Source organism: Pseudomonas sp. BF-RE-21 (assembly GCF_019947305.1).
Taxonomy (GTDB): Bacteria; Pseudomonadota; Gammaproteobacteria; order Pseudomonadales; family Pseudomonadaceae; genus Aquipseudomonas; species Aquipseudomonas migulae.
On sequence record NZ_JAGYGF010000003.1, the window covers coordinates 114,010 to 229,352 of the forward strand.

Genomic DNA, 115,343 nt, shown 5'->3' on the forward strand with positions numbered 1-115,343 from the left:
GCCACAGTTGGCGTTCCGTTGGCTCATTTTGCGGATGCTGGCGCGCGACGCGCTGAATCTCGGCAATTTTGAGCAACATCGTATCCAGGGTTCTGGCCAGCGTCTGATGCACCTCCGTGGGGTCATCGCCCTCAACGAAATACGGATCGTAGCCGTAGCCATACATCAGGGCCGACAGCTCGTCCTCGCTGATTCTGGAGAGCACCGTGGGGTTGGCGATTTTGTAGCCGTTGAGATGCAGGATGGGCAGCACCGCACCGTCACGCGCGGGGTTGAGAAACTTGTTGGAGTGCCAACTGGCCGCCAGCGTACCCGTTTCGGCCTCGCCATCACCGATCACACACGCGACGATCAAGTCGGGGTTATCGAACGCGGCACCGTAGGCATGGGCCAGGCTATATCCCAGCTCGCCCCCTTCATGAATCGACCCTGGAATTTGCGCCGACACGTGGCTGGAAATTCCATACGGCCAGGAAAACTGCCGAAAAAGACGGACCAGGCCATTAACATTGCGCTCCACCGAGGGATAGCATTCGGTATAGGTGCCTTCCAGATAAGTCTGCGCCACCAGTGCCGGCCCGCCATGACCGGGGCCGGCGATGAACAGCATGTTCAGGTCGTGCTGGTTGATCAGCCGATTGAGGTGCGTATAGATAAGGTTCAGTCCCGGCGTCGTGCCCCAATGGCCCAGTAACCGGGGCTTGATATGTGCCAGGGTCAGGGGCAACTTCAGCAACGGGTTGTCCTTGAGGTAGATCTGCCCGACCGCCAGATAATTGGATGCCCGCCAATAGGCATCCAGCCCTTCCAGTTGCTCGGTATTCAGAAAGTCGCTCATCGCAATTCTCCCCCCGTATCCCAGTCACCGATCAATAGAGTTGATTTTGTGAGTCTGGAAGGTTTGAAACTTGATTTAACTCAAGCAATTCAACTCCGTTGAGATACTGATCTGAAACAAAGCCAGATCTGGATCCACTCGTCGAATCGCTCGGGTTTACGACTCTTTTTTCCACGTCCAAGGTGATCTAGAAACTATGCTAATTAAGCTGGTATGGAGGGCTTCCATGTGACTGAAACTCGAACCTATCGCGACCAACATCTCAAAGCTGTCTGTTCCAGTTGTAGCGTCTTGGAATTGTGCCTGCCGCTTGGCTTGACCGGTGTGGAAATCGAACGTCTTGACACACTGATCATTCAGCGACTCAAGGTCAAAAAAGGCGCAGCGCTATTTCGCGCAGGCGATCCATTGCGTTCGCTGTATGCCGTGCGGATCGGTTCGTTCAAAACCAGCGTGCTTTCGGTCGATGGTCGCGAGCAAGTCACGGGGTTCCATATTCCAGGCGAAATGCTCGGTCTGGACGCCATCAGCACGGATCTGCATACCTGCGATGCGGTTGCCCTGGAGGACAGCGAGGTCTGCCCCATCCATTTTGCTCATCTGGAAAAACTTGCCCGAGAGCTGCCTTCACTGCAGCACAACCTGAACAGGATTCTCAGCCGGGAAATTGTTCGCGATCACGACATGCTGATGATGCTGGGCAACATGAACTCGGATGAACGCCTGGCCGCTTTCCTGCTGAATATGTCGCAACGCTTGAACTCTCGCGGTTATTCCTCCCGTAACTTTGTGCTGAAAATGCGTCGGGAGGAAATAGGCTCTTACTTGGGCCTGCGCCTCGAAACCATCTGTCGCGGCATCGCGCACCTGCGAGACCAGGGCTTGGTGGAAATAACCGGCCGCGACGTTAATATCATGGACCTGGACGGGCTCAAGCAACTGATCGTGGGCTGCCATCGTCACCTGAGGTGACATCTGCCGTCCGGAGAGTCTTCATGCGTGCCATGGTTCTGCATCGCCCCGGCCAGCCGTTACAACTTGAAGAGCGCCCCATTCCTGCGCCTGGCTCACAGCAACTATTGATCAAAGTTCTGGCCTGCGGCGTGTGCCGTACTGATCTGCACCTGGTGGATGGCGAGTTACCCCAAGCGCGGCTGCCGCGGGTGCCTGGGCATGAAATTGTCGGCGAAGTTTCGGCAGTCGGTGTAGACGTCGCGCCCGAGTGGATCGGCCGGCGGGTGGGTGTGCCCTGGCTGGGCTGGACCTGTGGACACTGTGGTTTCTGCCGCTCGGGTCGAGAGAACCTCTGCGATAAGGCCCGGTTCACCGGTTGCCATCTGGACGGGGGGTATGCCGACTACACCGTAGCCGACGCACGTTTCTGCTTTCCGATACCCGAGACACTTTCCGACACACAGGCCGCTCCACTGCTGTGTGCCGGACTGATCGGCTTTCGGGCCCTGCAAATGGCCAAGGGCGCCCACCATCTGGGCCTTTATGGATTTGGCGCAGCGGCACATTTGGCCATCCAGGTCGCCCGTGGACGCAAACAGAAGGTGTATGCCTTCACCCGTCCAGACGACAGCGAGGGCCAGGCTTATGCCCGATCGCTGGGCGCCGAATGGGCCGGGCCTTCGGATCAACCTCCGCCGCACCTGCTCGACGCCAGTCTGATTTTCGCCCCGGTCGGGGCGCTGGTACCGCTGGCGCTGGCCGTCACCATCAAGGGTGGCTGCGTGATTTGCGCGGGCATTCACATGAGTGACATTCCAACCTTCCCCTATCGACTCTTGTGGGGCGAGCGCAGCGTTCGATCGGTGGCCAACCTGACCCGCGATGATGGCACCGCGTTTTTCGAGGAATTGCAGCACACACCGGTTCACTGCGACGTCACCCGTTTTGCCCTTGATGATGCCAATCAGGCGCTGGAGCGGTTACGGACCGGGCAATTCAATGGCGCAATCGTGCTCACTCCCTGACGCGCTGCCTGACTGCCAGAATACTCCCCGGCACCGAGTACAGCGCCCGCTCAGTATTGCTGCCGATCAGCCGGTCGATTCCCACCCGATGCACAGCGCCCATTACCACCACGTCGGCCAAGTACTCCTCGACGAATCCACTGATCACAGGCACCGGCAGCCCCATAACGAAATGGCGTCGTTCTGGCGGCACGCCGTGGCGCTCCGCCAGAGTAATAAACGCTTCATGCAAGGATTGACGCAGCTCCTCAATATAGTCCACGCCCCAACCGCCCCCGGCCAGTGGTGCATCGCTGTTGAAGACGGGCGACAAGTCATAGGCGTACAGCAGGTGTAACGGCGCATCGCATTGAAGGGCCAAGGTATTGGCCGTCTGAATGATGGTGTCGTTCAAACCGCTGATTTGTGTCGACGGATCGAACGGGTCCACTGCTGCCACGATCCGGTGTGGCAAGCTGTAACGAACGTGGTTGACCAAGTGCATGGGAATTGGGCATTCACGCAACAAGTGACAATCGAGCGGAGTAATGAACACCCGCTTGAGCACGGGTTCAAGAGTTACATCCTTGATCAGCAGGTCAGGCTTCAGATCTTCGACTGTCCTCAAAATGTCCAGTAACGGATGGGTGGTGAAGACGGCTTTGACCGTGACCTCCAAATCCAGGTCGCTGAGCCGATCGAACTCTTCGGCTTCCCAGCGGCGATAGCGACGCAAATAGCGCTGCTGCTCTGCGTCGTCGATTTTTTCCTCCCACAAATGCACCACCGGTGTTGGCTCAACAAAGGCCCGCACATCCAGAACTGCCCCTGTGGCCCCAGCCAGAGCGGCGGCGCGCTGCATGGCGGGCGACTGCTGAAGGCTTTTATCGACGATCAGTAGCAACCGTTGATATTGACTCATCACACACCTCCGTTCGACCCCGGCCTTCACGTGCCGGCATGCTTCAACACTGCGCTCTGGTGCCTCGTGCGAGTTGATTTACATCAAACACAGGTGAATTGACGCCCCCGACAGCAGTCTCTGATCCAGATCAAACTCCAGCGTAGACAGCGGCGTAGAAAGGCATCAAACGCGGTTGCTTTTTCTGACTCGTCCCCCTTCAAAACCGTGCTGGAGGAATACCCCATGCTCACCGTCAAAGACCACAATGATCGAGCCGCGGCCGCGTATGCCGCGGTCGACGGCCAATACTGGATCGAAGCGCTCAGGGACGGCCGCCACGTGCTGATACGGCCGCTGGCGAAAAAGGATCGCGACCGTGAATATGCCTTCATCAAGCGGCTGTCTCCGGAGTCCCGGCACATGCGCTTTCTCGCGCAGATCAACGAGCCCGGCGCTGCGATGCTCGATCAGTTGATGGACACAGACAACAAACAACGCGTGGCCTACATCGCCCTGGTCCACGACAATGGTCAACTGATCGAGATCGGCATCAGTCGTTACGCGGCCACCGGCGAACATGAATGTGAATGCGCCGTCACGGTCGCCGATGAATGGACGCACCTGGGGCTGGGTACGTTGCTGATGGAGCATTTAATCAAGGCCGCCCGCAAGAACGGTTTTCGCCATATGTATTCGGTGGACGCCGCCAACAATGCGCCCATGCGCGACCTGGCCAAGGCATTGGGTTTCGCGACGAACAATGACCCCAACGACACCCGTCAGGTCATCCACCGTCTTTACCTGTAAAAAATCACCCCGCGATGTTCCGGCCAACGGTTCATCGCGGGGCGATCCAGTCCTCAGGATTACAGCATTCGTCCCGGCTTGATCGCCAGCACACTGCACGGCGCCCGATGCAAGAGTTGCTCGGCCGTGGTTCCTAGAAGTTTTCTCAAGCCTTTGTGCTGCACAGTGCCCATGACGATGACATCGGTATTGTGGTCCGAGACGAACTCACAAATACGCGGCACAGGTGCCCCCTCGTAAAAGTGACGACGCTCCGGAGGCACGCCATGGCGTTCAGCGATGGCCGCAAACGCGTCATGCTGAGCCGTTCCCAACATTTCATATAGGCCGGTGGCCAGCGGTAAGGCGGCAAAGCCCATGTCCTGAGCGTATACAACCGTCCAGTCATACACATGCAGCAGTTCAAGACTGGCATCACAGACCGCAGCCAGTTTCGTTGCTGCGTCGATAATCTGGTCATTGAACACATGGTCCTGATCCTCATCGCGCAACACATCAATAATGGCCAGTACGTTGCGCGGCCGGGAGTTTAGAGGCGTGGTCACCAGATGCACCGGTACCGGACAATCACGCAGCAGCTGCCAATCCAGCGGCGTGAAAAACACCCGTTTCAACGCTGATTCTTCCTGGGCGTCCTTGATGATCAGCGTCAGCGGCATCTCATTGATGAAGTTCAGGATCTCCTCGTAAGGATGCTGTACCCACACCACTTCGCTGGTGACCTGGACGCCATGCTTGCTCATCAATCCGGCCTGATCCGCGAGCCATTGCCGATGGGTTTGCAGATAGCCGTCCCGGGCCAGACTGAATTGTTCCGGGGCGAAAAGCCCCGCCACCGCCAGAGCTTGTGAATAGTCGAACGCCACGATGTGCAACGGCAATTGCATCGCCAGCGCCAACGCAGCGGCCCGGTCGAATGCCGGTGTCCGAGTCATGGCTGAAGGAGCGATCAAGAGTAAACGTTGAGTCTGCGACATGGGGCACCTCGGCACGCGGCCATTTCAATCCAGGAGTAGAACCACAGGTTGAATGTTCCCCCGCTCTGACCACTTGATTTTTGTCAGTTACCCGCGCGATGTCCATCAGGAGATCCCCATGCCCGCCCACAACGCCAGGGTCAGTAACACCTGGCCGGGAATCACATAAGCGGCAAACGGTCGCCCGCCGCTGCACCTGTCAGCCCATTGGTTTCGTTCATTGGGTTGTCATTCGCATGAAGCCCCCCGGTGCAGGCCCAAAGCGTTACTCCACGAGGTCGGCGCGAACCTGTTCGCCCTTGGGGCAGTCCGCTCGAGGGGGAATAGGCCAGGCGTGCGGCGCGTCGATACGGGCCTTGAGTTGGCCAACGAAGGCCTGCGCTTCGCTCAGGCTATTGAAGTTCACTTCCAGGGCATCCATGCACACGACCCAGCAATGGCTTGCCGGTTTCTCCGTGATATCAATGATCATAGATACCTCCGTTCTACTTCGAGAATAAAGCCGGACAGCCTCACGGCGTAATCGCGATCTTCATCACACCGTCCTGTTGGTGGGCAAACAACTCATATGCCGCCTCGATATCATCGAGTTTGAAACGGTGTGTCACGAGCGGTGACAGGTCCACACCACCACTTTGCACCACCGCCATCAAGCGGCGCATGCGCTCCTTGCCGCCGGGGCACAGGGTGGTGACGATGCTGTAGTCCCCCAACCCTGCAGCAAAGGCATCGAGGGGGATGCGCAGATCGCTGGAGTAAACGCCGAGGCTGGACAGTCGCCCGCCCGGACGTAGCACCCGCAACGCGGATTCGAACGTCCCCTGGGTCCCCAGTGCCTCGATAGACACATCGACACCCCGACCATCGGTCAAGGCCATGATCTGCTCGACCACGTTACCGTCCTTGAAGTTAACGACATGGGTCGCGCCCAACCGTCGCGCGACGCTCATCCGCTCGGCCACGGCATCGACGCCAATGATCGTCGTCGCGCCTTTGAGGCGTGCACCAGCCACCGCGCAGAGGCCTATTGGACCAAGGGCAAACACGGCAACAGTATCGCCGATGGTCACTTCACCCCGCTCTGCCCCGGAAAATCCGGTGGACATAATGTCCGGGCACATCAACACCTGCTCGTCACTAAGCCCGTCGGGAATCGGGCACAAGTTGGCAATGGCGTCCGGTACCAGCACGTACTCGGCCTGGCAGCCGTCAATAATGTTGCCGAACTTCCACCCCCCGATGGCGCGAAAACCATGGCGGGTGTCCGGGCCGTCCTGTGAACCGCAACCACAGAGGCAGGCATAACTTTGTCCGCTGGGCGTAATGGCACCGGCAATCACCCGCTGACCTTCGACAAAACCGCGTACTTGGGAACCCAGGCGCTCAATAGTGCCCACCGGCTCGTGGCCTACAGTCAAACCTTTGGCCACTGGGTATTCACCACGCAAGATATGCACGTCGGTGCCACAAATGGTCGTGGTGGTGATACGGATCAATGCATCCTGCGGCCCGACTTCAGGGATGGGTTTGTCTTCCAGCACGATCCGGTTCTGCTCAACGAAAACAGCCGCTTTCATGGTTCCCATGGTGATCCCTCCTATGCCGAGCCAACGTTCAGTTCGAGTCCAAAGACTGCGCTGGGTTAACGGACGAAAGATTGATAATGGTCAACAATTTCGTGACTGGACCAGCCCCGGACAACCGCACGTCGGGCCACATCGTCCGTCTCCCCTCCCATTGACAAAGATCAAACCCTATGACCCGTTCCACAGCAGGATAAGTGCAAGGCTTCACTGCCCAATGCCTCAGCCATTGGGGCAAGAAACAGCGCGATTACCTACCGGAGAGTTGTCATGTCTGATCAATCACGTTTCATGCTGATCGTCTCGCCGTTGATGGAAAATAGCCCTGCCTTCGACCGGGCCGCCGCACTGGCCAAGGCAGCAGACGCGGCACTACACATCGTGGCGTTCGATTACCTCGAAGGGCTGGCGACGGCTGGAATGGTCAACGAACAAGCGCTGGAACAGATGCGGCTGGGCTATGTCGAGCGCCATCGTCAATGGCTTGAAGACCAGGCTAGACCGTTGCGCAAAATCGGGGTTCACGTCACCACTGAAGTGGTCTGGGTGGAGCGGCCGTTGCAGGAAATCCTCGTTCATCTCAAAGAACAGCCGATGGCCGTATTGATCAAGGCGCTAGAACACGAATCCCTGCTGTCACGCCTGATGTTTACCCCGCTGGATATCCATCTGCTACGTGAATGCCCTGTACCGCTGCATTTTGTCAGCCATATGCACCATGCTTTGCCACGAAAAATCGTCGCCGCCGTCGACCCTTTCCACTGTGATGACCAATACAAAGGTTTCAACGACAGGATTTTGCGCGAGGCGTCAAAACTGGCCACTACCTGCAACGCCGAACTCGACGTGATCTACGCCCATGACCTTTCATCCATCAGTGCAGATGAATTCGGTTTCAGCAATGGTTCGGCATTTTTTTCTTCGAGCAAAGCCAAGACCCTGTTCGACGCGCAAGCGGACGCGTTCCGCGAGCTTTCGGAGCGCAACGGTATTGCGCCGGAGCACCAGCACATGATCATGGGCAATCCGGCCAAAGTGCTTTCCAGCTATGCCGAGGCTTATGACACCGATGTGATTGTCATGGGGCGCATAGGCCACCGCGCCATGGAGCGATTAGTCGGCAGCACCGTGGAACATCTGCTGTACAAGATGCCCTGCAGCGTGTGGGTGGTTTCGCCGGAAATAATTTGAACTATAGATAGTTGCCTATCAAAAGAAATACGTTACGGGAGAATAAGGAGAGAGCACTCAACCGACCTAAGTCACCAACCTGCTTCTTGTCTGCCTACTTTCCCCAGTACCCTTAATTGAGGGGGCCGATACTATTGAACGGGTGCGGAACCACTCAGTGGTTCCGGGGTATGTACCTAACTTCACACCGTTTAGTACCCAGACGGGCGACAAGGCCTGCAGATATGTGATCGACCTCTATCAGGACATCTTCAACACAATAGGTCGATGGCTGTCCTTGGTGACAGGCAGTCATCGGCCAAGAGCCGTCGGTGGGCGAAGCGATGGTGATTGAATAGCTATTCAGCAATGTCACCACTTGCCAATATCGTCCAAATCCTGGCCGGCCTTCTTGCCACGTTCTTACTCGGTCTGACTTGACGCATGCGTCGAAGTCAATGTCTCTGCCACCGTCAAGCAGCACTCTAGCAAACGTAATCGCGGTGTTTCTTGGCGTCTTTGTCGCACGCTACGGTTATGCGCTGACGATGAGTGTTCTATGCTGAGACAGACCAGCCCTAAAACCCTGCAGTCGGGGGATGCTTTACGATGAAGCAGCATACCGCCCCTCACTCCGCGTCAGGTATTCAAGGAAACCGTGATGGGAAACATGCTCGGGAATATTATCGGTGCCCCAGCATCGTCTTCGTTGTAATGATCCCGGACTGCCCACTAACGTCCGTCATACGCGAAGACATCAGGAGAATGCGATGGCCGACTCGAGCGAGAAAATGAGCCTCATGGGGCTCACCACACTGGTGACGGTAAACATGATGGGGTCGGGCATCATCCTGTTGCCAACGAGCATGGCGCAATTGGGAGCCGTGTCGCTGTTGTCATGGATCGTCACCGCCATCGGGTCCATGGCAATCGCCTATTGTTTTTCCCAGTGCGGGATCTTCTGCCCGCGACCGGGCGGGTTGTCCGCCTACACTGAAGAGGCGCATGCCAAATCCGGATTCTTCATCTGTTCGTATCTGTACTTTCTTTCGCTGGCCATTGCCAACGTGGCCGTCGCGATTTCCGCAGTGGGGTACATGACATCCTTTGTGCCCTGGCTGGGGAGTGGTGCCATTCCGCTGCTCGTCGGTACGGTTGGTCTGCTCTGGTTGACCACGGTGGCTAACTTCGGAGGCCCGGGCATCACCGGCAAGATCGGTGCAATTACCGTCTGGGGTGTCATCATCCCGGTCGCTGGCTTGAGCATTATCGGTTGGTTCTGGTTCAAGCCCGACGTATTCGTAGCCGCCTGGAACCCGAACAACTTGCCCATTCAGGACGCCATCAGCAAGGCGATTCCGCTGACACTGTGGGCTTTCCTCGGCATGGAGTCGGCGGCGCAAGCCTCGGGGGCAGTGGAAAATCCCAAGCACACCGTGCCGCTAGCCTGTCTGCTCGGGACGCTGGGTGCGGCGGTGGTCTACGTACTGTCGACCACGGTCATCCAAGGCATCATTCCCAATGCCGAACTGGCCAACGCCTCGGCCCCCTTTGCTCTGGTCTATGCGCAGATGTTCAATCCCATGGTCGGCAATATCATCATGGCGCTGGCCGTGATGGCCTGTGTCGGATCGCTGCTGGGCTGGCAGTTCACCCTGGCGCAAACGGCCAAGATGACCGCGGACCAAAAAATGTTTCCATCCCTGTTCAGCAAGGTCAGTGTACGGGACGCACCCATCATCGGCATGCTCGTCTGCGGTGTGTTGCAGACATTGATGGCGTTGTCGACCATTTCGCCCAATGCCAGCGCGCAATTCACGAAACTCGTCAGCCTGGCGGCAGTGACCAACCTGATTCCTTACGTGACGGCAGCCACCGGTCTGCTGGTCATGATGTACAAGGCCAACGTCAGTGCTGGTGTATACACACGTAACACGATCCTGTTGCTGATTGCCGTGGCGTACTCCCTGTATGCCCTCTTTGCCTGCGGCAAAGATGCCGTATTCGGTGGCCTCATTGTCCTTGCATTCGGCTACCTGCTTTATGGCTTCCTCTCCAAGCGTTTTGTCGATAAGCCTACAACCGCGCAGTCCGAGGCCGACAATCCCTGACTGCAATTTTCGGTCAACAAAGGCATCCGAATGCGGGGGACTAGGGTATGAACGTAAAATTGACCAAAGGCATCAACTTGCTGCTCATCTGCCTGTTCACACTGATGCCGGTGCTAGCCAGTGCCAGTACCCTGGAACGCGTGCGGATGAGCAACACTTTTAACCTCGGCTACCTGCCGGACTTCGCACCTTTTAGCGTCCATGCGGGCGACAAAGCCAGCGGCTTCGCCATCGAGCTTTGCCTGAAAATCGCCGACAAGGTGAAGATCGAACTGGGTTTACCAGCGTTGCAGGTGCGCTTCCATCCCGTCACCGTCGCTGAAGAGATGAATGCCGTCAGCTCGGGCGAAGTCGACATCCTGTGCACGCCGACGCCACCCACTTTGGAGCGCCGGCAACGGGTGAGCTTTTCGGTGCCCATCTACACGGCGGGTCTTTCTGCAGTGGTGCGCCAGGATGCTCCAGAGGCCTTGCTCAATGTACTAAACGGTAAAGTAGCCCATACCGGCCCGACATGGCGTGCGACGGTCAACCATGGACTGGCCAACCAAACCTTTGCTGCCATAGCCGGTGGCGTTACCGAAGCATGGATCCGTCAGCAAATTCGATTACTCGGGGTAGTGGCCACCCTGATCACGGTCGAGAACACTGAGGAGGGCCTCAAACGGGTCGCCGAAGGCAAAGCGGATGCTTTTTTCGCGGACCGCATGATGCTGAAGAGTCTTCTCGCCCAGCCCCCCTCCTCAGGCAATCTGCTCCTGTTGGATCGGGTATTCGAGTATTCGCCGACATCGATGGCGGTTGATCGAAACGATGAAAATTTCCGTCTGCTGGTCGACACCGTGTTGAGTGAAATGTATCGAACGGGTGAGATGGAGCATGCATACGTCAACTACCTGGGAGGCGTCAGTAACATGGACAGGAAGCTGTTCAAGGTTTATGCGATCCCGTAGCGGCAGCCTAATATCAGGCCTCATAAATGCGTAGTGTCTTGCTATCGCCGCCTGCCCCCCGAATGTGGCTTGAGCGTCAGCCGCACCCCTTTGCGGTCATTCGCGAAGGCAGAAAACGGCCAATAGGAGCCAGTCGCAAGTGTCTAGTAACAAGATTCGAGGACCCTGTATTTATTTTCATTAGTGTCAGGATGCCCCACTACATGGCATAAAAACGTTTGCTCACTGTTGAAAGTCTCCTGGACTGCTCTACGCTCCACGATAGGACGTCCCGACCAACTCGCAGACTTGGCCTGACATTGGTGCCCTGTTAGTAATACTCAGCCCCAAGACTGTACCGAGGCCCTCAGCTGATGACATGGGGAGCGTCCTGCCTCTCCACCGCTAATTGTGTCAAATGGAGAATTGCAAATATTCGGCCTATAGGTGGTCCCTAAATTGAACGAATTCATTCCTGACGCTGTGCGGTTGTCGCAAATCTTTTCACAAGCAACAGCCCCTACGTTTTTCCTCGGTGCAATAGCTGCGTTCGTTTCGTTAATGACTTCGAGGTTATCAGTTGTCATAGACCGTACACGGGTACTCAATGCTATCCCCGAAGACGACCAGAGGCGTGCGCACCTCAGGGCCGATCTGGAGCGATTGAGGCGGCGGGCTGAATTATTAAACGCTGGCATCCTGTCTTCTTTGCGCGGTGGACTTTGCGCCACCCTGCTGCTCGCAATCATCTTTTTAACTGAGTTCATGGGCTTCAAGTACGCCTATGGTGCCGGCCTTCTTTTTGTAGTTGCCACATACTTCCTCGGTGTGGGTCTATTTCGCTTCGCCCAAGAAGCTAAAATCAGTGTCAGTGCGGCGGATGAACACCTCTGACCGATTCAAATTCTTGGTGCTAAGTCCGGAGCCCCCGAGGCACTGTCCCCAGACGCGACGAATTTCCCCTGACTTCGGGGGCATCTCCGACAGTCCGCTATAGGTTCATTACAACCCTTCGTGACAGACTGCAATCGGCCGATTGTGACGAAAAAGTCGGCCGGGCCTGGCTAGCAATGCATTGAACGGTGAAAGCATCTTTTTTTGCACGCAGCTACATCAAATCTGGTCCTGAATCTTCTGCGCAAGACTCGGACTTTAATCTCAAGCGCGTACTTTTCAGCCAGGCAACCGAAGTCGATTTTTTCAACAGCATTGGCTCAATGTGAAGTCTTCCTGGTCATTGCTCGAATCAAAAGTACCGTCATGACTCCGTGCAGGATGACCACGGGCCACAAGAGAACCCCACTCGAATTGCCCGAGATGCCAACGTAGGTGAGATACACCGTCACGGCTGCGTTATAGATCAACATGCCGAACAAGGGTGAGCCGGGCCAGCAGGCGATGGCCAATGCGATGAGGGCGATACCGGCAATGCGGACGATGACGCCCGTAAGTTCAATGCCAAGCAAAAGTTGCCCTACCAGCGACGGGACAAGTATCAGCGCCACGCCAGTGGCTGCCTCGATGATCGCGGTGAAAACAAGCAGTCCTTTCATCACATGGGCGCTCCGTTCCGGGCTGTATAGGTGCAAGACTGGACGCCTTGGGAAAGTAGTTAATCCGATTGCGACTAAGCCTTAGTGCTTATCGTGATTAGCCTTGGTGGAAAGTTCCGGTACAGCAGCAATACTCCACTCTGCTGCGAAAACCTCTCACAGTATAATGTGGGGCAATAAGTCATGAGCTTAAGCGCCTGCGAAGCGAAAGAATCTCGACTTTCGTTAATCAAACGATGCCTTCATCAGCCGCTATTACACTTTCTAATCGCCGGTTTTGCACTCTTTGTGCTGTACGGAGGTTTACACCGCTCAACCCTTGATCAAGATCCGCAACGCATCGAAATCACCCCTGAAGTTGTTCAGCGGATCGCGATTTCCTGGCTGGCGCGATGGCAACGACCCGCATCGGAGCAACAGTTGCAGGGCCTAATTGATGAATATGTGAAAGAGGAAATCCTCTATCGCGAAGCACTGAAACTTGGCCTGGATAGAGACGACACTATTATTCGCCGCCGACTGGCGCAAAAAATGGATTTCCTCGCCGAAGATGTCGCCTCACTTCGCGAGCCTGCACCCGGTGTGCTTGATGCCTGGTACAACCAGCATCAGGACCAATATGCCCCACCACCACTTGCGACCTTCCGTCATTTGTTCTTCGCCAAGGACAAACGCGGCTCGGATGCTCAAGTGCAGGCTCAGGCTGCATTAAGTGGCCTGACAGACAAAAACAGTGGTGAAGGCGATGCCTTCATGTTCAAAAGCGCCTACACAGAACAATCCCAGGATCAGGTGGCGCGGGTCTTTGGTTCAAAGTTCGCCATTTCATTGTTTAAGCAAACGTCGGGTAGTTGGGTGGGGCCTGTGGAGTCAGGTTTTGGTTGGCATCTGGTGTGGATTGAAACGCTGGCCAAACCACCGACACCGCCCTTCGAAACCGTGGCCCAGCAGGTCAAGTCCGATTGGTTGTCCAAGCAACGCAGCGAATCGAAACGCACGAATTTCGATGCACTCAAAGCCCGCTATGAAGTCGTGGTGATGATGCCGGCTTCCGACAGTGGCATTGCCGCCAGACCAACGGAGCGGCCGTGATGAGACGCAGGGTCTGGCTATTGTTGCTGCTCGGGTTCATGGGACTGAGCGCTATGGCCCATGAGTCGCGTCCCGCGTACCTGGAACTCAACGAAACGACTGCCGGGCGTTATGACGTACTGTGGCGCACGCCGGTGCTGTCAGGCATGCGATTGCCGATTGCACTGCGGTTTGCCGAAGGTGTACGCACTGTCGTTGACCCGGTGGAAGTCCAACTGAACGACTCACTGATAGAGCGCCGGGGCATTGATGCCGGTCCCGCCGGTCTGGTCGGGCAGCGTATCGAGTTTGTCGGCCTGCAAGCGAGCATCACCGATGTGCTGGTGCGTGTCTCGCCCCTGGACGGCAGCCTGGCCACCACCCTCGTCCACCCTGCGCAACCCTGGATAGAAATCGCTGCCACGCCGGGAATGTTCTCGGTGGCTGGTGCGTTTCTGGTCCATGGCATCCAGCACATCCTGGGGGGCTTCGATCACTTGCTGTTCGTCTTCGGTCTCCTGCTGCTGGTGGGTAATGGCTGGATGCTGGTAAAGACCATCACCGCGTTCACCCTCGCCCACTCCATCACCCTGGCGCTCGCAGCATTGGGGGCGGTGCGGCTGCCCGGCCCGCCTGTGGAGGCGACGATTGCGCTGAGCATCCTGTTGCTGGCGGTGGAAATCGCCCGCAAGAACCGTGGCGACGTCAGCTTCACAATCCAATGGCCATGGGTGGTGGCGTTCTGTTTTGGCTTGTTGCATGGCTTCGGTTTTGCAAGTGCGCTGGCGGAAATCGGTTTGCCGCAGCGCGACCTGCCGCTGGCGCTGTTCACCTTCAATGTCGGCGTCGAGATCGGCCAACTGATGTTCGTCGCCGTCGTGTTGAGCCTGCGCGCATTGTTGCTGCGTTGTCGACTGCCGAAAAGCGCAGTCCTGTATGCCCGACCGATGGCTTCTTACGGGCTGGGTACGCTGGCTGCGTTCTGGTTTTTCGAAAGAGCCTCGAGTTTCCTGCCCTGAGTTGCTCCCTGTCATTGCCGTATTCCGGAGACGTGGAATATGAAAACCCCTGCACACTTTACCGTGCCAACACTGTTCGGTTACGCCGTGTTAACGGTCAGCACGCTGGCCTTGGCAGAGGGCAACCCGGATCGCGAGGTTTACTTCGGCCAGACGCACTCTCACAGTTCCTGGTCGATTGATGCCTACCTGATCGGCAACCACCAGGTCGATCCCGAACAGACGTACCAATTCTCGCTAGGGATGCCGATCAAGCATCCCATGGGGTTTGAAGTGCAACTCAAGGGCCGACCGCTGGATTTCCATGGCGTAACGGATCATTCGGAATATGTAGGCGTGATCGCCCTGGCCAACGATCCGAAGTCAGACTTCAGCAAGCTGCCCATCGCGCAAAAGCTGATGGTCAAGACCCCGGAAGATTTCAACCGGGTATTCAAATGGATCGCCGGCAGCTTGAGCCACCCGATCAAGGAACTGATTGACCCCAAGGTCGCCGGCAATATCTGGCAGCAGAACATCGCCATCGCCGACAAGTACTACAAGCCCGGCAAGTTCACCACCTTTGTCGCCTATGAATGGACCTCCGCCCCCAACAATCAAAACATGCACCGCAATGTGTTTTTCCGCGATTCGAAGAAGGTGCCGGACCTGCCTTTCACGGCCCTCGATTCGGACAAACCGGAGGATTTGTGGGGCTGGATGGACGATCAACGCAAAAAAGGCAACGAAGTGCTGGCCATCTCCCACAATGCCAACCTCAGCAACGGCCTGATGTTTCCGGTGGACGTAGATGACCGTGGCCGCCCCATCGATACAGCCTGGGCCGAGACGCGGATGCGTAATGAATCCCTCACGGAAATTCACCAGGTCAAGGGCACCTCGGAAACCCATCCTGAACTATCGCCGACCGACGAGTTTGCCAATTATGAAATCATGAATTTCCTGCTTGGCATGGACAACAGCACATCGAAACTCAATGGCAGCTACATCAGGCAAGCCTGGCAAAACGGCATGGCCTTGCAGGAGACCCGTGGCTACAACCCCTACAAAATGGGCGTGGTCGGCGCCAGCGACTCGCACAACGGGGTGATCCCCTATTCGCAGGACAACAACTTCGGTTCCCACGGCTTTACCGACAGCACCCCGGCGGCGCGCATTTCCGGCAAACAGAACTCGGGCATGGTGGCCTTGCAAACCAGTACATCCGGCTTGGCTGGCGTGTGGGCTGAGGAAAACACCCGTGAATCGATCTTCGATGCCATGAAGCGCAAAGAAGTTTATGGCACGAGCGGCGTGCGCATCCCCGTGCGCATGTTTGGTGGCTGGGGCTTCGACGGCAGTCTGTGGAGCGATAAAGACTGGGTGCATGCCGCTTACGCCATGGGCGTTCCCATGGGCAGCGACTTGCCGGCAAGAACCGGTAAACAGGCACCGTCCTTCGTGGTTTGGGCGGTCAAGGATGCCGACGATGGCAACCTGGACCGAATCCAGATCATCAAGGGCTGGACCAAAAACGGCCAGACCTTCGAGAGGATCTACGACGTCGCCTGGTCCGGTGATCGCCAACCGGACCCGGTCACCGGCAAAGTCCCGCCGGTAGGCTCAACGGTCGATGTGTCCAAGGCGACCTACACCAATACCATCGGTGCCACCGAGCTGAAAAAAGTCTGGGGCGATCCGGATTTTGATCCGGCCCAGCACGCGTTCTACTACACCCGCGTGCTACAGATTCCGACCCCGCGCTGGAGCACCTATGACGCGGCCAAGCTGCAAGTACCGCCGCCGGCCGACGTCTCGACCACTGTCCAAGAACGTGCTTGGACCTCGCCCATCTGGTACACGCCGACAGTTGAGGACAGTAAGCTTGTCGCTGCTGGCAAAACCATCGATCAGCTGAAATCCGAAGGCGCCAAAGCGCTCACTAACGAGCAGCTGCAAGCCTACGTGGTGGGCAAAACCATCAAGGTGCGTAATACCGTCACCGACCAGACGTTCGAGATAGTCTATGGCACCGATGGCCAACGCCTGGTCACCAGCATCGATGGAAAGCCGCCTACGCAAGGGGAGTATCTGAACATGCTGCATGACGGCCAGTTTGGCGTGCCGGCCAAATATGAGATCAAGGACGGACATCTAGTGACAACATTGGGCGGCACACCCTTCGAGGCCACGGTATTCGAGCAAAACGGCAAATACATGGCGGCTCGCAGCAACGAGTTCGGCTACGTGAATTATGAGGTTGAGGAGGTCAAGTAGCGCCGAGGCCAGCACCGATGCTCTGCATCCATCGGTGCTGGCCGATTGACGCGCAATGACTGATCAATAGGGTGCGTGGGGGCAACTATTGATGAGACACATCGACAGGTGGACATCAGCTACGCTCATTCAAAAATGGATTTGCCGAGGTCGTTATGCAAACCAGAACAACCGCCTTGCCCGCCCTTACGCTGCTTGCGTTTTGCTGTCAGCAAGCGTGGGCTGGCGGCATCATGCTCTACGAAATCGGCACCGATAACGCCGGCCTCGCCAACGCCGGTGCAGCCGCCCGCGCCCAAGGCCCTTCGACAATCGCCAGTAACCCCGCGGGCATGAGCTACCTGCCGGGCACGCAGATCACCGGCGGTTTGCAAGTGCTTTACGGTGACCTGACCTTCGATCGAGATTCCGGCACCAATGGTCCCGGCAGCGGAAGTGGCAACGCCCTCGATCCAATTCCTGGCGGCAGCTTCTTCATCACGCATGAGATTGACGATCACTGGAGTGTCGGTTTCGGCCAGTACGGCGATTTCGGTCTTGCGGTCAATTATGACAACGACTGGTCCGGGCGTTACTTCGCGCAAAACTCCAGCCTGCTCGGTTTGTCCCTTGTGCCCAGCGTGGCATACCGCTTCAACGAACAATGGTCGGTGGGCGTGGGAATCAAGGCCATGTACGGCATGTTGCAGGCGCAAACGGCTATCGACCGCTCCCCTTTCGGTTCCACCGACCGCATGGACGGTCAGTACAAATACGAGGATGGCGCCTGGGGCTATGGCGCCAACGTTGGGGTGATCTACGCCCCCCAAGCCGGCACGCGCATCGGCCTGACCTATACCAGCAAAGTCGACCTGAACTTCGAAGACCGGCTGGATGTGAAAGGCGACGGCCGTCTGCTGGAGCGCGTCAACAACATCAGTACCAAACTCGACACGACAGTGCCGCAGACCGTGACCCTGAGCCTTTTCCAGCAACTGGACCGGCAATGGGCGTTACTGGCCTCAGCCAACTGGCAGGACTGGTCGGAGTTCGGCGATATCGGCGTACAGGTCGACACCACCGCATTCGGGGCGCAATCGAAATCGGTCGACGCCGGTTTCAAGGACACCTGGCACTTGTCACTTGGCGCGCAGTACCAAGCCACTGAGCAATGGCTGTGGAATGTTGGTGTGGCCTACGACAGTAGCGCAGTATCAGACAGCAAACGCAGCGTAATCGTGCCCATGGGCGAATCTTGGCGGATTGCCACAGGAGCCACCTATGCTCTGAACAGGGACACCGATGTCAATGTCAGCTGGGCCATGGTCTGGCTCGGCGACATGCCGGTGGACCAGACCAAGTCGATCTCGGGCAATCAAATCTCCGGTCAGTTTGACAATGCCTGGATTCAAGCGCTGACCGGCAACATGACCTGGCGATTCTGAAGCGTTGCTGACGAAAAAAACAACTTTATCCGTGGAGCACTCACCACTATGAACCTGTCCCTAAACCTGCTCGTCGGTGCCGCACTGGCCGGTCTGTTGCTCGGCGGTTGCACCTCGCAAGTCACCGAACGAGATCAATACTCCGGTTTCCTCCCCAACTACAACAATCTGCAAGAAGTGACGACTACCTCTGGCGAGAAAGCCATGCGCTGGGTGAGTCCGTCATGGAACCCTAATGCGTATGACACAGTAGTGTTCAACAAACTAGAACTCTATCCGGCGCCCAAACCCAACGAGCGGGTCAACCAGCAGACACTCGACGAATTGCAGAACTACATGACCAACAAGGCCAAAGGCGTGCTGGACCAGAAATACCGAGTGGTATCGAACGAGAGCGCAGCACCCGTCGGGTCAACCCCTCTGATCCTTCGCGCAGCGATCACCGGGGTGAGCGCCTCGAATGAAGGCATGAAATGGTATGAAGTGGTGCCGGTTGCGGCCGTAGTCGGAGCGACCCAAGCTGCCACTGGTCATCGTGATCAGGACACCAACCTGTTCATCGAAGCCGAGTTCATCGACGCGAAAACCAATCAAACCGTGGCCAAAGTAGTGCGCAAGGTCTTTGGCAGCCAGCTTTCGAACGAGAGCCAGAAAGTCACCACGAAGGATTTCAAAGCCGCGATCGATAAATTGAATGCTGATCTCCGGGCATTTATCCGCAGTTGATTTCTGGCGCAGACGAGTGCATATGTCGGGGGCCAACATCCCGCACCGACCCTGCCCAACGAAGCCGAGGTATTACGCACAGAACCGACGCGCCCTAATGTGCGGCTGGGCGAAATCCTGCTCGATGCCGCGATCATGAAGCAATTCATCGAAGGTGGGTCTCGGACGCAAGTGACGCTTCTGCCGGAGTGTCTGGGCGATTACGTAGCCGAACAAAGTCCAGTCCGACTGGTCAACGTTTTCGTCGATGAGCTCGACCTGGGTGTACTAGGGTTTGAAAGTGTTGATCCTGCTGCAAAGGGGCGTCCGGCCCACCATCCTGTGATAGCGCGGCTTGCCGGTCTTTATCCATCGAATCAGACCAGGTGATTCTCTATTTTCCTGAGCCACCACCGTGCATTAGTAAACAACCAGCATTAGACGAATGTCTCACTAATGGATGAATGGAATGTAGCGTAAGCCCTAAGTTTCAAAGCCCTCCACCGAAGCGAAACTGCCAGACGATGCCAATGACATCGTATTCGCTGCCCGTGCGAGTATGTCCGCCATTACTCGCATTCAGCTTTACCGAATGGTTCCGGTTCAACGGCAGCGTGAGGGCGCATCCGTAGCGTGTGTTTTCCTGAAAGTCGTGGTTATCAACGCCATCGATTGAAGTACTCCCGCCAGCGAAGTAGGTCACATCCAGCGCCACCCAAACACCGTTGCTAAAGGCATAGATAAGATGCCCCTGTACTTGGTAAATCGGGTTCTGGGAAAATGTGTGGTCGCGGATGAACTCGTCATTGTCGGTGTAAAAGGTTCCCGCACCGGATAACTCCAAGGTCACTGGCCCCAGACGCTTGGAAATCCCTAGTTTGGGCTTGAATGACCTGCGGTTGTTGCCGAGATTTATCAGCCTGCTTGCGTTGTATTGGCCGAGTGGCGCCGTGATCGCCAGGTTGGCGCCGATAATCACATCCTGTTGATAGCTGGGGATTCAGCCAAGGACATCGTCGGGGCGCCATATAAGTTGACCGAGAACCGGAATCTTGGATTCGATCAACCCCGTAACATTACGTTCCTTGGGTTCACCGGCCAATAGGGCAGAGCCCGTCAATTTGGCCTCAGGCACGATGATATCGAACTTCCCGGAGCGGCCCCAGGTGTCCAGGGATCTGGCAAAGGCAAACACGACAGTTTTGATGTTGAGCTTGGCATCCTGGAGCGGGACAGAGGGGTTGGCCGTCACGTTACCATGGAGATCGCTATAGCCTATGAGCAAGAAATTGATACCGACCGGCGTATTGGCGTAGGACCTGGGTTCGAGATCCTCTGCGCCTGCACCGGGGGTTACTATGATGGGCGGAATCCGCAGGTCACCGCCACCAATCTCATTTTTACCTCCCCACCTCTAAGTGTGATCCGTTGCGGCACTTCACGCAGGGACAGAAAACGGCCATTTCCGGTCGCTCGTGACTGATCACAGTCGACCCGCTGCAGGCAGGTGGTCAGCTTAAAATGAATCTGCCCCCCCTTCCTCGCAGGTGGGGATTATCCATATTGAGTCGGAGCAGATCCGGCTCATCACCCACCGTGAGAACCAAATCTTTTCTTGTGAGTAAAGTCTAGGTATCGAGCAGCAAGCCGCCTATACAGTGACAGCACAGAACAGGGCAATTACAATTTGATTAACATCCAGCGACTTGAGCGATTGAATACCCCATGGAAAGCAAGACTGCGCGCCTCACTGTGCTCATTGATCCCGTAAAGAAAAAAGCTTTCGAGGAACTCTGTGCAGCACAAGACCTGACGTCTTCGCAGGTTGTCCGCCAACTGATTCGTGACTACCTGGACACTCACGGCGCCAGCTATTCGACCAAGAGCAAGCATGCCGCCAGTACCAAGTCATAACCCAACACTGGCAGTTAGTCTCTAGAGGGTCGAGGTACCTTCTACGTGACTGACGGCTTTAGCCAACGCGGTGTTGAAGTCTGCGTGATAATGCTCCGGACTAATTTCTTGCAGGATACCCACCCTTTCGAGCTTGCTGAACACCTTCTTGTTCGCTTCGCAGAGTTTCACCACGATATTCCGCTTGTGCAGCTGCTGAATGACCTCCTCCAACACTTGCAAGCCCGTGATATCCATAAACGGTACGCGCTTCAGACGGATAACCAATAGACGTGGGTCGGTATGGGTCTGTGCTAACACACGCTCGAAGGTCTCAGCCGCACCAAAGAACAGTGGCCCTTCAATTGTATAAATCAGTATCCCTGGCGGTAAGTGAGCATGGCCATTGGCCCTCAACTCTTCTTCAAGTTCGTGCTCGACTATCTGCTGCACCTCCACAGATGAGGCCATACGGCGCATGAAGTGCAGCATCGCGAGAATGACGCCGATATTTACGGCGATCACCAAGTCACTGAACACTGTGAGGCTGAAGGTGATAAGCAGGATAGACACGTCTGCTCGTGGGGCTCGCTGGACCATGCGCTTGAAGTGTTTCAACTCGCTCATGTTATACGCGACCACGAAAAGAATGGCGGCCAGGGCGCACAGTGGGATGTTTGAGGCTAGTGGTGCCAGAAGCAGAATAATAAGCACCAAGGTGACCGCGTGCGTAATGCCGGCCAGCGGGCTTGTGCCGCCGTTACGGATATTGGTTGCAGTACGGGCAATGGCTCCGGTTGCTGCGAAGCCGCCAAACAACGGCGTGACCAGATTAGCCACCCCCTGACCGATCAGTTCCTGATTGGAGTCGTGCTTAGTGCCCGCCATGCCATCGGCAACCATTGCGGACAGCAGCGATTCGATTGCTCCAAGCATGGCGATAGTGAAAGCCGGACCAATCAAATCGATGACGCGAGACAGCGTGATTTCAGGCAGGCTAAACACTGGAAGACCTTGAGGTATGCCACCAAATGCGCTGCCAATCGTGGCTACCCCCTCGAAATGAAAGGTTGACTGTATCGCCGTAGCTACCGCCATTGCGACTAGCGGGCCAGGCACACGTTTGAGACCGGGAATTTTGGAAGTGGTGATGACCAAGAAAAGACTGAGTGCAGCCAGCAGGGTGGTGGCCATATGAAGATCCGGGAGCGTCTGTAGCAAATGCCAGAGCTTTTCATGGAAGTGCTCTCCACTGATCGTCGGTAAACCGAAAAAGTCTTTCCACTGTCCGACCCAGATGATCACGCCAATACCAGCGGTGAATCCGACGATCACCGGATCGGGGATAAACTTAATGATTGCGCCGAGCCGGGCAATACCCAGCAATAACAACATGGCACCCGCCATCATCGTAGCGATTTGCAGACCGTCAACGCCATGCTTGGCCGTCACTCCCGCCAGAATCACTATGAACGCACCTGTCGGCCCGGCAATCTGCAAGCGGCTTCCCCCAAAGAGTGAGACCAGCAGGCCGCCGATGATTGCGGTGTAGATGCCTTGCTCAGGCTTGACGCCAGATGCAATGGCAAAAGCCATTGCCAGGGGTAGCGCCACGACCCCGACGATCACGCCAGACACTATATTGCTGAGCCAGTGCTCTCGACCCAACAGCCCCGCTTTCCATGCCTCACCTATCGCAATCATGGCTAGCTCCTTAATGGGTGTATGTGCATAATATTAACATGCAGTTATAATTTAAAAGCCTTTGATCCACTGCGTCGTGCGGCTGGAGCTTTTTATAGTGCGGACTCGCATGGGGCTGAACGGGCGCGCACTGCAGATAGAAAATTTCGAGAGCGCGTGTAGCGTGGTGACTGACATGAATCGTAAAACAGTGAAAAGCAAGCATGCAGAAGGCGTGACCTTTGACACCCATGTGATCGCAAACCCGACCAACCCCAAGGAGTGGATTGTGTTCTTCAAGAAGGACGCCGGGAGAAGTTATTTCTTGGTGGATGACAACGAAGAGGTCGAGACTTTTGGGCATCTGGATGACTTGATTGCCGAACTTCGAGACTTGGGACTCAAGACCGCTGAAATCCATTTTTAACCCTTGGATCACACCCATGGAGACATGATCATGTCAGTGAAGGTCGAGTATCTATCCAGTCAAAGCGAAGCTCTTTGGTCTGTATGTTTTGGCATCCGACGAGTGCAGTTTCGGCATGAAAAAAGTGCTCAGGATTATGCTGTCAAGCTCAAGCAGAGAATCGAGGCTCCGCATGTTTACCACTCGACGTGGTCAGCCAGCGAAAACTCATAGCTCATAGGCGCAGGCGAGATCGAACCTCGATCTGCTTGTTCTACAAAGGATCCGGTTGAACTTGGGGCTTTCGGTAAAAAAGGCCGAGCAGCCCGATCGTCAGTCTTGATATCTGTAACAGAAAGGCGTGTTACTACAAGGGACTGACTGTTTTTTGGCCGGCTGATGCCTGATATGGCAGCCAGCTTGGGGTCCAGGCTGTGTGAAAACGTTTTGAAGTAGGCTTGACAGTCAGGACATCAACGAAAATCGCGTTCCAGGCACAACAGGATGTGACCTCTCCAGCACCAGTGGTCGGCCAGATAGCCAGGACTGTATTCAACCATCCGCACACGCGTCGAACCAAACTGGCAGGTTCGCCAATAGGCGGTCCCCGTCAGTCCAACATACTCGACAGGTTCGACAGTCGACCAATCGGTCGTACCAAAGGGCACAGCGGTTAGGTCCATGGTTGCCTTATCAATGAAAGGATATCTGTGGACCGTACCCATCCAGTGATCCTTTCGATAGACACATGCTGGGTTGAAATCCGTGTGCGCTGCGCCAGAGGGCGAACTTCGTCGGCGACCACGGCAAAGCCTCGCCCCTGCTCGCCCGCACGAGCCCGAGCCGCTTCGATGGCGGTGTTGAGCGCCAGCAGATTGACCTGCTCGGCAACCCAATTGCACCGCGCCCGTGGGTGGCTGGTTGACGATGCTCGGTGTGCCAGGGGGCGGTTAGTTATTTTTTAGCGGCGCCTTAAGCAAATACAATTGCGTATATGAACATTCACTTGTTATTTCAAATTCATCCAAGGGTGACAAATTTTTTGGAGCACGAGTTTTGCGCAAGACTATAATAAAAAGGTTAAGTACGCACTGATGAACGCTTGGAGGTGGAGGGATTAGAAGTTATGGAAATTGATATGCGCGGCTATCCTCGGAGTTGGTATTTAATGATATCTTTTCTGTGATGATTTGGTGTGGCTGAGGATTTTATATGAACGCTTTGTTGAAAGAACTGCACTTATATCATCATGAGGTGGCTATCAAAATTACTCAGATTAAAGGATTGTTGGGGAGGGTGAGGCATGAATCCGCTGGCGTCGATGACGGCAAGCTGTTGTTTGAGCTGTTGGAAGCCTTGCATGGTGATGCAGAGCGACACCACCATGAAAATGAAGAGCTTATTCGGCGTGCGTTGCTAGCGACTGAAGCACCGATCCACCAACGGGTCAGGGATATCGAGCGAGATCATCAAGCATTTGAGCGCATTGCTGGACAGCTCAAGATGTTGGAGGACTCAACTCAGGAGGCGAGAGTAATCGCTGACACTATCGATGACTTCATCAAGAAATACTACGACCATATGGATGCTGAGGAGAATATTTTCTTTCCGGCGGCAGATAAGTGGTTATCAGAAATCCAGTGGCAGGAAATAAAGCGTCAGTGGCATTAATCGGAACTTTAACCGCCTTACTTCAGTAATTAGGTTGGCATTTATACTCGACCTCACAAATTTATTACGTGAATGCCAGATGACACACCACAGGTTTGTAGGGTTACTTATAGAATTACAAATGAGATAAAGTTCGGGCCTACACCATTGCTCACACCCTACACCTGCAACTGCTCAAGGCCGTTTGGGGGCCTTCGCACACAACCGATACACCTTTACCTTCGGGTATTCGTGGGTGGCTTGCGCAGGAAAGTCGAAGCAGCCCCTTCCCAACCAAGACACCTCATCACCGAAACAGGCGTTGGGTATCATTTCATTCCTTGAATACCGGACAACAACTGCCTCTACATTTCGACCTGAGTGCCCAACTCGATGACCCTGTTCAATGGCAACTTGAAGTACTTCAGGTTGCTGTTGGCGTTCTTGAGCAAGAACGCAAACAAGTACTCGCGCCACTTGGCCATACCGATGCGCTTGGTCGGGATAACCGTCTCCCGGCTCAGGAAGTAAGTCGTGCGCATAGGACTGAAATCAAGTTCGGGCAAATGGCAGGCACACAGCGCGAGTGGGACATCGGGCTCTTCGGTAAAACCAAAGTGCAGACTGACCCGAAAGAAACCTTCGCCAAAGGATTCAACTTCGAATCGACGGTCGACAGGCACTCGCGGGCTGTCTTCGGAGACCACAGTCAACAACACCACCTGCTCGTGCAAGACCTGGTTATGCAGCAGGTTGTGCAGCAGCGCATGGGGAACAGCATCGGCCCTGGCTGTCAGGAACACTGCCGTACCTTGAACACGATGGGGTGGTTGCGTACGAAGACTGCTGATGAATATCGGTAAAGGAAGTGAGGTTTCATCCAGCCGCTCGACGATGATCTTGCGTCCCCGCTTCCAGGTTGTCATCAAGATGAACAGGCCGATACCGGCAATCACCGGGAACGCACCGCCCTGAAAAATCTTCGGCGCATTGGCTGCGAAATACAGGCTGTCCACCAGCAGAAAACCAAGCAACATTGGGATGGCCAACCAGCGCGGCGTTTTCCACAGAAGCAGGACGACCGCCGAGGACAAAATGGTGGTGATCAGCATGGTTCCCGTCACCGCAACCCCATAAGCCGCAGCCAAGGCGCTAGAGGACTCGAAACCGATCACCAGCAGCACAACACCCACCATCAACGCCCAGTTGACGGTGCCAATGTATATCTGCCCCTGCTCCTGGCTGGAGGTGTGCTGGATAAACATGCGAGGTACGTAACCCAGCTGAATGGCCTGGCGAGTCAGCGAGAACGCGCCGGAGATTACGGCTTGAGACGCGATGATCGTCGCCAGCGTAGACAGAGCCACCATCGGCAACAGCGCCCAGTCAGGTGCCAGTAAATAGAACGGATTGCGCACCGCTTCCGGGTTTCCCAGGATCAATGCGCCCTGGCCAAAATAATTGAGTGCCAGACCGGGCAAAACGAGAATAAACCAGGCACGTGAAATCGGTTTGCGACCAAAGTGGCCCATGTCGGCATACAAGGCTTCAGCACCGGTCAGTGACAGGACGACAGCGCCCAGAATCGCCACACCAATGCCCGGATGAACAACGAAGAAACGCACCGCCCAAACGGGATTGAGTGCTTGCAGCACTTCGGGCTGCTGCAAAATACCGTAGATTCCGAGAGCCCCCAGCACCACAAACCACAACACCATGACCGGGCCAAACAGGATGCCGATCCGGGCTGTGCCGTGTTTCTGGATCAGGAACAACGCCACCAACACCACCACTGACAGTGGCACAACCCAGTGCTCTATGCCGTCAAACGCCAGCTCAAGCCCTTCAACCGCTGACAGCACCGAAATGGCTGGGGTGATCATACTGTCCCCGTAAAACAATGCCGCACCGAACAGTCCCAGCAGAACCAGGACTTTGCTCATGTAGGGGTAAGGTGCTGCCGCGCGGCGGGCCAAAGCCGTCAACGCCATAATGCCGCCTTCACCCTGATTGTTGGCGCGCAGGATGAACAGCACGTACTTAATGGAGACAACCCAGATCAGTGACCAGAAGATCAACGACAGAATGCCCAGTACGCCGTCGTGATTTAACTGAACGCCGTAGTGACCGGAAAACACTTCTTTGAGCGTATAGAGGGGGCTGGTGCCAATGTCCCCATAAACCACTCCGACAGCGGCAACAAGCAAGGCCACTCCTGACGTTTTGGTTTCGGAGCCGTCATTCGCACTGGTCACTGTTTTACTCAAGGGGCGTTTCTCTCAAACGGCGGGAAGGAACTGCATGCCATCCTTGGGCAATACGTTTTGCCAGAGCCGTTGGAGGCTCGGGCACATGGTCGATATAAAATCGCGGCCAGTATCGTTGCGAACGAAAGCAGCAACCGTAAAGAATGCGTAAAAATTTAATGCGTTCACGGAGTCGATTGCCTACCTTCACCACCGACAATTAACGGTTGTGGATTCAACCACCCAGTAAAAAAACGGTTTAATTCAGAGAACGTAAGCCCACCAAACACCCGCAGCAGCAATAAGCCAGACTAATACAATGACCACCGCAGCAAATCTGCTCACTGGCCGCTTCTCACGGCTTTCCTCCCACTTGATCGTTTTGACCAGACACTCCTTTAGCACCTGCGCAGGCATCAGCCGGATAGCGAGAAGTATGCCAAGCGGCAGAACGATCACGTCGTCCAAATACCCCAACACAGGAATGAAATCGGGAATGAGGTCGATAGGACTCAACGCATACGCCACAACAAAAACCGAAATCCATTTGGGTAACCAGGGTGTTTGTGGATGTTGATAACAAAACCAAAGCACCATGGTTTGCCGCTTTAGCGTTCTAGCCCAGCAACGTAGACAATCCAGTATGCGTTTCATGTCGTAATTGCCGTTACCTGAAGGAGCTCGCCTACGAGCGTAGCGTCTTGGGTGATGAATCGATTGGGTCATCAGTAGCATGTCGTGATCGGCCGCATAGTCACAAGTGGGTACTGTCCAACGCAGCGCTCAATCCCAAATAGTCGCTAACTATTCACATCTCCTTTCGTAGGGGGTGATGGCCCCAACATTGGCTGTATTTCCCCACGCCCCGCATTTACCTTTCGTGCTGACGTTATTGCCAAGACATTCAATTGTCCCCGTTTCAAGCATTGAAACAGTTGAACGCGGGGTGGATTGCTAACCAGGCTAAGCCCTGAGTTGCTGGCATAGAGAATGCTAGGTCTTCTTCTACGATTCATTGAGTGATTCAAGCGGCTACAACGGGTTAAGCAGTGCGAACAGGACACTCCAATGCAGCCATTATCAGTTTTTTTCAGACGTCAGCCTTCGGAAGCAGTCGACTCGATTGCGCCGACCAAACCACCCAATCTCTTGCGTTGGTTTTCGATCATCAGCTTCATCCTGATCAGCGCCATAGCCATTGGGCTGGGGTTTGTGTCGACGCGTTTCCTGGTCATCGAAAGCCTGGAGCGCGACGCACTGTTGTCAGCGCAATTTATCCAGACCATTGCCAAAGGTGAAATACGTCACCACGGGTTGGGCGGGATGCGGATGGGTGACGTTCTGGCCGCCACCCAATATGGGATGCTCTCGGAAGAAATGGCGCTGAACAGGCACCGTGCCCGCTCCGAGTTCCTCGACCACCTTTCGCACCTGCCAGACTCACTCCTAATCAGCATCTACTCGCCACTTCGGACAGTTATGTGGTCGACCAATCCGCAACTGATCGGACAACAATTTCTCAACGATAAGGCCCTTGAAGCGGCATTCAGTTCGAAAGACCGGGTTTCCACCAACTACAGCAATGCCGATGAACGCCGTCCCGAGCAGCAATTTTTGCTCGCTCCCAAGATGTTCTTCATCGAGAGCTACATCCCCCTGGTAGATGATCTAGGGAATACTCTGGCAGTCGTGGAGATTTACAAGGAACCGGCCGATCTAAGCGAACGGCTCAATCGTGGCCACTGGATAATTTGGCTGTCTACTGCAGTGGGAGGTCTGCTGCTTTACTTCGGGCTATATTGGCTTGTTCGACGGGCATCGATTCAATTAGCGTCACAGGAAGCCCAGCTCGTTGCCAACAAGACCTATGTGGGCTTGGTCGAGATGTCCACGGCGGTCGCTCATAGTTTGCGTAACCCGCTGGCCTGCATCCGCTCCAGCGCAGAATTGGCAAGCGAAATGGACGGCCAACCCGCGACGAAGAACATCGACGATATTGTTAGCCAAGTGGATCGAATGGCGCAGTGGGTACACGAATTGCTGATGTGCTTACGACCGATCCGTGGAGAGGCAGAACTGGTAGAGCCGATGATTGTGGTACAGGCGACACTGGCCAGCTACAGCGCACAACTAGCTCAATCAAGAATCCAGGTCGAGTTCAACAATGAGCCCACCCCACGGATCATCAGTAATCCGCTTTTACTTTCCCAAATTCTGAATAGCGTCATTGCCAATGCCGTCGAGGCAATGCCGGGCGGTGGAAAGCTAACCATCCAGGCGAGTGTGGATGACACCCATCAATGGCTGCATCTCATCATCGCTGACACCGGGGATGGAATGTCACGGCAACAGGAAATGATGGCTTTCAAGACCTTCTACACCACCAAGCAAGGCAAGCTGGGTATAGGGTTGATCATGGTGAAGCAGATCATGGGAAGTTTTGGAGGAGAAGCCAGTCTGACCCACCACGAAGACCAGGGAACATCCGTGCGCTTGAGTTTCAGAATTGTGGAAAGAAGAGTCAGTGCATTGCGCTAACTCTCTTATTCGCACGCAGTTTTCGCAAATCAGTCGCAAACTTCCAAGAGTCGGGAGTGGGCGACAAACCTGCATCGACGGGTACGCTGTAGTCTTTACCGCGAAGCGAGCGCCTTCCTTTACCCCGGGCAGCGTGGCGCCCATTGCGCCGAATTCGCCGCGGGGGGCGTTATCACTCTCAGGGGCCAGTCTTTGGCGCCGCGGGTTTTCGGGTCTGCCGTTTACGCTTGGTCGCGTTAGCCTGACGTACTTGCGTGAATTGTTGCTCCAGCGTTTCGGCACGGGCGTGCTGCGCAGCGGCACGTTGCTGGGTTTGGCTAAGCTCGGTTTGGATCGACTCCAGCCGCCGTTGTAGCTGTTCGACGTGACGCGCGGCCGCCTTGAGCTGCGTCATCGTTGCTTTGCTCCCCTCCCGGGCGTGGTCGACTTCGCGGTGCGCGCGATCCTCGACCCCACGCACATAGCTTTCCTGCGCAACGCGCTCCTGCTCGGTCTTTAGCTGCAGCGCCTGTAGTTCCAGCTGTAATGTCTGACTTTGTTGCCGAGCATCACCGCGCTCGCGCAGCAGAATTTCGCGCTGTTGCTGCAGGTCCTCGATCTGCGTCTGACGCTGCGCCAGCAACAACTCGAGGTCGGCCAGTCGCGTCTCAGCAGCCTGACGCCCAGCCACCGCCTCCGCCGCTTGCTGACGAAACTGCGCCGCTTCCTGGCGCGCCTGGTCTTCCACAGCCGCTACTCGTTCGCGCTCGGCATCCAGCACCTGGCGTTGTTCGGCCAGCGCTTGTTCGGCGACGCCTTGTGCCAAGTCAATCGCCTGCTGCCAAACCACAACAAACGCCTGCGCCACCTCACCCGGCAACGCCGGCAGGCGGGTCTCGCCGTTCAGCCGCTCAGCCAAACGCGACCACCATTGATCGAGCAGGCCGCCGACCCGCGCCGGGCTGCCGCGGCCCAGTTCCAGACGCACGCGCTCCACCGTCGGCCGTTCGCCCCGCGCCAACACCGCATCCGCCGCGGCAAATACCTCGTGTTCCGGCACCCCTACTGCCATGGCTCACCTCCGGGTATATTAGGTCTGATAATCGAATGTTATCCGACGTTATTTTGTAGATATTGGAATTATCATACGTTGAACGTATTAAATATTACAAAGCAGTTGGCCTTGATCGACGAAACCCCGCTTAACCCGCAGGCCTTGGCGCTCAACGCACAGGAAGCGGCGGCGGCGTTTATCGCCGCCGGTACCGCGGCCAACACCGTGCGCAGCTACCGCGGCGCCCTCGCCTATTGGTCGGCCTGGCTGCAATTGCGTTATGGCCAGGCGCTGGGCGATGCGCCATTGCCCGCTACCGTGGCCGTGCAGTTCGTCCTCGATCACCTTGCCCGGCCGTTGGCCGATGGCAGTTGGACCCACCTGTTGCCGCCCAGCATCGACGCGGCACTCGTCGCCGCCCGGATCAAGGCCAGGCCGGGACCGCTGGCGTTTAACACCGTCAGCCATCGGCTGGCCGTACTGGGCAAATGGCACCGGATCAATGAATGGGACAGTCCGACGGAAGCGCCAGCGCTGAAAACCCTGCTGCGCGAAGCGCGCAAAGCCCAGTCGCGTCAGGGCGCGAGCGTGCGCAAGAAGACCGCTCTCGTGCTTGAGCCGTTGCAGGCGCTGCTCTCGACCTGTACTGACGGCGCACGCGGGGTCCGCGATCGCGCCCTGCTCCTGCTGGCCTGGAGTGGCGGCGGTCGCCGGCGCTCGGAGGTGGTCGGCTTGCAAGTCGGCGACGTGCGCCCACTGGATGCCGAGACCTGGTTGTACGCCCTGGGCACGACCAAGACCGATACCGGCGGGGTGCACCGTGAAAAGCCGCTGCGCGGGCCAGCAGCGCAGGCCCTTGCTGCCTGGTTGGCAGTCGCGCCGTCTCAATCCGGCCCGCTTTTTCGTCGCATTTATAAGGGCGGTAAGGTCGGCAGCGCCGGATTGTCCGCCGATCAGGTGGCACGGATTGTCCAGCGTCGCGCCAAACTGGCGGGCCTGGAGGGCGATTGGGCGGCGCACAGCCTGCGTTCGGGGTTTGTCACCGAGGCCGGGCGCCAGGGCGTGCCGCTCGGCGAAGTCATGGCCATGACCGAACACCGCGGCGTCGGGACGGTGATGGGCTATTTCCAAGCCGGCTCACTGCTCGCCAGCCGGGCCACGGAACTGATGCGCGACCCTGATCTCACGCCCGAGGTTAAACCACTGTAGCTTGGTCAAATCCACCCGGTGGCGGATACCTTACCCGCTTCTCCAGGCATTAACCGCTCAACAATACCCCTTGTTGGCTGAAACCTAAGATACAGGGTGCAAACTTGCCGCGAATTTTGTCAGGGGGGCGATTTAAAACACCATGTGGGTTTGTTACATAACCGACCGCGCGCGTCGCCTCCTGTAATATCGACAACGATTATCGCGTTCATGAGCAAAATCGGCATGCATGCCACGCTACAACTCGATAGAAATTGGGGGGCGGAGCGACCCAAACAGCAGCGACTTTGGTGTGTTGGTGTGCACATCAATGCTTGCGCCCCTCACCTTTATCCGAATCACCAATGAGGCTTGATGATGTAGTAGCTCTCGCATGCCTTGCAGCGACACCGGCAAATCAAAAAAACATGAATACCGAGCGCCACTGAAGTGACGAACAAGCAAGTAGTGCCACTCTGGATCAGTGTCTTTATGTTGAAAAACATCCCAGAACCCGTGTTTATCGCCCACCAAAAAACATATCTTGGGAGTGGTTCTCAGCCAGAAGTACACCCTTGCCAGCAGTTTATGAAACACGCAGCTGAAATATTGACTGAGCTGAATGGATGACATAGCAAGCGGTGCCAGGCACGCTTCCGCCGACTCCGATAATCGCAGGGACGCGTCACCGACCTGACACGCCTCGAATTTCATCCGAAACAGCTGCCATGCCAATCCCATCAAGCAGGTTTCACACAGCCCTTGCCCAACCGAAGCAGCTATTGCCTCAAGACAACAGGCATGCCGGCGGAGCATTCGCCGTTGCCAGAATGCACAGAACTGTCGATATCCAGCGCGTAATCGCAGAAGAGAATCGGCACAGGTGATGGAGGATGATAAGCCGCTTGAAGCGCAGCAACGCAGATCAATTGTCTTCGTCCAGCCAGCGAGCCCTGACCATTCAAACGCCACACCAGTGGATCCGTCGTCGCCCTCCTCGAGATAAATATTCGCGCACAACTGCGCCGTTTCTTTTTCGCAACAAAGGCTCGACAGCACCCCAAGCCTATTAAGAGTGCGAGCGTATTCAATGAATGCTTCATGCTTTTTCACATAGCCAAGAGCATCCTGATGGGCACTACGTTTGCTGAGAACCTCGGTGCGAGGTAAACAATATCCGCAATCCGGGCAATGAAAGCCGTATAACGATCCAAGCGGGCTGGGCTTGAACGAAGGGAGGTGCTGACAACCTGCGCAGAGGTATTTGAGTTTAATATGATGCCAAGGGCACCAGTGCACAAACTGTAGCGAGAAAAATACCGATACGAATCCCGTAGTTTCAGCGCACGCGGGGCAGTACTTGTATGCCCCCTTGCTGTTTCCGGGTAAAAGCGAAGCGTAACTGGAGATGAAATGTGTGAAGGATTGTGATGAAGGCTCGCAAGTATCGAAAGTCTGAAATAGTCGACGATAAGTGCGCTCTCCTATTTTATTGGCTGTATAGCCGCACTTCAACCAAAGAAGTATCGTGCGCGCCGGGACAGCATTAATTACTGATAGTTTCTGAACAACCGCAAAGTCCGCATCGTAGGCCCATGGAAAATCATCTGGCCAAAAGTAGCCGTCTCTATGCCACATCACAGAACACCCTCAAATTGGAAGCCTCGACGGCTTTACGCACATCTTCCTCATTGACTTCAAATAGGTCAGTGTCATTATGAGCGGCGAACTTAAGGTAATTTTTTAACGATTCGCAAAAATGCTCCATCGGCAGGTTGTTAGTGTATTCGCCAGCCACACTGTCGGAGAGAAATTTCCAGAATAGACCGCTTAAAGTTGCCAAGCGAAATCCACTGCCAAATGCTTTAGGCAGAAAATACTCTGTATAACTTAAACCAGAGAGAACAGGAAACTCAGACCCTTCGTCACACGCATGCAAAATAGCAGTAAGGTCGGCACTAGACTGGCACCCATGATAGGTGTGAATTTCAGACAAAAAACGACTCACAATGCGCCTTTCCTTTACCTCTTGGAAACCGCTACGCTTTTCGTAGATGTTAGGCTGTGAAAACCCAATCACTGTCAATGAGATATTTACCTGCTTCAGACAATTATGTAAATCCACCAGGATCTTGTAATCAACAGAGTTGAAGTTTTGGATTTCGTCAATGATCAGAACATATTGCTTGTTCACAGAGTCGGCTAGCTGACTTGCTATCAAATTAACCAAATGGTAGAGAATATCAATTTTTTGTTTAGTGGCAGTGTTTTCGGCATGGCATAGTTCGCGCAACACGTTCCATCTATGGTCGTGCCTGTCACGGGCGATACATAATGTCACATGTGCATTGGGTATTTTCGGTGCAAGTTGAGCTTGCACAAATTCTGCGCACATCGACTTCCCAACGCGGGAACTTCCCTCAAACATTACAGCCGGCCGTCGACTTATTACCCGATCAAAACAAAGACGTAAGACACGAATCATCTCGTTGGTAATAAACTGCACTTCGCCGAGCATCAATGGGTGTGTCGAACCGGTCATGAGTTATCTCCGAGTACTTGCCGTGCCCGGCAAAGGAAATTCCACATCGTTAACTTCGGTATTCATGACTTGCGCCTCAGCTGAATCAACGATTTTTACGTCTGATTGTCGCGTCACCGCAGCAACTTCAGGATCGGATTCGCGTGCCAATTTGAAAGCCCCCAGCGCTTGCCCGTGCGAGATAAAGTAGTCCGAAATTTGCTGAACAGGGCTTGTTCCATGCAAAAACCTAAGCTCACCAGCCGAAACAAGCGAGTTAATTTTCCGACGGGTTGCGACACTGTGTTTGAACTCGGACCACCAGCCTATGGCTTGAAGGTGACCGATACATTCGCCGCTGGGTAGATAAGCCGCAACAGCGCGATAGTCATCCTCATCGACCACTACCTGCAGCTGTTTACCCACCCATTGAGCACTGTCGTTCAGCACACTATTTGTATAGTGCACGCGATCAAGTTGCACGTAAGGCCGGCGCCCACTCATAACACTGCCGCGCACCGTGACAGTCTTGGTGGAGAGGTCCGCTTGTAATTTCTCTCGTTGGAAACTGGGAATTTTTGGCATAAGGGCACCTCCGTGAAGGCATTGCAAAATCACTCCGATAGGGGTTAGGAAGCCAATGCCTTCGGAGGGGGTGGCGCAATAGTTGGCTAAGGCTACATCCATGGCGACCTCGAATTTGACCATGTCAATGTGATACTTCACTGCCTTTGTTTCCGGATCAATGGCGCGCCCTTGCCGTGGATTACTGCCAGTCGTGGATGGAAGCATCTGCACCTGCCGGGCGACCTCTTTGAACAACCGCTCTATAGAAGGACGGCTTTCAAAATGTTGGGTCGGACCAAGGCAGTGCATGTATCCAAAATCCTGCCGCGCAATTGTCGTGATCTTGCTGGCCATGTTCGAAAGGTGCGAGTCGACCCATAGACTGCTAAACGTAGTGCCCAGCCAATCGGGAACCACGCCGGACGGAAATCCCGCGCCGGGCACATACGGGGTGCGCACAACACTAACATCGCGAGGGGACCATGTTTTTAAACACGCTTGCGCAATTACTGCACGTACATCAGCAGCGGAAATTTCGCTGTTAAAAACCAGCTTGAAGGCTAATACCGCTTTTGAAAAAGCGTCAATCATCGTTAATAGCCAGATCCTTCTCACAACAATTTCTTGGAAGTAACCTGGCATCAGCTCCACTTGAATTACAAAAAACGCATCAAGGCAGTGTCCGTCTAGCTCTACAATATCTCCCGGACGTTTTGGCCGAATTAGCCTCGGGTGACCAGTGCCGGTATAGAGATGCGCATTGGCGATAGCATCTCCATGCGCTCGGACAAAGCGCACCATATTTTCATCGACTAATTTGCGCACAAACTTTCGAATAGTACGCCTCCCTTTATGCTTGGTGTTGTACGGCCACTCCGTGGGAGCTAACTCAACCCGTTCTAGCGCCTCATAAAATTTCCCGATCAAATACTTCTGCCAATCTTGAGTCGCGGAAAAGGTTAGCCCCTTTTTCAGAATAATACCCATTAAAAACTCTTCAATCTCTGGATGGTTGAGCAATAAGGCACCCAGAACTCCCGACATGCCGCCGTGCTGCTCACTTCTTTTGGGAGATATGGGGCAGGTGCGCGTATAGGGCATAATATGAAAACCCGGCCGAAGCGCCAACTCGCCATAAAATTGCCCATTCTCATCCACTGATAAGAATCTATTTAGCAATCGATGGAGTTCGTTTGCCTGTATGTTAGTACGTAGTTTTATCTCTCTCGGCTGAACTCCTTCGATATAAAGCTCAACAGCTTTTTTTCGCCGACTGAACAGCTCGACACGCCCTTTCTCGAGGCAGGCAGGATCGACTCGCCTCCATTCGCCAGCGCGAATGACTGCTGGGATGCTAGTTCGTTTCATTGCAGTGCCAGGAAGTGGTTAGGGAGGGTGTCTGCTCATCTATTTCAATCTCTAGCGCTCCACGTATATACAACCTCCCTAATGCGGCTATTACGATAGTTTGGTCTAAATGAGGAAAGTTATTCAAGACGTCTATAAATTTGCCACGCTGCCGATCTTTTGCATATGTCAATACCGCGACTTCAACTGATTCGGTTTGTTTAACAAACCGACAAAGTAAGACAAAACTACAAATACGTAGCAAAGGTGCAATTTTGTACACGTGGGGAATAAGATCTGAATTATCATAGATACGGTAAGTCGCGCCGCAAGCCGCGGCGACCCGTGAACCGGCGATTAACTTCGACGACAGGTTATCCTTATCGACAACACCCACTCTAACATCATGCCATTCGCGGTGGCCGGCGGGATCAACAACAATGGCATCCGGCCGTATTAGTGGCCCACCTAAACTGTCTGAGTATGCTTCATCGCCAGCGGGAATCCAAAAACTTTCAACTTGACTGTTGAACTCTAGAAATATCAACCAATGAATAAGCTCTTCGTGGCTTTCAAGCACAAGATCGGCATCAATTTTATGACTGTAGCAAGTCCATAGGTAACTCGCATTTGACCTACGACTGCGCGCTTTGGAAATTAGACGATTGGCAGGACTCTTTGCCGAATTGGACATGATCATACTCACTCTACATTGAGAGAACGTAGTTAGTGATATGACCAGCCTCGTTAGCATTCCTTTAGGTGAAAAATGGGCGGACATTCGTAGACAGGATAGCAACGCCGCCCGCTATTCATTATATTAAATTGGCAATAAAAATAATTTTTTATAAATTTTTTGAATTTAGTCGTGATCAGCTGAACTATATAACCATTAGACCTAAACAGCTCACAGACAAAAAAGAACATGCGTTTGCATTTACCAAGAATTAGTTCCTTTGCCCGAGCCAATGTTTTATCAGACGAAATAACGAAACTAAAAAACCAAGCGCCCTCAAAAGCGAATTTATATGTCTTTGATTTTTAAAACTCTTTCTTTTTCAAAAATTCTAGCTTTCAGTTCGGAGCGCTGCGAACTTCGCCTATGGGCATCCAAGGACTCTATAGATCTCAGAAACTACCTGCATCGTTGCGTCTTCGATCGTTCCTTCATTACGGCATAAAACCCAGCCGTGATCTGCAATTGCTCGCTCGAACGATTTGGTACAAGCGACATGTTCTTCCAGCTTATGGATCACAGTACTGCTCAGCCCACGCTGTCGTGCCGCTGCTCTCGCCCATGAAATATCAGGCGCGGTGACAACCCCGACATGCAGGTCTGGCACTTGCACGTTTCGATCAATGTTCAATTGTAGAATCTCTGCAAACGGGACTGTCCGGCGAAACGCGGCATCTGACGGGTACCAGCGATCGATCAAGATGATGCTGCCTGGTGGCTGTTTATTCAGCACGTGCCGGGAAATCCAGGTACGGCTATCAGCAAAGCGCTCGCAAACCGCCAACTCCAAATCCCTGCTGGGATTTCTGGCGAGTTTGTTAACGAGGGTCATTGTTTCACCCCTGAAGGGATCGCTTTTTTTCTCGCAAAGTCGGATCACCTTCTTGTTGTCTGCCCTCAGTACTTTCGTAACGGCCTCCAACAGTGTGGTTTTGCCGGTTCCCTTGGGCCCATCTAGAGAAACAAATAGCGAACGATTCATTCTTCACATAACGATTGATATACGGTTTTTTGGCCCGGTTCGTTCGCTGGAACCGCTTGGCGCGACTAAGCGAATCGAGTGGAGGGTCCTTATGAACAGAGATTGATGAACACTTTAACCCGGTTTCCGGCTAACGGGTCTCAGAATCCAGGGGGCCAGCCGCTTATGAACACCGCAAGCAAGTCGCTCCCAAAAGGCATCGCTCGCAATCTGCGCAAGCGTCAACAAAGCGTTACTTTTTTGAAACACTTCACAACCGCAGATCAGTAAAACCTGATTTTTGACACTCTCCCGATATGCGGTCACAACTTTTGCACTCCGCTGGGTCCTAACACGGTGGTCGTCGATGGAATATTGGCGTCTAGCGAGGTCCTTACCCGATACGGAGATAAGCTAATGATTTTCAATGTGCAAAATTATGGCGCCAAAGGAGATGGCATCACAGACGACACGGCAGCGATACAAAGTGCGATTGATGCGGCGGCCGCTGCAGGCGGTGGGCAGGTGTATATGCCGACCGGGACATATATTGTTTCTGGAGGTGAGGAACCCTCCGACGGCTGCCTGATGCTCAAGAGCAACGTCTATCTGTACGGCGACGGCATGGGCGATACGACCGTTAAGGTGGCTGACGGCTCCGACACCAAAATCACGGGGGTCATCCGCTCGGCCTATGGCGAAGAAACCCATGACTTTGGCGTCAGCAACCTCACTATCGACGGTAACCGCGACAACACCACCGGCAAGATCGACGGCTGGTTCAATGGCTACATTCCCGGTCAGGAAGGTTACGACTCCAACGTCACCCTCGACAGCGTCGAGATCAAGGATTGCTCCGGGTACGGTTTCGACCCCCACGAGCAGACCGTCAACATGGTCATCAAGAACAGTGTGTCCCACGGCAATGGCCTGGACGGCTTCGTTGCGGACTTTCTCAGCGACAGCACCTTCGAAAACAACGTCGCCTACGACAATGACCGCCACGGTTTCAACGTCGTCACCAGCACCCACGACTTCACCCTCAGCAACAACGTTGCCTACAACAATGGCGGAAGTGGCATCGTGGTGCAGCGCGGCAGCGAGGACATCCCCTCCCCCAGCAACATCACCATCACCGGTGGTGAGGTGTACGGCAACGGCGCTGAAGGTGTGCTGGTCAAGCTGTCCAGCGATGTAACCGTCAGTGGTGTCGATATTCACGACAACGCCAGCGCCGGGATCCGCATCTACGGCAGTAACCATGTCGAGATCATCGACAACACACTCAACAACAACTCTCTGGGCGCCCCCGTACCGGAAATCATCATCCAGTCCTACGACGACACGCTGGGCGTGTCCGGCAAGTACTTCAACGGCAGCGACAACACAATCCAGGGCAATATCATCAGCGGCAGCAACCTGTCGACCTACGGTGTTGCAGAGCGCAATGAAGACGGCACCGATCGCAACGCCATCATCGGCAACACCATCAGCCATACCAGCAAGGGCGCCACACTGGTCTATGGTGACGGCAGTTACGTAAGCGCCACGGTGCCCATGACTACCGTGCAAGGCACGGCTGGCAACGACACTCTGCCGGGCAGCGCGGCCAGCGAAATTTTCTATGGTGCAGCAGGCAACGACACTATCAATGGCGGGGCCGGTGGCGACATTCTAGTGGGCGGTGCGGGCATCGACAAACTCACCGGCGGCACGGGTGCCGATACGTTTCGTTTCGTCGCCCAGTCCGACAGTTACCGCAACGCAACCGCAAGCTTCGATGACACCATCACCGACTTCGACGTCACCCAGGACAAGATCGACCTCGCCGGCCTCGGTTTCACCGGCCTGGGCAATGGCCGTGGTGGCACCTTGCAGGTCAGCTACAGCGCCGGCAACGACCGCACCTACATCAAGGACTACGATGCCGACGTCAGCGGCAATCGCTTCGAGTTGATTCTGTCGGGCAACCTGGCGAGCACCCTTACCGCCAGCAACTTCATTTTCAATCGGGTGGTCACCGGCACCAGCGGCAGCGATTCGCTGTTGGGTAGCGATTCGGCCGACACCCTGCTCGGTCTGGCGGGCAACGACAGCCTCAGCGGCGGTGCAGGCGACGACAAAGTTGACGGCGGCGCCGGCATGGATACCCTTACCGGTGGCGCCGGGTCGGACACCTTTGTGTTCTCCAACCGCCTGGACAGTTACCGCAACTACAACACCGGCGGCGCCAACCTTGGCGACCTGATCACTGACTTCAATATCGCCGCCGATAAGATCGATCTCTCGGCCATGGGTTTCACCGGCCTGGGTGACGGCAAAAACAACACCGTGTACCTGGTGCTCAACACTGCCGGTACCAAGACTTACATCAAAACCCTGACCGCCGACGCCAATGGCAACCGTTTCGAGGTAGCGCTGGACGGCAATTATCTCGACAAGCTGACCAGCGCCAATTTTGTCTTTGCCACTTCGCCAACGGTCAACCACGCGCCGGTGGTGGCAACGGGGTTGCTGGATCAGAGCGCCACCGAAAACACCCCGTTCAGCTACGTCGTGCCGGCCACCAGTTTTACCGATGCGGATAACGACAGCCTCAGCTACACCGCCCAACTGGCCGATGGCAGCGCCCTGCCCGGTTGGCTGACCTTCGACACCGCTACCCGTAGTTTCAGCGGCACGCCCAACGACACGGCATCGGGTAATTACTCCATCAAGGTCACTGCATCCGATGGCAGCAACGCAACCGTCAGCGACAGTTTTACGCTGGCTGTACAGGACGTACCCGCCGCACCCACTGTGATCAATGGCACACCGAACAACGACACGCTGACGGGCACCGCTGCCAACGAACAACTGTTCGGTGGCGCTGGTAACGACACCCTTAATGGCGGCGCCGGCAACGATATCCTGGTCGGCGGCACCGGCGCGGACAAACTCACCGGCGGCGCGGGCGCCGATGTATTCCGCTACACCTCAAAACTCGACAGCTACCGCACCGCTTCCACCAGCGCCAGTGACCAGATCCTCGATTTCGACGTGACCGCCGACAAAATCGATGTCTCGGCGCTCGGCTACACGGCCTTGGGCAATGGCCTGAACGGCACGCTGCAAGTGACCTACAGCGCTTCGAGCAACCGCACCTACCTCAAGGATCTCACCGCCGACGCCAATGGCAACCGTTTCGAAGTGTCGCTGGCGGGCAACCTGGTGAACAGCCTGACGGCCAATCATTTTGTCTTCGCGGACCAGAACACTCCCAGCAATGTTGCGCCGGTGGTGGCCATCCCCCTTCTCGACCAGAACGCCACCGAAAGTTCGCCGTTCAACTACACCGTAACCCACGACAGTTTCACCGACGCCAACCAGGATGTGCTGACCTACACTGCGACCCTCGCCGACGGCAGCGCCCTGCCCGCTTGGCTGAGTTTCAACGCCACCAGCCTGGCGTTCTCCGGCACGCCGATCAGCACGGCGTCGGGCAATTACAACGTCCTGGTCAAGGCCACCGATCCTTCTGGTGCGTCGGTCAGCGACAGCTTCGCCCTGGTGGTGGCCGATGCGCCCGCCAACACCATCACTGGCAGCAACAACGCCGAAAGCCTCAACGGCACGGCGGGCGCCGACCTGATCCTCGGCCTCGGTGGCAACGACACCATCAAGGCCGGCACTGGCGCGGACATCGTCGACGGCGGCGGCGGACGCGATTCGCTGTACGGCGGCGACGGGGCCGACGCCTTCCGCTACACCGACGTACTCGACAGTTACCGCGACTACGACGCCGGTGGTGTCACGGCGACCGACACGGTCTACGACTTCACCGCGGGCGTCGACAAGATCGACGTTTCAGCGCTGGGTATTCTCGGCCTCGGCGATGGCAGCAATGGCACGCTGTACATGACTCTCAACGCGGCCGGCGACAAGACCTACATCAAATCCGCCGAGGCCGACGCCGATGGCAATCGCTTTGAAATCGCCCTCAACGGCAACTACCTCGACACCCTGACCGCCAGTGATTTCGTGTTCGGCGAGCGCGCCCAGCAAGACATCCTCTACCTGCCCACTCTCGGCCAATCCAATGCGCGCCTTTTGCGCATGACGGAGGACGACGATCAATCCGGCACCTCGATGCTGGTAAAAGACCTGGACCGCTACACCCCCTATGACGTGCGCAGCCAGTTCACCGACGCCGATGGCAATGGCATCGACATCGCGGTGGGTGGCAGCACGGTCAATGGCCTGTCGACCTTGGGCGCCGAGGAACTCAAGTTGTGCTGGTGGCTGACCGACACTAACCAACCCGGGCCTGCACTGTTGCGTGCCGTGGCGTTGCTGCAGGACCAGCTCACCGAACTCAAATCCATCGATAACGTCACCATGGGCATCATCTGGGGCCAGGGCGAGGAAGCCGCTCAGGAGATTGGCCGCTCCACGGATAAAGCCGCAGCAGCATCGGCCTACAAGGCCGCGACCCTGAATGTGTTTGATTACCTGCATGCCCAGTTCGGCAACTTCAGCGTGTACATGATGGAAACCGGTCACTACGAGCAGGACGCTGCGCGTGCCCGTGGTTATTCGGAAGAGAAGATTGCCTCAATCGTTACGGGGGTTGGCTATGTCCGCGCCACCCAGGAGGCCATCGCCGCCGAGCGCGCCGACGTCAAGCTGGCTGTGGACTACACCGACCTGCCCTTGCGCTACGAAGTCGATCCGCTGGTCTATCCCGATGACGTCTGGCACCTGCACGAGGAATCAGCGGAAATCGTTGGCCAACGCCTGGCCGATTACATTGCCAATGACCTGGGCTTCCAGGGCAATCCCACCGACAACAACAGCGTGCAGGCCATTTTCGACAACGCTCAGAACCAGGGCGGGATGATTGCCGGCACTGATCAAGCGGATACCTTGGTGGGCAGCTCGGGCAACGACACACTGGATGGCGACTTGGGCGCCGACACAATGACCGGTGGCGATGGCAACGACATCTACGTGGTCGATAACGCGTTCGACAGTGTGGAGGAAACCAACACCTCGACCGCGCAGATTGATACCGTGCAGGCCTCGGTCAGCTGGACGCTGGGCGCCAATCTCGAGAATCTGGTGCTCACCGGCGTGTCGGAAATCGACGGCACCGGCAATGAGCGGCGTAACTTCATCACCGGCAATGCTGCCGACAACGTGCTCGATGGTGCCGCAGGGGCCGACAGCATGAGCGGTGGCGATGGTGACGACACCTACTATGTCGACAATGTCGACGACACCGCGATCGAGACCAACAGCAATGCGGTGCCTGGAGGAGTCGACAACGTACACAGCAGCCTGGCGGCCTATACCCTCGGCAGCAACGTCGAGAATCTGTATGTCGATAGCGCTGGAGCCGCCAATGGGACAGGCAATGCGCTGGACAACACGCTGTTCGCCGGTGCCGGCAACAATGTGCTGGACGGACGCGATGGCAACGACACAGTGTCCTTCGAGCGGGCCCTGGCGGGCGTTACTGTAAACCTATCAACGTCCGCACAACAAAACACCGCGGGGTCGGGGCTCGACACCTTGAAATTCCTCGAAAACGTGACGGGAAGCGCCAACGCCGACAGTCTGTCGGGCAACAGCACCGCGAATATCCTGAACGGTGGTGCCGGTAACGACACCCTGGTGGGTGGTTCGGGCGATGACCGACTGATCGGCGGCGCAGGCACCGACAACCTCACCGGCGGCACTGGCGCGGACACCTACGCGTTTGGAGCGCTGTCGGACATGGGCGTCGGGGCTTTACGCGATGTGATTAGCGGTTTCAAGACCACTGAGGGTGATCATCTGGATTTCACCAGCCTGGACGCCAACCCGCTGACCGCCACCGTCGACGCATTCATGTTCATTGGCAGCAACGCCTTCGACCCCACCAACGCCACTGGCCAACTACGCTTTGCCGACGGCATCCTCTCCGGCAGCGTCAACGCCGACGTCACCCCCGAGTTCGAATTCGAGATGGTGGGCGTCAAGGAGCTGCAGGCCAGCGATTTCACAGCCTGACCTGATGTGAGGGAGCCTGCTCGCGATAGCGGTCGGTCAATCAGCTTCCATGCTGAACGTACCGCCGTCATCGCGAGCAGGCTCGCACCCGCAGGTTTTTTTCGGTGCCTGAAAATCAAAGACCAACACAGACTAATGTGGCGAGGGGATTTATCCCCTCGCCACAATTCACCACGGCCAGTCGCGCTGCCAGCGCAGGACTGGCTTCACGCTCATTCCTCTTTGAAGGCCGCAAGCAAGCGCTCACGCAAAGGTTTCATCAGGTAATTCATCAAGGTGCGTTCCCCCGTCACCACCGTGACATCGGCGAGCATGCCGGGGCGCACCAGCAGACCAGCGGCCTGCAGCGAGGCGACGGTGTCGGCGGGAATTTCAACCTTGGCGGAAAAGTACGGCTGGTGCGTCTGTTCATTGATCAACTGGTCCGCCGACACCGTAGTCACAGTGCCGGTGACCGTCGGCGTATCCACCCGTTGCAGGGCAGTGAAATGCACATGCACCGGCAAACCCGGGCGTAGCTTATTGGCCATCAGCGGCTCGAAACGCGCGGTGATCGCCATCGGCGCATCCAGCGGTACCACCTGCATCAGGGTTTGGCCAGCCTGCGCAACGCCCCCGACCGTGTGAATGCTCACGTCCATGACCTGTCCGGATACCGGCGCACGGATCGCGCCGTTGTCGACTTCAAACTGCAAGGCATGAATCTGATCGGCATAACCGGCCGCCTCGGCAGAGACTTCGCTGAGCTGCGTTTCGGCATCGCGGCGAAATTCCTGCTGCGCCTGCAAGGCCTTGAGCCGGCTTTCGCTGATCGCCTGGCGGGTCCTGCCAACATCGCCCACTCCGGAGGAAATCTGTCCAGCCAATTGGGCTGCATTGCGCTCGGCCTCGAGCAGTTTGTTACGCGGAATGTAACCTTCACGGGCAAGATTGCGCAGGCCTTCCAGCTCCTGTTGCTGGAAGTGCATCTGCGCGTCGTAGTTGCGCTTGACGCCCTCGTAGCCGAGCAATTGCTGCTGCAAGGCCGCGGCTTCGTGTTCGATGATCTGCAAACGGCTGCCCAGTTCTGCACGGCGGGTCAGAAACAGCTGGCTCTGTAAGGCCATGGCGGCCTTGACCCGCGGCTCGTCGGCACGCTCCAGCAGTTCAACGGGCCATTGGATCTCGGCTGAACCCAGGCGCTCGGCGATCAACCGCGCCTCGACGCTACGATCATTGAGCAACTTGCCCAAAGTCACGTCCCGTTGCGCCTGCGCCTGCACCGTATTGAGCTGGACCAGCAACTGTCCCTGGGTGACGCGCTCGCCATCGCTGACCAGCAGCTTTTCTACCACCCCACCGACCAACGACTGCACAGCCTTGCGTTCGCCCGCCACCACCACGGTGCCGCTGCCCACGACACCCTGGTCGAGTGGCGCCAGACAGGCCCAGAGCAGGAAACCGCCCAGTGTCAGGACCAGGAAACCCACACCATAGCGTGCCGCGCCCCCGGCGTCGGTGCTGGCGCGTGGCTGCACTGTGGTGCCGCGCGCACTCAGCCCATGCTCGCTGTACGTTTGTGCCTCAGGGGTCAGATCACGCATCTCCGCCAGCCTCCCTGACCGCGGCCGGTCTTGGCCCCGGTCTCAATGCCTTGAGCAACCGATCCCTTGGACCGAATGCATGTTGAGTACCGTCCTTGAGCACCAGGATGTGATCAACCACTGCCAGCACATTCGGCCGGTGGGTAATCAGCACCACGGTGCTGCCAGTAGCCTTGAGCGCATTGATGGCCTGCACCAGCGCCACCTCTCCGGCTTCATCGAGATTGGAGTTGGGTTCATCGAGCACGATCAGCGAAGGGTGCCCATAGAGCGCGCGAGCCAGGCCGAGGCGTTGCTTTTGTCCACCGGACAAGCCAAGCCCTCCGGGGCCCAGCGGCGTATCGTAACCCTTGGGGAATTTGAGGATCATCTCGTGAATGCCGGCGTGACACCCTGCGGCGATGATCTTGTCGGCGTCCTGCTCGCCGAAGCGGGCAATGTTGTCGGCCACACTGCCGTCGAACAGCTCGATGTCCTGCGGCAGGTATCCAAGGTGCGGGCCCAGGGCGTCGTGGGACCATTGACTGATCTCGGCGTCGTCCAGGCGCACCGACCCGCCCATGGCCGGCCATACCCCGACCAGCGCTTTGGCCAGCGTTGATTTACCACTGGCGCTGGGGCCAACGACGGCGAGCACATCACCTTTGGTCAGGCTGAAATTGATGCCCCTCAGGATCGGTTGCGAGGCGCCGGGCGGGCCGACATACACCTGATCCAGGCGCAGCGCGCCGGTGGGCGGTGGCAACGGCATGCGCAGGCGCTCGCGCGGTTGCTGAGCAAGCAGTTGGCTCAGGCGCTGGTAACTCTGGCGTCCAGAGTTGAATTGCTTCCACGAACCAATGGCGATTTCCACGGGAGCCAGGGCACGCCCCAGCAGCAGCGACATCGCAATCATCATGCCCGCAGAAAATTGGCCTTCCAGTACCAGCAGCGCCCCCAGGCCCAGGGCCAGCGACTGTCCGGAGATGCGCACGAAGCGGGTCGTCGCGGTGATACGCGCGCCGCGGTCGCTGGCATGGGACTGGGCGGCAATGATGCGTTGCTGCAGCAGACTCCAGCGCTGGCGCAACGGCCCGAGCATGCCCAGAGCCCGGATGACTTCGGCATTTTGTAGCGTGCTGTTTACATAGATCGACGACTGCACGCCCAGGCGATTGGCTTCGTCCAGGCGTGTGCGCGTCGCTAACTCGCCCCACAGCGCCAGGCCGATCAGTACCAGCGCGAGAACCAGCGTCAGCACGCCGAACCAAGGATGAAAGATGAACGCCACCAGCACGAAGATGGGCAACCACGGTGCATCCAGCAAGGCGATCAGGCCCTGGCCGGTGATTAACTGCCGTAGCGTCGCCAGATCGGTGAGCACCTGCGCCGGGTTCGCGTTGTGCTCACGCAGGCTGCGGGCGAAGGCGGCATCGAAAATCCGCTCGCCCAGGGCTTCGTCCAGCCCGGCGCTCATGCGAATCATCACCTCGCCGCGTGCCCACTCGATCAGGGCGCTGAACATGAACAGTCCCAGTGCGATCAAGGTGAGCATGAATAAGGTGGTTTCGTTGCGACTGGTCAGGACCCGGTCGTACACCTGCATCATGTAGAGCGACGGCACCAGCACCAGCAGGTTGATCACACCACTGAACAGCGCCAACGACCAGAACACACGGCGATAGCTTAATAACGCGGCATCAATGTCATGCCGTGGATCGAGAAGCAAACCCATAGAGTGTCGCCCGCAAAAGGAATAGTCGGTCCAAGACGCAATCCATCGCGAGCTTTTTGCCCTCAGGCATTGGAAAAAAATAGACGTAGTCTGACGTGCCGCTAATCAGAGACGATCCTCGTCGCTAGGCGTGAAATACTGACAACGCAACCTCGGGTTAGTGCGGGCCGGGTTGTTGGGGGTGACGGGCGGGGATGTTGCACAGCGCCACGAGTGAGAAAGCATGGAAGACCGCGACCTCTTCGTTGCAGGGGATCGCAAATCCTTCTGAGACGGGCGGGTAGTAATTGCTGGTTTTATCCAATCTTGAGATTTCTCCCTCCGCAGCGTATTAGTATTTGCACCTGACTGACGCGATCCGGTGCGGCCAATGCGTGAAATCTACAGCGTCTTCAACTCCAATGGAGCCTATGAAACCGCTGCCCATGAGCATGATGAATTCATGATCATGGTGCCGGAGCATGGTTTGTTGCGATTCAAGGACGAACAAAGCGGCCGTTCGACGTCGATAGTTGACCGACAGTTCGTATTGGTCCCACCCCAGTGGAGCCATTCCTCATCGTCAATGACAGTGAGCCAGGGGCACGTTGCGTTCTATGTCGACCCGGATTACATGAGCTATGCCCTGCGTGATCTGTCCGGTGATGCCAATCGTTTGTTGCGAGTACCGACGTTAGGTATCTGGCACGCCTCGGCACCGTTTCATCATCTATTGCTGGCGAAAAAGGCCTTCAGCCAACCGGATCGCTACGTGGATCGGCGTCGGCAAATCACCCAGACCGACCACTTGCTGCTCCTGGAATGCCTGGCGATTTCCCTGAGCCAGCCAAGCCTGCAACGTTCTTCGACCGAACGTCATGGTGCGGCATTGGTGCGTGATGTTCAGCGCTATCTGGATGGCAACCTTGAACAGTCTCCGGGACTGGACGAGATCGCTGAAGCCTTTCATGTTTCACGACGCCACCTCACCCGCTTGTTTGCCCAACACACTGGCGAATCCGTGTTGGCCTGCGTTCAGCGCATGCGCCTGGAGCGAGTGAAGAACCTGCTGCAGCACACGCGCATGTCGGTGCTGGAGATTGCCAACAGTGTCGGCTACGAGTCCCCTTCCCACCTGGCCCAGGTTTTCCGACGCGCGCAGGGCTGCTCGCCTGACGAGTTTCGCCGTAACACCAACCGGTAAACCATCCCGATTATCCATGGCCCGATCTCGCGCATGATGAGGCCCGATCCCGTGCGCCCGGAATTCCTCCGCCCGGCATCCTGAGCCCTGATAAAACAACAAGAGGATGGGGCCGTGAGGCAAGAACCCTTTATCAGTTTCGCTGATGTGCAGAAGAGTTTTAAGGTCGATGGGCGCCAGTTTGTGGCCGTGCGCAATGTATCGCTTGAGATCCAGCGCGGCGAAATCATTACGTTGGTCGGCCCGTCCGGGTGCGGCAAATCGACATTGTTGAACATGACCGCGGGGCTGTTCGGTCCTACCGAAGGTCGGGTTCATTACGACGGCGCCGAAGTCAAAGGCGTGAACACCCGCGTCGGCTACATGACCCAGGCTGACCACTTGCTGCCGTGGCGCACAGTCGCCGGCAACATCGCCGTACCGTTGCAGATCCGGCGCCTGGGCAAGCGTGAAATCGACGTGCGCGTCGAGGAACTGTTGGCGCTGGTCGGGCTGACCGGTTTCGGTGCCAGCTACCCGAACCAACTGTCCGGTGGCATGCGAAAACGTGCTGCGATGGCCCGATTGCTGGCCAGCGATCCTGAGACCTTGCTGATGGACGAACCGTTTGGAGCCCTCGACGCGCAGATGCGCCTCACGCTGCAAACCGAACTGTTGCGACTGTGCAAGAAACTGAAAAAAACCGTGCTGTTCGTCACCCACGATGTCGACGAAGCCATCGCCCTCGCCGATCGCTGCGTGGTCTTTGCCGGACGTCCCGGCACCATCGATCACATCCTTGAGGTGTCACTGGCGCAGCCACGCAATCTGGTGCAACTGCGTTCCGATCCGCACTACGTCGAACTCTGCGCCGCCCTTTGGCAGCGCCTGGCCCCAGACATCGCCGGTGCCGCCGATCCTTCCTCGCTGGCTCACTCTCTGGAGGCCCTATGATTCAGGTCTATCGCTTGCTGTTCCTGGTGTTTCTGCTGGTGCTGTGGGAAGGCATTTCCCGTTGGTTCGGCGTCGAGTTTTTCATCAGCCGGCCTTCTGCCGTGGCGGCCAGTTTGTGGAAGATCCTGCTCAACGGCGTGTTTTTCTACCACGCAGGGATTACCACGCTGGAAGCCGTACTCGGATTCTTCTTCGGCTCGGTCGCCGGTCTCGCTGCTGGCCTGCTGTTAGGACGAGCCAAAGTCCTGGCCGACATCCTCGACCCCTTCCTCACCGCGTTCTACAGCTTGCCGAAGGTCGCTCTCGCGCCATTGTTTATCCTCTGGTTCGGCATCGGCTTGCCGATGAAAGTCATACTGACCGCAGCAGTGGTGTTCTTCCTGGTGTTCCTCAATACCTACAGCGGTGTGCGCAACGTGTCCCGCGAGCAGTTGACCATCCTGCGCCTGATGGGCGCCCGCGAGCGTGATTTGTTGAGCATGGTGGTCATTCCCTCCGCGTTCACCTGGGTGTTTACCGGGTTGCGCCTGTCGGTGCCGTACGCACTGATCGGCGCACTGGTGGGTGAAATCATCGCTGCCAATCGCGGGCTCGGCTACTTGCTCTCCGACGCGGCTTCGCAGTTTGACACCGCCGGTGTGTTCGCTGCGCTGGTGGGCATCATTGCCCTGGCGCTGATCCTCAATACCGCGGTCAAGCTGGCCGAACGCCGTTTGATGCCGTGGAAAGCCAACGACGCCGAACGTGAAGTGGCGGTTTGAGCACACCTACGATTTGATTATCCGGAGTTCCATCATGTTCAAACGTCTAGTAACGGCGACCGCGTTCGCCAGCGTATTGCTCTGTGGGTTCGCGACTCAGGCCGCCGAGTTGACCAAGGTCAAACTGGCGTTTCCCAGTGAAGGCTTCTTGTATGTGCCGATCTATGTCGCGCAGAAGCTCGGCTATTTCGCCGAAGAAGGGCTCGACATCGAAGTCATCGTCTTCCAAAAAGGCGGTTCTGCGGCGCTTACCGCTGTGCTCGGACGTGATGCCGACGCCTATGTCGGCCTGCCTGCCGTGGCGATTCGTGCCCGCACCAAGGGCCAGAATGTCCAGGCATTCGCCTCAGTGCAAACCCAGTTCGGCAGCACGGTGGTGATCGATGCGGCATCTGCCAAGAATGCGGGCGTATCCGCGGCGTCACCGCTGACTGCCCGGGCACAAGCCTTGAAAGGATTGAAAATCGGTGTCACCGGTCCCGGCAGCACCACCGATATGCTGGTTCGCTATCTGGCCAAGGACGCAGGCCTGAGCCCGGACAAAGACCTGACCATCATGCCGATTGGCGGCGCGCCGAACATGCTGGCGGCGTTTTCCCAGGGCAGCATCAATGGTTTTTCGCTGTCACCACCGACTATCACCACCGCCGAACAGCAAGGGGGATTTGTGCTGATGGACCTCGCCAAGGGTGAATATCCGCCGCTCAACGGTTTCCTCTTTACGGCGATGATTGCCCGGGAAGACTGGCTGGCCAGTAACACCGACACCGCACGAAAAATGGTGAAGGCCCTGTGGCGCGCCGAGCAACTGATCGTCACCGATCCGGACAAGGCTCGGGAAGCCGTGCGGCCGTACTTCGCTCACACCGCCGCGCCGATTTTCGATTCGGCATGGACAGCGTCACTGCCCTCTTACCCGGCCACGCCAAGGGTCGAGTTGTCGGGCGTCCAGAAGAACATCAGTTTCATGAACGCTGTTGAAGCGGAACCGGTCAGCCTTGATCCGCACACAGTATTTACCAATGCCATCGTCGATGCAGTTGCACCCGTTTTATCGGACGCTCAAGGAGCGCAGAAATGACCCCGCAAGTTCATCTGATCAATGTATTCCCTGCTGCGGAAAACGGCGGCAACCCGGCACCAACCGTCGCTCGCGCCGACGGCATGAGCGCTGCAGACATGCAGGCTGTGGCCCAGGCTTACGGGCATGAATGCGGCTTCGTCTGTTCGCCACCGGCTGGAACCGACTATGACTTCAGCTTCCGTTTCTGGGTGCCGAACCACGAAATGGAGATGTGTGGACATGCCTCGGTCGGCGCCGTCTGGCTGCTGGACCGACTGGGGATGTTGCCTAAGGATCAACTGTCGATCTGGACCTTGAGTGGACGCGTGGACGCGCGGGTCATGCGCGATGGGGATGGTGGCGTACAGATCGAAATCACCCAGCCCATAGGTCAGGTCGAAACGCTCTCGTCCCCGGACATCGAAGCGGAGATCCTCTCGGTGCTGGGCATCAGCTCCAATGAGTTGGCTCCGCTCCCCATCCAAAACGCGGCCACCAGCCGGGTGAAAACCCTGATCCCGCTCAAGAGCGTAGCGGTGCTGGATGGACTGAAACCCGACTTCCGACGGGTTGAGCAATTGTGCGAGCGCATCGGCTCAACCGGTTTGTACCCCTACGCAGCACTGGACCTCGCCACTCGCCAATTCGACGCACGACAGTTTCCAAAATCCTCCGGCTATCCCGAAGATGCGGCCACCGGTATTGCGGCCGCTGCCTTGGCCTTTGGGTTGCTGGAAAACGGCCTGGTGAGTGCTGATGAGCGCCCGGTGCGTGTTCGTCAGGGCCGGGCTATGGGCCGCCCTTCGGAGATATCGTTGCGCTTTCGCCGGGATGCTCAGGAGCAGATCCAGGGATTGTGGCTCGGCGGGCCGGTGAGTTTTGCGCAGGTGAACCCATGAGCATTCGAGAGAGACTGACGCTGTTGGGCCTGCAATTGCCCGATGCCCCTGCCCCCAAAGGTGACTACGTGCCGGTGGTGATCCACAGTGGTGTGGCCTATGTCAGCGGGCAGGTGTGTCGACTGGCCGACAGTGTAATCAAAGGTCCGGCTCGGGCAGACATGCCTGCAGAAACCTTGATCCTGGCTGCTCGCACCTGTGTGTTGCGGGCTTTGAGTGCGCTTGAGCAAGCGATCGGTGATCTGGAATGCGTCGAGCGGATTCTGTTCGTACGCGGATTTGTCTATGCCGAGGACGGTTACCAGGAATACTCAAAAATTCTCGACGAAGCTTCGCGTTTGCTGATCGAGTTGTTTGGCGAGCGCGGGCAACACGCGCGCTCTGCACTGGGCGTCGCCGGGCTTCCAGGCAGCGGATTGCTGGAGTTGGAACTGGTGGCGGCAGTGCGTTAGAGCGCTTTCTCACCAGGCCAATCAATCAACCATGAAAGCTCTCGCGTTGAGGTGGCACATGCCTCAGCGCGACTGCGGCCTGGGAGCCAACGTCGACGCTTGCCTCTAATCCATGGCCCGATTCCGCGCGTGATCAGGCCCGATCCCACGCGCCCAAAAAATTTCCACCTTGCAAACTGCCCCCTGACAAAACAACAAGAAACAATAGGAAGGTGTTTATGCCAATGCTCCCTCGCCATCCATCGCTCGTTAAGCGCAGCCATCTCCAAGTGGTGGTGTGTGTTTCGACACTCGCGCTATCGTTGACCGCCTGGGCGGCCACTCCTGGTCCCACGAAGTCCTACCAACAACCTGCGCTGGAGCCGATTGGCGAAGTGCAGGCCATTTATGACGGCAATCTCAGCGAGGACCTGGCCGTCACTACCTTTCGCAATACTGATCGTTTGTTTCCTGTGCGGGCCATCAAGGCGGGCAGCCACCCTTCCCCGTTACCGCGCAGCGGCACGCCGCTCGGCCCGGTTGCCTTTGACTATAAAGGCAAGCGCTACAGTCTCGATGACTACGTTGCGCTGAATCGGGTAACAGGCCTGTTGGTGCTCAAGGACGGTAAAATCGTCACTGAGCGATACGAAAAAGGTAATACCGCCGGCACCCGCTGGATGTCGATGTCGGTGGCGAAATCTATCACCTCTACTCTCGTGGGCGCTGCATTGCAGGACGGCGCCATCAAAAGCCTTGATGACAAAGTCACCCACTATTTACCCGCGCTGGCCGGTAGCGGATACGACCAGGTCACCGTACGTCAAATTCTCTCCATGCGCTCCGGAATCAAATGGAACGAGAAATACACTGATCCAACATCAGACGAACGACAGTTGATCAAGCTGCGAATCGAACAAGTGCCTGGATCGCTCCTCAAGTTCATGGCAAGCCTGCCCACCGCTGCACCTCCTGGCACTCGCACCAACTACAGCACTGGTGAAACGCAAGTCTTGGGACAACTGGTCAGCGCCGCCGTGGGCAAGCCACTGACGCAATACCTGAGCGAAAAGATCTGGGTTCCCTATGGCATGCAAACCGATGCCAAATGGTGGCTCGACGGCCCCAATGGCAATGAAGTGGGCGGTAGCGGCATCAGTGCAACCCTTGAAGATTACGGGCGTTTTGGCCAGTTTTTCCTCAGCGGCGGCAAGGCCGGTGCACAGCAAGTGCTGCCTGAAGACTGGATGAGCTTCGCCAGCGCGACCACTGGCACAGATGCGGCCTACGGTGACTTTGCCAACATGTGGTGGCCAGGCTGGACCGATGCTTCCAAGGCCGATAAAGCCTTTACTGCTGCAGGCACTTTTGGTCAGTACCTCTACATCAACCCGACCAAAAATGTGGTGATTGTAGTGTGGCAAGCACAGACCAAACCCACCGGTGGTGAGGTTATCGACGACATGGTCGCCTTTGACGCCATCAGCAATACCCTTCAGTAACCGGTTTCTCGGGTTCATGTATAGGCGTTGGAAAAACGCCTATACATGAAGAAGGCAGCCAGAATTTGTTCTCTAATGTTGTTCTAGCGTGTCGGCATGGGCGTCCTGATTGACAGGCGACTGACCCACAGACTGGCCAGCGCCCCGGTGGCGAATTGCACCGAAATACCCAGGGCGACACTCGCCCCCGCCTGCCTCGGGAACATGCTCATCAGGCTTGCCGTGCAATTGGCTCCGAGCAACCCGGTGACGCCCGTGTACAGCACCATACAAAGTACGATGCTCCACAGCCCGCCCCACTGTGCTTAAGGAAATGGGAGGTATTTAATTTGCGGGTGTCTGGAATGACACCAGCCCGCTTGTTCAGGGTTTCATAATCTTGATACTTGCGAACGTTGACTCGTCACGCGCCTGATCCAGCAAATTCATCGGCCTTGCCGGCGAAAATACTTGCAGAGTCGGACTTGCAGCCACTTGCGGTTGCGCCACCAGGCGCTCATCGCTGGGTGGAATGCCGAAACACTCGCGATAGCACTTTGAGAAATGGGGGGTGGACACAAAGCCGCACACCACCGACAACTCTACGATGGAGATCGGCGTTTGCTTGAGCAACTGACGTGCGCGGATCAGGCGCAATTTGAGGTAATACCGCGACGGCGAGGAATGTAGATATTTCTGAAACAACCGCTCGAGCTGTCGACGGGACAAGCCAACATAACTCGCCAGTTCGTCGAGCTCGATCGGTTCTTCCAGATTGGCCTCCATCAAGGCGACGATTTCCTGCAACTTCGGTTGATGGGTGCCGAGCATGTGCTTGAGGGGCACTCGTTGGTGATCCTGCTCGGTGCGGATTCGCTCGTAGACGAACATCTCGGAAATGGCCGCTGACAGTTCATGACCATGATCGCGACTGATCAGGTGCAGCATCATGTCCATTGGCGCGGTTCCACCGGAGCTGGTGAAGCGGTCCCGGTCGAGGGTGAATAAACTGGAGCTGAGGTTCACGCGCGGAAAAGCTTCCTGCATGGCGGCCAGAAATTCCCAGTGCACGCTGCAATCGAACCCATCGAGCAAGCCTGCCTGGGCCAAGGCCCAACTGCCTGTGCACACGCCCCCGATCCGCTTCGAGCGTCGCGCCTGGGCTCGCAACCAGGAAACGTGCTCCCGGGTCACGGCGCTTTGAATGCCGATGCCTCCGCAGACAATCACGGTATCAAGCATCGGTGCGTTATTGATCGACGCATCCGGAGTGATCGGCATGCCGTCGCTTGCCCACACCTGCTCGCCTCCCAAACTGAAAGTGTGCCAGCGATACAGCTCCTGACCGGTCAGCTGGTTGGCCATTCGTAGCGGCTCTACAGCAGCGGCCAGAGAAATCAAAGTGAATTGGTCCAGCAGCAAAAAACCAATGGTTTGGGGAGAAACGGCCCTGGGGGTGTCATATGCCATCGAAGATTATTCTCCCAGTGAGCGGTAATGGCCCGTGGCGCGGGTGGTTTTACCGCCCCGCCACTGCTCGCGTACTTATAAGATCGCAAGCAGGTTTACGCTGAAGCGGCTATGCACTTTCCGCCGCCGCCACCCTCTGCGGCTGCCCGTGGTGACGCGTGGTCACAAGGCCGATAAAGGAAATCACCAGCGCCAGGACGATGGTCGAAGAAACCTCCATACGGTGCTCGGGCGTCACCATCATCACCGCCAACGCTGCGCTGATGAAGGCGATGACGAACCAGGTGAGCCAGGGAAACAACCACATCTTGAAGGTCAGCGTGACGTTCTGCCGACGCAGAATCCTGCGCATGCGCAATTGCGACACGGCAATAACCAGGTACACCAGCAACGCAATGGCGCCAGAACTGGCGAGCAGAAACTGGAATAAACCGGCGGGCATGAAGTAGCTGAACAAGGTCACTCCGGCACCCAGCACAGTGCTGGCGATCACCGCTGCCCTCGGCACACCCGCCGACGACGTCACCTTCAATGGTTTCGGTGCATCACCGCGCTTGCCCAGCGAAAACAGCATGCGCGAGGAAATATAGATCGACGAGTTCATGCAGCTGGCCACGGCAATCAACACCACCACATCCACCAGCAACTTGGCATGGGGAATGTTCATCAGCTCCAGTGCCCGCTGGTAAGAGCCGACAGACGCCAGCAACGGATCATTCCAGGGCACCACGGAAATGACCACGAAAATGGACAGCAAGTAGAACACCCCGATGCGCCAGATCACCGAGCGTGTGGCTTTGGCGATGTTCTGAGCAGGGTTGCTGGATTCGGCGGCCGCAATGGTCACCGCTTCCGTACCGATGAAGCTGAACATGATGGTGATGAATGCGCCGACGACCGCTGACAAACCGTTGGGCGCAAACCCGCCATATTCGTCCATGAGTCGACTCAACCCGCTGGCTTCCCGCTCGGGAATCCACCCCATCAGCACCGCAAAACCAAGGCCGATAAACCCGATGATCGCCACGACCTTGGCCATCGCAAACCAGAATTCGAACTCGCCGTATTTGGACACGCTGAAGAGATTGGTCACGACCAGCAGGATGATCGACAGCAAGGCAAACAACCAGGTATCGATCTGTGGGAACCATTGGTTCAATACATGCCCGGCCGCGAGCGCCTCGATGGGGATCACCAGCACCCAGAACCACCAATACAGCCAGCCGATGGTGAAGCCAGCCCAACGCCCGATGGCCTGGTCTGCATAGGTGGAAAAGGATCCGGTGTCCGGGTTGGCAACCGCCATTTCGCCCAGCATGCGCATGACCAGAACGACTAAAAGGCCGGAGAACAGATACGCCAGCAATACCGCCGGACCGGCGGCAGCGATGGCATGTCCCGACCCGACAAACAAACCTGCTCCGATAATCCCCGCGATGGAAAGCATAGTGACGTGGCGCGGCTTGAAACCCTGTGCCAACTGACCGTTCGAATCTTTAGAGTTCAGGCTATTCATTGTTTTTTTTTGTTCTCTGGTGATCGACGTTAGAGCGTGCTGACTGAGGGTCAGGCGATCATCATTTCTTCCTGTTGCCCCTTATCGAAAGCGGCGAACCTCAACGCTTCTGAGCATTTCCCCTCAGTCATCGTGACTGCGCAGCCATTAAATGACGCGTCACCTTACGCGTCCAGTCTTCAACGCAAGTAGCCCGAGCGCGCCACCTGTGAGTCTGATATCGACATGCGCCAGCGTGACAACCCATTACCGGTTTACTACCTCGACGAAGGTAGCCAACAGCTGATCCCTCTTCTATAGGCACGTTCCATCCAACCGGTGCAGGCGCATCGGTTGGAGAGGATGACTCCGTAGTCTGGCTGCACGGCATTCAGCGCCACCCCGTCAGCTACACTCATTCGATACATCTCCGCACAGAGACTTCGACCATGGTCACCAAAACCGCAATCGTATTCGCTGGCGGCGGCAGTTTGGGTGCGGTGCAGGTGGGAATGTTGCGGGCCCTGGTCGAGGCCGATGTTCGATTCGACATGGTCGTCGGCGCTTCGGTTGGCGCTATCAACGGTGCCTACTTTGCCGCAAGGCCCGATTCCGAGGGCGTCGAGGCGCTCGCCGGATTTTGGCGTGGGCTGAGTAAAACTGACATCTTTCCTCTCTCCTGGATCGACACCTGCAAAGGACTGATCAAGCGGCGTGGCTTTTTATTGCAGCCGTCGGCGTTACACCGATTGCTGGGGCAGGCACTTCCCATTCATCGCATTGAGGAGGCAACGCTGCCTTTGCATATCGTCACCACCGATCTGCTCAGTGGTGCCGAGACGGTTCTGTCCAGTGGCAACCTTGAGCAGGCGTTACTGGCCAGCGCTGCCATCCCGCTGGTGTTTCCCTGCGTGCAAATCGCCGACCAGTTTCTGGTTGATGGAGGCGTGGCAAGCAATACACCCATTTCGACAGCAGTAGCCTTGGGAGCCACCAACGTTGTGGTCATCCCCACCGGCGTGAGTTGCGCCCTGACACAACCGCCCCGGGGCCTGGTCGCCTTGGCCTTGCACACCGTCAACCTGATGAGCATGCGTCAACTGGTGAGCGACATCGAACACTTCCGCGCTGTCACCAGCTTGCACATTGTCCCGCCGTTGTGTCCTGTAGATGTCTCGGTGTTCAACTTTGACCAGACCGAGTCTTTGCTGCAGCGTGCCTATGTGCAGACCCTTCGGTGGCTGGAACGTGGGGGGCTCGAGCGCACCAAGGTACCGGGTGCCCTGACCCTCCATTCGCATGCCCATGAGCATTGAGTGATGTGAATGACCTGTCGCCCTGTCTAACCGCCCTGCTCCCTCGGCATCAAATTTTGAACTGTCCGAGCAAGCTTTGCAGACGATTACCGATCATATACAGCTCATCGACGGTCTTGACCCCGCTTTTGGTCTGGTTGGCAACGGAATCAATGGCTCGCGCGATCTGATGCACCCCGCGGTTGATTTCTTCAGCCACCGAGGTCTGTTCCTCCGCAGCGCTCGCGATTTGTGCGTTCATCGCGTTGATGGTCGCGATCAGTTCGACAGTGTTGCCCAGGAACTCGCCCGCCTGATCGGCCTGAGCGTTAGCTCCTTGAGCCGCTTTGGTGGATTGATGCATTGCACTGACCACGCCATCAGTCGTGCCCTTGAGCCGCTCAACCATCGCCTGGATTTCCTGGGTGCTGCGCTGAGTACGACTGGCCAACGCGCGTACTTCATCGGCAACCACCGCAAACCCTCGCCCGGCAGCACCGGCACGAGCGGCTTCGATAGCCGCATTGAGTGCCAGGAGATTGGTCTGCTCGGCAATCGAGCGGATCACATCCAGCACGGTGACGATAGAAGTCACATCGTTTTGAAGGCTCTTCATGGATATACCACTCTCATCAAGCTCCACGGTCAGTGCCTGAATTCGAGTCATGCTGCCATTGACTATTTGCCTGGCGTGCCGGGACTGTCTGTCAGTTTCGACGGCTGCGTCGGCAGCGTTTTGCGCGCTGGCCGATACTTCTTGTGCCGCCGATGACATCTCATTTATCGCCGCGGCCACCTGGTCGGTTTCCTGGCGCTGCTTATCCATGGCACGGTCAATATGTCTGCTCTGCTCGGCCACATGGCTCACAGATCCATTCAACTGCTCGCTCATGGCGACGATCTGGCTGACGAGGCTGTGAATCTGATCGATAAACGCATTGAACGAACCGGCAAGTTGCCCAAGCTCATCTCGACTGACCACCGGCAGACGCCGCGTCAGATCGCCCTCGCCCGCAGCGATTTCATCAAGGTGGGCCCGGATCAGGGTCAAGGGACGTAAGCTGCGCTTGACCAGCAGTAAAGCCAACACACCGATAATGCTAACCAGCACACAAGCAATGATGGCGATGCTGAACATCAAGCTGTGCACCCGCGCATCAACATCAGCCCGCACCTTGGCGACCTGAACGTCGATACTGTCCAGATTGATCGCCGTGACCACGACCATGTCCCACTTGGGCAAATAAAAACTGTACGCGAGCTTCGCCACCACCTTATCGGTGTTGACCAGCCCTCCTGAATAGGTGACGAAGTGAGTCTCATTTTTTGCCGCAGCGACCATTTCACGGTTCAGGTATTTCCCGTTGATGTCTTTGCGATCACTCATGTTGGTGCCGACGCCTTCGCTGCTGTCACCGCGAAACAGGCGTACAACCTGGCTGTCATAACCAATGAAATAGCCGTCATCGCCATACTTCATTTTCGACAGGCGGCTGATCGCCAAGGCTCGGCTGGACGGATCCCCGGCAGCAGCCCGATCATAAAGCTCGGCTATGGAAGTGCGAGCAATGCTCGCGTAATCCTTGAGCCGAGTGCGGCTCGCTTCAAGCAGTCGCTCGCGGGTCTGAGCGACTTCTTGCTCGGCCTGGGACTGCAAAGTGCCGCGGGTGCTCAAACCTGACACCAGGGCAAACAGCATTACCGGAAACAAGGTCAGCAACAGTATTTTGGTTTTAAACGACATCGTTGAAATCCTTCACCCAATCCTGTGAGGCCGAGGCTTAAAAGGCGGCCTGCGAATATCGCGAGGCCGCGATCAGGGAATCACCAGAGCGCGATGTCGTAGGTAAAGTAGATCCGGTTGCTGTCTCGGCCACGGGAATAATCAGAGCGATAAACATAGTTACGCAACCGCACACCCAAGCCTTTGAAGGTGCCTTGTTGCACGACATAAGCCAGTTCGGCGTCACGTTCCCACTCTTTTACCGTGGTGTTGGACTTACCGTCGTTGCCGCTCAGATAGCGAGTAGAGAACGTCAGGCCCGGCACGCCGAGGGCGGCAAAGTTATAGCCGTAATTAAGCATCCAGGTTTTTTCATCTTCCTCGATGAACTTGCCTATCCCGGCGTTGCTGAACGAATAAACCGTTGCGCCACTGATAAAGGGCAATCCGGCGTCACCACTGAGGGTCTGATAGCCGCCGCCGACTGTATGGCCGGAAATGGCGTAGGACAGTTGCCCGCTCAGCATGTTGTTGTCGATCTTGCCACCGTAGGCCGAGCCGGTATCGACACTGTTGAAGTAGCGCAAGTCACTGGTCAGCACGCCGCCGCCCAAGGGTAGATCGTGCTGGATACCTGCAAAATTCTGACGGTAAAAGTTTTCCAGTTCACCGTAGAAGTAACTCAAACGAACGCTCTTCCCCAGCTTGTATTCGGCCCCTGCATAGCTGAAGTCCCCTGATTTATCTCCGCCGTAACCGTCGGGCACAATCGGCATGCTGTCGGTGGAATCGCGCAGTTTGAATCGATCCAGGTAGCCCCCGGTGAGGGTGAGGTTTTCGATGTCGACGCTACTGATCTGCGTGCCTTGGTACGTTTGCGGCAACAGACGCGCATCGTTGTAGATCAGCACTGGAGTCTTGGGTAACAAGGTGCCGTATTTGACCGTGGTCTTGGCCAGTTGGGCCTTGGCAGTCAAACCCAGGCTTGCAAACTCGTCTGCCGCACGACCGTCATCATGGACGGGCAGCAAACCCGTGCCGCTGCGGCCACGGCCGGAGTCGAGCTTGACCCCGACCAGGCCAAGGGCATCAACACCAAACCCGAGGGTGCCGGGGGTAAATCCCGACTGGTAATCCAACAGGAATCCCTGGGCCCATTCGGTTCGTTCGCTCTTCGCCGTCCTTGCCGACTTGGCACTCAAGCCATGTTCGTCGCGGAAGTTTTCATTGAAATAGACGTTGCGCAATTGCAGTTTGAGCTTGCTGTCATCGATAAATCCTTCTGCGCTGGCACTGGCCAGCGGCAACAAACCAAGAAGTGAAAACAGCGCCCGTTGGGTATGCAAAGTGGTCATGGAAAACTACTCATTGTTGTTATTTGGGGTGCAGAACAGCGCGCGCCTCGCTGGCGAGGCGCCTTGGGAGAAAACAGGTGGCTTGGGTGAATCAGGTGAAGAGACTGATCGCCCCGGTCAGCAGGGCTAGCGCGGTGATGACCAGTGAAGTGAGCACCGCCCATTTGACGGTGGCTTTCTGGAAGTCGCCGATATCGCGATCGACCATCCCCACCAGCAACAGGGTTGAGGCGACCAGCGGACTCATCAGGTGTACTGGCTGCCCGAGAATCGACGCGCGGGCGATTTCCACCGGATCAATGCCATACGCCGCAGCGGCATTCGCCAGAATGGGCACCACGCCAAAGTAATAAGCATCGTTGGACAGGACGAACGTCAGCGGCATGCTGGTAATCGCCACCACCAGCGGGAACAGATGCCCCCAGGACGGCGGAATCCAGTCAACCAGGGTTTGCGCCAGGGAGTCGACCATCTTGGTGCCGGAGAAAATCCCGGCAAAGATGCCGGCGGCAAACACCAAGAGTACGACGGTCATGGCGTTGCCCGAATGGGCGAGGATGCGTTCCTTCTGAATATCCAGTTGCGGATAGTTGATCATCAGCGCCAGTACGAACCCGATCAGGAACAGGATCGCGGAATGCATGATCCCCATCACCAGTGCGACCATCACCGCGATCACCAACAGCAGATTGACGTAGGCCAGTTTCGGTCGCTTGTGCGGAGTGTCTTCAAGAATCGCCTTGATGTAGCAATCTCCCCCGCCGCTTTCCAACTGGATATTGCCGATCCGTTTGCGCTCGGCACGGCCCAGCAGAAACGCGGTGAACACCACCCACATGGCGCCGCCAATCATGGTCGGCAGCAACGGTACGAAGTATTCACCGGCATCCAGGCCCAGCGCCGCGATCGCTCGGGTCGCCGGCCCTCCCCAAGGCGTCATGCCACTCATGATGCTCAGAGAAAGCATGGCGATGGTCGCCAGAATCATCGGGTTCATCCCGATACGTTTGTACAGGGGCAGCATTGCCGCACAGGTGATCATGTAGGTGGTGGTGCCATCACCGTCCAGGGCCACCAGCAGCGACAGCAACGCTGTGCCGACAGCGATTTTCATCGGGTCGCCGTTGACGCGTTTGAGGATCTTGCGAATCAGCGGGTCAAACAGACCGGCGTCGATCATCAAGCCGAAAAACAAGATCGCGAACAGCAGGAGCGCGGCCGAAGGAGCGACCATTTTCAAGCCGTCGAGCATCATCTTGCCAGTAGTGCCACCGAAACCGCCAATGACGGCAAACACAATCGGCACCACCGTCAGCGCGACAATCGGCGATAACCGTTTGGTCATTATCAGGACGGTGAAGACCACCACCATGGCCAATCCAAGCAATGCGAGCATAGGTCAGTTCTCTTGTTCTTATGAGTAGCGTGGCCGACGCACAGGCGCGCGACCCCGTCCCCGCCAGACGGCACGATCAACGGTGCCTGGCGGGAGTTATTCATTGAGGTATTTAAGGGGGCTGGATTCAGCCGCGAACGGTCAAGCGTGTTCGGTGACCTTCAGGCCATCCCAGTCGGGGTTCTGGACTTGGGCTGGGGGTGCAGCGGGCGAAGGTTTACCGTCCAGAGTCCGCATCAGTGTTTCGCGATCACAGGCGTTCTCCGAGATGGACATCACCACGGTAGCCACGGCGTTGCTTGCCAGACTGGTCAAAGCCCGGGCTTCCGACATGAAACGGTCGATACCGATCAGCAAGGCAAGGCCGGCCAAGGGAATGTCATGGATCACTGTCAGCGTCGAAGCCAGCGCGACAAAACCGGCACCGGTGACGCCCGCTGCACCCTTGGAGGACAACAGCATGATTGCCAGCATGGTCACGGTCTGTGTCAGGCTCAGTTCGATGTTGCAGGCCTGAGCAATGAATACCGCTGCCAGCGAGAGGTAGATGGCCGTACCGTCGAGGTTGAACGAATAACCCGTTGGCAGCACCAGCCCCACCACGCCTTTCTTGCAACCCAGGGCTTGCAGCTTTTCCAGCATCCGCGGCATCACCGGCTCGGTGGAGGAAGTCCCGAGCACCACCAGGAATTCTTCGCGGAAGTAGCGCAGCAACTTCCACAGACTGAAACCATTCGCCCGGCAGATGCTCCCCAACACCACAAAGACGAAGAAGGCGCAGGCGACGTACAGCGTCATGATCAGCTTGGCCAACGAGCCCAGCGATGTAATACCGTACTGGCCCACGGTGAAGGCCAAGGCGCCAAAGGCACCGATCGGAGCGAAGCGCATCAGGTAGGAGAAGATCTTGAACACCATGTGCGAGGCGGATTCCAGTACATCCAGCACCGGCTTGCCACGCTCGCCTATGGCCGACAGCGCGAAACCGCAAAGCACCGCGATGAACAACACCGGCAGTACTTCACCTTTATTGAAGGCACCGATGAACGTGTCGGGGATGATGTGCATGAAAAACTCGACCACTCCCAGCTTCGCGGCCGAATCGGTGTACTGCGACAAGCCCTTGGTGCTCAACTGGGTGGGGTCGATGTTCATGCCCACACCGGGTTTGAACAGGTAGACCGACACCAGGCCAATAATCAGGCTGATCACGGTCAACGCCAGGAACAGCAGCATGGTCTTGCTCAACAGGCGTCCGAGGGAGCGTTTATCGCTCATACCCGCGATACCCGTGACGATGGTGCAGAACACCACCGGAGCGATCATCATCTTGATCAGTTTGATGAAGGCATCACCCAGCGGCTTCAAGGCGATGGCCTGCTGCGACCAAAAATGTCCGACCAGTACGCCCAACAGCACGGCGCAGAGAATCTGAAAGTAGAGCGATTTTACAACTTTCATGGCATCACCCATTTTTAGAATTGTGCTGATGCAAAAACGGCAATGACTAGGGGACGTTATCCGGCGAGTCGTTGGGAAGCCGCGGCGTAGACAAAACCGGAGAACAGCCTGCGCGATGTACGCACTACCGAAGCACGAATGGTCTCACCCTGAGCGCCGGTGTAGGACAATACGACATCTATTCCACCACTTGGGTGTTCAATGCGTACTTGCTGCAAGCGCGGCTCGCTAACCCCACCGAGCAATTGCGCGACCACACTGCCTTCAGTGACACAAGCAGTGGCCAGGCCGATGGAGCCGGTGATCGCCAAGGCCCGGTGGCAATTGTGTGGCATGAAGTAGCGCACCTGGATCGTGCCGCCTGCCTTGGCCGGTGAAACCAGTACTGGCTTGGGGATCACTTTGTCGCTGACATCACCCAGGCCCATTGCCAGGCCAGCTTGCAGTCGCAAGGCCTCCAGGCGACGCAGGAACTCTTTGTCCGCATCCAGCTCAGCAGGACTTTCATCGCCACGCTTACCCAACTGGCCAGCTTCGACGATCATCATCGGCATCGCCATGTCGATGCAGGTCACTGCAATACCGTCGATCAGATCCTGCGTTTGCCCAGTCGGGAAAAGCTTGCCCGTCTTGCTGCCCGCCGCATCCAGGAAAGTCAGTTGCACAGGAGCGGCGGTACCCGGCACACCATCGATGGCAGTGTCGCCTTCATAGCTAACCTTGCCACCCGGGGTCTGTACCTCGGCGTTCACAAAAGTCCCCGTGTTGAGGTTGCGAATACGCACACGGGTCAGGTCTTTGGTGCCTTTTACCAGCCCCTGCTCGATGGCGAACGGGCCAACGGCGCAAAGCATGTTGCCGCAATTGGGCGCGGTGTCGACTCGACGCTGGGAGACCATGACTTGAACGAACAGATAGTCGACATCCGCGTCAGGATGCAGCGACGGGCTGACGATCGCCACCTTGCTGGTTTGTGGACTACCGCCACCGATGCCGTCAATTTCCAGCTCATGGCCAGAACCCATAAGGTTGAGCAGCAGCTCATCACGGTCTTCAATCGCAACAGGTAGATCCCAGGCGAGAAATACCGGGCCCTTGGAAGTACCACCGCGCATTAGCACACAGGGAATTCGTTGCATGAATACTGACTCTTGTTGATCAATGGGGGTTATTGATGTCTTGTGAGCAAGAGTCGCAGGCTTTAAAAATTGTTTCCAATGCAAATATCAGCCTGATTATTGCGTTTGACGCATGATGAATCTAGGATGAACTGGCTGAATAACGCTCGTCTGCCGAGAGAAAAAAAGTGAATTATGAGCTCAATGACATCCGATCTTTCGTGAAGATCGCGGAACTTGGAAGCTTCCACGAGGCTGCCGATGCATTGCATCTCTCTCAACCTGCGTTGAGTCGGAGAATGAAAAAGCTTGAAGAGGGATTGGGAACAGCGCTTCTTGATCGCACGACAAGAAGGGTAAGCCTCACCAGCGTTGGGCGAGACTTCCTGCCCAAGGCACGACGCCTACTGGATGACTTCGACGACTCGATACTTAACATCCGCGAACTGGCGGAGCGGCAGAGCGGTCGCGTCACCCTCGCCTGCATCCCCACCGCAGCCTTCTACTTCCTCCCTTCGGTCATCCGCCTCTACAACGAGCGCTATCCACAAATCCGCATTCGTTTGCTTGATCTCAGTGCGAACGAAGGACTGGAGGCTGTTCTGCGTGGCGAAGCCGACTTTGGCATCAACATGATGAGCGGCCAGCACCCGGACATTGAGTTTGTGCCGTTGGTCAACGAGCCTTTTGTTTTGGCGTGTCGACGCGATCATGAGCTGGCCGGGCGCAGTTCGGTCACCTGGTCTGAACTGAGCAATTACCGCCTTATCGGGGTCGGTCGCCTGAGCGGCAACCGCATGTTGCTGGACCACGCGTTGTCGGGTTTGAGCTGGCGTCCACAGTGGTTCTATGAGGTACAACACCTGTCTACTTCGCTGGGCCTGGTAGAAGCTGGCCTAGGCGTTTCGGCAATGCCGAGCCTCGCAATGCCGGCGGTGGATCATCCAACCTTGGTGAGCGTCCCCTTGATAGAGCCTGTCGTGAACCGATCGCTGGGACTGGTTTACCGAAGAGGCGCCTCACTCTCTCCGGCAGCGGAAAAATTCGTCTCGATACTGCTGGAACAGTGGGAGCAATGACCCCTCTCGTCCTGCCTGCTTTAATAAGTGCATAGGGCAACTCGTCCCGCGCGCGCTCACTGAATGCAGGCGTATATTGGTATTGGCGATCCAGGAAGTTGAGGCCGTAGAGGTCGCCAATGGTGTAGAGGATGAGAGTGCTGGCAAAAACCAACGGATAACCCGGAATGCTGGAGGTGCGACATGAGCCAATATCAACGCCTCTTTCTGATTGTCGGTCCAACCATGCGTCACACGCCGGCGATGGAGCGGGCAGTTGCACTAGCCAAAGCCACTGACGCAGTGCTGCATATCGCGGTGTTCATTGAAGACGTCGACATCTTGGGGTTGATGAGCGGGAATGAGCAATTTCGCGAAATCTGTCAGCAAGAGAACCAGAAGTGGCTGCAAGATGAAGCCCAACTGATACGTGGCAATGGCATTGCGGTGACCACCGAAGTTGTATTGGCTCGGGACGTACTTCAAGAAATCCTTCAGCATGTGAAAGACTTGCAACCGGACCTGGTTATCAAGGACGTACACCACGAATCAGCACTCAAACGCGTATTCGTCACGCCGCTGGATTGGCATCTGCTGCGCGATTGCCCGGTTGCTGTTCATCTGGTCAGCGAAGTCAGGTGTCCACTTCCGCGGGTGATTGTGGCGGCAGTGGATTTGTCGCATCCAGAGCATCAGATTAACGACCTCAATGACCGGATCATCGTGGCTGCGCAGCGGATGGCCATGCAGTGCGATGCAGAGCTGCACCTGCTGCACGCCTTCGATCCATCGCTGACACATATCTCTGACGCCGGTGCCGGCGCCGTGACGATGCCGGGCTTCAGCACCGATGTACGCCGGTCACTGAACAAATCCTTCATTACGCTGGCTGAAAACTACCGCGTGCCCTCTGAACGACAACACTTCATTGAAGGGCCGCCCACCAAAGTGATGTCCGACTTCGCGGCCCACACCCGAGCCGATGTGATCATCATGGGCGATACGCACCGTAAAGGGCTGCACAAGCTGATTGGCAGTACTACAGAGCACGTGTTGTATAAGGTGCCCTGCAATGTTTTGGCAATTAAGGCGCAAGCAGATCAGTAACGGATCCGCTTTTAGTGCACGACGGCAGCGTTGGCGGCCGAACAGGCCGCGACGCTCGGCTCGCTGAATGGGATTTTGTGAATTTCAGTCTATTCTTCCGCCTTCGAGAGCAGTTTTTCGATTAACGGCCTGGCGCCTACAAACATCTTTAAGCTATTGATAAATAATATGTTTTTATAATTTCAAGGCCCGAATATCGCGCTATAAACATTTGCTTACAAAGCAGCAGCTCGCTAAAGCCCGAGTCTGCTACTACAAGTGATAGGTTGAGCTGCCTGAATCGGCCATAAGATGCACAGCCTCGATTATGCGCATCCACCTACCCTCCCTCCCTGCCTTCTTGGCTTATGTTGCACTTTCCTGCCTGTTTGCGGCCGCATGGTTCACCCACCCTGCCCCTGTGCATTCTTCCTTTGCCCTGATGAACCCGGTGAGGGCTGTGGCTGAGCAAGTAGCCAAACCCATTTATACCAGCCGTTTTGCCTCGTCCGGGCTGGTGGACTTCGTGCATTCCTCGGCGGTAACCGCCTTGCCTGACGGTAGCCTGATGACCGTCTGGTTCGCGGGTACGCGTGAAGGCGCAGCCGACGTGCAGGTGCGCTCTGCCCGCTTCGACGCGAAAACCGGCGAATGGGGTGCGGAACAGGTATTGGCAACTCGACAGTCGACCCAACTGGGCACTGGAAAATACATTCGAAAACTGGGTAACCCGGTCGTTGCGCTCGCACCGGACAACCGGCTCTGGTTGTTCTACGTGTCCGTGTCCATGGGGGGCTGGGCCGGTAGTGCGGTTAATGTAATGGTCTCTGAAGACTATGGACGCCAATGGTCAGCTCCGCGCCAATTGATCACCTCGCCCTTCTTGAATATCAGCACCCTGGTACGGTCGGCCCCGGTGTTTCATGCCGACGGTTCCATCGGTTTACCGGTCTACCACGAATTTCTGGGCAAGTTTTCCGAGTACCTGTACTTGAGCGCAGACGGTGAGGTGATCGATAAATTCCGCATCAGCCATGGCAATAACTCATTGCAACCCACAGTCGTTCCGCTGGATGGACAGCGCGGCATCGCCTTGCTGCGTTATGCCGGCAACACCCACCATCGAGTACTGGCGACCCGCACTGAAGACGCCGGGCAAACCTGGAGCGAGCCTTATCCGCTCGATCCCTCGAATCCCAATTCCTCGTTGGCGGCCATAGCGACGCCCGAACATGGGTTGCTGGTGGCACTCAATGACCTGCAAGAGGGGCGCTTCAAACTGAGTCTTTATGGCACCGACGCAAAAATGGACGATTGGCGCTCACTGCGGGACCTCGACAAATCGCCTGATCCAGAGGGCGATACGTTTTCACCCGAGGCCTACAAGGAAATCATCGGCAGAGAGTTTCGCGGATCCAGTGGCGCACTTCGCCAACCGCTGGAAGCGCAGTTCCTGAACAACCTGGACAGCCGGGTCTGCAAGGAACAAGCCTGCAGTTTCGAATATGAATACCCGTACTTCATCCGCAGTCCCGACGGTATGTATCACCTGGTTTATTCCTGGAACAACACCTTCATCAAGCACGTCACCTTCAACGATGCATGGCTGTCGGAGCGTGCCAAATGATCAACCTTTGGCAAGCGCATCTCAGTTTCACAATGATCATCTTTCTGTTGCTGCCTTCTTTCGGCTTGAAAAGGGCCGTGCAGATCGTGCTGCTGGTTGCATTGCTGGCCGCCAGCTTTATACCGCTGGACGGCTTGTCCTTGGCGGCTTACCTGCGCAGCCACATTGATGACCTTGCGATGACGACCTTGGTGTTCATGGCGTGGGGCTGTTTGCGTCGACTGGGTTTCCTGCCGGCTGCGCAGCAGGATAAAACCCGCGTATTGATTATCTTCGCTGCGCTGGCGCTGGCGTTGTATCCGGCAACGCTGGGGTTGAGTCATCTGGACCCTTACCGGTTTGGCTTCAGCCCGCGCCCGATGCTGATCGTCTTCGCTCTGCTCACGGCAGGTCTGTTTTACCTGCGCAGCTACCTGGCCGTCGTGATGCTGGCCAGCGCGACCCTGGCCTTCATCGCAGGGGTAAAACCTTCGCACAACTATTGGGATTACCTGGTTGATCCGCTGCTGGGGCTGTATTGCTGCGCGGCACTGCTGATGCTCGCGGCGCGCTGGACGTACGGTTGGCTGAACACGCGGTTTGGCTCAGTGAAAGACTCCGGATCCATTTGAGATTCAACGACATTTTTAACAGGGGTACAGGGATGGGTTGGCTGCAATCGAGACGTTTGCATTATTGGCTAGGCGCGACAGCGATTGTGTTTGTGCTGTTTGCATTGCTGCGGGTGGTGTTCTTTTTCGGCTTCTCCGGTTTCGACGCCCGAGCATTGAGCGACGATCATACCGTCCTGGAAACCCTGGGCATCGGCTTTCGTTTCGATCTGCGTTTGGCCATCCTGGTGATGTTGCCACTGGCGTTGCTGGCCTGGATTCCTCGTTGGAATCTTGTCAGCAGCCGCCTGCTTCGCCGATTGGCACGCGTGTATCTGTCAGTCGCCCTGGGCGCCCTGCTGCTGATCTATATCGTCGATTTTGGCCATTACGCCTATCTGGGCGTACGGATCAATGCCACCGTGCTGCGCTTCATAGACGACGCGCAAATATCCCGTGACATGGTTTGGCAAACCTACCCGGTTATCTGGATTTCACTGGGGTGGCTGGCAACGGTCGCCCTGGTGACGTTGGCCCTGGTGCGCCTGGAGCGCGTGACGCTGGACCGCCCCCGTAAAGCCATTCACCCGCTCTCCGTTACATGGGGTAGCGCGTTGATGGTCGTGTTGGTGCTGTTGGGTATTTTGGGCCGTGTCGAGAACATGAACCTGGAAAACCCTGTCCCGTTGCGCTGGAGCGATGCGTTTTTCTCCGGCAATAACCAGGTCGCTGCGCTGGGCTTGAACCCGGTGATTTTCCTCTACGACACGGTCAAGGTCGGCCAGTCGCGTTATGACGAAGCGCAAGTGCGTGAACACTACGCCGTGATTGCCAAGTACCTGGGCGTGGATCAGCCCGATCTGCAAACCCTGAATTTCGTCCGTCACCAGGCGCCACAACCCTACAAGGTATCGAGCACACGGGCGCCGAACGTGATGTTTGTCATGCTCGAGTCGCTGGGTACCAGTGCCGTCGGCGCCTATGGCAACCCGATCAATCCGACACCCAACATCGATCGCCTGGCCACACAGAGCTGGTTCTTCGAGCACTTCTATGTTCCGGTCACCGGGACCGCAAAAACCGTTTGGGCCAGCATTAGCGGGGTTCCAGACGTCACTCGACAGGAAACAGCAACGCGTAATCCGCTGATCACCAAACAGCACACATTGATCAATGCCTTCACCGGTTACGAGAAGATCTACACCATTGGCGGCAACTCCGGTTGGGCCAACATGAATGCCTTGATCCGGCAAAGTATCGACGGGGTTCGTTTGTTCGAAGAGCGGGACTGGAAATCCCCGGTGGTGGATGTCTGGGGGATTTCAGATCTGGATCTGTTCAAGGAAACCGACAAGATCCTGCAAGCGCTGCCCAAGGACAAACCGTTCTTTGCCTATGTGCAGACGGCCGGTAACCATCGTCCCTTCACGATTCCCAAGAGCAATGACGGATTCGAGGTCAAGCACCCTACCCTCGCTGAAGTTCAGGCTGCGGGATCGCGCAGTGTCGAGCAGTACAACGCCGTGCGCCTGCTGGACTTCAACATCGGACGCTTGATGGAAATTGCCAAAGCAGGTGGTTACTACGACAACACCATTTTCGTGCTGTTTGGCGATCACAACACCCGTATCGCCCAGATCCCTTTCCTGGCACCGGCTTATGAGCAACTGGGTCTGGAAAGTAACGCGGTGCCCATGATCATCCATGCACCGGGCCTGCTCGGCACGCGGACCGTCAAGGAAGCTGTTGGCCTGGTGGACTTGCTGCCAACCGTGGCGGGCATGGCCGGCCTTGAGTTTCGCAACAGCGGCCTGGGGCGTGACATCCAGCAGCCTGCGCCCGAGGGTGAACGCGTAGTGCCGTTGGTGTTGCGTGAAGGCACGTTCCCGTTGATTGCGGGCGTCACTCAACACTACATGGTGCAGATGGAGCACGACGGCAGTTCGCCGACGCTGCACGATCTGGCCTCCGCGACGCCGCTGGACAACGTGGCCGGGCAAAACCCTGAAGAGTTCAAGCGCCTGGTGCAACTGACCCGCGGCATGCATGAAACGTCCAGGTTGATGTTGTACCAGAACGTGCGCAAGTAACCGGGATCGGGGTCGGCTGCCGCGCCGACCCCGATAGCGTGCCGGCACTATTGTCTAATCGCGATCCTCATCCTGCCCTTCCCTCCATTCCTCGGGATGGACCTTGAGATAGCTGCTGACAGCGACGCCTAAAGTCGGAAAAAACGCAGCTTCGCCAAACCGCTCGAATAGTCCGAAGCGCTTCAACTTGTCTTTGACAGGGTCCTTCATCTCGGCCACGCACAACGTGATGCCAGCCTCGTTCAAGGTTTGGTCCAGTTCAGCCAGCATGTCGGCGGAAGTCACATCCACGCTGGTGACCGGTTCGGCTGCTACCACCAGCCAACGAACCGGCGTGGGTGATGTCGCCACGGCGTCCAGCACTCGGTCATGGAACAGTTCTGCGTTGGCAAAAAACAACGGCGCATCCCAGCGAAACAGCACCAAGCCGGGAATAAGGCGCGCATCCGGATAACGCGTGATGTCGTGATAGCCCTGGACGCCTTTGGCGCGACCCAACACCGCAGAATACGGCCGCCAGCCATCCCATAGAAACTCGATCACTGCGACAACGATGGCCAGGCCAATGCCCTCGATGGCGCCGAATACGGCCACACCGAGCGTACAAACGATCGATAACCAGAATTCCCAGCGCTGGATACGATAGATCCGTCGCAGATCGGCGACCTCGATCAGGCCGATAGCCGAAGCGATGACCACCGCCGCCAGTGCGCTGGTGGGCAGGTTTTTCAGCAAATCCGGGGCATACACCAGCAATAAGGCAACAGACAGTGCTCCAACCACGCCGGCAAGTTGGGTTTGGGCCCCCGCCGCCTCGGCCACAGGTGTGCGTGACGAGCTGCTGCTGATTGGAAACCCCTGGAACAAACCGCCGGCAAGGTTGGCGACGCCGAGCCCTACCATCTCCTGGTTTGGGTCGACATAGGTCTTGGTCCGCGCCGCATAAACGCGCGAGAGCACACTGGTGTCGGCGAACGAGACAAGCGCAACGGCGCAACCTCCGATCACTACAGGAACGATATCGGCACGGCTGATCCAAGGGATGGCAAACGCCGGCAAGCCTTGGGGCAGCAAACCGAGGACCGCGACATTGTGGGTTGTAAGGTCAAGCACGCCAACGGCGATGGTGGCGCCTGCCACGGCGATCAGAATCCCCGGCACGCGTTTTTTGTCCTTGAGCAACAAGATGACCGCCACGGTGGCTGCACCGATCATGAAGGTGGTCCAGTTGGTTTTTCCATCCATCACCGAGGTGGCAATGGCCCACAGGTTGCGCAGCGGTCCGTCGGATTCAATCGAAAAGCCGAAAAACTTGGGTAGTTGACTGATCAATACCGTCAGTGCGATGCCGTTCATGTAGCCATAGCGGATCGGTTTGGATAGCAGTTCGGTGACAAAGCCCAGCCGTGCGACACCCGCCAGAATGCACACCACCCCCGAGACAATCGCCATCATGCCGGCAAGGGCGATCGCCCGATGCGGATCACCGCCGGACAGCGGCAAGACTACGGCGAGAATGATGGCTGCCAATGAGGAATCCGGCCCCAGCACCAGGATTCGGCTGGGGCCGAACAACGCATAAGCGAGCAATGGAACGATGGTCGCGTAAAGGCCATAAATGCCGGGCACCCCCGACGCCACCGCGTAGGCGATGCCGACGGGCACCAGCATGGTGGTGAGCACGAGTCCGGCCACAATATCACGCCGCAACCATGCCATCTTGTAGCGGCTCAACGTCCGCAGCCCAGGCAGCCAACGGCTCAAGCCGGTTTGATCGCCAGTATGCCTGTGCGTAATCCGGCCCGGTTCGGGAGCGGGTGGCGGAGCATCCGAATCGCTCATGGGACTTTAGCCCTCAGGGATAACAAACAGCGTGCGGTAGATTCATTCTGGGTCAAGTCTGCGATCTTGCTCAGTAGTGAGTGAAAAATTCAACGATGGACCAGGCAACCTGCACACTCATCGTCGACCGCACCGACTCCAATAGCGTGTCTCCCCGTGTCGCAAATTCATAAATTCTCGCCGATCACACGATGTTTTTTCTCCTGGGTCTCAGCCAATGATGCCAATGTGCCTTTATTGCACCTAACGCTGACCTCTTGATCGCCATCTATTAGCTGACTCAGGAATTACGGACTATGGGAAGCTGGAAAATCAGGACTCATCTGCTTGTGCTTACCAGCACTTTGCTTCTGGGTTTGTTGTGTGTCGGCGGGCTTGGACTCTTGGGAATGCAATCCGCGGTACGCAGTCTGGAGACTGTGTACCTCGATCGGGTCGTGCCGCTGCGGGACTTGAAAAAAATCGCCGACCTGTACGCCGTGGACATCGTCGATGCCACCCACAAGGCACGCAATGGCAACTTCACCAACGCCGAATCATTGACCCGGATAGAGCAAGCGCAGAGGGAAATCGATCAGACGTGGCGCGCGTACAAATCAACGGAACTGATCCCCGCAGAAACCCGTTTGATCGCGCAAATCGACCCGCTGATGGAAGCGACCCACGGTCCATTGCAAAACTTGCAGGGCCTGCTGCGCCAAAGCGACGCCGCCGGTCTCGCGCGTTTCGCGACAGATCAGCTGTATCCACTGATCGATCCCTTGTCAGCCAAGTTTTCCGAGTTGATCGAAGTTCAACTGGTGGAGGCCAAGAACCAGTTCGAACAGAACCAGAGCGCCTATACCTCCAGTCTCCAGCTCAGCCTGTTGATTCTGGCATTGGCACTGATCGCGGGCGTGGCCTACACGGTCTTGTTCTCCCGCCTGTTGAGCCGCCAGCTCGGTGCCGAACCGGCAGAACTGGCGGCCATCAGTTCGAACATCGCCCAAGGGAAACTCGCCGCTACACAGTTTGATCAGCAACAGTCGACGGGGGTGCTGCACTCCGTCCAGGCGATGCGCCACAGCCTGAGCGAGATGATCGGCAAGATCAGCCAGGCCTCCGGGCAGATAGAAGGTGCCACGCTGCAATTGTCTGCGTCCTCCGAACAAGGATTGAGCAGCGCCGCACTGCAAAGCGAGACAGCCTCCTCCATGGCGGCCACGGTAGAAGAGCTTTCCGTCAGCATCACTCACATCGCCGACAATGCTCGACAGGCCCAGAGCACCGCACAGAAAGCAGGCGAAATCACCAGCGAAGGCATGGAGGTCATGCAGGCCTCCATCCAGGAAATGGGCCAGATTGCCGATCTGGTGACACAAAGCTCATCGGACATCGATCAACTGGCGATTCAGTCCAACGACATCAGCCTGATTGTCGGTGTGATTCGGGGCATCGCCGAACAGACCAATCTCCTGGCCCTCAATGCCGCCATTGAAGCGGCACGCGCGGGCGAGCAAGGTCGCGGCTTCGCCGTGGTCGCCGATGAAGTGCGCAGCCTGGCCGCCCGCACAGCCCAATCCACCACGGAAATCGTTGCCTTGGTCAATGCCATACAAAGCGGCATGGTCAAAGCCAAAGACAGCATGGCCGCCGGCTGTGAACGCGTGACTCATGGTCAGAAACTGGTCGAAAGCGCGGGCCATTCCATGGGCAGGATCAAGGGTGTGCTGGACGAATCCCTTGCGGCCGTCAGTTTCATTTCGGTGTCGCTCCAGGAACAACGCGCCGCCAGTGAACAGGTCGCCTGCAACGTCGAGAAAGTAGCGCAAAGTGTGGAAGAGAACGCCACCGCCCAAAGCGGGATCGTGCGCACAACCCAAGAACTCAAGGCAATGTCCGACGGGCTGGGCGTCATGCTGCAGCGGTTCAGCTTCTAAAAGGCCTGGCCCCCGTCAAACCAGTCAACGGCAGACGGGGGCGCACCCGGTTACCGAAGATGGTCTAGGATTTAAATGGCGAGCTTTCGTCACTCACACCCTGCCGCTGTTTGTCTGGCCCACTCAAAGGGAGACGCCAACGTGAGTACCTTGAAACTTCATCCTGCCCTGGACAATGGTATCCAACCCGCCGACGCGAATTTCACCGGTGGCACCCTGCAATGCCTATGTGCGAACGACAAAGTCGAGGTCCGGATCGACGCGCAAACCCTGCATAACCACGCGTGCGGCTGCAGCAAATGCTGGAAACCGCAAAACGCGATATTCGCCGTCATTGCCGTGGTGCCTCGGGACAAGGTCAGCGTCACTGCCCACGGCGAAAAACTGGCCATTGTCGACGAAAAAGCCACCATCCAGCGCCATGCCTGCAAGCAGTGCCACGCCCATCTCTTCGGGCGCATCGAGAACAAGGACCATCCGTTTTATGGCCTGGACTTCGTCCACACCGAGCTCTCTCCCCAACGAGGATGGGCTGCGCCAGGCTTCGCGGCGTTCGTGTCCTCCATCATCGAAACCGGCACACCGCCAGCGCAAATGAAAGCCATCCGTGAGCGCCTGCGCTCTATCGGCCTGGAGCCCTATGACTGCCTGTCCCCGGATTTGATGGACGCAATGGCGACTCATGTCGCCAAACAGAAAGGCCTGCTGCCTGCCGCCTGATTGATCGGTCGCCGCGGTTTCTTCGCCGGACCGCGGCCCCCGGGCAGCTTGTTTGGGGATCTGTCGTCAGCGACGTCGAGAAATGGCAAACGCCGGCAGCGCTTCAATCCTCTGGGGGTTTCCTGAATACCAGCAGCTTCCCGGTTGCACGCTGCACCACCTTGTCATTCTGATTCAGCGTTTCCATGAACAGCGTCACCACGCCCCGATCCGGTTTGGAGGCTGACGGTTCGATGGCCTGCACCTTGCTGAACAGGCGTAACACGTCATCCGGATAAGTCGGTGTCGGCCAGCTCAGCTCGATGCCCAGGCCAATGATGCCGTCCGCCAGGGGGACGCTGGCCACCAGCATCTTCATGGTCAGGGCCGCAGTGTTCCAGCCGCTGGCCGCCAGACCGCCGAACAGACTCAACTCGGCCTCTTCGGCACTCAAATGGAAAGGTTGCGGGTCGTATTCGCGAGCAAACGCCAACATCGCTTCTTGATGGACGCGAACAGGGTCGCTTTCAAACTCCTGACCCAGACTCAGGTCATCGAGGTAGAGTTTTTCCCAGGCATGCAGGGTCATGATTCATTCCTCCGCAGTGCATTACGAATAGCCGATGTCGCTGAGATCGATCGCCACCAGCAAGGCGTGCTCATCCGCCTGACCGTCGGCCTTGCGTCGATAGGCGCGCCGCTTGCCGGGCATGCGCAAGCCGTCGGTTTCAACATAGCCATGAACGTACTGCGCGGCAGCCAGGCCACCGCTGACATCCACGTTGTAGTCGTGACGACGTAACAGAAAGTCTGCACCGAAGTAGAAATCCTGCACCGCGCAGTGCGTGGCGATTGTCTCGGGGAAGGTCACCCGCAAACGACGCCAGCGCTCCGAGCCCTCGTGCCAGGGCTCGACTTCCTCGGTCACGACACCCGGCCAGGTGAACTGGAAAGGCATGGTCAGGTACGACCAAAGCGCGTAACCGTTGAAGTACGCTCGGTGCAGGGGATCCCAGGGACTGTTTTCCCCATGGTCGCGAAAGGATTCTCTGGGTTTCGATCGCTCGGCGATTACCTTGCCGGCGGTATTTTCGATGGCGATTCGATTCGGGGTGTAGGCGGTGAATTGGTCGGCCCCACCAAAGGGCGTCACTGAGGCCCGCTGCTCATGCAGCCAGACGGTCATCTGCCGTGGCGCGCTGTCCTGGGTCAGCCCTTTCATGGCCCAGAGCGAACCCCCGGTCACGATAGTGGCGCGTACCTGGTTGAAACTGCTCCAGCGCTCCAGACCACCATGGGCGATCAGTACGCTATTGAGCAGTTCATCACCCGGTGCATTCATAGTGGCGGCCCTCCTCCCTCCGAAGGCTGATCCCGAACCCATTGCCAGAATAATTGATACCCGACCGCGAGCACCACCGGACCGATGAACAACCCGATGATGCCGCTGGTGACCATCCCGCCAAGCGCGCCGATCAGCACCACCGGCATCGGCACATCAACACCGCGCCCCAGCAGCAGCGGTTTGAGCACGTTGTCCACCAGGCCGGCAACGAAGACGAAGATGGCAAACACGATCGTCACAGTGTTGGCGCCTTCGGTGGCGAACACAAAGGCAATCACCGGAACCGTGATCAGCGTCGCCGGCAATTGCATGATGCCGAGCAACAGCACCCCAAGGGCCAGCAAACCGGCGCCGGGAATGCCCTTGAAGACAAACCCGAGCCCCACCAGCAGCATCTGGATGAACGCGATCCCGACCACGCCCAGCGCGACCGCACGGATCGTTGCGGTGCACAGCGCGGCAATTTTCGGTCCTTTGGCCGGGTCGCTGACCCGCGAGGCAATCTGCACCGCGCTGCGACTGCCGCTCTCGCCATAGGCCATGAAAATACCGGCGATGATCAAGGCGAAAATGAAGGTCAGGAAACCCATGCCGACGCCGGCCAATTTGCTCAAAAGGGACAGGCTGAAGTGCTTGATCTGCGGGAGGTATTTGGCGGTCAGGTCGGGAAGATTGGTTGAGGCTTCAAGCCACAAGTCAAACAGCGGCTGCCCCACCAATGGCCAACTGGCAATGGATTCGGCGGGGGGTGGCAGGTGAAAGTCGCCGCCCTTGACCACTTCCATCACACGGTCGACCGAGTCGGCTATCGAGGTGCCCAGAAAGTAAATCGGCAACACCAGGATGACGATGGCGATCAGGATAATCAGCGTCGCAATGCGCCCGTCATTCTGCCCCAAGGGCCCTTTCAGACGCGCCTGCAACGGGTAAAGGGTAATCGCCAGGATCAGCGACCACAGCATCAGGTCACGGAACGGGCTGAAGATTTCAAAGCAGAACAGCACCAGAACCGCGATCAACCCAGCCCGGATAAGGACATCGAGCAGCGTGCGCGTCAGCGTTTTTTCGGAGAACGAAGTGGGCTCCATGGAGGCCTCCTGATCACTGCAACGGTACGGGATCGGTTAGCCCAGCATAGTCGTTCGGCGGAAAACGCGTGGATTCAACGCAACTTCAATGGATCAACCATTCCGGCGGCAATGGCCATGCCGACCAGGTCCGGCAGGGTATTGGCCTGCATGCGTTTCATCACGCGTGAGCGGTAGAGGTCGACGGTTTTTGCGCTCACCCCCAGTTGCTCGGCGATTTCGCGGGTGGTGTAACCCTGCACCAGCGGCAACAAGACGTCGCGTTCCCGTGGGGTCAGCGTGAGCAAACGCGCCTGCAACGCTTCATGCCCCTGATTACCCGAACGGTGGGTCGCGCAAGTGCTCAGGGCCTGTTGCACGCTGTCCAGCAGCAGTTGTTCGTTGTAGGGCTTTTCAATGAAGTCGTGAGCGCCGGCCTTGAACGCACGCACCACGATCGGCACATCGGCGTGACCGCTGACGAAGATGATTGGCAGGTTCAATTCGCGCAATCGCATTTCTTCCTGCACGTTCAAGCCGCCCATGCCGGGCATGCGTACATCCAGCAGCACACAGGCTGCCAGGCTGGCATCGCAGGCATTGAGGAACTCAACACCGCTGGTAAACGGCAACGCCTTGAGGCCGACTGATTCCAGTAACCAGACCGTTGAATCGAGCATGCCTTGATCGTCATCGACCACATACACCACGTGCTCCGTCACACCCGCCATTGCATTATTCCTGTTGTTGTTTTGTTGGACCGGCAAGCGGCAAGCGACAGCACATCAGCAGCCCGACCGGTTGGCGGCGGGCCTGCAATTCGCCGCCGAAACCTTCGATGATGCTGCGGCTCATGGACAAACCGAGCCCCAGGCCATCAGCCTTGCTGGTATAGAACGGGGTAAAAATCTGCTCCAGTTCGGGCTCGCTCACGCCGGGCCCCTGGTCCTGCACCGTGATGTCCACGGTGGCGGCACTGCCCTGCCCGGCGGTCATCATAATCAGCGAGGGCTGGCCGGGATGTTGTTCGCGGTTGGCATCGATGGCATTGCGCAACAGATTGAGCAGGACTTGTTCCAGCAACACTCGATCGGCATAAACGGGCGGCAGATTATCCGGCAGACGATCCTCGATTGTCACTTGGCAATTACTCGCTTCCCAGGCACACAAACGCACGGCTTCGCGGGCGACATCGGTGACGTTCAGCGCCTGCATGCGGCGCTGGCCTTTACGCAGAAACGCACGCAAACGGCGGATCACTTCCGAGGCGTGCGTGGCGTGATGGGTGATGCGTTCCAGCCCTTGCGCAACCCGGGCGGCCGCCTGGGGGTTGGAATCCACGGTCTGCAAATAACGCTGGCTGGCGTTGGCGTAATTGACCACCGCGGCCAGCGGCTGATTGATTTCGTGGGCGATGCCCGAGGCCAGTTCACCGAGGGTGACCAGGCGCGCGGTGTGCGCCAGTTCATCCTGATGGCGGCGCTGCTGAACTTCGCGCAGTTCACGTTCGGTCATGTCCCGCGCCACCAGTGAATAGTAGCGCTCGCCACCGGCCGAACGATGCGCCAACAGCACCAGCGACACCGGCACCGATGCGCCACCGCCCGGTGGTTGCAAGCGCGCATCGGTGCTCCAGACGCCGTCGCGTTCGGCGCCGCTCCAGCCGTCACGTTGCAGACGCGTCAGGTCTGCACTGGCGAACAGTTGTGCCAGGACCGGCATCGGCTGTTGCTCGCCTATGCCGAGGATGCGGCGTGCCGCCGGGTTGAGGTAAGTGACTTGCCCCTCGGGGTCGATGAACAGCACCGGATCGGTGTTGACCTCGACGACTTCGGCCAGGCGCCGCTTGTTCTCTTCGGCCTGCACTCTGGCAGTAATGTCCCGGGAGACGCTGACCACCTCGACCACCGTGCCGGTATAGGTTTCACGAATCGCCCGACTGGCGGTTTCGAACCACAGGTAATGCCCGTTCCGATGACGAATGCGATACGTCATGGTGTGATAACCGTCCTGCTCCAGCGCATCGCGGGCACGCTGCACCAGGCTGGCCAGGTCCTGGCCATGGAACAGGCCCTGGGCCATTTGCCCGCGCAGTTCTTCCGGCCAGTAGCCGAGCAACGTCCATGATGCGGGGGAGGCATCGAGAAAACAGCCGTCCGGTGTGTGCCGGGAAATCAAGTCGGTGGTGTTCTCGATGATCAGCCGGTACAACCGCCGCGCCTGAGCCGCTTCGCGCTCGGCCAGCACTTGCGCGGTGGCGTCGCGGCAACGGGCGAGCACACGGTTGTCCTGGGGATCGGGAATGAATGTCCAGATCAGAATCTGCGTTTCGAGCTGGGCTTCGACCCCTTCAATGGCACGCTGCTGGTCCAGGCAAGCGCGCACCAGTACCCGATGGTTGACCGGCAGAAAACCGAATACGTCGCTCAGCGGCTTTTCCGCCAGCAACGCCAGCAACGCCGCGTTGAATTCCTGCGGCCGTCCCTGCGCGTCGAGCAACAGGCTCGGTTGCGGATCGTGGCCCAACAGTGGCGAGCCACGCAGCATGCCGTTGACGCTGCTGAGCAAAGTCGTGAGCAAATCCTGCACCCACCCCAGCCAATCGAAACTCACGCCTTCGCAGACTTCCACCAGCAACAACCCGGCCTGCCCAGGCGTCAACGCCAGATCGAACACTTGGCCATGGCTGATGGCGGCGCGGCGCAGTCGACCGGCCAACCAGCAATCCAGTTGCCGCACTTGCGCCAGGTCGAGGCGCCCGGCTTCCAGCAAACGCTCGAACAGCAACTGATCGCTGGCCAGCGAAGGGTCGCCCTGGCCCGGGGGAAAATGCTGGGCGGCACCTTCATGGCTGTAGATCCGCGCCTGGGGTTGCCAGCTCAGGTAAACCGCGCGACGCACCTCAGGGCAATCCTGCAAGGCCCGGCACAACGCATCGGCCCGGGCGGCCAGAGGCACGGCCTCACGCTGCAGGCGCAACCAGCTGTGCAATCGAACGGGAGTCAGGGTCATCACGGGTCCGCTTCGTTGGGGAAGCCAAGGATATACCGGCCTTGGCGATTTAACGGTAGTCATTTAGTTCAGCACGAATCAAATATAGTACATATACCATACGCCATAGGTTGTACTTCCATATCGATGGAGGATTGTTATATAAAGCACACCGGACATATAAAGGTGACCTCAGCGGCGACGCTGAAAGGCCACCGATAGAGCTAACAATCAGCCACCGAGTACCGCACATGTCGATCTATGAACAAGGGCTAGGCCCTTCGGCTGTCAATCACATCGCCTTGTCTCCGCTCAGCTTCCTTGAGCGCACGGCCAATGTTTACCCCGACTACCCCGCCGTCATCCACGGCTCGATTCGCCGTACCTGGGCGCAGACCTACACCCGTTGCCGACGCCTGGCCTCGGCGCTGGCTGGTCGCGGCATCGGCAAAGACGACACCGTGGCGGTGATGCTGCCCAATATCCCGGAAATGCTGGAAGTGCATTTTGGCGTGCCGATGATCGGCGCCGTGCTCAACCCGCTCAACGTGCGCCTGGATGCTGAAGCCATTGCGTTCATGCTCCAGCATGGCGAGGCCAAGGTGCTGATCACCGACCGCGAATTCCATAACGTGATTCACGCCGCTATCGGCATGCTTGATCACCCGCCTCTGGTCATCGACGTCAACGACCCGGAATACGGTGAAGGCCAGGCCGTCAGCGATCTGGACTATGAAGCGTTGCTGGCCGAAGGCGACCCGGCGTTCGCCTGGCAATGGCCAGCCAACGAGTGGCAAGCCATCTCGCTGAACTACACCTCCGGCACCACCGGCAATCCGAAAGGCGTGGTCTATCACCACCGCGGCGCTTATTTGAATGCCTTGGGCAACCAGATGACCTGGGCGATGGGCAACCATCCGGTGTACCTCTGGACCCTGCCGATGTTCCATTGCAATGGCTGGTGCTACCCGTGGACCATCACCGCGCTCGCCGGTGTTCACGTGTTCCTGCGCCGGGTCGATCCGCAGAAAATCCTCACGCTGATTCGCGAACATCAGGTCACGCACCTGTGCGGCGCACCGATCGTGCTCAACGCGCTGGTCAACATGCCGGAATCGGCGAAGGCGGCCATCGATCACCCGGTCAACGCCATGGTCGCCGGTGCTGCGCCGCCAGCCAAAGTCATTGGCGCCGTGGAGGAAATGGGCATCAAGGTCACCCATGTCTACGGCCTGACGGAAACCTATGGTCCGGTGACCCTCTGCGCCTGGCATGCCGAATGGGACGAACTGCCGCTGGAAGAACGGGCGCAGATCAAATCCCGTCAGGGCGTGCGCTACCCGACGCTCGAAGGTGTGATGGTCGGCGATTCGAAGACGCTGGAACCGACCCCGCGCGATGGCCAGACCATCGGTGAAGTGTTCATGCGCGGCAACACCGTGATGAAGGGCTACCTGAAAAACCCGACGGCCACCGCCGAAGCATTCGAGGGTGGCTGGTTTCACACTGGCGACCTGGCGGTGTGTCACCCCGACGGTTATGTCGAGATCAAAGACCGCCTCAAAGACATCATCATTTCCGGTGGCGAGAACATTTCCACCATCGAACTCGAAGGCGTGCTCTATCGCCATCCGGGGGTGATGGAAGCCGCCGTGGTCGCCCGCCCCGATGAAAAATGGGGCGAAACGCCCTGCGCCTTCATCACCTTGAAGGCTGATCACCAGGACGTTCGCGAGGCCGACATCATCAGCTTCTGCCGCGAGCATCTGGCCGGTTTCAAAGTCCCGCGCACGGTGATTTTCACCCTCCTGCCGAAGACATCCACCGGCAAGATCCAGAAGTACGTACTGCGCGACAGGGCCAAGGCCCTCTAACCCTCACCGACGTTTTACCTATCAGGCGGCAGGTGTCTTACCTGCCGCCTCGGGCTCGTGCAGGCCGGATTCGGCCTGCCCTGCCCCCACACACCGATAACAACAACAATGTGGAGCGCATCATGATCGACATCCATGCAACCGATACCCAACGCTGTGAACGTATTCGGACCAACCCGAAATTCCTGCAACTGGTCAGCAGTCGCTCGCGCCTGGCCTGGTCGTTGAGTGCTGCGGTGCTGGGCACTTATTACCTGTTCATGTTCGTGGTGGCGTTTGCCCCGCAATGGCTGCACGCGCCGCTCGGCGAGCACCGGATGTTGACCCTCGGCATGCCGGTTGGCGCGGCGATCATTGTTTTTTCCTGGTTGCTGACCGGTTGGTACGTCTACAGCGCCAACACGCGCTTCGATGCGCTGGGTTCGGCCATTCTTGAGGAGAGCAAGTGATGCGTAAACTCATCCTCGCCGCAGCCTGCCTGTTGCCGGCCTCCGTTGTATTCGCTGCACCCGCGTTGGGAACCATCGAAAAACAACCGCTGAACCTGCATGCGATCGGCATGTTCTTCGTGTTCGTTCTCGGCACATTGGCCATCACCTGGTGGGCCGCGCGCCAGACCAAATCCACCTCGGACTTCTACACCGCCGGCGGTGGCATCACCGGGTTTCAGAACGGCTTGGCGATTGCCGGCGACTACATGTCCGCGGCTACGCTGCTGGGGCTGTCCAGCCTGGTGTTCGCCAAGGGGTACGACGGTTTCATCTACACCATCGGCTTCTTTGTCGGTTGGCCGATCATCACCTTCCTGATGGCCGAGCGGCTGCGCAATCTGGGGCGCTACACCTTTGCCGACATCGTCTCCTACCGGCTGGACCAGAACAAAGTGCGGATTTTCGCTGCATTCGGTTCGTTGACGGTGGTGTGTTGCTACCTGATCGTGCAGATGGTCGGTGCCGGCCAGTTGATCAAATTGCTGTTCGGCCTCGACTACCCGGTAGCGGTGGTGATCGTCGGCGCGTTGATGCTGGTGTATGTGATCTTCGGCGGCATGATCGCAACGACCTGGGTGCAAATCATCAAGGCTGTGTTGCTGCTCGCCGGCGGCACGACTCTCGCGGGCATGGCCATGTCGCAGTTCGGTTTCAGCTACGAAACCCTGGCCACCAAAGCGGTCGAAGCGCATGCCAGCGGCTGGAATATCATGGGCCCCGGCTCAATGCTCGCCGACCCGATCAACACCGCGTCAATGTCTCTCGGCCTGGTATTCGGCATTGCCGGTCTGCCGCACATTCTGATGCGCTTCTTCACCGTACCCAACGCCAGGGAAGCGCGTAAATCGGTGTTCTACGCCACCGGTTTCATCGGTTTCTTCTTCCTCGTGGTCTGCACCCTGGGCTTCGCCGCGATGGTGATCATCGGCACCGATCCGCAGTACTACGTCAACGGTGAAGTGGGCGGCGCCTTGATTGGCGGCGGCAACATGGTCGCGATGCACTTGGCCAAAGCGGTAGGCGGCAACCTGTTCCTCGGGTTCCTCTCGGCCGTGGCGTTCGCCACCATCCTTGCGGTGGTCTCCGGGCTGGCCCTGGCCGGTGCGTCGGCGATTTCCCACGACCTCTACGCCACCGTCTTCAAGAAAGGCAACGCCACCCAGAAACAGGAAATGCGCGTCACCCGCATGGCCACCGTGGGCCTGGGCATCATCGCGATTCTGCTGGGCATCCTGTTCGAGAAGATGAACGTCGCGTTCCTGGTCGGCCTGACCTTCGGTATCGCTGCCTCGACCAACTTCCCGGTACTGATCATGGCCATGTACTGGAAAGGCCTGACCACCAAAGGCGCGATCATCGGCGGTTTTGCCGGCCTGATCTGCGCGCTGGTGCTAGTGATCCTGTCCCCGGCCGTGTGGGTGACCGTGCTCGGTCATGCTCACGCCATCTTCCCGTACGACCACCCGGCGCTGTTTTCCATGCCGCTGGCGTTCCTGGTGATTGTCGTCGTGTCCCGACTCGACCGCAGTGTGCGGGCCGACAAGGAACGTGACGCCTACGCCGACCAGTTCGTGCGCGCTCAGACCGGTCTCGGTGCTGCCAGCGCTTCCAGTCATTGATTGAAAGGCACGGCGCCCGGTTGCGGCGCCGTGCACAACCGTCCTGTCGAGGTTCACGTTATGCCCGAATTCAAAGCCCCCCTGCGCGATCTGCGCTTCGTCCTGCATGAGGTGTTCGACGCCCCGGCCCTGTGGGCACGCCTGCCTGCCCTGGCTGACAACATCGATGCCGGCATCGCCGACGCGATCCTTGAGGAAGCGGGGAAAGTCACCGCGCACCTGATCGCACCCTTGAACCGCAGCGGCGACGAAGAAGGCGCACAGTGGCATGAAGGTCAGGTGACCACGCCCATCGGCTTCAAACAGGCTTATGCCACGTACATCGAGGGTGGCTGGGTCGGCCTGTCCGGTAATCCCGAGTACGGCGGCATGGGCATGCCGAAAATGCTCGCCGTGCAGTTTGAAGAAATGCTCTACGGCGCCAATTCCAGTTTCGCGCTGTATTCGGCATTGAGTTCCGGTGCGTGCCTGGCGCTGGATGCCCACGCCAGCGAGACCTTGAAAGACCTGTACCTGCCGCCGATGTATGAAGGTCGCTGGGCCGGCTCCATGTGCCTGACCGAAGCCCATGCCGGCACCGATCTGGGGATCATCCGCACCCGCGCCGAACCTCGGGCGGATGGCAGTTTCAGCATCACCGGCAGCAAGATATTCATCACCGGCGGCGATCAGGACCTGACCGAAAACATCGTCCATCTGGTGTTGGCAAAACTGCCCGACGCGCCGGCCGGACCGAAAGGCATCTCGCTGTTTGTGGTGCCCAAAGTGCTGGTCAATGCCGACGGTTCCCTTGGCCGGGCCAACGCCGTAAGTTGCGGTTCGATCGAACACAAGATGGGCATCAAGGCCTCGGCCACCTGTGTGATGAATTTCGACGGTGCCAGCGGCTGGCTGGTGGGCGAAGCCAACAAAGGCCTCGCAGCGATGTTCACCATGATGAACTACGAACGCCTGTCCATCGGTATTCAGGGCATTGGCTGCGCCGAAGCGTCCTATCAGAGTGCGGTGGCCTACGCCCGTGAACGCATTCAGAGCCGCGCCCCGACCGGCACCGTGGCCCCGGACAAAGTCGCCGATCCGATCATCGTCCACCCCGATGTGCGCCGCATGCTGCTCAGCATGAAAGCCATGACTGAAGGTGGCCGCGCGTTTGCCAGTTATGTCGGGCAGCAGCTCGATCTGGCGAAATTTTCCGACGATGCGCAAGAACGCGAGAGCGCCCAGAGCCTGGTCGCGCTGCTGACGCCGATTGCCAAGGCCTTCTTCACCGACACCGGTCTGGAGAGCTGCATCAACGGCCAGCAAGTGTTCGGTGGCCATGGCTACATCCGCGAATGGGGCCAGGAACAATTGGTCCGCGATGTGCGCATCGCGCAGATCTACGAAGGCACCAACGGTATTCAGGCGCTGGACCTGCTCGGGCGCAAAGTGCTGGCCGATAACGGTTTCGCGTTGCGTCAGTTCACCGGCCAGATTCGGCATTTCGCCCACCAGCCTGACGCGCCCTACAGCGCGCAACTGTTCGATGCCGTGCAGCGCCTGGAAGACCTGAGCGACTGGTTGCAGGACCGGGCAGCGACCAACCGCAACGAAGTCGGCGCCGCTTCCGTGGAGTATTTGCACCTGTTCGGGTATGTGGCCTACGCCTGGCTGTGGGCGCGCATGGCGCAGGTTGCCCGGCAAAAGCGAACCGACGACGAAGACTTTTACGGTGCGAAGATCGCCACCGCCGACTTCTACTTCCATCGCCTGCTGCCGCGCATTTTGAGCCTCGAACAATCGATTCGCGCCGGCAGTGCCTCGTTGTTCGGTCTGAGCGCCGAGCAGTTCTAACGATTGAACCGCACGCGGCGCCACGCTCCTCTCTTTTCGGCGCTCGCGTTTTTTCTTGGTAAGCCCTCGCCCGGTTGGCGAGGGTCGCGCAAGCCGTCATTTCATAATAAAAACAAAGGGGCTTCACATGGATCGCAACACCCGCACTCTCGCTACCCGACTGTTGCTGGCCGGCGGCGTCATCAGCCTCTCGGCCCCCGCCGCTGCTGACTTTATCAAGGACAGCAAGGCCAGCCTTGAGCTACGCAACTTCTACTTCAACCGTGACTATCGTCAGACCAACGCGGCGCAATCGAAACAGGAGGAATGGGCGCAAGGCTTCCTGTTGCGCTACGAATCCGGCTTTACCGAGGGGCTGATCGGGGTCGGTTTCGATGCGATCGGCCTGGTAGGCGTCAAACTCGACTCCAGCCCGGATCGCGCCGGCTCCGGCCTGCTCCAGCGCCATCGCGACACGCGCAAAGGCGCGCAGGACGAATACGGTGAACTGGGCCTGACCGCCAAACTGCGCGCATCCAAGAGCACATTGAAACTGGGCACATTGCTGCCCAAGCTGCCGACGGTATTGGCCAACGATTCACGGCTGTTGCCGCAAACCTTCAAGGGCGGCCAACTGACTTCGCTGGAAGTCGAAGGCCTGACCGTGGATGCCGGACGGCTGACGCAGGTCAACCAGCGCGACTCCTCGGACTATGAGGACATGGGCATCACCCGAACCGGCGCCAAGGGCATCACCAGCCGCCATTTGGACAGCGACAGCTTCGATTTCGCCAGCCTGAACTACAAATGGACCAGCAACCTCGCCACTGGTTATAGCTACGGCCACCTCGACAATTTCTACAGCCAGCACCTGGTCAACCTGACCTACGTGTTGCCGGTCACCGTCGGTCAATCGTTGAAGACTGATCTGCGGTTCGCACGCTCCATCGATGATGGCGGCAGTAATGTCGACAACAAGGCAATTGGCGCCATGTTCACCTACAACCTCGGTGGGCATGCATTCGGCCTGGGCTATCAAGGCATGAGCGGCGACACCGGGTATGCCTACATCAATGGCACCGATGCGTTCCTGGTGAACTTCGTACAGATCGGCGACTTTGCCAGCAAGGACGAAAAATCCTGGCAGGCCCGTTACGACTACAACTTTGCCGCCCTCGGCATTCCCGGCCTGACGTTCATGACCCGCTACATCAACGGTACCGATATAGACCTGGGTAACAACCGCCCTGAAGGCAAGGAATGGGAGCGCGATACCGATATCGGGTATGTCGTGCAGAGCGGACCGCTGAAAAACGTCGGGGTGAAATGGCGCAATGCGACGGTGCGCTCGACAAATTTTGGCAGTGATCTGGATGAAAACCGGTTGATCGTCAGTTACACGTTGCCGATCTGGTAAGGCGCTATAACGGCCACCATTGTTTCGCCAGCAAGCCGGCTCCTACAGGGGGGGGCGTACACCCCGATCCTGTAGGAACTGGCTAGCCTCCCCCGCAAGAAAGTCAAAACACAGCACATCGGTTCAATATCCCCGTCCGACTCTACGCCACCATGGCCTCCTCACTCACCCCGTAAGGACATCGCCATGGCTATCGCAAAAGCAGTACCCGGCAAAACCCTGCTGACCCCAACCGACCACACGCTGATCATGATCGATCACCAGTCGCAAATGTCCTTTGCGACCAAGTCGATCGACGCCGTGACCCTGCGCAACAATGCCGCGCTGGTGGCCAAGGCGGCGCGCGGCTTCAAGGTCTCGACCATCCTCACCACCGTTGCCGAAAAAAGCTTCTCCGGCCCGATCTTCGACGAAATCAAATCGGTGTTCCCGGAACACAACGTCATCGACCGCACCAGCATGAACACCTGGGAAGACGAGCGCATTGCCGTTGAAGTGAATAAGTTCGGCAAACAGAAAATCGTCCTCGCCGGCCTGTGGACCTCCGTTTGCATCGTCGGCCCGGCGCTGTCGGCCATCGACCAGGGTTTTGAGGTGTACGTGATTGCCGACGCCTGTGGCGACGTCACCACCGAAGCCCATGAAATGGCGATGCAGCGCATGATCCAGATCGGCGCGCGGCCGATGACTTCGTTGCAATACCTGCTTGAATTGCAGCGCGACTGGGCACGTACCGAGACCTACGACGAAACCGTGAAAACCTCGATCGCCAACGGCGGTTCTTACGGTCTGGGCCTGATCTACGCCAAGACCATGTTCGGCGCCTCCGAAGGTCATTAAGTAACAACGCGGCTCCGGGGTTCCGGAGCCGCTTCCCTTCGCGGTGGACTGATCGATGACGTTTTCCTCACGAGACCTCAGTCGCGGGTTGTGCCTGTGTTTGCCGGCGCTGTTATCAGGCATGGTCCAGGCAGATGAATCGCAGGGCTTGCTGGCCGGCGCGAAGCTTGAAGTGCTGAGCCGAAACTTCTATCTCAACAACGACTATCGATCCCCGACGCCGGCAGGCAAAAGCTACAAAGCCGAATGGGCTCAGGGCTTTATCAGCTCTTTTGAATCCGGTTTCACCCCCGGCACCCTCGGATTCGGACTCGATGCCCACGGCTTTCTAGGATTGAAACTGGACGGTGGCAAGGGCCATTCCGGGACAGGATTATTGCCGCTGGACAGCGACGGTCGCAGCGAAGACAACTATTCCAGTGCTGGCGGCGCGTTGAAAATCAAGGCATCGAAAACCACGTTGGCCTTCGGTGAAATGATGGTCGAAACCCCGGTGTTCGACACCGCGGATAAACGCCTGCAACCCGAGTACGCCAGCGGTTTTCTGGTGAACAGCCACGAGATTGAGGGGATGAATCTGGTCGCCGGCCACTTCACGGCGTTCAAGAATCAGGACGGTGCTTCGGGCAAGGACAACTTTTACGGCTACGGCGCCAACACTGAAGCGGGCGGCATTTCTATTCTGGGTGCCGACCTGTTTACGCAAAGTCCGTTCGGCGCGGCCCTCTATGCTTCAGAGCTGACCGACACCTGGCATCAGTACTACGCCAATCTGCACCTGAAACAGTCCGGCTGGTTCCTCGACGCCAATCTCTATCGCACGCAGGACACAGGCCAGGCGTTGGCCGGTGCTATCGACAACACAGCGTTCAGCCTGTCAGGCAAATACACCGTCGATGCCCACGCCTTCACGTTGGCCTATCAAAAGGTCAACGGCGATACCCCGTTCGACTTCGTCGGTGGCGACTCGATCTACCTCGCCAACTCGATCAAATACGCCGACTTCAACGGTGCCCACGAGCAGTCCTGGCAAGCTCGCTACGACCTTGATCTGGGCCTCTATGGCGTTCCCGGGCTGAAATTCATGACCCGTTATGTCACAGGCAGCCAGATCGACGGTACGCACGCACCCAAGGGTGGCGCCTACAACCCGTTCGATGAGTCGGTCGGTGCGTACAGGCCGCTGCAAGGTGATGGTGGACGGCATTGGGAGCGAGACATCGACTTGCGCTACATCGTGCAGTCTGGATCGGCCAAGGGCTTGTCGCTGCAACTGTCCCATGTCTCGCACCGGGCCAACAGCGCCCAGGCGGGCGATGATATCGACAGGGTTTATGTCGTTATCGAGTACCCGCTGAGTTTCGGCCGTTTCTGATAATCGTCAGCCGGCGTGCTCGCACTCTCAAGCAGGCTCGCTCCCACAGGGGTTGGCGTTTATCATGACCGCCGAAAACAACCCTGCCTTGTATGAGAATGAGCATGACCTTCGATTTTGATCAGGTGTTCGACCGCCACAACACCGGCAGTACCAAGTGGAGCCGCTACCCGGCCGACGTATTGCCGATGTGGGTTGCCGACATGGATTTTGCCGCGCCACCGGTGATCATCCAGGCCCTGCAAAAACGTCTGGAACACCCGTTGCTCGGCTACAGCGTGGCGCAGGATGACTTGCGCAATGCCATCGTGACCGACCTCTGGAACAAGTACGCCTGGCGCGTCGAGCCGCAGGAGCTGGTTTTCCTGCCGGGCGTGGAATCGGGTTTCAACATGGCCCTGAATGCGCTGGTCCAGCCGCAACAGAATGTCGTGGTGCAAACGCCCAACTACCCACCGCTGCGTCATGCACCGGGGCATTGGGGCCTGAACAAGGTTGAACTGAATTTCGAGCCGATGGCTGATGGCACGTACGCCACGCCGCTTCAGGCCTTGCGCCAGTCGCTGGAAGGCGGCGGTGCACTGCTGCTGAGCAACCCGCACAACCCGTTGGGCAAAGCGTTCCCAAGGGAAGAACTGCAAGCGGTGGCCGATATCTGCGTGGCGCAGGGCGCCTGGATCATTTCCGACGAAATCCATGCCGAACTGTGCTTCGACGGCCGCCAACACATACCCACCGCGTCGTTGAGCCCGGAAATCGCCCGGCGCACCATCACGCTGATGTCGGCGAGCAAGGCCTACAACATCGCCGGCCTGAAGACTTCGTTCATGATCATTCAAGACCGCGCCCTGCGCGAGCGCGTCAACCATGCACGCTGCGGCATGGTCGACAGCGTCAATCCGCTGGGCATGGAAGCGACACGTGTTGCCTACACCGAAGGTGCTCCGTGGCTGGCCGCGCTCAAGGACTACCTGCAAAGTAACCGCGATTATCTGGTGGAAGCCGTTCGCACGCGCTTGCCCGGCATCAGCATGAATGTGCCTCAGAGCACCTACCTGGCCTGGCTCGACTGTTCGGCGCTGGGGTTGGAGAACCCGCAGCAGTTCTTCCTTGAAAAGGCGAAGGTCGGGCTTAGCCCTGGCCTGGATTTCGGCGATGACAGCCAACAGTTCGTACGCCTGAACTTCGGCTGCCCGCGCGCGTTGCTGGAGGAAGGCATCGCACGGATGGAGCGCAGTTTGCGCGACCGCTAACAAGCCCCCCTTGCCGGCGATGACATCCGCAAGGTCACCGCAGGGTTCAAGGGCCAATCGCCGGCAAGCCGGCTCCTACAGGGATTTGTTGCGGCACACATCCCTGCCAGCCACCTCGTACCTTGTAGGAGCTGGCTTGCTAGCGATGACGTCCGCATGATCACCGCACGGTTCAAGGGCCAATCGCCGGCAAGCCGGCTCCTACAGGAATTTGTCGCGGCAAACATCCCTGCCAGCCACCTCGTACCTTGTAGGAGCTGGCTTGCTAGCGATGACGTCCGCAAGGTCACTGCAGGGCTCAGGGGCCAATCGCCGGCAAGCCGGCTCCTACAGGAATTTGTCGCGACACACATCCCTGCCAGCCACCTCGCACCTTGTAGGAGCTGGCTTGCCGGCGATGGCGTCCGCAAGGTCACTGCAGGGCTCAGGGGCCAATCGCCGGCAAGCCGGCTCCTACGGGCGCGGGAGAATAAGCGCGTACGCTTGAAGAGCCGGGCGGTTTGTTACCGTAATGTCGAGGCGATGATTTCCACCAGGTTGAGTTGCGTGAATGGTTTGGACAGGCGCGGGAGCCTGGTCGCAAAGCCTTCCAGCCGCTCGGCGTAACCCGTGGCGAGGATGATCGGCAGGTCGGGCCTGATGCTTCGGATCGCCTGCGCCAGTTGCGCACCGTTCATTTGCGGCATGGCCATGTCGGTAATGACCAGGTCGATGACCTGTTCGCTGTCGAGCACTGTCAGCGCTTGAGCCCCGGATACCGCACTGATCACCTGATGCCCCAAATCTTCGAGCAACAGGCAGGTACTGGTCAGCACCAGGCTGTCGTCATCCACCACCAGTACGCACAGACGAGGCACCGGCGGTGCGGCTTCCTCCTGGGCAGGCTTGGCGATCGAACCCTGCGTCGCGACGGGAATCCACAGTTCGGCCGTGGTGCCCTTGCCCTTCTGGCTCTTTAGAATGAATCGCCCGCCCAATTGTTCGATGAAGCCATGCACCATCGACAATCCCAGCCCCGTACCTTTGCCGACCCCTTTGGTGGTGAAGAACGGGTCCATCGCCACGGCGAGTGTGGCGTCGTCCATGCCCTCCCCGGTGTCATTGATGCTCAGGCAAACATAACGACCTGTCATTGGCCTGAGCGAGGAATGATCGCCGGCGTCTTCAGAACGGGCGCTGATCAGGAGCTTGCCGCCATGGGGCATGGCGTCGCGGGCATTGGTCGCCAGGTTCAGGACTGCCAGTTCGAGCTGGTTTTTGTCGGCCCAAACAGGCTCGATCGTTTCCGTAAAACGGGTTTCGAGGACTACGGAAGGCCCGAGGGAACTGCGCAACAGGCCGGTGATGCCCTCCACCAACGTCGGTATCTCGACGGACTCGGTCTTCAGTTCCTGTCGCCTGGCAAAGGCCAGCATGCGCTGGGTCAGCGCCACTCCGCGCAAGGCGCCTTGAGTGGCGTTGTCCAGCAATCGGGTGATCTTCGAATCGTCCCCGATTCGCTTGCGCACGATTTCCAGATTGCCAAGGATCACCGTCAACAAATTGTTGAAGTCATGGGCAATCCCCCCGCTCAATTGCCCGATGGCTTGCATTTTCTGCGCTTGGAAAAGCGCCTCACGGGTTTGTTCGAGCGCCTGCTGAGCGCGGGTCGCTTCAGTGATATCCCGGGTGATCTTGGCGAAACCGAGCAACGTCCCGGTATCGCCCCAGATCGGATCGACCACGACATGCGCCAGGAACCGCGTGCCGTCCTTGCGCACTCGCCAGCCTTTGTTCTCGAATCGCCCCTCACGGATGGCAATGTCCAGCGTGCGCTTCGGTTCACCGGCTGCGCGGTCTTCCGGGGTGTAAAACATCGAAAAATGCTGACCGATCACTTCTTCGGGCAAGTAACCCTTGATGCGCTGGGCACCAGGGTTCCAGTTGGTCAGCCGTCCGTCAGCGTCGAGCATGTAGATGGCGTAGTCCGTGACACTTTGCACCAGCAGCCGGAACTGCTGTTCGCTTTGCTTGAGCACTTCTTCAGCCATTTTGCGGTCGGTCAGGTCCCGGGTGATCTTGGCAAACCCCAGCAACTTGCCCGTCGAATCGAGGATCGGATCGATCACCACATGGCACCAGAAATGCGTACCGTCCTTGCGCACCCGCCAGCCTTCCCCCTCGAATCGCCCTTCGCGAATGGCGGTGTCCAGGGCTCGTTGGGGCATCCCCTTGAGACGGTCCTCCTCGGTGTAGAACCGCGAAAAATGCTGACCGAGGATTTCCGCTTCCTCATACCCTTTGAAGCGTCGAGCGCCGGCATTCCAACTGGTAATGATGCCGTCGGGATCAATCATGTAGATCGCATAGTCAATCACCGCATCGATCAACAGGCGAAAGCGCCCGTCCTCGATGGTGCTGGCTTTGCCTCGATCTTCGTTCATTGAGCCCTCACGTCGTGATTGTTTTTTGAGGAGTATGCGACAAACCCGGGGTTTGGAAAGCCGAAATGCCCCGCTCGACGCAAAGTCTTATCGGTTTGTGTATCTGACAATGCAGGCATACAAATCGTTGTATACGAAACTCGGAACCTGCTGGGTATGACCCGCGATCTTGAGCAGCGCCAGATGGCACTCCTTGATGATTTCGTGGTGACCATTCACCGCAAAAACAGGGTTATCAATAATCCGCGAGTAAACGATGTGCTCAAAATGCCTCAGGGTTGTCGTTTTGGTCAGCGAACCGTCGGCATCCACGGTGTAAGTGCTCTGAGCCCGTATCGCCCGTTCTTTCAACACGCCGAATCCGCGTTCGTACACAGTGATTTGCGAACCGCTGATCGCCTTTGAAGCTGTCTCGATGGCCAGGATGATCGCTTGTGCATACCCCATGCTGGCAGCCAGTGTTGATCCCGTCAGAAATCTTTCCATTTCCTGGTTTTCGAGGCTGTTGAGTGCTCTCTTGATGCTCGACACATGAGCGAACTCTTGGGTGCAGCCAACGATATGAGTCTCGAATTGATAACCGGCGGCAGTTGCCGTCGGCGGAAAAGACGCGAAATCGAGGCTGTCGAATGCGCACTCCATGACGATGTTGTATTTGCCGACAAATGCCTGCGTAAAGATCATCGCGCTGACCTCACGTACAAACGCCTCTGTATGCTCATACGCATGCAGAACGCCAAGCTTGATCATCTCGGTGTAGTGAGGGTGTTTTTTCCGGTATTCGGGCAGGTACAGGCGCACGTAGTTTTTGTAGCGGCCCGAAGGCAGAAGACTTTTTTCAAGCAGATACGTTTTGCCAGATCCCTGCAGGCCGGCAACGATCAGCATTTTCGGGGTTGCCTCGGCCGTGATGCCGCTGAACAGCGTCGCTTTTATTTCATCGAATGACGCCGTGACCTGCTCTTGGGTGTACGTATAGTTCGGTGCTGCTGACATACCTTGATTTCCTTATCAAAGACTGGCTGAAAGTGATGATTGCCTCTATGAATAAAGCGGGCATTCGCCACTTGTTCAAATGCCTGAGTTTTTCAAGGTATGTCGATGTTTTTTAAGGTAAAAAATCCTACTCAGCCGAGAGCGAAATCGCTGGGGCAACCGACCACCAGCGCGGCAGCAGTTGCTTGACCTTGCTGTCGCCAAACCGGTCATCGATCAACATAACCACCCCCTCATCCTGCTGGGTGCGGATCACTCGCCCCGCAGCCTGCACCACTTTCTGCACGCCGGGAAACAGGTAGGTGTAGTCGTAACCGGCCCCGAAAATCGCGGCCATGCGATGTTTCAACTGTTCGTTGACCGGGTTGAGTTGTGCCAGGCCCAAGGTGGCGATAAATGCACCGATCAACCGCGCGCCGGGCAAGTCGATGCCTTCGCCAAATGCCCCGCCCAGCACTGCGAAGCCGACTCCCTGGCTGTGCGCGGTGAATTGATCGAGAAAATCCTGTCGCCGGGCTTCTCCCATGCCCCGCGATTGCGCCCACACAGTGATGTGCGGGTGTTTTTCGGCCAGCAACTGCGCCACTTGCTGCAAGTAATCGAAGCTGCTGAAAAACGCCAGGTAGTTGCCGGGGCGTTGACTGAACTGCCGGGCAATCAGCTCGACGATCGGCGCCAGGGACGACTGTCGATGGACGAACCGCGTAGAGATCTGACTGACGATATGGACCTTCAACTGGTCAGCGTGAAACGGTGATTCGACATCGATCCACACCGTGTTCGCCGGCGTCCCGAGGAGATCCCCATAGTAATGACGCGGGCTCAACGTCGCGGAAAACAGCACGGTACTGCGTGCGGCCGTCAGGCGCGGGCGGATGAAACCGGCAGGCACCACGTTGCGCAGGCACAGTTGCGAGAGCGACTTTTTGCGCTCGAGGTCCCGCTTGCTGATGTCGAACAGAAACTGTTCATCGAAGAGTTCGGCAACGCGGCAGAATTGCAGCATGTCGAAATAAAACGTCTGCAATGCACTGTCCAGGCCCTGCGGGTGATCATTGAGGTAATCGCCAATGCTCGCACTGCACGAGGACAGCGCCTGAAGCAATTTTTCCGGAGGCTTATCGTAGGCCTGATACGCACCAAGTTGCAGGTTATGCAGGGCGCTCCACTCACGATTGACCCGTTGCAGGGATTTTTTCAACGGCTCGGGCGCGGTTTTACGCACGCCGTTGAGGGCCGACTGGTCGAGACCGGCGCTGTACATCTGCCGGCCGCGCTCCACCAGGTTGTGGGCTTCGTCCACCAGCACCGCGACTTTCCAGTTATTGGCCTGGGCCAGCCCGAACAGCAGCGCACTGAAATCGAAATAATAGTTGTAGTCGGCGACCACCACGTCTGACCAGCGGGCCATTTCCTGGCTCAGGTAATACGGGCACACCGCATGTTTCACGGCCACCTCGCGCAAGGCATTCTGGTTCAACAGTGACAGCTCGCTGGCGGCCTGGCGCGCGGCCGGCAAGCGATCATAGAAGCCTTGGGCCAATGGGCAGGATTCGCCGTGGCAGGCTTTGTCCGGATGTTCGCAGGCCTTGTCCCGGGCGATCATCTCCAGAACCCGCAGCGGCGGCGCATCCGCGCTGTCGAGGATCACCTGCGCAGCATCGAGCGCCAGTTTGCGCCCCGGCGTTTTTGCCGTAAGAAAGAACACCTTGTCCAGTTGCTGCGGCGCCAGCGCCTTGAGCATCGGAAACAGCGTGCCAAGCGTCTTGCCGATGCCGGTCGGCGCCTGCGCCATCAGGCACCGGCCGGTGCTGACCGCCTTGAACACCGACTCGGCCAAATGCCGTTGGCCCGGACGAAAGCCTGCGTGGGGAAACGCCAGTTGCTGCGCCGCGCCGTTGCGCGCCTCGCGATGGGCCATTTCCTGTTCGGCCCAATGCAGGAACAGTCGGCAATGCTGCTCGAAGAACTCCTGCAATTCTCCAGCGCTGAAGGCCTCGACCAGACAGGTTTCCTTTTCGCTGACGATGTCGAAATACACCAGCGCCAGGTTGATCTGTGCCAGGCCCAGTTTCTGGCACATCAACCAGCCATAGACCTTGGCCTGCGCCCAATGCAGTTGACGATGGTTAGCCGGCTGTTTGCTCAAGTCCCCGCGATAGGTTTTGACTTCTTCCAGGCAGTTTTGCGCCGGGTCGTAGCCGTCCGCCCTGCCCTTGACCTTCAACGTCTGGTACAGACCTTCAAGCGCGACCTCACTCTGGTAACCCTCGCTACGCCGGGACGCCACCGTACGGTGGCCGACGATCCCCTCCAGTGCCGTCGGCGAGGGCGTGAAGCGCAGGTCGAGGTCCCCGACCTTGGCGGTGAATTCACACAACGCCCGCACCGCGATGCTGTAGCTCAAGCGCCCTGCTCCGCCCACTGCACGTAGCAAACAGCAATCGGCATCTGGTGTTCATGGCAGAACTCGAGCCAGCGCAACTGGTTGTCCTGCAGGCGATCACCGGGGCCTTTGACTTCGATCATGCGGTAGGTCTTGTGCTGCGGCCAGAACTGGATCAAGTCCGGCATGCCGGCGCGGTTGGCCTTGATGTCCAGCAGCAGGCGGTTGAACCAGTGTTTGAGGTGCTCAGCGGGCAGGCAATCGAGGGCCTGTTCAAGCAGTGGTTCGCTCAACGCGCCCCAGAACACGAAAGGCGACTGCACGCCCCACTTGGCGGTGTACCGCTCACGGATGGTCTGGCGGTAACGTCCGTCATCCAGCTCGGCGAGGCAGGCCTGAAACAGGTCGGCCCGGCGCGCCTGGAAGTCTTCATTGAGCAAATCCGCCGGCCCGCGCTGGAACGGGTGGAAAAACGCCCCCGGTAACGGCGCAAAGATTGCCGGCCAGCACAGCAACCCGAACAACGAGTTGATCAGGCTGTTTTCGACGTAATGCACCGGCGCCGATTCCTCCGCCAGATGCGCCTGAACGTAAAACTCCACCGACAGCGTCGGGTCGGTTCTAGGCAGTTGCAGATCGAGACGCTGCATTTCCCGTGGAGAGGATCGTTTCACTGCCGGCCCGCCGAGTTTGCGCCGCAGCCTGGGCACCACTCGCAGTAATTGCTGTTGTTCGGCGGCGCTTTCCGGCGATTGCCCGGCAGCAACGGCCAGGTCCATGGCCAACTGATACTCGCCGCAGCGCTCCAGCACACGAATCAACCGCGACCGTGCGCCAGGCCAGGCGCACTCGCGGTATATGCCCAGGGCATTGGCAAAATCCGCCACGCGTTCGCAGTGCTGACCGATCTGGAACAGCAATTTGCTGCGCCGTATTTGCAGCCAGGGATTGCTCAGCGCCAGCCCGTTAATCTGCCCGACAACCGTCGCCACCGCTTCACCGGCCTCGAACTGCTGCTGACAGTCATGGAGAAACAGGCAGGCGTCCACGTCCTCGCGACTGCGCAAGCCGCGGGATTCGGCGCAGAACTCGACTTTTTCATAGGTAAAAATGCCAAGGTCGGCAAGCACGAACTCCGACCAGTCCTGGTAAAGGTTGCCGAAAAACATCAGGCGCAGGCGATCGCACAAGCCCATGATAGTCAGGCTGAACAACCGATCATCCAGTGGCGCGCACCACTGATTGAAGGGTTGAACCTCGGGAAACCGTTCGCTCAATGCAGGCAGCCAGTCGGACTTTTTCCCTTTGGGCTGATCGATGGCGGCACCGAAACATTGAAGGATTTCGGCCTTGAGCAACGCCTCGAACACCTCGTCGAGCGGCAGCGGCGACTGCTCATCGATCCAGCCCTGGGCCAGCAGCGGCTCAGCGGCCATGGCAATGTCGCCGATCTCGACGTAATGCAGTTTGCTCGCCCTGAAGTGAACGCCCTTGCGCATGACCATCCGGACCAGGAGCGCACGGGGTTCCCGGGGCAGTCGATTGAACTCACGGATGAAGCATTGCTCCTCGACACTCAATACATCGGCATAACGATGTTCAAGCCAATCAAGCACTTGCATGAAGTTGTTCAAGTAATAGAACGGATCGTCGAGGGGATTTGTGGTCACAGGGAAACAGGGCCGCGGCGTACGAGTACTGGTTATGCGTACAGATACCAGCTACGACCCGTCCGGTGCAAACGGAAAAGGATAAGCGGCGGCGCGATCCGGTTTTTTTTGGGTGGCCCATCGAACTTTCTGGGGATCCGTCGCACCAACGGCGGTAGAAGTGCAGCGGCGATTGAAGGATTTGAAGCAGTCGCGCTGATTTTTGGAGGATGAGAGGTGGTTATGAATATCAAGACACTGGGTTTGCCACTGGTAGCGGCAGCCCTTCTGGCCCTGGCCGGTTGCTCGACGCCAACGGTGGTGACACTGCAGAACGGCACTCAATATTTGACCAAGGACATGCCAAAAGCCAATACCAAAGAAGGCTTTTACGAGTTCGAAGATATTTCCGGGGCGAAAGTGAAGGTCAAGGTTAATGACGTGGCCACGGTTCGCAAGGAAGACTGAAGACCGCGTTATCGTTCATCGCCGGCAAGCCGGCTCCTACAGGTCATGCGTCGTTCATGAAAACACCGATAACCTGTAGGAGCCGGCTTGCCGGCGAAGAGGCCCTTACCGGCGCCACATCACCTTCATGCGATGACGACATTGGCCAGGCTATCCAGCCCAACCCCGACCAGCGTCACCGAATCACCGCCAAACGTCAGCACCGTGTCTTGCCCCACAACCGTGGCATGGGCGCGTACGTCATCATTCGGCGCCACCCCCTGAACCCCGAGAAACACCAGTTTGTCGTTCGCCTGATAACCCACGATCCGATCCTGGCCAAACGCGCCACTGAACAGGAACGTATCGATCCCGCCACCCGCCTCCATCAGGTCATTTCCTGCCCCGCCCACCAACACGTCGTTGCCTTGGCCGCCCACCAGATGGTCGTTGCCGTCCAGACCAAACAACCAATTACCGCCGGGATGCGCCTTCAACGTATCGGCCCCTGCTCCGCCCTTCAGCGTGGACGCGTACTGCGTCAGGTCATTGCCCACCGCAAGGCCGTTGGCGGTGACCTTGTGGGTCACGTCATCCTTGAACAGCCCCCAGAGGAACCCCGGCTCCTTCGTGACAATGCTGCCGATGTCGCGGGTGATGCTGATGCCGCCCTGCGCATCGCGGATGTACAGGTTCCCCGCGCCGTCATTGGCGAAATCGAAGTTTTTCACTGACTGCTGCAGATCCAGCACGTTACTGCCCTTGCCACCCAGCACGATGTTGTAGCCGCCGCCGTCGCGGAAGGTGTCGTTGCCGTCGCGGCCTTCCAGGTAATCATTACCCTTGCCGCCCTGGATCAGGTCGTTGCCGTCGCTGCCAATGATGAAGGTGCTGCCCTTGTGGGTTTCGGCGTTGCGATTGAGGTCCTGAACCCAGGTGCTGCTGCGCGCCGGGTCAGAGAGGTTGGCAACAATGACGGTCGAGTCCTTGCTGGTGAGGTCGTAGAACTTCGACTCCAGCACCCGCGTCATGCCATCGCCATACCCCGTGGGCAGGTGGGAAATCCAGGTCGGAATATTGAGGATGGAATACGGCAGCACATTCCACGCCGTCGAGGCGTAATGATCGTTGAAGCTGACAATGTTGTTGGTCGCCGAGTCCTGATGCGCATCGTGCACGCCCAGCGACGACAGGTTGAAGGACGAGCCGTCGAGCGCGCGGAACACCGGGTCATTCTCATAACCGACGTTCAGCACTTTATCGGTGCTGCTTTGCGTCGGTGAGGCGTAGGCAATGTAGTTGGCATCCTTGTAGAACCCGGCCCACTTGTCGTTGCTCAGGTCCGCCAGGCTATTGACCGCCAGCCCGCCAAGGCTGTGACCACTGACCAGCACGTCCTTGCCCGACAAGCCATTGGCCCGGGCAAACGCGGCAACATCGGCAAGCAAGTCGCCGAAGGCCTCGCCCACGTAGTTTTTCGCGTAATCCTTGGGGCCCAACGCGGCCAGCACGTCGTTGATCACGTCGGCGATCGAATCGCTGATCAGGCTCTCCCGAGGTCCACTGGTGCCGCGAAAGGCCACGCCGATTTCGCTGAGATGGCCCTGCGCATCGTATTTTCCGAGGATCTCCACTTGGGCGCTGGCGTACCCGGCCTTTTCGCCGAAGAACGTACCGCGTGCATCAACTTTGCCGTCGTAACCCAGCTGCGCAGCGGTGATCGGCGTCCAGCCGGCTTTCTGCACCGCCGCCAGCGCGGCTTTTTCCGAATCCGGGTTCCACGGCACGCCGGGAATCACGCCCTGGGAGTCAGTACCGCCAATCAACGCGGTCACCAGCGTCGCCGGCAAACCCAGGCCGAAGCCATTGTGCTGATAACCGGTGGCAAAGCCGTTATCGAGGTTGTGATAGGAGTACAGCGTGATCGCCATGGCGTCGGTGAACAACGCCTTTGAATCTGCTGTGCCGAAGTTTTTGTAGTCGTACACACCCATGGTAAAGCCTCTCTTTTGTTGGAATTGTCAGAGATCTTTCCGGCGTTCCTTCGGGCCTTGCCCAAATGCTTCGTCAACCTTGGCCAGGTCTTGCTCGTTCAAGGTGCCGGCGTAGTAATGCAACTTGGTCCATGCCATCAAATAGTCGTAGCGGCTTTGCGCGAGATCGCGACGTGTGGTGTAGAGCTGCTGTTCGGCGTTCAGCGCGTCGAGGTTGACCCGCTCACCGCCGAGAATGCTCTGCCGGGTCGACACCACCAGCGCTTCGGCGGACGTCAGTGCTTTCTGATAGGCCCGCAGCTTGTTCACCCCCGACAGGCACGCGCTGAACTGGCGACGCAACTCGATCAGGGTTTCCCGTGTCTTGCCGTCCAGTTCGTATTCGGCCTGCTCCATGGCGCGGCTGGCCTGACGGGTCGACGCCGAGACACCGCCACCGGCGTACAGCGGGACGTTGACTTCGATGCCGATGGTGTTGGTGTCGTAGCGCTGGTTGTAGGTGTTGCCGCTTTCCGATTCGTTCTGGCGCACCGTTGCGTAGGCGCTGACTTTGGGCAGGTGCCCGGCGCGATTGCGCTCCACCTCGTAGCGCGCCACTTCCAGCGCCTGACGTTGCGAGGCCAGGGCCGGATTGTTGGCGACCGCCATCTCATGCCAGGTGTCGTAATTGGCCGGTTGCAGGGTGAAGGTCTGGAACTGCTGATCCAGCGGCGCTAGATCGCTGATGTCGACGGCCGGCACGCCGATCAGCGCGCCCAGTTCTCGCAGGGACGCGTCCTGTTCGTTGCGGGCTTCGATTTCTTCGGCGATTGCCAGCTCGTAGCGTGACTCGGCTTCGAGGATGTCGGTGCGCGTGCCCTCGCCCTGACGGAACAATTGCTCGTTCTGCCGGAACTGTTGCTCGAAGGCTTTCTTCCTGGCCTGGGCGATGTCGATCTGGTCCTGGGCGAACAGCGCCTGGGTGTAGTTCTCCAGCACCCGCACCAGCAATTGCTGGCTCTTGCCGCGAAAGTTCTCATCGGCGAACAGCGACTGCGCCACGCCTTTGCGGTACGTCGCGTAGGCCTCATAGTCCAGCAGCGGTTGTTGCAGGGTCAACGACGAACCGTAACTGCTGTAGTTGCGGTCATCGCTCTGGTTTTGCCCGCGCTCGTTGAGGTAAGTGACTTTGGAGGTGTTGCGGCCCTTGTTGTAGTTGTAACCCAGTTTCGGCAGCAGCCCGGCACGGCCGATCGCGCGGTTTTCAAGGCCGGCGTCGCGCTCCTTGATCGCGCCGAGGAACACCGGATCATTGCGCAACGCTTGCTCGTAGAGATCGAACGGCCCCATGGCCATTGACGGGTTGCAGGTCAGCAGCACGAGGCTCGCCGCGAACACAGACAGCTTATTCATACAGCGCAACATCCTTATTCCTCGGTCAACGCGGAACCTGCCCGATCGAGCAGCGGCTTGAACAGATAGTTGAGGAGCGAACGTTCACCGGTGCGCACGAACATTTCCGCGGGCATGCCGGGCTTGATCACCAGGCCGTTGAGTTTTTCCATGGCGTGTTCGCTGACGCTGCTGCGCAGTACGTAATACGGAGCGCCGGTTTTCTCATCGACCATCTGGTCGGCGGAAATCAGGCTGACTTCGCCGGGAACCCGTGGCGTGCGGCTCTGGTTGAACGCGGTGAACAAAATGTCCACCGGCAAGTGCGTACCGACCTTGTCGATCAGGTTGATCGGCAGATGCCCTTCGACTTCCAGGCGAGTGCCCTGCGGAACGATTTCCAGCAGGGTTTCGCCCTGGCGCACCACCGCGCCTTCGGTATGCACCCCAAGGTTGACCGCGATGCCGTCGGCGGTGGCGATGATTTCGCTGTGCTGCAAGTCGAAACCGGCGGAGGTCAGTTGCTCCTCCAGCGTCACGCTTTTGAGCTGCGCGTCGGCCAGCTGGGTGCGGACTTCTTTCTGGTACTCCTCGATGTGTTGTTGCAGTTTCAGCCGCGATTCGAGGATGCCCTGCTCCACCCGGCCGCTTTCGCCGGTGTTTTCTGCCAATTGTTGTTGCACCTGCGACAGTTGGCGCTGGTACTCCATCAGCCGATTTCGCGGGATGTAGCCGTTGTCCGCCAGCGGCTGAAGGTTGCTCAGTTGCTGTTGCAGGGAACTGGCCTGGGCGGTCAAGTCCGAGCGTGCGCGGCGCATGCCGGCCAGTTGCGCGCCAGCGCCTTCGATGCTGGCGCGCAAGGCAGCCTGCTCGCGGGAAAACGCTTCACGGCGGCTGCTGAATAACTGCCGCTGGCCTTCCAGTACCAACGCCAGACGCGGGTCGGGATCGTTGCTCAGTTCGGCGGAAAAACTCACCTGCTTGAGGTTGTCCCGTTCGCTTTGCCAGCGCGCCAGGCTGGCCCAGGCCATGCGGTATTGCGCTTGCAGGGATTGCACGTCGGCGGCGACTTGGGTCTGGTCGAGTTGAAACAGCGGCTGCCCTTGCTTCACCGCTTGACCTTCGCGCACCAGAATCCGGCTGACCACCCCGCTGCTCATCGATTGCACCGCTTTGCGCTTGCCCGAGACCACCACGGTGCCTTGCACCGGAATACCTTGGTCGAGCGGCGCCAGGCTGGCCCAAGTGAAGAAACTGCCGGCGCCGACGATGGCCAGAATCCAGCCCATGCGCGCAAAAAAACGCGCATCGCGCTCGGGGCGTTCGGCGATGTAGTCGTGTTCCATGTTGGCTTCGTTGAGGTTGCTCATACGCCCGAACTCCTTGTCGAGGGCTGATACTGCCGGCTCATGCTCAGCCCACCCGGTGCCTGCGCAGGCTTTTGTTCCTGTGCACCGGAAAGCGCCTTGAGCACGTCCTGGCTCGGGCCGAACGCTTGCAAACGACCGTCGTTGAGCACCAGCAACTTGTCGGCCTGGGCCAGCGCCGAAGAGCGGTGAGTCACCAGGATCACGCTGGTGCCCTGGGCCTTCATGTGCGAGATGGCACTGGCCAGCGCCGCTTCGCCGACGGTGTCGAGGTTGGAGTTCGGTTCGTCCAGCACCACCAGGCTCGGCTTGCCGTACAAGGCACGCGCCAGTGCCACGCGCTGTTTCTGACCGCCGGACAAGCCACTGCCGTCCTCGCCAAGCAGCGTGTCGTAACCCTGAGGCATGCGCAGGATCAGTTCATGCACACCCGCCTGTTGCGCGGCTGCGACGACGGTATGCGGATCGGCCTCACGGAACCGGGCGATGTTTTGCGCGATGCTGCCGCTGAACAGTTCGATGTCTTGCGGCAGATAACCGATGTAGGGACCGAGTTCGTCGCGATTCCAGCGATGGATATCGGCACCGTCGAGGCGCACCGTGCCACCAAGGGTCGGCCAGACGCCGACCAGCACTCGGGCCAGGGTCGATTTGCCGGAACCGGAAGCGCCCAGCACGCCGAGCACTTCGCCGGCATCCAGGCTGAAATTGACCAGGTGCAACGTCGCACCACGCTGCCCCGGAGGACCGGCGCTGACCTGTTCAAAACGGATGTGGCCCTTCGGTGCCGGCAGCGCCATGACGTCGTCGCTCGGCGGGAAGGCTTGCAGCAACGCATCGAGACGGCGGTAAGCGAGCTTGGCGCCGCTCCACTGTTTCCAGACCGCGATCAATTGATCGATGGGGCTCAGGACGCGGCCCATCAGGATCGAACCGGCAATCATCATCCCGGCGGTCATGTCGCCCTTGATCACCAGCAGCGCGCCCAGACCCAATACCAGGGATTGCAGGCACAGCCGCAGGGTTTTGCTCAGGGAACTGATGACCGCGCCGGTGTCGCTGGCCTTGTTCTGCTGGCCGAGGAAACGCGAATGCACCTGGAACCAGCGATGACGCAAGGCGCCGAGCATGCCCATGGCTTGAATGGTTTCAGCGTTATGCAGGTGACTGGTGGCCATCTGGCTGGACTTCTGGGAGAAAACCGCCGCGTCTCCCAAAGGCTTTTTGGTCATGGCCTCATTGAGGCACGCCAGCCCGATCAGCACTACCGCGCCCGCTGTGGCAAACACGCCGAGCCAGACGTTGAACAGATAGATCACGAGCAGGTACACCGGGAACCAGGGGGCATCGAAGAAGGCGAACAGCGCCGGGCCGGTCACGAACTGGCGAATGTGAGTCAAATCCCCCAGCGACTGCCCGGCGTTGCCTTCGCCCCTGAACAAATTGCGCTCGAAAGCGGCCTGATAAACCCGCAGGTTGAAGCGGCGCTCCAGTTGGCTGCCGATACGAATGACGATAAAACTGCGAATAATCTCCAGCAAGCCAATAAACGCAAAGAACCCCACGACCATCAGCGACAACATGGCCAGCGTGGTTTCATTTTGCGATGACAGCACCCGGTCATAGACCTGGAGCATATATATAGAGGGCACTAACATCAGAATGTTGATTAGCGCCGTAAAACAACCGACGCTGATCAGAATGCTCTTGTAATCACCCAGCGCCCTTATTAACGGCGTGGAAACCGGGTTATTCGCCATCTTCATGGGCTCTTCCTGAGGTGTTATCCCTCGCCTGCCTGACGAGGTCGTTACTTACACTTTAATAACAACTTGGCGCATCTCGATTAATCAAGCGGATGCTCAAGTATTATGATCAGCCCGGACTTTGAAGTGCCTCGATACAGCCCGTCGCGCTGACGACTGAAAAACACAATCTTCGACCCTTCCTTGCCGGTGAGCGCGATGCCGTCGGGCTCCGGGAACCAGCCGACCGGTTGCTCCTCCAGCCATTCGACGAGGCACTCTGTGCCGTCGCCCAACGTCTGGTTGGCTTTGAATTCGAGGGGGCAAACGATCGACGGGTTGTCTTGCTGCGTCACCCGCCATTTTCCCGCCAGCTCCGACGGGTCTGCCAGCTTCAGGCTGCTTGCCATGGCTACATCTCCAAAAAACATCATGAGCGCGGCTAACAGCCACACGTTTGTTTTGCAGGTAAAAGCGTTACAAATCATAGGCGTTTCACTCAGGGTCGTGGCTCAAGTGACAAAGGGCGGCGCATCGGCGCCGCCCTCCTTTTGCCTTGAATCAGGCCACGATGTCCGAGTACGCCGCCTGGCCGACGGTGCTGACCAGGAAGTCCGCCACGCCATGCCCGGAGAAGTCCACTGACAGCAGGCTGTTACCACCTGAGGTCGTCAGCACTGCATCGCCCGCCGCACCCGTGAATGCGCTCACGAAATGCAGGCCTGCACCGTTGGTGATGCCGGTCAGGTCGATCTTGTCGAGGCCGCTGACAAAATCGAGGATCTGGTCGACTGCACCCGGTTTGGAGTCGCTGCTGGCGGCGAACACGAAGGTGTCCGAACCGGTGCCGCCCCACAACTTGTCCGCACCGCCCGCGCCGTAAAGGATGTCGTTGCCGGCACCGCCCTTCAGCTCGTTGGAAACACCGTTACCGATCAACAAATCATTGCCCGAACCGCCAATGGCGTTTTCGACGGTGACGCCCTTGGCGATGGACACGTTACCCACCAGGCCGCCAACGTCGGAGAACGAGGTCTCATTGAGGTTGATCTTCTGGTTTTGGGTAAACCCGGAGAAATCCAGGGTGTCCTTGCCGCCCGCATCCCACACCGAAAACACGACCTTGTCCGCCGACGAAGACGCGCTCAGGAAATCGCGACCGGTGTTGGAGTTGAAGCCGTAAGTGGTGTCACCGGTGCGAGTGGTGGTGTTGGCGCCGTAGAGTTTCTGGATGGCCGCGATATCGTCGATCAACGGGCCCGACGCATAAGCTTCGACGCCGCCCTTGCTGAAGTTCTGGCTGGTATTGCTTTCACTCCAGTAACTCATGACGCTGTAGCCGCGGGTGTCTTGCCCGTAGGACGCGTCGTTGTAGGTCGGTGCGCCTTCACCGGCGTTGTAGTCGCCGGGGTGAGCCAGGCCAAGGGTGTGCCCGATTTCGTGGGTCAGGGTTTGCCGGCCGTAGTTGTTCAGGTCCGGGGTCTTGTTGGGCGTGTAGCTGCTGTTGATCAGGTACCAGGAAGTCCCGTCGTAACCTGCGCCCGTGCCAGGCAAATAAGCGAATGCCGCTGCGCCGTCCTGGCCGCCGCTGTAGTTGCCGAAAGTCATGTGACCGTCGCCGCCGGTGGCCTTTTCCGTGAAGGTGACATTGGCGACGTCGGCCCAGGATTGCAGGGCGAGCACGGTCTGGCCTTTCTGCTGGGCACTAAACTGACTGAACCCGGTAATCCCGTGCTTGTTCATGGTGCTCGACGAGGCCGAGGTCAGGAACGTGTAGGTCAGTTCGATTTTGCCGCTGCCGTCCTTGTCCTGGTAAGCAGCTCCGTCGCGCAGCAATTGGGTGGCTGCCTGATCGACGGAAAACGAGGGTTTGCCATTGACCGTCAGATTGCCGCCACGGTCATACTGATGGCTGAAACTATTGATCTGGTTGAACGCAGAACTGGGAGCCGCCAAGGCTTGAAATGGCTGGAATGCCTGTTCAGCGGAATCAATAGCGCTGTCTTTTACTTTCGACATAAACACACTTCCTTGTTTTGCTATGGAACAGTTTTTTTAGATAGCAACAATCTCTGGCGAGATCGTCCTATCACTCGCCCAATGAAGGCGAAAGAAAACTGACACAATTTGAAATCAATCGTCCACTACTTTTTTGGCGTCAAGTTTGCGCACTTCAGAATATGCCCGAAAACAATAGGCGTGATTAGAAGTCGGCGTATCTAAAATAGTGAGCCAGCGTTATTGTCGGACAATCTACAATTTAAATATTAAATAAAAGTAAGTTGCCGGGATCAAAATCGTCCGACTATTGGCGTTTTGATTCGCGCACTTCCATGGGTAAAAATTAGACTTTTCGAAGAATGAGACCACACTGAATACCGGGTTAACTTTCTTCGCGGACCTCATGAAATGATCCGGGTGAAGTCGAGATGAAAAGGGTCACGCCCTTGTGGGTCGCGCTCATTACCGCCAGTGCCTGTGCGGCAACGAGCCTGTGCGCGAATGCCGGGACTACTACGGTCCTGGCAACCAGCTTCGACTGCGCCAGGGCCAGCGCTGCAATCGAGAAGCTGATCTGCCGCACCCCACAACTGAAGCAGATGGACATTGAACTGACGCGCCTCTATCGCCTCGCGCTCACAGACGATCATTCCGTACCGCGGCCTGACAAAGTCGAGATCGAACAACGGTTCTGGGTGGACGCCCGCAATCGCTGCTCTGCCGAGGCGGAGCCCAAGGCCTGCACGATCCGCAGTTATGCCGAGCGTGCGCATCAGCTACGGCAGGGCTCAGTGATTGCACGAACCAAGGATCCAAGCAGGCTCACTGACGGCCCGGTAGCCTTTCGTTGCACCGGACTCAACGCGTTGATCGCCGTCACTTACTTCAATGTCGAGCCGCGTGTCGTGTACCTGAAATGGGCGAATACCTCTGCCACCCTTATCCAGGTGCCAAATGATTCCGCAACCCAATTCAACGGCAAGGATTACCGGGGGAGCTACAGCTTCTTGCAGAACGGCAGCGATGCCTTGTTCCAGATACCCGGCTCGGGGCAAATGAGTTGCACGGTCGAGCCGGTCGGCTGATTGCGCAACGGGACATCCTGTCCCGATGCGTTGGTGCAACCTGTCAGCTGCCCGTGCGAATCTTGTTCCACACCCGTGTCCGTATCCGGTCGATGTTCAGCGGCATCGCTTCCAGCGCGAACAGTTTTCCCATCATTTCCGGGCTCGGATAAACCTTGGTGTCGTTCTTGATTGCCGGGTCGATCAGGCTGTCAGCCTGTTCGTTGCCATTGGCGTAGTGCACGTAGTTGCTGATGCTGGCCATGACGGCCGGGCGCAACAGGTAGTCCATGAAGGCGTAGCCGGCTTTCTCGTCCGGGGCGTCGGCGGGCATGGCGACCATGTCGAACCAGATGGCGGCGCCTTCCTTGGGAATCGCATAGCCGATGTCCACGCCGTTCTTGGCTTCCCTGGCGCGGTTTTCGGCCTGCAGGATGTCGCCGGAGAAACCGACCGCCACGCAGATGTCGCCGTTGGCGAGGTCGCTGGTGTATTTGGACGAGTGGAAATAGCTGACGTAAGGCCGGACTTTCATCAGCAGCGCTTCAGCCTTCTTGTAGTCTTCCGGGTTTTTGCTGTGATGCGGCAAGCCCAGGTAGTTCAGCGCGGCCGGCAGCAGCTCGGGCCCGTTGTCGAGGATAGCCACGCCGCACTTCTGCAGTTTTGCCATGTTTTCGGGTTTGAAGATCAGGTCCCAGGAATCCACGGGCGCGTTATCGCCCAGCACCGCTTTGACCTTGGCAATGTTGTAGCCGATGCCGGTGCTGCCCCACAGGTACGGAAAGCCATGCTCGTTGCCCGGGTCGTTGGTTTGCAGGGTTTTGAGCAGTACCGGGTTGAGGTTCTTCCAGTTCGGCAACTGGCTCTTGTCGAGCTTCTTCAGCGCCCCGCCCTCAATCTGCCGCGCCATGAAGTGGTTGGACGGGAACACCACGTCGTAACCGGATTTGCCGGTCATCAACTTGCCGTCGAGGGTTTCGTTGCTGTCGTACACGTCATAGCTGAAGCCGATGCCGGTTTCTTTCTGAAAGTCTTTGGTGGTGTCCGGGGCGATGTAGTCCGACCAGTTGTAGATCTTCACGGTGTCGGCGGCGTGACTGAGGCTCACTACGAGCGCCAGGGGAGCGAGTGCCAGGGTCTTTCGGATCATGAGTGGATTCCTGTGTGAGTTTTTGTTGGCAGGCAATCAGAGGATCAAAAAATCAAAACGTAGGTCTTGCGTACGGTTTCCTGGATGTCCCAGATACCGAGGCTGTTGGCTGGCAACATCAGTGCGTCGCCGGCTTCTATGTGGAGGGTTTCACCGTCATCCGGGGTGAAGGTGCAGCGCCCCTGGATGAAATGACAGAATTCCTGGGCCACGATCTGCCGACGCCAACGGCCAGGGGTGCATTCCCAGACGCCGGTTTCGACACCGTCGTCGCGTTCGACGCTGGTGGTGGACGCCACCGCCACGGGAGTTCCCAACGGCACGGCGACCGGGTTTGATTCGTCCAGTTTCAGGGTTGCGGTGTTCTTGAACTGCGTGATGCCCATGGGAGTACCTGTCTATGGAGAAAGCGCCGATTACTGCATGAAACCTTCCATGAACCCGGCGACCCCGCTGGCCAGCTTGCGTCGCCAAGGCGCGGTAGCCGGGTTGGCCAGGGTCTGGTCTTCATGGACGAAGCTGCGGATGATCGCGTTGTAGCCGAGCCAGCGGCAGGGCTCCGGTTCCCAGGGCTTCAGTGCATCGAGACCGCCCTGAGGGATGACCCATGGCTGGCGAACCAGCTCGGTATCGCGTTGCAGGATCAAGTCGGCCAAGGTCCGTCCACCCAGGTTGCTGGCACCAACGCCCTCCCCGCCATAACCGCCGGAAATCGCAATGCCGCTCGCTTGATCGCACAGCATGTGCGGCTTGAACCGCCGGGACATGCCGAGGTTGCCGCCCCAGCCATGGGTAATACGTACGTTCTTGAGTTGCGGGAAAAGTTCGCCGAACAGGTAACGCCGCAAGTCGACTTCACTGGCGGTCAGGTCGAAGTCATGGCGCAGCTTGCCGGCAAACTGATAGCCACCCCGCGCGCCGAACACCAGGCGGTTGTCCGCCGTACGCTGACCGTAAGTCACCTGGCGACTGTTTTCGCCGAACGCCTGCCCGTGGCTCAGGCCGATTTCGTCCCAAGTGGCGGCGGACAGCGGTTCGGTGGCGACGATCAGGCTTTGCACCGGCAACTGATAACGCCCCAGCGGAGGCAGCGTGGTCGCGTACCCTTCTACCGCCGGAACGATCCAGCGGCTGCGCACCATGGCCTTCGCCGTGCGCAGGCTGCCCGATTGCCAGTGGGTGACCGGACTGTTTTCGTAAATCCTGACGCCCATGCGTTCGACCGTCCGGGCCAGACCTCGCACCAACTTTGCCGGGTGCAGGGTCGCCACGTGCGGTGCATAGATACCGCCATAAGGCTTGGCGATTCTGATCTGTTGCGCCAACTGCTCGGGGCTGAGCCAGCGGTAATGGCTTTCCGTCAGGCCCTGGCCATACAGTTTGTCCAGATACTGTCGCAGGCTGGTTTCCTGTTCCGGATACCGCGCCGCGCAATACAGCGCCCCGCCTTTACGGTAATCGCAGGCGATGCCTTCTCGTTCGAGGACAACTTCAACTTCATCGGGAATGCTATGCAGCAGGTCATACGACGCCCGCCGCTGCCCGGCCGGTAAATCGGCGAGCAAGCGGTCTTCCCCCAGGAGGTTGCCCATCAACCAGCCGCCATTACGCCCGGAGGCGCCAAAACCGGCGGTCTGCGCTTCAACGATGGCAATGTTCAGGCCCGGCGCCAGGCGCTTGAGGTAGTACGCGGTCCAGAGCCCGGTGTACCCCGCGCCGATGATGGCGACGTCGACGTCAAGATCGTGTTCCAGCGCCGGACGCGCCAACAACGGCTCGTCGAGTTGATCCATCCACAAACTGATAGTGCGCCACGCCGGCATGCAAGACTCCGCCACTCAAACTTCGATGGCGTTGATCCTAGTGCGTGGGCTTAGAGGCTGTCTTGCGCGCGTGCACGCAAAGAAATTTGTTTGACGTAGGCCTTGGGCGACAGACCAGTGTGCTGGCGGAAACAGCTGTAGAACGCCGAGAGCGAATTGAAGCCGGCAGCAAACGCCAGATCGTCGATACGCAGTGGCGGCGCGGCGTTTTCCAGTGCGGCGAGCACATGTTGCAAGCGCGCCTGGTTAACGTAGCGGTAGAAACTCTGGCCCAGCACCTGGTTGAGCAGATAGGACATCTGATTGCGGCTGTACCCGCACGCCTTCGCCACCCGTTGCAAATCGAGCTCCGGGTCCAGATAGGGTTGCTGGTGCTGGAAGTACTGTTGCAGGTCCTGCGCCATGAAACTCAATTGACGCGGCGACAACCCGAGCCGGCTGACGGCCGGGCGTGCACTGTTTGTGGTTTTGCTGACGGGCTGCTCATGCACCAGCGAGGCGTATTCGTTGACACGCCAGATCAGACCGTCGCGGACGGTAATCGCCTCGCTGGCCCGAAATGACACCAACCCTTCACCACCGCGCAGAGTAATGCGGTACTGAATGAACGCGGTGTTGCCGTCCAGACGGATGCGGTCCGAGTGCTCCAGCGCTTCATCCGGATCGCGCGGCATGCTGCTGCGCACGTACTCGCGCAACTCGTCCAGCCCCATCACGCGGTTCTGGAAGAAGTCGCTGTACTGGATGTCCGGGTGATACAACGCCATGACACCGTCCAGGTCGCGGTGCTTCCAGCGCAGGTGATAGCGCATGACCGTCTCGCTCGTGGCCTGGGTTTGCAGCGGACCATCATCATCGGCATGCATAAAGGACTCGACGAGAAAAAGGCGAGCTTGCCGAAATTCCGCACCGGCTTCAATGAGCAAGCAGTACCGGCCTTTTGCTGAAAGGTCACAGCGCTGTGAGCCGAATCAAAAAAAAGCAACCAATTGCCAATCGGCCTGAAAAATCCACATTATTTTCACATGCGGGTGCTACTTTTAAAGACAGTCAACGGTTGAGCCAATGAAGGCTCTTCCCTCCTAACATGAGCTAACGGAAGCGCTCGATGAATCAGGCGGGCAACATATGAATAAAGGGTTCAGTAAAGTCACCTTTCCAAACGCCTGCCAGCTGATGCGCTGGCATTTTCATCCCATGGGTTTTGAGGCGAGCATGGACGCACCGGGCAGCATGATTGCCCGTCTTTTTGACCGTGCAACAGGCGAGACCATGATCGCCATTGCCGGCATTCCATGCGCCACTGTCATGAACGCAGCGGACGTAGAACGAATCATTGAAGCGGTGGAGGATGAGCTTGAGTCTTTCATTCCTCCGGTGGCCCTCAAGAGTTATGCCTGAAGGTTGAAGCGCAGCTGCCATAAAAAAGCCCACATCTTGTGGGCTTTTTTATGAGTACGGGTTTACGCCGATGTCTTGCCCCGGTGATCGGCAAAAAACGCCTTGCCCTTGCCGATCCGGTCGGAGGCCTTGGGCATGTTCGCCGCTTGGGTGTCCTGGCCATCGACATACCAGTAGCAATGGCTGACCGCCCGGGTGATGCCGACATAGGCCAGTCGCAGAATCTCGTCTTTTTGCGCGTTATCGTAAGCTTCGTTGTCGCCAGCCTTGCCCAGACCCGCCATGCAGTAGACCTGATTCTTGTAGGGCGAACTGGTCAGGTGCTGGCAGTCTCCCAGCAGAAACACCGCGTCGGCCTGAAGGCCCTTGGCGCTGTGATAGGTCAACTGCTTCAGTCGTCGTGACTCGTACGGCAAGCTAGAATCAACATTAACTACAGGCTGAATATGCTCTTCTATCAATGACTTATCGCTGCTTTTTCGATAAAGCATCAAGATTGTATCGCCCTGCCTGTAGTGTTCCATCAACCGCTTGGCCAAGCCTTGATCATCCCGATCGAGCACGTTGACTGGCAACAAAGCCTTCGACTCGCCACTGGCTTTGGCCTTCTTGCCGGCGATGGCCGGCGCGGCGCGTACGATGTGTTCGGCGGCATCGATGATGTGTTGATGGCTGCGATAGTTGTCGCTGAGCATGACCTTGGTCGTGCTCGGCGACGGGAACTCCTTGTTGAACTCCATAAAATACGTCGGCGAACTGCCGCGCCATCCATAAATGGACTGCCAGTCATCACCCACGCACAGCAGCGACGAACGCTGAGCGCCGCGTCCCACGTGCATGGCCGGGCCGCGACTGCGAATCTCGGCGAGGCTGGCGCGAATCCAGGAAACAATCTGCGGCGAGACGTCCTGAAACTCGTCGATCATCAGGTGCGACAACGGTCGCAGCAGTTCATCGCTCAACAGCTTCTGGTTTTCCGGGGAATGCTCGCTGAACAAGGCGAACATGCGGTTGTAGGTCATCACCGGAGGCTTCTGATCCAGCAGATGATCTTCCAGGG

At 57.8% G+C, this 115,343-nt stretch carries 90 protein-coding genes and 3 pseudogenes (2 of these 93 only partly in view); 45 read left to right on the top strand and 48 right to left on the bottom strand.

The genetic code is table 11. From position 1 onward, the window contains the following. Positions 1-838, bottom strand: the start of a protein-coding gene (locus tag KGB25_RS03695) for a phosphoketolase (RefSeq protein ID WP_223434267.1). The gene continues 1,538 nt to the left of window position 1, outside the view; 838 of the gene's 2,376 nt are visible here — the first part of the coding sequence; the start codon lies at positions 836-838; its stop codon lies beyond the left edge, outside the window. A gap of 213 nt (positions 839-1,051) precedes the next feature. On the opposite strand from KGB25_RS03695, the gene fnr reads away from it, so the two are divergent. Together fnr and KGB25_RS03705 are read left to right on the top strand one after the other, a co-directional pair. Then, positions 1,052-1,810, top strand: a complete 759-nt coding sequence (gene fnr / locus KGB25_RS03700; protein ID WP_223434268.1) for a fumarate/nitrate reduction transcriptional regulator Fnr — start codon at positions 1,052-1,054, stop codon at positions 1,808-1,810. A gap of 23 nt (positions 1,811-1,833) precedes the next feature. Then, positions 1,834-2,817, top strand: coding sequence for a zinc-dependent alcohol dehydrogenase family protein (locus KGB25_RS03705; RefSeq protein WP_223434269.1), 984 nt, complete (start codon positions 1,834-1,836; stop codon positions 2,815-2,817). Here KGB25_RS03705 and KGB25_RS03710 read toward each other — a convergent pair. Then, on the bottom strand, positions 2,807-3,718 hold the full coding sequence (locus KGB25_RS03710; protein WP_223434270.1) for a universal stress protein: 912 nt from the start codon (positions 3,716-3,718) through the stop codon (positions 2,807-2,809). The genes KGB25_RS03705 and KGB25_RS03710 overlap by 11 nt on opposite strands. Before the next feature lie 225 nt (positions 3,719-3,943). Between KGB25_RS03710 and KGB25_RS03715 the strand changes: the two genes are divergently transcribed. Next, positions 3,944-4,507 carry a GNAT family N-acetyltransferase gene (locus tag KGB25_RS03715; protein ID WP_008028083.1) on the top strand — a complete coding sequence of 188 codons (564 nt, stop codon included), beginning with the start codon at positions 3,944-3,946 and terminating at the stop codon, positions 4,505-4,507. Between the two features lie 59 nt (positions 4,508-4,566). On the opposite strand, the gene KGB25_RS03720 is transcribed toward KGB25_RS03715, so the two are convergent. From KGB25_RS03720 to KGB25_RS03730, 3 genes are all read right to left on the bottom strand, one after another. Beyond that, on the bottom strand, positions 4,567-5,484 hold the full coding sequence (locus KGB25_RS03720) for a universal stress protein (RefSeq protein ID WP_223434271.1): 918 nt from the start codon (positions 5,482-5,484) through the stop codon (positions 4,567-4,569). A 265-nt stretch (positions 5,485-5,749) separates the two neighbouring features. Continuing rightward, on the bottom strand, positions 5,750-5,956 hold the full coding sequence (locus KGB25_RS03725) for a hypothetical protein (RefSeq protein ID WP_223434272.1): 207 nt from the start codon (positions 5,954-5,956) through the stop codon (positions 5,750-5,752). 40 nt (positions 5,957-5,996) lie between these two features. Then, positions 5,997-7,070 carry an NAD(P)-dependent alcohol dehydrogenase gene (locus tag KGB25_RS03730; protein WP_223434273.1) on the bottom strand — a complete coding sequence of 358 codons (1,074 nt, stop codon included), beginning with the start codon at positions 7,068-7,070 and terminating at the stop codon, positions 5,997-5,999. Positions 7,071-7,337: 267 nt separating this feature from the next. Between KGB25_RS03730 and KGB25_RS03735 the strand changes: the two genes are divergently transcribed. The 4 genes from KGB25_RS03735 (at position 7,338) to KGB25_RS03750 (ending at position 12,174) form a co-directional block, all read left to right on the top strand. After that, complete coding sequence (locus tag KGB25_RS03735) at positions 7,338-8,258, top strand: universal stress protein (protein ID WP_223434274.1); 921 nt, start codon at positions 7,338-7,340, stop codon at positions 8,256-8,258. 749 nt (positions 8,259-9,007) lie between these two features. Then, positions 9,008-10,348, top strand: coding sequence for a putrescine-ornithine antiporter (potE, locus tag KGB25_RS03740; RefSeq protein ID WP_223434275.1), 1,341 nt, complete (start codon positions 9,008-9,010; stop codon positions 10,346-10,348). Positions 10,349-10,395: 47 nt separating this feature from the next. Then, positions 10,396-11,301 (top strand): amino acid ABC transporter substrate-binding protein, encoded by a 906-nt coding sequence (locus KGB25_RS03745; protein WP_223434276.1) that lies wholly within the window; start codon positions 10,396-10,398, stop codon positions 11,299-11,301. A gap of 438 nt (positions 11,302-11,739) precedes the next feature. Further along, a complete protein-coding gene (locus KGB25_RS03750; protein WP_223434277.1) occupies positions 11,740-12,174 on the top strand; it encodes a DUF2721 domain-containing protein in 435 nt (144 codons plus the stop codon). A gap of 320 nt (positions 12,175-12,494) precedes the next feature. Here the strand turns inward: KGB25_RS03750 and KGB25_RS03755 are convergent, their stop codons facing one another. Then, a complete protein-coding gene (locus KGB25_RS03755; RefSeq protein WP_223434278.1) occupies positions 12,495-12,833 on the bottom strand; it encodes a hypothetical protein in 339 nt (112 codons plus the stop codon). Between the two features lie 183 nt (positions 12,834-13,016). On the opposite strand from KGB25_RS03755, the gene KGB25_RS03760 reads away from it, so the two are divergent. The 6 genes and pseudogenes from KGB25_RS03760 to KGB25_RS03785 form a co-directional block, all read left to right on the top strand. After that, positions 13,017-13,925 carry a peptidyl-prolyl cis-trans isomerase gene (locus KGB25_RS03760; RefSeq protein WP_223434279.1) on the top strand — a complete coding sequence of 303 codons (909 nt, stop codon included), beginning with the start codon at positions 13,017-13,019 and terminating at the stop codon, positions 13,923-13,925. Beyond that, the gene (locus KGB25_RS03765) at positions 13,925-14,923 is read left to right on the top strand and encodes a HupE/UreJ family protein (RefSeq protein WP_223434280.1); all 999 of its coding nucleotides are present in this window, start codon (positions 13,925-13,927) and stop codon (positions 14,921-14,923) included. The genes KGB25_RS03760 and KGB25_RS03765 overlap by 1 nt, the downstream gene beginning before the upstream one ends. 39 nt (positions 14,924-14,962) lie before the next feature. Beyond that, a complete protein-coding gene (locus tag KGB25_RS03770; RefSeq protein ID WP_223434281.1) occupies positions 14,963-17,179 on the top strand; it encodes a DUF3604 domain-containing protein in 2,217 nt (738 codons plus the stop codon). Between the two features lie 155 nt (positions 17,180-17,334). Then, entirely contained in the window at positions 17,335-18,603 is a 1,269-nt protein-coding gene (locus tag KGB25_RS03775; protein WP_223434282.1) for an OmpP1/FadL family transporter, read from the top strand. Positions 18,604-18,651: 48 nt separating this feature from the next. Then, complete coding sequence (locus KGB25_RS03780; RefSeq protein ID WP_223434283.1) at positions 18,652-19,329, top strand: DUF3313 domain-containing protein; 678 nt, start codon at positions 18,652-18,654, stop codon at positions 19,327-19,329. Between the two features lie 135 nt (positions 19,330-19,464). Continuing rightward, positions 19,465-19,656: pseudogene (locus KGB25_RS03785) on the top strand (IS5/IS1182 family transposase); the annotation flags it as partial. Between the two features lie 142 nt (positions 19,657-19,798). Here KGB25_RS03785 and KGB25_RS03790 read toward each other — a convergent pair. Next, the gene (locus KGB25_RS03790) at positions 19,799-20,287 is read right to left on the bottom strand and encodes a transporter (RefSeq protein ID WP_223434284.1); all 489 of its coding nucleotides are present in this window, start codon (positions 20,285-20,287) and stop codon (positions 19,799-19,801) included. Positions 20,288-21,033: 746 nt separating this feature from the next. On the opposite strand from KGB25_RS03790, the gene KGB25_RS03795 reads away from it, so the two are divergent. Beyond that, entirely contained in the window at positions 21,034-21,222 is a 189-nt protein-coding gene (locus tag KGB25_RS03795) for a ribbon-helix-helix protein, CopG family (protein WP_095077032.1), read from the top strand. A 21-nt stretch (positions 21,223-21,243) separates the two neighbouring features. On the opposite strand, the gene KGB25_RS03800 is transcribed toward KGB25_RS03795, so the two are convergent. Beyond that, on the bottom strand, positions 21,244-22,905 hold the full coding sequence (locus KGB25_RS03800) for a SulP family inorganic anion transporter (protein WP_223434285.1): 1,662 nt from the start codon (positions 22,903-22,905) through the stop codon (positions 21,244-21,246). A 175-nt stretch (positions 22,906-23,080) separates the two neighbouring features. On the opposite strand from KGB25_RS03800, the gene KGB25_RS03805 reads away from it, so the two are divergent. Continuing rightward, positions 23,081-23,311 (top strand): hypothetical protein, encoded by a 231-nt coding sequence (locus KGB25_RS03805; protein WP_223434286.1) that lies wholly within the window; start codon positions 23,081-23,083, stop codon positions 23,309-23,311. A 467-nt stretch (positions 23,312-23,778) separates the two neighbouring features. Here KGB25_RS03805 and KGB25_RS03810 read toward each other — a convergent pair. Continuing rightward, a pseudogene (locus KGB25_RS03810) lies at positions 23,779-23,973 on the bottom strand (DHCW motif cupin fold protein); the annotation flags it as partial. A gap of 62 nt (positions 23,974-24,035) precedes the next feature. Beyond that, positions 24,036-24,182 (bottom strand): annotated as a pseudogene (locus KGB25_RS03815) (methyl-accepting chemotaxis protein); the annotation flags it as partial. A 320-nt stretch (positions 24,183-24,502) separates the two neighbouring features. Between KGB25_RS03815 and KGB25_RS03820 the strand changes: the two are divergent. Beyond that, positions 24,503-24,961 carry a hemerythrin domain-containing protein gene (locus KGB25_RS03820; RefSeq protein ID WP_223434287.1) on the top strand — a complete coding sequence of 153 codons (459 nt, stop codon included), beginning with the start codon at positions 24,503-24,505 and terminating at the stop codon, positions 24,959-24,961. Between the two features lie 344 nt (positions 24,962-25,305). On the opposite strand, the gene KGB25_RS03825 is transcribed toward KGB25_RS03820, so the two are convergent. Then, complete coding sequence (locus tag KGB25_RS03825; RefSeq protein ID WP_223434288.1) at positions 25,306-27,207, bottom strand: potassium transporter Kup; 1,902 nt, start codon at positions 27,205-27,207, stop codon at positions 25,306-25,308. A gap of 243 nt (positions 27,208-27,450) precedes the next feature. Next, positions 27,451-27,840 (bottom strand): YkvA family protein, encoded by a 390-nt coding sequence (locus tag KGB25_RS03830; RefSeq protein WP_223434289.1) that lies wholly within the window; start codon positions 27,838-27,840, stop codon positions 27,451-27,453. 414 nt (positions 27,841-28,254) lie between these two features. Between KGB25_RS03830 and KGB25_RS03835 the strand changes: the two genes are divergently transcribed. Further along, positions 28,255-29,724 carry a sensor histidine kinase gene (locus tag KGB25_RS03835; protein ID WP_223434290.1) on the top strand — a complete coding sequence of 490 codons (1,470 nt, stop codon included), beginning with the start codon at positions 28,255-28,257 and terminating at the stop codon, positions 29,722-29,724. A gap of 178 nt (positions 29,725-29,902) precedes the next feature. Here KGB25_RS03835 and KGB25_RS03840 read toward each other — a convergent pair whose 3' ends face one another. Further along, positions 29,903-30,775: a DNA-binding protein gene (locus KGB25_RS03840; protein ID WP_223434291.1), complete on the bottom strand. Its 873-nt coding sequence runs from the start codon at positions 30,773-30,775 to the stop codon at positions 29,903-29,905. A 78-nt stretch (positions 30,776-30,853) separates the two neighbouring features. Between KGB25_RS03840 and KGB25_RS03845 the strand changes: the two genes are divergently transcribed. Next, entirely contained in the window at positions 30,854-31,966 is a 1,113-nt protein-coding gene (locus KGB25_RS03845; RefSeq protein WP_223434292.1) for a site-specific integrase, read from the top strand. A gap of 237 nt (positions 31,967-32,203) precedes the next feature. On the opposite strand, the gene KGB25_RS03850 is transcribed toward KGB25_RS03845, so the two are convergent. From KGB25_RS03850 to KGB25_RS03870, 5 genes are all read right to left on the bottom strand, one after another. Next, positions 32,204-33,583 (bottom strand): hypothetical protein, encoded by a 1,380-nt coding sequence (locus KGB25_RS03850; RefSeq protein WP_223434293.1) that lies wholly within the window; start codon positions 33,581-33,583, stop codon positions 32,204-32,206. Then, the gene (locus KGB25_RS03855) at positions 33,573-34,487 is read right to left on the bottom strand and encodes an ATP-binding protein (RefSeq protein WP_223434294.1); all 915 of its coding nucleotides are present in this window, start codon (positions 34,485-34,487) and stop codon (positions 33,573-33,575) included. The genes KGB25_RS03850 and KGB25_RS03855 overlap by 11 nt, the downstream gene beginning before the upstream one ends. Before the next feature lie 3 nt (positions 34,488-34,490). Then, positions 34,491-36,401, bottom strand: a complete 1,911-nt coding sequence (locus tag KGB25_RS03860; RefSeq protein ID WP_223434295.1) for a hypothetical protein — start codon at positions 36,399-36,401, stop codon at positions 34,491-34,493. After that, positions 36,388-37,074, bottom strand: coding sequence for a hypothetical protein (locus tag KGB25_RS03865; RefSeq protein ID WP_223434296.1), 687 nt, complete (start codon positions 37,072-37,074; stop codon positions 36,388-36,390). The genes KGB25_RS03860 and KGB25_RS03865 overlap by 14 nt, the downstream gene beginning before the upstream one ends. 406 nt (positions 37,075-37,480) lie before the next feature. After that, a complete protein-coding gene (locus KGB25_RS03870; RefSeq protein ID WP_223434297.1) occupies positions 37,481-38,098 on the bottom strand; it encodes a dTMP kinase in 618 nt (205 codons plus the stop codon). A 396-nt stretch (positions 38,099-38,494) separates the two neighbouring features. Between KGB25_RS03870 and KGB25_RS03875 the strand changes: the two genes are divergently transcribed. Further along, a complete protein-coding gene (locus KGB25_RS03875) occupies positions 38,495-44,110 on the top strand; it encodes a putative Ig domain-containing protein (RefSeq protein ID WP_223434298.1) in 5,616 nt (1,871 codons plus the stop codon). Positions 44,111-44,322: 212 nt separating this feature from the next. Here the strand turns inward: KGB25_RS03875 and KGB25_RS03880 are convergent, their stop codons facing one another. Next, positions 44,323-45,693, bottom strand: a complete 1,371-nt coding sequence (locus tag KGB25_RS03880) for an HlyD family type I secretion periplasmic adaptor subunit (RefSeq protein ID WP_008041538.1) — start codon at positions 45,691-45,693, stop codon at positions 44,323-44,325. Then, positions 45,686-47,407: a type I secretion system permease/ATPase gene (locus KGB25_RS03885; RefSeq protein WP_223434299.1), complete on the bottom strand. Its 1,722-nt coding sequence runs from the start codon at positions 47,405-47,407 to the stop codon at positions 45,686-45,688. Before KGB25_RS03885 ends, KGB25_RS03880 begins: the two co-directional genes overlap by 8 nt. 370 nt (positions 47,408-47,777) lie before the next feature. Here KGB25_RS03885 and KGB25_RS03890 point away from each other — a divergent pair, with 370 nt between their 5' ends. The 7 genes from KGB25_RS03890 to KGB25_RS03920 all read left to right on the top strand — a co-directional run bounded on the left by KGB25_RS03890 (position 47,778) and on the right by KGB25_RS03920 (position 54,179). Next, complete coding sequence (locus KGB25_RS03890; RefSeq protein WP_008041536.1) at positions 47,778-48,590, top strand: helix-turn-helix domain-containing protein; 813 nt, start codon at positions 47,778-47,780, stop codon at positions 48,588-48,590. Positions 48,591-48,704: 114 nt separating this feature from the next. Continuing rightward, positions 48,705-49,523, top strand: a complete 819-nt coding sequence (locus KGB25_RS03895; RefSeq protein ID WP_008041535.1) for an ABC transporter ATP-binding protein — start codon at positions 48,705-48,707, stop codon at positions 49,521-49,523. Next, positions 49,520-50,284: an ABC transporter permease gene (locus KGB25_RS03900; RefSeq protein ID WP_008041534.1), complete on the top strand. Its 765-nt coding sequence runs from the start codon at positions 49,520-49,522 to the stop codon at positions 50,282-50,284. Before KGB25_RS03895 ends, KGB25_RS03900 begins: the two co-directional genes overlap by 4 nt. 34 nt (positions 50,285-50,318) lie before the next feature. Continuing rightward, positions 50,319-51,365: an ABC transporter substrate-binding protein gene (locus KGB25_RS03905; protein WP_223434300.1), complete on the top strand. Its 1,047-nt coding sequence runs from the start codon at positions 50,319-50,321 to the stop codon at positions 51,363-51,365. Then, complete coding sequence (locus KGB25_RS03910; RefSeq protein ID WP_008041532.1) at positions 51,362-52,246, top strand: PhzF family phenazine biosynthesis protein; 885 nt, start codon at positions 51,362-51,364, stop codon at positions 52,244-52,246. Before KGB25_RS03905 ends, KGB25_RS03910 begins: the two co-directional genes overlap by 4 nt. Further along, on the top strand, positions 52,243-52,698 hold the full coding sequence (locus KGB25_RS03915; RefSeq protein WP_192227189.1) for a RidA family protein: 456 nt from the start codon (positions 52,243-52,245) through the stop codon (positions 52,696-52,698). Before KGB25_RS03910 ends, KGB25_RS03915 begins: the two co-directional genes overlap by 4 nt. Before the next feature lie 218 nt (positions 52,699-52,916). Then, complete coding sequence (locus KGB25_RS03920) at positions 52,917-54,179, top strand: serine hydrolase domain-containing protein (protein WP_223434301.1); 1,263 nt, start codon at positions 52,917-52,919, stop codon at positions 54,177-54,179. Positions 54,180-54,542: 363 nt separating this feature from the next. Here the strand turns inward: KGB25_RS03920 and KGB25_RS03925 are convergent, their stop codons facing one another. After that, the gene (locus tag KGB25_RS03925) at positions 54,543-55,628 is read right to left on the bottom strand and encodes a GlxA family transcriptional regulator (protein ID WP_223434302.1); all 1,086 of its coding nucleotides are present in this window, start codon (positions 55,626-55,628) and stop codon (positions 54,543-54,545) included. Between the two features lie 109 nt (positions 55,629-55,737). Continuing rightward, entirely contained in the window at positions 55,738-57,144 is a 1,407-nt protein-coding gene (gene gabP, locus KGB25_RS03930) for a GABA permease (protein WP_192227185.1), read from the bottom strand. Between the two features lie 428 nt (positions 57,145-57,572). Between gabP and KGB25_RS03935 the strand changes: the two genes are divergently transcribed. Then, positions 57,573-58,439, top strand: coding sequence for a patatin-like phospholipase family protein (locus KGB25_RS03935; protein ID WP_008041522.1), 867 nt, complete (start codon positions 57,573-57,575; stop codon positions 58,437-58,439). Between the two features lie 49 nt (positions 58,440-58,488). Here KGB25_RS03935 and KGB25_RS03940 read toward each other — a convergent pair whose 3' ends face one another. The 5 genes from KGB25_RS03940 to KGB25_RS03960 form a co-directional block, all read right to left on the bottom strand. Beyond that, a complete protein-coding gene (locus tag KGB25_RS03940; RefSeq protein WP_223434303.1) occupies positions 58,489-60,162 on the bottom strand; it encodes a methyl-accepting chemotaxis protein in 1,674 nt (557 codons plus the stop codon). A gap of 80 nt (positions 60,163-60,242) precedes the next feature. Next, the gene (locus KGB25_RS03945) at positions 60,243-61,496 is read right to left on the bottom strand and encodes an OprD family porin (protein ID WP_223434304.1); all 1,254 of its coding nucleotides are present in this window, start codon (positions 61,494-61,496) and stop codon (positions 60,243-60,245) included. A 91-nt stretch (positions 61,497-61,587) separates the two neighbouring features. Beyond that, on the bottom strand, positions 61,588-62,892 hold the full coding sequence (locus KGB25_RS03950) for a CitMHS family transporter (protein WP_008041516.1): 1,305 nt from the start codon (positions 62,890-62,892) through the stop codon (positions 61,588-61,590). Positions 62,893-63,033: 141 nt separating this feature from the next. Continuing rightward, a complete protein-coding gene (locus tag KGB25_RS03955; protein WP_192227181.1) occupies positions 63,034-64,365 on the bottom strand; it encodes a dicarboxylate/amino acid:cation symporter in 1,332 nt (443 codons plus the stop codon). 44 nt (positions 64,366-64,409) lie between these two features. Continuing rightward, positions 64,410-65,492: a 4-oxalomesaconate tautomerase gene (locus tag KGB25_RS03960; RefSeq protein ID WP_008026398.1), complete on the bottom strand. Its 1,083-nt coding sequence runs from the start codon at positions 65,490-65,492 to the stop codon at positions 64,410-64,412. A 167-nt stretch (positions 65,493-65,659) separates the two neighbouring features. Between KGB25_RS03960 and KGB25_RS03965 the strand changes: the two genes are divergently transcribed. From KGB25_RS03965 to KGB25_RS03985, 5 genes are all read left to right on the top strand, one after another. After that, positions 65,660-66,550 carry a LysR family transcriptional regulator gene (locus KGB25_RS03965; RefSeq protein WP_032832639.1) on the top strand — a complete coding sequence of 297 codons (891 nt, stop codon included), beginning with the start codon at positions 65,660-65,662 and terminating at the stop codon, positions 66,548-66,550. A 183-nt stretch (positions 66,551-66,733) separates the two neighbouring features. Then, positions 66,734-67,636, top strand: coding sequence for a universal stress protein (locus KGB25_RS03970; RefSeq protein WP_223434305.1), 903 nt, complete (start codon positions 66,734-66,736; stop codon positions 67,634-67,636). 307 nt (positions 67,637-67,943) lie between these two features. Continuing rightward, a complete protein-coding gene (locus tag KGB25_RS03975) occupies positions 67,944-69,242 on the top strand; it encodes a sialidase family protein (RefSeq protein ID WP_223434306.1) in 1,299 nt (432 codons plus the stop codon). Further along, a complete protein-coding gene (locus KGB25_RS03980) occupies positions 69,239-69,853 on the top strand; it encodes a hypothetical protein (RefSeq protein WP_223434307.1) in 615 nt (204 codons plus the stop codon). The genes KGB25_RS03975 and KGB25_RS03980 overlap by 4 nt, the downstream gene beginning before the upstream one ends. A gap of 32 nt (positions 69,854-69,885) precedes the next feature. After that, positions 69,886-71,922 carry an LTA synthase family protein gene (locus KGB25_RS03985; protein WP_223434308.1) on the top strand — a complete coding sequence of 679 codons (2,037 nt, stop codon included), beginning with the start codon at positions 69,886-69,888 and terminating at the stop codon, positions 71,920-71,922. Between the two features lie 54 nt (positions 71,923-71,976). Here KGB25_RS03985 and KGB25_RS03990 read toward each other — a convergent pair whose 3' ends face one another. Beyond that, the gene (locus tag KGB25_RS03990) at positions 71,977-73,764 is read right to left on the bottom strand and encodes a SulP family inorganic anion transporter (protein WP_223434309.1); all 1,788 of its coding nucleotides are present in this window, start codon (positions 73,762-73,764) and stop codon (positions 71,977-71,979) included. 296 nt (positions 73,765-74,060) lie between these two features. Here KGB25_RS03990 and KGB25_RS03995 point away from each other — a divergent pair, with 296 nt between their 5' ends. Then, complete coding sequence (locus KGB25_RS03995) at positions 74,061-75,683, top strand: methyl-accepting chemotaxis protein (protein ID WP_223434310.1); 1,623 nt, start codon at positions 74,061-74,063, stop codon at positions 75,681-75,683. Positions 75,684-75,824: 141 nt separating this feature from the next. Next, complete coding sequence (gene gfa / locus KGB25_RS04000; protein ID WP_192227174.1) at positions 75,825-76,403, top strand: S-(hydroxymethyl)glutathione synthase; 579 nt, start codon at positions 75,825-75,827, stop codon at positions 76,401-76,403. Positions 76,404-76,506: 103 nt separating this feature from the next. Here gfa and KGB25_RS04005 read toward each other — a convergent pair whose 3' ends face one another. The 5 genes from KGB25_RS04005 to KGB25_RS04025 form a co-directional block, all read right to left on the bottom strand. Continuing rightward, positions 76,507-76,971 carry a MaoC family dehydratase gene (locus KGB25_RS04005; RefSeq protein ID WP_008026361.1) on the bottom strand — a complete coding sequence of 155 codons (465 nt, stop codon included), beginning with the start codon at positions 76,969-76,971 and terminating at the stop codon, positions 76,507-76,509. 21 nt (positions 76,972-76,992) lie between these two features. Further along, complete coding sequence (locus KGB25_RS04010; RefSeq protein WP_223434311.1) at positions 76,993-77,724, bottom strand: hypothetical protein; 732 nt, start codon at positions 77,722-77,724, stop codon at positions 76,993-76,995. Then, entirely contained in the window at positions 77,721-78,815 is a 1,095-nt protein-coding gene (locus tag KGB25_RS04015) for an AI-2E family transporter (RefSeq protein ID WP_008041498.1), read from the bottom strand. The genes KGB25_RS04010 and KGB25_RS04015 overlap by 4 nt, the downstream gene beginning before the upstream one ends. Positions 78,816-78,889: 74 nt before the next feature. Next, positions 78,890-79,525 (bottom strand): response regulator transcription factor, encoded by a 636-nt coding sequence (locus tag KGB25_RS04020; RefSeq protein WP_008026356.1) that lies wholly within the window; start codon positions 79,523-79,525, stop codon positions 78,890-78,892. A gap of 4 nt (positions 79,526-79,529) precedes the next feature. Continuing rightward, positions 79,530-81,806, bottom strand: coding sequence for a PAS domain S-box protein (locus KGB25_RS04025; protein ID WP_223434312.1), 2,277 nt, complete (start codon positions 81,804-81,806; stop codon positions 79,530-79,532). A 230-nt stretch (positions 81,807-82,036) separates the two neighbouring features. On the opposite strand from KGB25_RS04025, the gene KGB25_RS04030 reads away from it, so the two are divergent. The 8 genes from KGB25_RS04030 (at position 82,037) to KGB25_RS04065 (ending at position 92,466) form a co-directional block, all read left to right on the top strand. After that, a complete protein-coding gene (locus tag KGB25_RS04030) occupies positions 82,037-83,659 on the top strand; it encodes an acyl-CoA synthetase (RefSeq protein WP_008041494.1) in 1,623 nt (540 codons plus the stop codon). Between the two features lie 122 nt (positions 83,660-83,781). After that, on the top strand, positions 83,782-84,108 hold the full coding sequence (locus tag KGB25_RS04035; RefSeq protein WP_008041492.1) for a DUF485 domain-containing protein: 327 nt from the start codon (positions 83,782-83,784) through the stop codon (positions 84,106-84,108). After that, complete coding sequence (locus KGB25_RS04040) at positions 84,108-85,769, top strand: cation acetate symporter (RefSeq protein WP_223434313.1); 1,662 nt, start codon at positions 84,108-84,110, stop codon at positions 85,767-85,769. Before KGB25_RS04035 ends, KGB25_RS04040 begins: the two co-directional genes overlap by 1 nt. 60 nt (positions 85,770-85,829) lie before the next feature. Beyond that, positions 85,830-87,602 carry an acyl-CoA dehydrogenase C-terminal domain-containing protein gene (locus KGB25_RS04045; RefSeq protein WP_223434314.1) on the top strand — a complete coding sequence of 591 codons (1,773 nt, stop codon included), beginning with the start codon at positions 85,830-85,832 and terminating at the stop codon, positions 87,600-87,602. Between the two features lie 127 nt (positions 87,603-87,729). Beyond that, positions 87,730-88,998 (top strand): OprD family porin, encoded by a 1,269-nt coding sequence (locus tag KGB25_RS04050; protein ID WP_008041484.1) that lies wholly within the window; start codon positions 87,730-87,732, stop codon positions 88,996-88,998. A 186-nt stretch (positions 88,999-89,184) separates the two neighbouring features. Further along, entirely contained in the window at positions 89,185-89,838 is a 654-nt protein-coding gene (locus KGB25_RS04055) for a hydrolase (protein WP_008041483.1), read from the top strand. 55 nt (positions 89,839-89,893) lie between these two features. Beyond that, positions 89,894-91,213 carry an OprD family porin gene (locus KGB25_RS04060; protein WP_223434315.1) on the top strand — a complete coding sequence of 440 codons (1,320 nt, stop codon included), beginning with the start codon at positions 89,894-89,896 and terminating at the stop codon, positions 91,211-91,213. Positions 91,214-91,317: 104 nt separating this feature from the next. Next, positions 91,318-92,466: a MalY/PatB family protein gene (locus KGB25_RS04065; RefSeq protein ID WP_223434316.1), complete on the top strand. Its 1,149-nt coding sequence runs from the start codon at positions 91,318-91,320 to the stop codon at positions 92,464-92,466. A gap of 503 nt (positions 92,467-92,969) precedes the next feature. On the opposite strand, the gene KGB25_RS04070 is transcribed toward KGB25_RS04065, so the two are convergent. The 4 genes from KGB25_RS04070 to KGB25_RS04085 form a co-directional block, all read right to left on the bottom strand. Next, positions 92,970-94,889: a PAS domain-containing sensor histidine kinase gene (locus tag KGB25_RS04070; protein ID WP_008026336.1), complete on the bottom strand. Its 1,920-nt coding sequence runs from the start codon at positions 94,887-94,889 to the stop codon at positions 92,970-92,972. 87 nt (positions 94,890-94,976) lie between these two features. Beyond that, complete coding sequence (locus tag KGB25_RS04075) at positions 94,977-95,885, bottom strand: zeta toxin family protein (protein WP_223434317.1); 909 nt, start codon at positions 95,883-95,885, stop codon at positions 94,977-94,979. A 127-nt stretch (positions 95,886-96,012) separates the two neighbouring features. Then, on the bottom strand, positions 96,013-98,292 hold the full coding sequence (locus tag KGB25_RS04080; RefSeq protein ID WP_223434318.1) for an ATP-dependent DNA helicase: 2,280 nt from the start codon (positions 98,290-98,292) through the stop codon (positions 96,013-96,015). After that, on the bottom strand, positions 98,289-99,941 hold the full coding sequence (locus KGB25_RS04085) for a VRR-NUC domain-containing protein (RefSeq protein WP_411740524.1): 1,653 nt from the start codon (positions 99,939-99,941) through the stop codon (positions 98,289-98,291). Before KGB25_RS04085 ends, KGB25_RS04080 begins: the two co-directional genes overlap by 4 nt. A gap of 222 nt (positions 99,942-100,163) precedes the next feature. Here KGB25_RS04085 and KGB25_RS04090 point away from each other — a divergent pair, with 222 nt between their 5' ends. Next, the gene (locus KGB25_RS04090) at positions 100,164-100,388 is read left to right on the top strand and encodes a YgdI/YgdR family lipoprotein (protein ID WP_008026328.1); all 225 of its coding nucleotides are present in this window, start codon (positions 100,164-100,166) and stop codon (positions 100,386-100,388) included. A 125-nt stretch (positions 100,389-100,513) separates the two neighbouring features. On the opposite strand, the gene KGB25_RS04095 is transcribed toward KGB25_RS04090, so the two are convergent. The 6 genes from KGB25_RS04095 to KGB25_RS04120 all read right to left on the bottom strand — a co-directional run bounded on the left by KGB25_RS04095 (position 100,514) and on the right by KGB25_RS04120 (position 108,863). Continuing rightward, on the bottom strand, positions 100,514-102,361 hold the full coding sequence (locus KGB25_RS04095) for a polyurethanase (protein ID WP_223434319.1): 1,848 nt from the start codon (positions 102,359-102,361) through the stop codon (positions 100,514-100,516). A gap of 27 nt (positions 102,362-102,388) precedes the next feature. Next, the gene (locus KGB25_RS04100) at positions 102,389-103,765 is read right to left on the bottom strand and encodes a TolC family outer membrane protein (protein ID WP_223434320.1); all 1,377 of its coding nucleotides are present in this window, start codon (positions 103,763-103,765) and stop codon (positions 102,389-102,391) included. A 2-nt stretch (positions 103,766-103,767) separates the two neighbouring features. Beyond that, complete coding sequence (locus tag KGB25_RS04105) at positions 103,768-105,102, bottom strand: HlyD family type I secretion periplasmic adaptor subunit (RefSeq protein ID WP_223434321.1); 1,335 nt, start codon at positions 105,100-105,102, stop codon at positions 103,768-103,770. Continuing rightward, entirely contained in the window at positions 105,099-106,865 is a 1,767-nt protein-coding gene (locus tag KGB25_RS04110; protein WP_223434322.1) for a type I secretion system permease/ATPase, read from the bottom strand. Before KGB25_RS04110 ends, KGB25_RS04105 begins: the two co-directional genes overlap by 4 nt. Positions 106,866-106,945: 80 nt before the next feature. Then, positions 106,946-107,332, bottom strand: a complete 387-nt coding sequence (locus tag KGB25_RS04115; RefSeq protein ID WP_207284344.1) for an AprI/Inh family metalloprotease inhibitor — start codon at positions 107,330-107,332, stop codon at positions 106,946-106,948. Positions 107,333-107,405: 73 nt separating this feature from the next. Continuing rightward, positions 107,406-108,863, bottom strand: coding sequence for a serralysin family metalloprotease (locus tag KGB25_RS04120; protein ID WP_223434323.1), 1,458 nt, complete (start codon positions 108,861-108,863; stop codon positions 107,406-107,408). A 410-nt stretch (positions 108,864-109,273) separates the two neighbouring features. On the opposite strand from KGB25_RS04120, the gene KGB25_RS04125 reads away from it, so the two are divergent. Next, positions 109,274-109,930: a lysozyme inhibitor LprI family protein gene (locus KGB25_RS04125; protein ID WP_223434324.1), complete on the top strand. Its 657-nt coding sequence runs from the start codon at positions 109,274-109,276 to the stop codon at positions 109,928-109,930. 43 nt (positions 109,931-109,973) lie between these two features. On the opposite strand, the gene KGB25_RS04130 is transcribed toward KGB25_RS04125, so the two are convergent. Genes KGB25_RS04130 through KGB25_RS04145 form a run of 4 tightly spaced genes read right to left on the bottom strand, consistent with a single transcriptional unit; the run spans position 109,974 to position 113,748 of the window. Further along, positions 109,974-111,059 carry a polyamine ABC transporter substrate-binding protein gene (locus KGB25_RS04130; protein WP_223434325.1) on the bottom strand — a complete coding sequence of 362 codons (1,086 nt, stop codon included), beginning with the start codon at positions 111,057-111,059 and terminating at the stop codon, positions 109,974-109,976. Between the two features lie 44 nt (positions 111,060-111,103). Beyond that, positions 111,104-111,445: a cupin domain-containing protein gene (locus KGB25_RS04135; RefSeq protein ID WP_008026311.1), complete on the bottom strand. Its 342-nt coding sequence runs from the start codon at positions 111,443-111,445 to the stop codon at positions 111,104-111,106. Positions 111,446-111,475: 30 nt separating this feature from the next. Beyond that, on the bottom strand, positions 111,476-112,882 hold the full coding sequence (locus tag KGB25_RS04140; protein WP_223434326.1) for an NAD(P)/FAD-dependent oxidoreductase: 1,407 nt from the start codon (positions 112,880-112,882) through the stop codon (positions 111,476-111,478). A gap of 50 nt (positions 112,883-112,932) precedes the next feature. Next, on the bottom strand, positions 112,933-113,748 hold the full coding sequence (locus KGB25_RS04145; RefSeq protein WP_223434327.1) for a helix-turn-helix transcriptional regulator: 816 nt from the start codon (positions 113,746-113,748) through the stop codon (positions 112,933-112,935). Between the two features lie 262 nt (positions 113,749-114,010). On the opposite strand from KGB25_RS04145, the gene KGB25_RS04150 reads away from it, so the two are divergent. Then, positions 114,011-114,283 (top strand): DUF1652 domain-containing protein, encoded by a 273-nt coding sequence (locus KGB25_RS04150; RefSeq protein WP_192227150.1) that lies wholly within the window; start codon positions 114,011-114,013, stop codon positions 114,281-114,283. Between the two features lie 62 nt (positions 114,284-114,345). Here the strand turns inward: KGB25_RS04150 and KGB25_RS04155 are convergent, their stop codons facing one another. Next, on the bottom strand, positions 114,346-115,343 hold the end of the coding sequence (locus KGB25_RS04155) for a UvrD-helicase domain-containing protein (protein WP_223434328.1). It continues 1,474 nt past the right edge of the window; 998 of the gene's 2,472 nt are visible here — the last part of the coding sequence; its start codon lies beyond the right edge, outside the window — the gene reads right to left on this strand; the stop codon is at positions 114,346-114,348.

Coding starts and splice junctions, on each gene's coding strand:
- KGB25_RS04045 (WP_223434314.1), top strand. CDS start 85,830: ATGCCCGAATTCAAAGCCCCCCTGCGCGATCTGCGCTTCGTCCTGCAT.
- KGB25_RS03840 (WP_223434291.1), bottom strand. CDS start 30,775: ATGGCAGTAGGGGTGCCGGAACACGAGGTATTTGCCGCGGCGGATGCG.
- KGB25_RS04070 (WP_008026336.1), bottom strand. CDS start 94,889: ATGAACGAAGATCGAGGCAAAGCCAGCACCATCGAGGACGGGCGCTTT.
- KGB25_RS03715 (WP_008028083.1), top strand. CDS start 3,944: ATGCTCACCGTCAAAGACCACAATGATCGAGCCGCGGCCGCGTATGCC.
- KGB25_RS03820 (WP_223434287.1), top strand. CDS start 24,503: ATGAACGCTTTGTTGAAAGAACTGCACTTATATCATCATGAGGTGGCT.
- KGB25_RS03880 (WP_008041538.1), bottom strand. CDS start 45,693: ATGCGTGATCTGACCCCTGAGGCACAAACGTACAGCGAGCATGGGCTG.
- KGB25_RS03860 (WP_223434295.1), bottom strand. CDS start 36,401: ATGAAACGAACTAGCATCCCAGCAGTCATTCGCGCTGGCGAATGGAGG.
- KGB25_RS03915 (WP_192227189.1), top strand. CDS start 52,243: ATGAGCATTCGAGAGAGACTGACGCTGTTGGGCCTGCAATTGCCCGAT.
- KGB25_RS03955 (WP_192227181.1), bottom strand. CDS start 64,365: ATGGGTGATGCCATGAAAGTTGTAAAATCGCTCTACTTTCAGATTCTC.
- KGB25_RS03985 (WP_223434308.1), top strand. CDS start 69,886: ATGGGTTGGCTGCAATCGAGACGTTTGCATTATTGGCTAGGCGCGACA.
- KGB25_RS03805 (WP_223434286.1), top strand. CDS start 23,081: ATGAATCGTAAAACAGTGAAAAGCAAGCATGCAGAAGGCGTGACCTTT.
- KGB25_RS04020 (WP_008026356.1), bottom strand. CDS start 79,525: ATGGCGGGTGTGACGGAGCACGTGGTGTATGTGGTCGATGACGATCAA.
- KGB25_RS03950 (WP_008041516.1), bottom strand. CDS start 62,892: ATGCTCGCATTGCTTGGATTGGCCATGGTGGTGGTCTTCACCGTCCTG.
- KGB25_RS04115 (WP_207284344.1), bottom strand. CDS start 107,332: ATGATTTGTAACGCTTTTACCTGCAAAACAAACGTGTGGCTGTTAGCC.
- KGB25_RS04060 (WP_223434315.1), top strand. CDS start 89,894: ATGACGTTTTCCTCACGAGACCTCAGTCGCGGGTTGTGCCTGTGTTTG.
- KGB25_RS04040 (WP_223434313.1), top strand. CDS start 84,108: ATGCGTAAACTCATCCTCGCCGCAGCCTGCCTGTTGCCGGCCTCCGTT.
- KGB25_RS04090 (WP_008026328.1), top strand. CDS start 100,164: ATGAATATCAAGACACTGGGTTTGCCACTGGTAGCGGCAGCCCTTCTG.
- KGB25_RS03970 (WP_223434305.1), top strand. CDS start 66,734: ATGAGCCAATATCAACGCCTCTTTCTGATTGTCGGTCCAACCATGCGT.
- KGB25_RS03760 (WP_223434279.1), top strand. CDS start 13,017: ATGAGCTTAAGCGCCTGCGAAGCGAAAGAATCTCGACTTTCGTTAATC.
- KGB25_RS03905 (WP_223434300.1), top strand. CDS start 50,319: ATGTTCAAACGTCTAGTAACGGCGACCGCGTTCGCCAGCGTATTGCTC.
- KGB25_RS04050 (WP_008041484.1), top strand. CDS start 87,730: ATGGATCGCAACACCCGCACTCTCGCTACCCGACTGTTGCTGGCCGGC.
- KGB25_RS03835 (WP_223434290.1), top strand. CDS start 28,255: ATGCAGCCATTATCAGTTTTTTTCAGACGTCAGCCTTCGGAAGCAGTC.
- KGB25_RS03770 (WP_223434281.1), top strand. CDS start 14,963: ATGAAAACCCCTGCACACTTTACCGTGCCAACACTGTTCGGTTACGCC.
- KGB25_RS03735 (WP_223434274.1), top strand. CDS start 7,338: ATGTCTGATCAATCACGTTTCATGCTGATCGTCTCGCCGTTGATGGAA.
- KGB25_RS03990 (WP_223434309.1), bottom strand. CDS start 73,764: ATGAGCGATTCGGATGCTCCGCCACCCGCTCCCGAACCGGGCCGGATT.
- KGB25_RS04025 (WP_223434312.1), bottom strand. CDS start 81,806: ATGACCCTGACTCCCGTTCGATTGCACAGCTGGTTGCGCCTGCAGCGT.
- KGB25_RS03980 (WP_223434307.1), top strand. CDS start 69,239: ATGATCAACCTTTGGCAAGCGCATCTCAGTTTCACAATGATCATCTTT.
- KGB25_RS03795 (WP_095077032.1), top strand. CDS start 21,034: ATGGAAAGCAAGACTGCGCGCCTCACTGTGCTCATTGATCCCGTAAAG.
- KGB25_RS03975 (WP_223434306.1), top strand. CDS start 67,944: ATGCGCATCCACCTACCCTCCCTCCCTGCCTTCTTGGCTTATGTTGCA.
- KGB25_RS04145 (WP_223434327.1), bottom strand. CDS start 113,748: ATGCATGCCGATGATGATGGTCCGCTGCAAACCCAGGCCACGAGCGAG.
- KGB25_RS03900 (WP_008041534.1), top strand. CDS start 49,520: ATGATTCAGGTCTATCGCTTGCTGTTCCTGGTGTTTCTGCTGGTGCTG.
- KGB25_RS04035 (WP_008041492.1), top strand. CDS start 83,782: ATGATCGACATCCATGCAACCGATACCCAACGCTGTGAACGTATTCGG.
- KGB25_RS03995 (WP_223434310.1), top strand. CDS start 74,061: ATGGGAAGCTGGAAAATCAGGACTCATCTGCTTGTGCTTACCAGCACT.
- KGB25_RS04095 (WP_223434319.1), bottom strand. CDS start 102,361: ATGGGTGTGTACGACTACAAAAACTTCGGCACAGCAGATTCAAAGGCG.
- KGB25_RS04075 (WP_223434317.1), bottom strand. CDS start 95,885: ATGTCAGCAGCACCGAACTATACGTACACCCAAGAGCAGGTCACGGCG.
- KGB25_RS03745 (WP_223434276.1), top strand. CDS start 10,396: ATGAACGTAAAATTGACCAAAGGCATCAACTTGCTGCTCATCTGCCTG.
- KGB25_RS03935 (WP_008041522.1), top strand. CDS start 57,573: ATGGTCACCAAAACCGCAATCGTATTCGCTGGCGGCGGCAGTTTGGGT.
- KGB25_RS04140 (WP_223434326.1), bottom strand. CDS start 112,882: ATGCCGGCGTGGCGCACTATCAGTTTGTGGATGGATCAACTCGACGAG.
- KGB25_RS04150 (WP_192227150.1), top strand. CDS start 114,011: ATGAATAAAGGGTTCAGTAAAGTCACCTTTCCAAACGCCTGCCAGCTG.
- KGB25_RS03945 (WP_223434304.1), bottom strand. CDS start 61,496: ATGACCACTTTGCATACCCAACGGGCGCTGTTTTCACTTCTTGGTTTG.
- KGB25_RS03755 (WP_223434278.1), bottom strand. CDS start 12,833: ATGAAAGGACTGCTTGTTTTCACCGCGATCATCGAGGCAGCCACTGGC.
- KGB25_RS03885 (WP_223434299.1), bottom strand. CDS start 47,407: ATGGGTTTGCTTCTCGATCCACGGCATGACATTGATGCCGCGTTATTA.
- KGB25_RS04100 (WP_223434320.1), bottom strand. CDS start 103,765: ATGTTGCGCTGTATGAATAAGCTGTCTGTGTTCGCGGCGAGCCTCGTG.
- KGB25_RS03720 (WP_223434271.1), bottom strand. CDS start 5,484: ATGTCGCAGACTCAACGTTTACTCTTGATCGCTCCTTCAGCCATGACT.
- KGB25_RS04125 (WP_223434324.1), top strand. CDS start 109,274: ATGAAAAGGGTCACGCCCTTGTGGGTCGCGCTCATTACCGCCAGTGCC.
- KGB25_RS04005 (WP_008026361.1), bottom strand. CDS start 76,971: ATGACCCTGCATGCCTGGGAAAAACTCTACCTCGATGACCTGAGTCTG.
- gabP (WP_192227185.1), bottom strand. CDS start 57,144: ATGAATAGCCTGAACTCTAAAGATTCGAACGGTCAGTTGGCACAGGGT.
- KGB25_RS03925 (WP_223434302.1), bottom strand. CDS start 55,628: ATGGCATATGACACCCCCAGGGCCGTTTCTCCCCAAACCATTGGTTTT.
- KGB25_RS03830 (WP_223434289.1), bottom strand. CDS start 27,840: ATGAAACGCATACTGGATTGTCTACGTTGCTGGGCTAGAACGCTAAAG.
- KGB25_RS04105 (WP_223434321.1), bottom strand. CDS start 105,102: ATGAGCAACCTCAACGAAGCCAACATGGAACACGACTACATCGCCGAA.
- KGB25_RS03725 (WP_223434272.1), bottom strand. CDS start 5,956: ATGATCATTGATATCACGGAGAAACCGGCAAGCCATTGCTGGGTCGTG.
- KGB25_RS04010 (WP_223434311.1), bottom strand. CDS start 77,724: ATGAATGCACCGGGTGATGAACTGCTCAATAGCGTACTGATCGCCCAT.
- KGB25_RS03765 (WP_223434280.1), top strand. CDS start 13,925: ATGAGACGCAGGGTCTGGCTATTGTTGCTGCTCGGGTTCATGGGACTG.
- KGB25_RS04030 (WP_008041494.1), top strand. CDS start 82,037: ATGTCGATCTATGAACAAGGGCTAGGCCCTTCGGCTGTCAATCACATC.
- KGB25_RS04055 (WP_008041483.1), top strand. CDS start 89,185: ATGGCTATCGCAAAAGCAGTACCCGGCAAAACCCTGCTGACCCCAACC.
- KGB25_RS03850 (WP_223434293.1), bottom strand. CDS start 33,583: ATGTGGCATAGAGACGGCTACTTTTGGCCAGATGATTTTCCATGGGCC.
- KGB25_RS03910 (WP_008041532.1), top strand. CDS start 51,362: ATGACCCCGCAAGTTCATCTGATCAATGTATTCCCTGCTGCGGAAAAC.
- KGB25_RS03800 (WP_223434285.1), bottom strand. CDS start 22,905: ATGATTGCGATAGGTGAGGCATGGAAAGCGGGGCTGTTGGGTCGAGAG.
- fnr (WP_223434268.1), top strand. CDS start 1,052: ATGGAGGGCTTCCATGTGACTGAAACTCGAACCTATCGCGACCAACAT.
- KGB25_RS03870 (WP_223434297.1), bottom strand. CDS start 38,098: ATGAATCGTTCGCTATTTGTTTCTCTAGATGGGCCCAAGGGAACCGGC.
- KGB25_RS03960 (WP_008026398.1), bottom strand. CDS start 65,492: ATGCAACGAATTCCCTGTGTGCTAATGCGCGGTGGTACTTCCAAGGGC.
- KGB25_RS04015 (WP_008041498.1), bottom strand. CDS start 78,815: ATGGAGCCCACTTCGTTCTCCGAAAAAACGCTGACGCGCACGCTGCTC.
- KGB25_RS04065 (WP_223434316.1), top strand. CDS start 91,318: ATGACCTTCGATTTTGATCAGGTGTTCGACCGCCACAACACCGGCAGT.
- KGB25_RS03780 (WP_223434283.1), top strand. CDS start 18,652: ATGAACCTGTCCCTAAACCTGCTCGTCGGTGCCGCACTGGCCGGTCTG.
- KGB25_RS03730 (WP_223434273.1), bottom strand. CDS start 7,070: ATGGGAACCATGAAAGCGGCTGTTTTCGTTGAGCAGAACCGGATCGTG.
- KGB25_RS03875 (WP_223434298.1), top strand. CDS start 38,495: ATGATTTTCAATGTGCAAAATTATGGCGCCAAAGGAGATGGCATCACA.
- KGB25_RS04130 (WP_223434325.1), bottom strand. CDS start 111,059: ATGATCCGAAAGACCCTGGCACTCGCTCCCCTGGCGCTCGTAGTGAGC.
- KGB25_RS04110 (WP_223434322.1), bottom strand. CDS start 106,865: ATGAAGATGGCGAATAACCCGGTTTCCACGCCGTTAATAAGGGCGCTG.
- KGB25_RS03775 (WP_223434282.1), top strand. CDS start 17,335: ATGCAAACCAGAACAACCGCCTTGCCCGCCCTTACGCTGCTTGCGTTT.
- KGB25_RS03710 (WP_223434270.1), bottom strand. CDS start 3,718: ATGAGTCAATATCAACGGTTGCTACTGATCGTCGATAAAAGCCTTCAG.
- KGB25_RS03940 (WP_223434303.1), bottom strand. CDS start 60,162: ATGTCGTTTAAAACCAAAATACTGTTGCTGACCTTGTTTCCGGTAATG.
- KGB25_RS03890 (WP_008041536.1), top strand. CDS start 47,778: ATGCGTGAAATCTACAGCGTCTTCAACTCCAATGGAGCCTATGAAACC.
- KGB25_RS03705 (WP_223434269.1), top strand. CDS start 1,834: ATGCGTGCCATGGTTCTGCATCGCCCCGGCCAGCCGTTACAACTTGAA.
- KGB25_RS04120 (WP_223434323.1), bottom strand. CDS start 108,863: ATGTCGAAAGTAAAAGACAGCGCTATTGATTCCGCTGAACAGGCATTC.
- KGB25_RS03855 (WP_223434294.1), bottom strand. CDS start 34,487: ATGACCGGTTCGACACACCCATTGATGCTCGGCGAAGTGCAGTTTATT.
- KGB25_RS04135 (WP_008026311.1), bottom strand. CDS start 111,445: ATGGGCATCACGCAGTTCAAGAACACCGCAACCCTGAAACTGGACGAA.
- potE (WP_223434275.1), top strand. CDS start 9,008: ATGGCCGACTCGAGCGAGAAAATGAGCCTCATGGGGCTCACCACACTG.
- KGB25_RS03865 (WP_223434296.1), bottom strand. CDS start 37,074: ATGTCCAATTCGGCAAAGAGTCCTGCCAATCGTCTAATTTCCAAAGCG.
- KGB25_RS03920 (WP_223434301.1), top strand. CDS start 52,917: ATGCCAATGCTCCCTCGCCATCCATCGCTCGTTAAGCGCAGCCATCTC.